Here is a 112,660-nt window from a genome sequence, read left to right as displayed (position 1 = left end):
AAGCGGTGCATGCGCGGGCCCAAAGGGGCGCCGGTGATCTGGTGGTCGATCTGATCGCGGATCAGCTCGCGCCAGTCGCTGCGCAGCTGTTCCCGCTCCAGGGCCGCCAGCGCGACGGCATTGCGTTCGCTGCTCTGGCGGGCCTGCTGGTCGATGTGGGCGTCGACGCGAGCCAGCACCTGCTGGAAGAGCAGGGCGTTGGGCGTGGGCGCGTCGACGAGAAGCTGGGCCTCGGCTTCCATGAAGCGCAGGAAATCCACAAGGCGGGCGTCATCGGCGCGCTCGAAGGCCATGCCGTGGGCGGCGACGCGGTTCAGCAATGCCCAGGTGGGATGGTCCTGGCGGCGCAGCAGCATGCTGTCGCTGCGTGCCAGGCGCACGACGGCGATCTGCAGTCGCGCCAGCAGCGCCTTCAGCGGCGGCAGCAGGCGCGGGTCGGCCAGGATCTGGTCATAGAGCCGGCTCAGCATGTCCGGCCCCGTCGAGCGCACGAAGGGCGCCGGGGCCAGCGGACCGCGCTGGGTGACGGGGCTGTGGGGCGCCAGGCCCTGCGGCCGGGAGTTGACCGCGTCGACGCGGCGCGACAGGCCGTCCAGCGTGCCATGAGCGGCTGGCCGCGTACTGACGCCGCGGGCCGCGGCCAGGCGCTGGTGGGCCAGCGGGTCGGTCTGGGCATGGCCGTGGGAGGCCACCATGTCGCTGATGTCGGCGGCGCGCAGCGTGGCGCAGGCCTGGGTGTAGAGGCGGTTCAGGGCGCGGGCCAGCGGTGTCGCGGCCACACGCATCAGCTCGTACTGGGTCTGGGCGCCGAGCGGGCTGGACGCCAGCGCATGGTGAAGTGCGTGAGCGTAGAGGGCCGGGCGCAGCGGGTTGTCGCGCTCGCGGGCCCGTGCGATGCCGCGCAGCGCCGCGAAGAAGTTGCCGATCTGGTGCAGCTCGGCCCGGCTCATGTCCTCGGCCGCATGGGCGACATGGGCGATGGCCACGTCCTGCAGCGCCTGGTGTTCGTCGACGAGGCTGAGGCTTTCCAGGCCGCCGAGCTGGGCGGGCGAGCGGTGCAGGGGATCGTCGCCGCGACGGCCGGCCTGCAGCAGCTCGATGAGCTTGCCCTCGAAGTCGGCCGCGAAATGCGCGCGCACCTTGCGCCAGGCCTCGCGCAGTGGATAGTGCTGGGGCTGCGCTTCGAGCTCATCCTGCACGCTGTTGAGCAGGTCGCGGGCCATCGGGCCGGCTTCGGTCAGCGCGTGGTCAAGCAGGTCGTGAGGATTCGGGCTGAAGGGCATGGACGCTATCGAGGGGCGTGATGAGATTATCCGGCGCCAGGCTGGTGCACCCCGATGTGTTGCCCCCTCTTACCGACCCCTCAACCACATGGCAAACGCCGCACTTCAGAACCTTTTCACGCTTTTCCAGGCTGGGCGCCATGCCGAGATGGCCGCGCAGGCCCGCGCATTGCTCGCCGAGCATCCCCAGGACGGCACGTTGTGGAAGGCCCTGTCCGTGGCCCTGCAGATGCTGGGCGAGGACGCGCTGCCGGCCTTGGAGCGCGCCCTGGCCCTGTTGCCGGACGATGCCGAACTGACGGCCAATCTCGGCGCCCTGCTGGCCTCGCGGCAGCGTTGGCCCGAGGCGCGGGCCGCCTATGAGCGAGCGCTGGCGCTGCAGCCGCGCCTGCCTGGCGCCCACAACAACCTCGGCAACGCGCTGCTGGCCCTGGGTGAGCCGGCCCAGGCCCTCGCCGCCTTTGAGGCCGCCCTCGCGCTGCAACCCGGCCTGGTCGCCGCCCTGGGCAACCGCGGGCGGGCGCTGCTGGCACTGGGGCGCCACGCGGATGCGGCGCAGGCCTTCGAGCAGGCGATCGCAGCACGCCCGGCGGACGCGGGTCTGCGCGGGCATGCCGCAACGGCCTGGGCCGCAGCCGGGCGCCCTCGTGAAGCGGTGGCCAGGCTGCGCGAGGCCGTGGCCCTGGCGCCGGCGGATGTCGCCCACCGCTTCGCGCTGGGCAACCTGCTGCAGGAGGTCGGCGACGCGGTGGGTGCCGTTGACGCTTGGGAGGCCGTGCTGGCGCTGGATGCCGGCCATGCCGAAACCGCCTGCAATCTGAGCCTGCTGCGGCCGCAGCGCGGCGAGGCGGTGTTGACGGCGGCCCTGGCCACGGGCCTGGCCGGCGAGCGCCGGGCCGCGGCGCTGGCCAACCTGGGCGGGCTGCGGCTGCGCGAGGGACGGCATGCACAGGCTGTGGCCGCCTACCGTCAAGCGCTGGACGACGCGCCGACGTCGCCCCAGGCGTTGAGTAACCTCGCCCAGGCTTTGAAGCAGCAGGGCCGCCTGGACGAGGCCGATGTGGTGCTGAGCCGCCTCATTGCCCTCGATCCGACGCTGCTGACCGCACGCAGCGACCGTCTGCTGCTGCGTGCATATCGCCAGCAGGGTGCCGAGCTGCGGAGCGAGGCGCAGGCCTTCGGTCAGGCTGTGGCGGCGCCTGCCGTTTCGCGGCCCGCGCGCGCGGCTGGGCCTTTGCGCGTCGGCTTGGTGTCGGCCGACCTGCGCGGCCATCCGGTCGGGCGGCTGGCCGAGGCCTGGCTGCCGGCGCTGGCGCGGCGTTGCGAGCTTTTCGTCTACGCCAACCATGGTGCCGACGATGAACTGACCCTGCGGTTGCGGGCCGCCGCGCCGCGTTGGCTGCACGTGGCCGGCTGGGATGACGCGACGCTGGCGCAACGCATCGCGGCCGATGGCATCGATGTGCTGATCGACCTGAACGGCCACACGGGCGGTCATCGCCTGGGCGTGTTCGCGCGCCGGCCGGCGCCGCGACAGTTGAGCTGGCTGGGCTATGCGGGCAGCACCGGGCTGGCCGAGATGGATGGCTTCATCGGCGACCGTTGGCTGTTGCCTGAGGGCGCCGAAGCTGGTTTTGTGGAGCCTTTGCTGCGGCTGCCCGACAGCTTCACGGTCTATGCGCCGCCCGCCGAGGCGCCTGCCGTGGCCATGCGGGAAGGACCGATGTGCTTCGGCTGCTTCAATGCCCTGCACAAGCTCGGCGACGAAGTGCTGGCGCTGTGGGCGCGCGTGCTGGAGGCGGTGCCCGACAGCCGGCTACTGCTGAAGGCGCCCGGTCTGCAGCACGAGGCGGAGCGCACGGCCCTGCTTGGCCGCTGGCCGGGTGACGCGGCACGGCTGGACCTGCAGGGGCCGGGGCCGCTGGCCGACTATCTCTGCGACTTCGGGCGCATCGATATTGCCCTCGACCCCTTCCCGCACAGCGGCGGCATGACGACGCTGGACGGGCTCTGGATGGGCGTGCCGGTGCTGACGCTGCCGGGGCCGGCGCCGATCTCGCGTCAGGGCCTGAGCTTCATGCAGACGCTGGGGCTGGCGCAAGACTGGGTGGCGTCGGACGCGGAGGACTATGTGCGCCTGGCGGTACGCTGGGCCGCAGATCGCGCGGGCCTGGCGGCGCTGCGCGCCGGGCTGCGTGAACGCATGGCAGTCAGCCCCCTGGGTGACGCCGAGCGCTTCGCAGCGGGCTGGGTGGCGCAGGTGCAGGCATGATGCGCGCCGTCGCCATCCACCTCTCGCCCATGAAATGCCTCCTCGGTTTCAGCCTGGCCTGTGCGGCCACTCTCGTGCATGCCGATGACGCCGCGACCAAGCCCTCCGAGCTGCCGCTGTGGGAGCTGGGTGTGGCCGCCGGCGCGCTGTCGCAGCAGGCCTATCCGGGGGCGGACCAGCAGGTCACGCGCACGCCGGTGCTGCCCTACGTCATCTACCGCGGCAAGGTGCTGCGGGCCGATGACGCGGGCGCGGGGTTGCGAGCGGTGCGCACCGAGAGCTTCGAGCTGGATGTGTCCTTCGCGGGCTCGCTGAGTGCTGGCGGTAAGGAGCTGCGGGCGCGCGAGGGCATGCCGCGGCTGCGTTCGCTGGTGGAGTTCGGGCCCGTCGGTCGCTGGTATCTGAACGGCCGCAAAGCCGCTGACAGCCTGACTTTCGAGCTGCCGCTGCGCGGCGTGTTCGAGGCGAGCGACCTGCGCCGGCATCGCGGCATGAGCCTGGAGCCGGAGCTGGCTCTGGAGCACCGCGCCAGGGCGGGCTGGAGTTATGGCGTCAGTGCGGGAGTGCTGTTCGGCGACCGTCGCCTCGGGGCGACCTATTACACCGTCGCGCCGAACGAGGCGCTGGCGGATCGGCCGGCCTATGCGGCTCGCGCCGGCTTGATTGCCTGGCGGCTCAAGGGCGGGGTGTCGCACCAGCTGACGCCGGATGTGCGTCTGTTTGCCATCGGACGTGTCGACAGCGTGGCTGGGGCCGCCAATCGCGACAGTCGGCTTGTGCGCCAGACCACGGGCGCGAGCATCGGCATCGGGCTGACCTATACGTTCGCGCGCTCAGCCGCCCGCGCCAGCGACTGAGAACCTCAGGCACAAAAGAAAAGGGGCTGCTCGCGCAGCCCCTTCCTGAATGCTTGATCAGTTGGGGACAGAGCTGTCGGGCGAGTACGCCCGCCAGGTCTGTCCCGCAATGTCTTACATATCCATACCGCCCATGCCACCCATGCCGCCCATGCCACCAGGCATGCCGCCACCGGCTGCTTCGTCCTTGGGGGACTCGGCGACCATSGCYTCGGTCGTCAGCATCAGCGACGCGACSGAYGCGGCGTTCTGCAGGGCAGTGCGGGTCACCTTGGTCGGGTCCAGGATGCCCATTTCGATCATGTCGCCATAGGTGTCGTTGGCGGCGTTGAAGCCGTAGTTGCCCGAACCGGCCAGCACGGCGTTGACGACGACGGAGGCTTCGCCACCGGCGTTGTAGACGATCTCGCGCAGCGGTGCTTCGATGGCGCGCAGGACCAGCTTGATGCCGGCGTCTTGATCAGCGTTGTCGCCCTTGATGGCGCCAGCGGCKTGCTTGGCGCGCAGCAGCGCGACGCCGCCACCAGCCACGATGCCTTCTTCAACGGCTGCGCGCGTGGCGTGCAGCGCGTCTTCGACGCGGGCCTTCTTTTCCTTCATCTCGACTTCGGTGGCAGCACCGACCTTGATGACGGCAACRCCGCCGGCCAGCTTGGCCACGCGYTCYTGCAGCTTTTCGCGGTCGTAGTCGCTGGTGGCTTCCTCGATCTGGATGCGCACTTGCTTGACGCGGGCTTCGATGTCGCCCGCAGCGCCGGCGCCGTCGATGATGGTGGTGTTTTCCTTGCCCACTTCGACGCGCTTGGCCTGGCCCAGGTCGGCCAGCGTGACCTTCTCGAGCGTCAGGCCGACTTCTTCGGCGATGACCTTGCCGCCCGTCAGGATGGCGATGTCTTCCAGCATGGCCTTGCGACGGTCACCGAAGCCAGGCGCCTTGACGGCGACGACCTTCAGGATGCCGCGGATGGTGTTGACCACCAGCGTGGCCAGGGCTTCGCCGTCCACGTCTTCCGAGATGATCAGCAGCGGGCGGCCCGACTTGGCAACCTGCTCCAGCGTCGGCAGCAGATCGCGGATGTTGCTGATCTTCTTGTCGTACAGCAGCACGAACGGGTTGTCCAACAGCGCGGCTTGCTTTTCCGGGTTGTTGATGAAGTAGGGCGACAGGTAGCCGCGGTCGAACTGCATGCCTTCGACGACGTCGAGTTCGCTGTCCAGGCTCTTGCCGTCTTCGACGGTGATGACGCCTTCCTTGCCAACCTTGTCCATCGCCTCGGCAATGATGCGGCCCACTTCATGGTCGCTGTTGGCGGAGATCGTGCCGACTTGCGCGATTTCCTTGGAGGTGGTGGTGGCCTTGGAGGCCTTCTTCAGCTCGGCGACCAGGGCGGTGACCGCCTTGTCGATGCCGCGCTTCAGGTCCATCGGGTTCATGCCGGCGGCCACGTACTTCATGCCTTCGCGAACGATGGCTTGAGCCAGGACAGTCGCGGTGGTGGTGCCGTCACCGGCGTTGTCAGACGTCTTGGAAGCGACTTCCTTGACCATCTGCGCGCCCATGTTCTGCAGCTTGTCCTTCAGCTCGATTTCCTTGGCCACGGACACGCCGTCCTTGGTCACGGTCGGGGCGCCGAACGAGCGCTCGAGCACGACATTGCGGCCCTTGGGGCCCAGGGTCACCTTGACCGCGTTGGCCAGGATGTTCACGCCTTCAACCATGCGGGCACGAGCCTCGCCGCCAAAGATCACGTCTTTTGCTGCCATTTGATTCTCCGAATACTTAAATTGGGGTCAGAGTCGAATTCTCTGAATCAGTTGGGGACAGAACTCGCGCTGCGCGCTTCGGTCTGTCCCGCAAGCTATTACTTTTGCACCACGGCGAAGAGGTCTTCCTCGCGCATGACCAGCAACTCGTCACCGTCGACCTTGACGGTCTGGCCGGAATACTTGCCAAACAGCACGCGGTCGCCGACGACGACGTTCAGGGCCACGAACTCACCCTTGTCATTGCGCTTGCCCGGGCCGACGGCCAGGACTTCACCTTGATCAGGCTTCTCGGCGGCGTTGTCGGGGATGACGATGCCCGAGGCGGTCTTGGTTTCTTGCTCCAGACGGCGAACGATCACGCGATCGTGCAGGGGGCGCAGCTTCATGGAATCTCCTTGAGAGTTGGAACCGGAGCGGCCGCGGCAATCGCGGCTCGCCGAAAAAAACGGGGCCGCCAGCGGAAAACCGGTCGGCCCGACTCGTTAGCACTCGAATGAGTTGAGTGCTAGCAGAAAGCCATTATAGGGACGGCGGATGACGATTCAAGCCTTGCGGAACTGGGGCTTGCCATATACCGGCGAAGCGCGCCTTTGCGCCACCCGGGCAGCCGTTTGCCGCAGTCATCGACCGCACATGGGTGGGCCCCAATGAAAAACGACCGCCGTAGCGGTCGTTCTTGAGGCGTGAGGCGCTGCTTTAGCGAGCGACGCGACGGCGTGTCCAACCCAGGCCCGCAAGGGCGCCCAGGGTCAGAGCGATGCTGGCGGGCTCGGGCAGGCGGCCAGGAGGCTGCGTGTCGACGGTCTTGAAGCTGAGGTCATCGAGCAGAACAGCCTGGTCGTTCGCCGAGAACACCACTGTGCGGCCCACGCCCTGGAACGTCAGTGTGATTTGGTTGGACCAGTTGCAGAACACGTAGCTGTTGCATTCAGCGCCGGTGAGACCGTTCAGGCCGCCGCCGAGTTCCTTGCCGCTGGCGTCGTAGACGTGAACCGAGAGATTGATGCCCAGGGTGCTGCCCGAGTAGACGAAAGACAGGGCGTCGACGAAGCCGTCCGCGAGGTCCAGCGTCAGGCTCTGGATACCTGCCACCGCAGGCTTGGTCCAGTCCTGAGCGAGAAAGAGCGCGCCGCAGCTGCCGGTGCGGGAAAAGCTGATGGCGCCGGCATCACCATTCGGGCCATAACTGCAGGCTTCAGACGTGGACGCCCAGGCGGCGCCACTTCCCACGACACCCTTGGATGCGTAGCGGGAGGTCAGTTGCTCCATGGTCTGCACGTCCTCGAAGTCCAAGAAGACCGCACCGGCCATCGCCGATTGCATGGTGGCCGTCAAGGCGAGTGCCAGAAGTTTGCTCGTCGCGCGCATGGCGTTCTCCGTCCGGGTTTGTTCGAGTTGGGTTGTTGGGCGGACTGTAAACAAGCACCTGCGCGCCGGGCCGCGTTGTGCCCCTTCAGTTGAGGGGGAGTCAAGCACCTAGGGGCCGCGCTTAGGGGGGTGAAGAGGTACTGCGCGCGCATATATGAGTTGCCGAGATGACTCGTTAGATCGCGCGGCTGGCAGAAGGCCTTGGCTACACTGCCTCGGGTGGAAACCAAATGGCTTGAAGACTTCGTCAGCCTGGCCGAGACGCGCAGCTTTTCCCGCTCCGCCCAGCTGCGCCACGTGACCCAGCCGGCATTCTCGCGCCGCATTCAGGCCTTGGAGGCCTGGGCCGGCGTCGACCTGGTGGATCGATCCTCCTATCCCACCCGGCTGACGGCCGCTGGCGCAACCTTGCTGGCCCAGGCCGTCGAGCTGCTGGGCAATCTGCAGGCGACGCGCAATATGCTGCGCAGCCATCAGGCGGCCGACCAGGACATGATCGAGTTCGCCGTGCCGCACTCGCTGGCCTTCTCCTTCTTCCCGCATTGGCTGATGGGTTTGAGACGCGGCTTCGGCGCCATCAAGTGCCGGCTCAACGCGGCCAATGTGCATGACGCGATGCTGCAGCTCAGCGAAGGCAATTGCGATCTGCTGCTGGTCTATCACCACGCCAGCCAGCCGCTGCAGCTGGACCCGGAGCGCTACCAGATGGTGTCGCTGGGCCACGAGACCTTGTCGCCGTATGCCAGGGCCGACAGTCAGGGCGAGCCGATGTTCCGGCTGCCCGGACGGCCGGGCCAGAAGATTCCCTTCCTGAGCTACGCGGCCGGCGCCTATCTCGGCCGCCTGGTCGAGCTTATCGTCAAGGAGGCGGACTGCGCGCTGAACCTGGACGCCATCTACGAGACCGACATGGCCGAAGGCCTGAAAGCGATGGCGCTGGAAGGTCACGGATTCGCCTTCCTGCCCGCCAGCTCGGTGCAAAAGGAGATCGCCAGTGGCCGCCTCGTGCCCGCCGCTGCGCCGGGCACCTTCAGCGTCAGCATGGAGCTGCGCATCTATCGCGAAAAGCCCGAGCTTTCGCGCCGGCTCAAACCAGCCTCCTTGGCTTTGTGGGACTATTTATCGTCCGCGGCATGACCTCATCCAGCTTGCGCATGCATCGTGTAAACCCGTATTCGGGCTGAGCGTGCGGCGTGGTCTGCTCGCGGCTGTTATCGATATCCACTTCCTGTTGTTGGAGTCTCCATGAAGAAAGTTCTGCTCGTCGCAGCCCTGTTCGCCGGCGTTTCGGCCGCGCATGCCGAAGACACGCTGAAGAAGATCAAGGACAGCGGCGCGATCACGATGGGTGTGCGCGAGTCGTCGGGCCTGTCCTACACCATCGGTGATGGCAAATACGTCGGCTACCACATCGATGTCTGCGAGCACGTCGTTGCCGACCTGCGCAAGCAGCTGGGCAGCAAGATCGAAGTCAAGTACCAACCGGTCACATCGGCCAACCGCATCCCGCTGACCGTCAACGGCACCGTCGACCTGGAGTGCGGCTCCACGACAAACAACGCCACCCGTCAGAAGGACGTCGCCTTCGCCGTGACAACCTATGTCGAGGAAGTGCGCATCGCCGTGAAGGCCAACTCCGGCATCACCGGCATCGGCCAGCTCAACGGCAAGACCGTCGCGACGACGACCGGCACCACGTCCGTGCAGACGCTGCGCAAGCACGAGCGCGCCAACGGCGTGGACTTCAAGGAAGTATTCGGCAAGGACCACGCCGACAGCTTCCTGCTGCTGGACTCCGGCCGCGCCGACGCCTTCGTCATGGACGGCTCCATCCTGGCCAAGAACATCGCCACGTCCAAGAACCCGGCCGACTTCAAGATCGTCGGTGAGGTGCTGTCGGTCGAGCCGATCGCCATCATGATGCGCAAGGACGACCCGGGCTTCAAGACCGCGGTCGACAACAGCATCAAGGCCATGATGAAGTCGGGCGAGATGGCCAAGATCTACGACAAGTGGTTCCTGCAGCCCATCCCGCCGACCAACACCAAGATCGGCCTGCCGGTGTCCACTGCGACCAAGGACGCCTGGGCCAATCCCAACGACAAGCCGATGGAAGACTACGCGAAGAAGTGATTCGCGCATCGACCTGAACCACCGCAAAGCGGGTGCCTGGCACCCGCTTTGCTTTAGCTAAGAGGCTTGAGGAGAGGGCCATGAGTTGGGACTGGCAGTTCTACTGCAATGACACCGCCACCGGGGAGGCCGTTGCTGGCTGCTTCGGCCCGGGCGGCAAGGAGCAGACTTATCTGCAATGGATGCTGAACGCCTGGGGCTGGACGCTGAGCGTCTCGCTGCTGGCCCTCGTGCTGGCGCTGGTGGTCGGTTCGCTGATCGGCATTGCTCGCACCGCGCCGAACAAATGGCTGGCGCGCTTCGGCGAGGCGTGGACCGAGCTCTTCCGCAACATTCCGCTGCTGGTGCAGGTCTTTCTCTGGTACCACGTGCTGCCATCGCTGTTCCCGGTGCTGCGTGAGGCCGTGCCGTCCTCCGTGCTGGTCGTCTTCGCCCTGGGTTTCTTCACCAGCGCGCGCATCGGCGAGCAGGTCAAGGCCGGCATCAAGACCCTGCCCACCGGCCAGCGCTACGCGGGCCTGGCCATGGGCCTGACGCTGCCCCAGACCTACCGCCACGTGCTGCTGCCGATGGCGTTCCGCATCGTCATTCCGCCGCTGACGAGCGAGAGCATGAACATCGTCAAGAACTCGGCGGTCGCCTTCGCGGTCAGCATCCCCGAGCTGGCGCAGTTCGCGCAGCAGGCCTCCGAAGAGACGTCTCATTTCGAGGAGATCTACATCCCTGTCACCGCGCTGTATTTCGTCTCGGCCTTCGCCATCAACCGCATCGCCAAGTTCATTGAGGCGCGCGTGCGCATCCCCGGCCAGTCGGGAGGCAAGTGATGCTGAATCTCGACTATTCCTTCGTGAACTGGGCGGTCGTCCAGAGCTTCGTCGCCAAGGGCTTCTGGTTCTCCATCCAGCTGACGCTGGTGGCCATGATCGGCGGCATCATCCTGGGCACGCTGCTGGCGATGATGCGGCTGTCCAGCAAGCCCTGGCTGTCGGTGCCGGCGGCGTTTTACGTCGACACGCTGCGCTCCATCCCGCTGGTGATGGTGATCCTGTGGTTCTTCCTGCTGATCCCCAAGCTCGTCGGGCCGCTGGGCGGGCAGATGTCGGCCTTCATCACCTTCACGCTGTTCGAGGCCACTTACTACTCGGAGATCATGCGTGCCGGCATCCAGTCGGTGTCGCGCGGCCAGGTCAACGCCGGGTATGCCGTGGGCATGACCTACGGCCAAAGCATGCGTTACGTGGTGCTGCCCCAGGCCTTCCGCAACATGCTGCCGGTGCTGCTGACCCAGACCATCATCCTGTTCCAGGACACCTCGCTGGTCTATGCCGTTGGCGAGTACGACCTGCTCAAGGGCTTCGAAGTGGCCGGCAAGAACTTCAACCGCCCCGTCGAGACCTATCTGGCGGCTGCGGTCGTCTACTTCGTCATCTGCTTCGGCCTGTCCCGCCTCGTGCGGGAGCTGCAGAAGAAGATCGCCATCATCCGTTGAGTCGAATCGAGTCCGCCATGATCGATATCAAGAACATCTCCAAGTGGTACGGCAGCTTCCAGGTGCTGACCGAATGCACCACGACCATCCAGAAGGGCGAGGTTGTCGTCGTCTGCGGGCCGTCCGGCTCGGGCAAGTCGACGCTGATCAAGACCGTCAACGCGCTGGAGCCCTTCCAGAAGGGCGACATCGTCGTCGACGGCATCTCCATCGCCGACCCCAAGACCAACCTGCCCAAGCTGCGCTCGCGCGTCGGCATGGTGTTCCAGCATTTCGAGCTGTTTCCCCATTTGTCGGTGACCGAGAACCTGACCATCGCGCAGATCAAGGTGCTGGGCCGCTCGGCGGCCGACGCGAAGACCCGCGGCCTGAAGATGCTGGACCGCGTCGGCCTTAGCGCCCACAAGGACAAGTTCCCCGGCCAGCTTTCCGGCGGCCAGCAGCAGCGCGTGGCCATCGCGCGGGCGCTGTCGATGGACCCCATCGTCATGCTGTTCGACGAACCCACCTCGGCGCTGGACCCTGAAATGGTCGGCGAAGTGCTGGACGTGATGGTGCAACTGGCCCACGAGGGCATGACCATGATGTGTGTGACCCACGAGATGGGCTTTGCCAAGCGGGTCAGCAATCGCGTCATCTTCATGGACGCCGGCAAGATCGTCGAGGACTGCAGCAGCAGCGACTTCTTCACCAAGCCCGAGGAGCGCTCGCCGCGCGCCAAAGACTTCCTCGCGAAGATTCTCCAGCACTAGGAACGGAGCCCGTGATGAGCAGCGTCGGCACGGGATGGAGAGAAGTCATCGCGGCCGACGAAGCTGCTCGCCACGCTGCCGCCGCCAAGGCCATGGCCGAGATGCAGAAGCGCAAGGACGAGCGCTTCGGCGCCGGCCGTGCACTGCACCGCAAGGGCGTTGCCGCGGTGCGCGGGCGGCTGCGTGTGCCGCAGGGCCTGCCAGGGCATGCCCGCCACGGCCTCTTTGCCGAGCCGGGTGAGCATGAGGTCTGGGTGCGGCTGTCCAACGGCGCGATGGACAAGCAGAGCAACCGCCGGCCCGACATCCGCGGCTTTGCGATGCGGGTCTTCGGCGTCGATGGTGAGGCGGCCCTCGGCGGCCGCACCGATCACCAGGACCTGTCGCTGATCAACCAGACGGCCTTTGCGTTTCCCGACAGCCGCCATTTCTTCGGTCTCGTCGAGGCAGCCGGCCGCAGCCCGGGCGCCGTGATCGGCTGGATGTTCAAGACCTTCGGCTTCATAGGCGGCTTCAAGCAGCTCAAGAAGCTGGCCGCGACGGCCGGCAAGCCTTTCACGGGGTTCGCGACCGAGGCCTTTGCCAGCACGCTGCCCATCAGCTGCGGCCCCGCCGCCGTCAAATTGCGCCTGCTGCCGCCCGCCGGGCTGAAGCCGCGTACCGAGGTCAACGGTGACTGGGCCGGCGATCTCGCTGCCCAGGCGGCGGCCGGCCCGTTGAAGTACCGGCTGCAGCTGCAGTTCTTCGTCGACGAGGCGCGCACGCCGCTGGAGGACGCGTCCGTCGAATGGCCCGAGTCCGTCGCGCCCTTCGTCGACGTGGCCGAGCTGACGCTGGAAGCGCCGTCGACCGACGTCGACTTCATCGCTCGCGTCGAAGCCGGTGTCTTCGACCCCTGGCAGGCGTTGATGGCGCACCGGCCTCTGGGCGAGGTCATGCGCGCGCGCAAGGTGGCCTACTTCACCAGCCAGCAGGGCCGCGGCGCCGCCTAGCCGCGCCGCGCCATCTCGACGCGCTGATTCAAAGGAACATGCCGCCCGAGGCTTCGATGCGCTGGCCGGTGATCCATCCCGCACCGGGGCGCATCAGCGCGGCCGCAGCGCCACCGATGTCCTCGGCCTCGCCGACCCGGCCCAGCGCCGTGACCGAAGCGACAAAGCGGTTCAGCTCCGCGTTGTCGCGCACCGCGCCGCCGCCGAAGTCGGTCGCGATCGCACCCGGCGCCAGCGTGTTGACGCGGATGCCGCGGGCCGCCAGCTCCTTGGCCTGGTAACGGGTCAGCACTTCCACCGCCCCCTTCATGGCCGCGTAGGCGGCATAGCCCGGGATGGTGAAGCGGGCCAGGCCGCTGGAGACGTTGAGGACGCTCGCGCCGTCGGCCAGCAAGGGCAGCAGGGCCTGGGTCAGGAAGAAGGGGCCTTTCAGGTGGATGGCGAGCATCGCGTCGAACTGGGCCGGCGTTGTCTCGGCAAAGCTGGCATGCGCGCCGGCGCCGGCGTTGTTGATGAGGCCGCCGAGCTGGCTGGCGCCCCAGGCTTTCAGGCCCGCGTCCAAGCGCTCGGCGAAGGCCGGGAAGCTCGTCGGGTCGGCCACATCCAGCGGCAGTGCCAGCGCGCGGCGGCCCAGGGCCTGGATTTGTGCAACGACGGCATCCGCCGCTGCGGCGGCTTCACGGTAGGTCAGCACGATGTCGTGGCCGTCGCGGGCCAGGGCCAGCGCCATCTGGGCGCCAAGGCCGCGGCTGCCGCCAGTGATCAGGGTGATGGGGGAAGAACTCATATCAGCTCCGTCAGAGGATGGGGTTTGTGGACGGAGTGAAATTTATTGTTCGTTCTGATGTGGATAAAGTCGCCGCAGCTGAAATGACTGTGCTTTGAATGACATCCAATCTCGACCTCGCTTCGCTGCGCGTCTTTTTGCAGGTGGCCGAACTGGCCCATTTCAGCCGGGCTGCCGATGAGCTGGGCCTGCCCAAGGGCCGCGTCAGCCAGGTGGTGCGCGACCTGGAGGCGCAACTCGGCACGCGGCTCTTCCAGCGCACCACCCGGCGGGTCAGCCTGACGTCGGATGGCGAATTGCTCGCGGAGCGGGCCCGCGCGCTGATGGCGGACGCCGGCGAGATCGAGGCGCTGTTCCAGCAGGACCAGCAGCTCAGCGGCCGGCTGCGCGTGGATATGCCGGTGCGGCTGGCGCTGGACGCCGTGCTGCCGGCCCTGCCGGAATTCCTGGCCGCCCACCCCGGCGTGACCGTGGAGCTGAGCTGCACCGACCGCCGCGTCGACCTGGTGGAAGAGGGCTTCGACTGCGTGCTGCGCGTGGGTGCCGTGCACGACCCGCTGCTGGTGGCGCGGCCGCTGGGGCAGATGCGCATGGTCAACGTGGCCAGTCCCGGCTACCTCGCCGCGCATGGCACGCCGGCCACGCCGGACGACCTGGTCGCGCAGGGCCACCACCTCGTGCACTACAGCCAGAGCTGGGCCGACCRCCGCCCGCGCTTCGACTGGGTGGACGCCGCCGGGCAGGAGCGCACGCTGACCCTGCCGTCACGCGTCACCGTCAACAACACCGACGCCTACCAGGCCGCGGCGGTGGCAGGCGCCGGCGTCGCGCAGTTCCCCCTGCAGGGCGTGCGGCATCTGCTGGCCGACGGCCTTCTGGTCCAGCTGCTCGACGGTTTCGATGCCGCGCCGCTGCCCGTGCGACTCGTGCTCAGCCAGCGCCGCCACACGCCGCGCCGGGTGCGCGTGTTCATGGACTGGCTGGCGGGCCGGCTGGCCGACCGGCTGGATGCCCAGGGGAGCGCTGAATAGGTCCCGCGATGCGGCGCGCCCTGGTTTGGGATGGGCTGCAAGGCGCAAACCACAGCCATAGCTTGGCTATGGCGAGGATTTGCAACGCAGCAGACCGCCCAAAGCAGGGATGCGCCGCGCGTGAGGACTTGTTCAGCGCTTCCCTATAGCTTGACCGGCCCGTCGATGGCCGCCGCGCCCGACACTGCCGCCTTGGCCTGCTGCTGGCGCACGCGGTCCAGATAGCCCTCGGAGCGCTGCAACTGCTCCTGGATGAGCTTGTTGTTGGTGCCCATGGTCTCGATGGCCTTGCTGCGGAAGTTGTCCATCGCGTCCATGGCCTGGAAGGTCTGGTCGAACATGGACTGGATCTGCTGGATGCCCAGCATGGGGTTGGCCGAGAACTCGGCCGTCGCGTCCACATGCTGGTTCAGCGCCGTGCCGGTCTGGTTGATGAGGTCGCCGATGGTCTTGTTGACGCCCTGCAGCATCTGCATGACCTCGATCTGGTTGCCGGTGGCGCGCGCCACGGTCTGGGCCACGGCCAGGGCACTCATGCCCGTCGTCGCGACGCGATCGCAGCCAATCATCATCTCGCGGCCGGTCTTCTTCAGCACGTCCAGCGCCAGATAGCCGTTCACGCAGACGGCCTGCTGGGTCTGGATGTCGGCCAGGTTCTGACGGGCATAGAACAGCACCTCCTGTTCGAGTGCCTTGGCCTTCATCGGGTCGGTCGGCTGCAGCTCCTGCACGCGCGTGGCCAGGCGTTCGTCCAGCACACGAGCAAAGCGCGCGGCGGCGGCGAGCTTCTGCATCGCCTCCCAGAGCTTGCTGCGCGTGGCCTCGACGTCGATGACGTCCTTCTGGATGTCGTCCTTGGCCGCGTAGAGCTGGGTCATGGCCGTCTGCAGCTGCGAGCTGGCGGACTGGAAGCGGCGGAAATAGGCCTCCAGCTTGTTGCCGAAGGGGATGATTCCGAGCAGCTTGCGCGGCTGCAGCAGGTCGCCGTCCTTGCCGGGGTTGAGCTCGTCGAGCTGGCCGCGGATGGCCGCGATGGCCTTGTAGGCCGGCGTGTCGGTCGCGCCGACGAAATTGCGCTGCATCAGGCTGCCCTGCATCAGCCCGGCGGCCAGGCTGATCTCCTGGCGGCCGAGCTGGAAGGCGCTGTCCAGCTTGGCCTTGAAGGGTTCGCTGTGCAGGTCTTCCTTCTCCAGCGCCTCGATGAAGCGCTGCACCTGCGCATCCACCTGGCTGCTGACCTCGGCCTTCAGCGGCACGGCCTCGACGGCGGCGGCCGGTTGCACCGGCGTGATGACCTCGGGCGGGGTCAGCGTGAACGTGGGAGCGGCGGTTGTCGTGGTCGTGGTGTTCATGCGATGTCCTTGCTGCCGAACTTCTGGTTCAGGAATTCACTGTGGCGCAGGAAGGCCTGGGCGTCCTGCGAGGCGAGATCGTCGCCGAGCTGCTCGACCTTGGTCTCCAGCTCGGCCAGCACGCCCTCGAAGGTGGTCTGCGCCGTCTTGCCATTGGCCAGCAGCTTGGTGGTGGCGAACTGGGCCGGGATGCTGAGGTAGGTGTTGAGCGCCTGCGGCAGATAGCTGATGGCGATGTGGCGCGCGTGGAAGGTCTCCTGCAGGCTGAGCTGGCCCTTGCTGCGCTCCCACTGGTCGAGCAGGCCTTCGAGGCGCTGGCAGAGCTGCTTGATGCGCTGGGCCAGCGGCGCCGGAATGCGCCCGCCCGGGTTGTGTTCCGTCAGGCCGCGCACACCGGCCAGCGCCCGGCCCATGGCCTCGCGGGCGTCGCCCTCGTCCTCGAAGTTCAGCGCCTCCCACTCGTCCTCGCGCGTGCTGGGCCAGCCCCACCAGAGCGCACCACCCACCAGGCCGACGACATAGCCGAGCGCCGCGACACCCAAACCCCAGCCGCCGAGAAAGCCCAGGCCCTTCAGCACCAGCACGGCGGTCGCCGCCAGCAGGCCGCACCAGTTCGCTGGCGCGTTCAGCCATCTGAGAAGCCCGCTCATTGATACGCCCGGATGTCCTTGAACACCGCATACAGCGGCATCTTGCGCGCGTCGAAGACGCGGCCGCCGGTGATCTCTACCAGCGCCTTCAGGTCGCCCGCATCAGCCTCGCCGAACAGCACCATGAAGACGGGGATGCCGCGCACGTCCTCGGGCAGCTGCTCGTAGGCGCGTTTGAAGTCTTCCAGGCGCCGGCCCATATTGCTCTTGCCGTCGGTGAAGGCGACGACCGAGTACTGGTAGTCGGGGTTGCGCTTGCGTTCCTCCAGCATCTGCTGCAGGCCGGCCAGTACCGCGTCGTACAGGGCCGTGCCGCCGGCCATCTTCAGTTCGTCGGCGGCGTCGCGCACGCGCTTGAGCTCATTGCGCTTGGCCTCGGTGTCGGCCTGCGGCAGCACGCCCTTGGCCACCTTGCTGCCGGCCGGGATCTCGAAGGCCACCGGCTCGCGCGGCCGGTCGCTGAAGGGCAGGAACCACAGCCGCTCGCGGTTGGTCAGCTTGGCGACGCGGCCGGTCAGCGATGCGTCGGCGCCCGCCAGGTAGTGGATGGCCTCGACGAGCTGCTCGCGGCGCTTGCCCTGCATGCTGCCGCTGGTGTCCAGCACGAAGGTGCTGGCAATAGGCTTGCGGAACTCGTTCAGGTAGGCGTCGATGAGGCCGTCGGCCAGCTGGCGGTCGGGCGAGAAGGGCAGCTCGACCTGGAAGCCGCGCGCCGGCAGGATGTCGGCGACCTGGGTGGCCACCTCGGCGCGCATCGGGCGGCGCAGCGTCTGGCGTGCCAGCCACAGTTGGGCGGTGTCGCCCTTCAGGTATTCGACGACCTTCAGATAGTCGGCCCGGCGCGCCTCGTTGAGCAGCATGAACGGGTAGTCGGCTGTGGCCACACCTTCGTACGGATAGATCAGGTGCAGGGGCTCGCGCAGCTTGCCGCTGGCGTTCAGGCTCAGCAGCCAGCTCTCGTAGTTGATGAAGGCGTTGGCGCGGGTGCCTTGCTGCTTGATGAACTGGTCGGCGAGATACGTGGAGTTGTCACCAACGATCTTGTAGCCCTTCAGGAAGTCGGCAATCGCGCCGCGGTCCACGTCGGCGGCGGAGAGCGCCTCGCCTTTGCCGCCGGCAGCCGCGACGACGCCCAGCAGGGCCATGAAGCCCTGGTTGCTGGTGGCCGGGTTGGACAGGGCGTACTGCAGCTTGCCTTGCTTGGCGGCACGGGTGATGTCGGCCCAGGTCAGCTTGGCGTCGGGCTTGTCCCAGCCGTTCTTCGCCGCATCGCTCTTGCTGACGCCTACCGCCATGGGCGACAGCATGATCTTTTCCTGCAGCTTGACCTTGCCCTGGCCGGCCGCGTCGCTGAGCAGGTATTTGGCGTTGGCGAACCAGGCCACGTCGGGCTTGGGCTTGCCGGCGCTGTCACCGCTGAGCACCTCCTGCGTGCTCTCCATCGTGCCGCCGAAGCGGAACTGCACGTCGATGCCGGTGGCGGCCTTGATCTGTGCGGCCAGCGGCTCGATGTCTTTCAGGTCGCTGGTGGCCAGCACCTGCAGCGTGGCGCCGGCGCTCTGGGGCGCTTCGGGCGCCGTCGGCGCGGCGGGCTCGGGCTTCTTGCCGCAGGCGGCCAGCAGCGCGAAGCTCAACAACAGTAGGGCACGGCGCATCACTGGTTCATCTCCCGGCTGACGATGTCGATCATTTCAAACATCAGGTCGAACCCCGGCGGGTCGATGACCTGGTTCAGCTTCACGTCCACGGCCAGGCCGGCGGTCTTGGCAGCCTCGGCAAAGGCAGCCGTGTCGCCGGTGCGGAAGCCCTGCTCCAGCGCCACGGCCTGCAGCGTCTTGTTCGTGGCCAGCAGTTCGGCCAGCCGCTTGCCGCGCTCGTTCAGCGCCACCAGCACCCATTTGTTGACGATGGTGGGCTGCGGGTACATCAGCACCATCTCGGGCCGCACGCCACCCTTCTGGGCCTGGGCCACCATCTGTGCCTCGTAGATGAAGGTCATCGGCGTCTTGCCCATGCCGATGGACAGGTAGTCGTCGAAGGCGCCGTTGACGTAGTTCTCCTGAAAACCCTGGCGCTTGAACAGCTCGGCCAGCTGGGTCGCGTACTTCTGCGCTGCCGTGCGGTCGGCGACGACGTCACCGTTCAGCGCCGCCGAAGTCAGCGCCAGATACATGGCGGCCGAGTTGCTGCGGCGGATGTCGGTCGTGCTCACCAGCACGCTGCGCGATACGGCGTAGTCGCCGCTGCCTTTGAGATCGCGCCAGCGCTGCTTGGCCAGCATGGCCTGCGTCAACTTCTCCATGTCCAGGCTGTAGACCTTGGGCGCCATCGCCTTGGCCATGCCGTTGGCGGCCAGGATCTTGGCGACCGGCTCCCAGGACGCCACGACCAGCGGCGTGTGGAAGGGCGAGGTCTGCGTGGCCGTCTTGCCGGCCTTGCGCGCGGCGTCGGCAATCATGTTGGCGGCGACGACGCCGCTGGCGATGAAGAAGTCGGGCTGGTCGGCCGCGCCGATCTTCGCCGCCATGTCGCGGCTGCCCACGCGGGCCACCTGCACCGGCAGCTTTGCGCCAGCCAGCAGCTTGCTCACCCTCTCGTCCTTGAAGAACGCCTCCACGTCGACGGCGATCAGACCCTTGAGCGGCTCGGCGCTCGCGACGGCCGACTGCTCCTGCGCGATCTGCTTGGTTTCGTCATTGGCGCGCAATGCAAAAAACAGGGCGCCGCCAAACAGCGCCAACAGGACCAGGGTACCGGCCAGTCGTTTTGGGGTGTTCATGAGGGGGTGCAAGCTCCTTTCAATGAGATGCGCAGTGTGCCTGCACCGGGCGGGGTGCGGCGGCGACAATCCGGTTTTATGACCCAAGCTCCCATACAGCTCACCCTCACCCGGCCTGACGACTGGCACTTGCATCTGCGCGACGAGGCGGCGCTCGCCAGCGTGCTGCCCTACACGGCGCGCCAGTTCGCCCGCGCCATCGTCATGCCGAATCTGCGCCCGCCGGTCACGACGGCCGCCCAGGCGGTGGCCTACCGCGAGCGCATCCTGGCCGCGTTGCCTGAGGGCCTGGACTTCCAGCCGCTGATGACGATGTACCTGACGGACAACACGCCGCCGGACGAGATCAAGCGTGCCAAGGATGCGGGCGTCGTCGCCCTCAAGCTCTATCCGGCCGGCGCCACCACCAACAGCGATGCCGGCGTGACCGACATCAGCAAGACCCACAAGACGCTGGAAGCCATGCAGCGCGAGGGCCTGCTGTTCCTGGTGCACGGCGAGGTGACGGACGGCGACATCGACGTCTTCGACCGCGAGGCGGTGTTCGTCGAGCGCGTCATGAAGCCGTTGCGCGCGGCCATGCCCGAGCTGAAGGTCGTCTTCGAGCACATCACGACCAAGGAAGCCGCCGAGTACGTGACCGAGAGCGACCGCTTCACGGCCGCCACCATCACGCCCCAGCATCTGCTCTACAACCGCAACGCCATCTTCACCGGCGGCCTGCGCCCGCACTACTACTGCCTGCCCGTGCTGAAGCGCGAGGAGCACCGCCAGGCCCTGCTGAAGGCTGTAGCCTCGGGCCTGCCGAAGTTCTTCCTCGGCACCGACAGCGCGCCGCACGCCGCCCAGCTGAAGGAGAACTCGGTCTGCGGCGCCGGCTGCTTCACGGCCATCTCGGCGCTGGAGCTGTATGCCGAGGCCTTCGAAGGCATTGGTGCGCTCGACAAGCTCGACGCCTTTGCCGGCCACCATGGCCCCGACTTCTATGGACTGCCTCGCAACACCGGCACCGTCACTCTCAAGCGCGAGCCCTGGACCCTGCCCAGCGCCGTGCCCTTCGGTGAAGCGCAGTTGAAGCCCCTGCGCGGCGGCGAAACCCTGAATTGGAAGCTCATCGCATGAAGAAAGTTGCTTTTCTCGTCGACTTCGACAACGTCGCCACCGACGTCATCGAGCAGGCCCTGCAGATGGCCTTCAAGGACTATGAAGCCGTCCACATCCGCCGCGCCTACTGCAACGCCGAGCAGGCGCAGACCCACCAGTCCTTCCTGAAGCGCCTGGGCCTGCGCGCCATCGTCAATCTCGCCATTGGCAAGAACTCGACCGACATCGCCATGGCCGTCGACGCGATGGACCTGGCCATCACCGAGAAGCCCGACGTCATCGTGCTGGTGTCGTCGGACAGCGACTTTGCGCCGCTGGTGCTGCGCCTGCGCGAGAAGGGCGCCTGGCTGCGCGGCTTTGGCCAGCATGGCAAGACGGGTGACGGCGTCATCGCCATCTACGACCAGTTCAACGAGCTGGCCCATGACAGCGGCAAGCCTTCGGCCAAGCGCCAGCCGGCGAGGAAGACTGCGTCTCCCCGGCCAGCCGCGAAGAGAGCCGCGCCGGCCAAGGCCGCGGCCCCGGCCCCTGCGCCGGCTGCGAAGCCAACGCCGGCACCTGCACCTGCGCCGAAGGCTGCGCCGGTGCCTGCACCCAAGCCGGCCGCGGCACCCGCCCCGGTTGACGCCAACGTTGCCGCCGCCCGGGAGATCAATGCCATCCTGGCCCTGCTGCCCAGGCTGGCCGACGGCCAATGGCATGACCTCGGCGTGGCGGCCAAGGCGCTGAAAGAGGCCGGCCTGCTGCCCAAGACGGCAGCGTCGACCAAGCTGTTCCGCAAGCACCCGCAGGCCTTCCAGCTGCAGCCGGCCAAGCAGCCCAACCAGGTCCGCTTCGGCCACGGATGATTCGGAATGCTTCACGGGCCTTGCGCGGTGACGAGCGGCTGTCGTGCGCAAAGCGGCTAGCATCGGCGGCCTCCACCGGAGGTCCTGCTTGCTGAAGTCCTGTCTGAAGTCCCTGCTGGGTGCGGCGTTCGCCGGCCTGGCCCTTGCCGCTGCTGCGCAATCGCCGCCGCCCGCGCCCGCCACCGCGCCCAATCCGCAGCAGCCACAGGCGCAGCCCCCCACCGTGTCCGCCAGCGCCCGGCGCCTGTATGAGCGCAGCAAGGGCCAGCTGCTGCAGATCCGCACGCTGCTCAAGACCCAGGACAGCCAGGCCTCGGTCGGCTCGGGCTTCCTCGTCAGCGACGACGGCCATGTCGTCACGAACTACCACGTCATCAGCCAGTTCGCGCTGGAGCCCGACAGCTACCGGCTGCGTTACGCGACGACTGACGGCCAGGGCGGGGCGCTGGAGCTGCTGGACTTCGACGCCCGCCGAGACCTCGCGCTGCTGCGTGCCGTCGACGACGGCAAGGGCGGTGGGCTCAAGGGCCGCGGCGCGCTGACCTTCCGCCCGCAGAACCAGCCGCTGGCCAAGGGCGAGCGCATCTATTCCATGGGCAACCCGCACGACGTGGCCTTCGCCGTCGTCGAGGGCAATTACAACGGCCTGGTGGAGCGCAGCTTCGACCCGCTGATCTATTACGCCGGCGGCATCAACCCCGGCATGAGCGGCGGCCCGGTGCTGGACGAGGACGGCCTGGTCGTCGGCGTCAATGTGTCGACGCTGCTGTTCGCCCAACAGGTCAGCTTCCTCGTGCCCGGCGAGTTCGCCGAGAGCCTGGTCAAGCGCAGCCTCGCCGCCAAACCCATCCGCACGGCGGCCTGGGGCCGGCTGCGCGACCAGTTGACGCGCTACCAGGACGAGCTCGTCACGCGCTTCCTGGCCGCACCGTGGGAGAGCGCCAATCACGACCGCTACCGCCTGCCCGTGCCCAAGCAGGACTTCATGCGCTGCTGGGGGCGGGGCACCTCGGCCGATACCAAGGGCCTGGACTTCGAACGCTCGCAGTGCCGCATGGACCACGCCCTCTTCGTCAGCGGCAATCTGCAGACGGGCTGGCTGGACATGTCCCATGAGGCCTATGACGGCAGCAAGCTCGGGGCGCTGCGCTTTGCGCGCCAGTACACGGGGAGCTTTCGCAACGAGCGCCTGGGGAGCGCCGACAAGTCGCGCACCGCGCCGTACTGCAAGGAGCAGTTCGTCGATCGTGATGGACTACCGCTGCGAGCCGTCGTTTGCCTGCGCGCCTACCGCAAGCTGGACGGCCTGCACGACCTCAGCGTGCTCGTGACGACGGTGGACTCACCCACCGAAGGCGCGCTGGGCCGCTTCGACGCCCGCGGCATCAGCTTCGACAACGCGCTCAAGCTGGCGGCGCATTACCTGGAGGGCTTCGCGTGGACGAACAGCAAAGCCAAGTGATGCCTGCCATCCCTGACGCCGCAGTCGTCGAACTGCTGGGCCGCGACGGCCGCGCGACCCTGGTGCAGCGCGTGACGCACTGGCCGGTGCGCATCGGCCGCTCGCCGGCCTGCGACATCGTGCTGGACGACGGCCACCTCGCCGCGGAACATGCCGAGCTGCAACTCGCCCCCGGCGGTGGTGTCAGTCTCAGGCTGCTGGACAGCCGCAATGGCGGCAGCGTCGCCGGCAAGCGCCTGGCCGCGGGCGAGGAGGCCACGCTGCCCGAAGGCGGCGCCTTCCAACTCGCGAGCTGCTCGCTGCGCCTGCGCACCAGCGCCGACGCGCTGGCGCCCGAGCATTTGATGGTGATCCATCCGGTGCGCCACTGGGCTCTGCTGCCGCTGCTGCTGCTTTCTCTGGTGTTCTTCCAGTGGTTGGACCGCTGGAGCGCCGTCGACCCGGACGCGCGCTGGATCGACTACGCCTCGCCGTTGCTCGGGCCGCTGGCCTTCGTACTCGGCTGGGCCGGGCTGTGGTCGCTGGCCAGCCAGCTCTTTCATCATCGCTTCCCGTTCACGACGCATCTGCGCCGTGCCCTGGTCGTCATCGTCACGCTGCAGGTGCTGGAGTGGCTGCTGCCGGCAGTGGCCTATGCCTTCTCGTGGCCGCGCCTGATGGTGGTGGAGTCGCTGGCCACGCCGGTGGCCGCTGCGGCGTTGGTTGCCTGGCATGCCGGCCTGGTCTGGCCGGGCGCGCGGCGCATCCTGCACGGCGGCATTGCGGCCCTGCTGCTGCTCTTCCTGGGCCTGCAGGTGGGCAGCCGCCAGGAACAGCAATACGTCTTCGGCCCGCCCTATCTGGCCAGCCTGCCGCCGCCGGCGCTGCGCCTCGTGTCGCCGCAGCCGCCTGAGACGCTGATCGATTCGCTGAAGCCGCTGAAGGCCGAACTGGCCAGGCAGGCGCGCAAGGACAACGAGGGCGCCGTCGACGACGACGTCGGCGCCGGCGAGTGAGGCGCTGCGCTCAGGTCTGTGGCAGGAAGCCGTCGACCGAGAGGTAGCGCTCGCCGGTGTCGTAGTTGAAGCCGAGCACACGTGCATTCGCGGGCAGCTCGGGCAGCTTCTGCGCAATGGCCGCGAGCGTCGCGCCGCTGGAGATACCCACGAGCAGGCCTTCCTCGCGGGCGCAGCGGCGGGCGTATTCGCGTGCGGCCTCGGCCTCGACCTGGATGACGCCGTCCAGCAGCGCCGTGTCCAGCACCGCCGGGATGAAGCCCGCGCCGATGCCCTGGATGGGGTGCGGGCTGGGCTGGCCGCCGCTGATGACCGGTGAAGCGCTGGGTTCCACCGCGTAGACCTTGAGTTGGGGCCAGGCGGCCTTGAGCACCTGAGCGCAGCCGGTGATGTGGCCGCCGGTGCCGACGCCGGTGATCAGCGCGTCCAGGCCTTCAGGGAAGTCGCGCAGGATTTCCTGGGCCGTTGCCTTGACGTGGATGGCCGGGTTGGCGGCGTTCTCGAACTGCTGCGGCATCCAGGAGCCGGGGTGCTGCTCCAGCAGCTCACGGGCGCGGGCGATGGCGCCCTTCATGCCCTTCTCGCGCGGCGTCAGGTCAAAGCTCGCGCCATACGCCAGCATCAGGCGGCGGCGCTCGATGCTCATGCTGTCCGGCATGACGAGGATGAGCTTGTAGCCCTTCACCGCCGCCACCATCGCCAGGCCCACGCCGGTGTTGCCCGAGGTCGGCTCGATGATGGTGCCGCCGGGCTTGAGCAGGCCCTGCGCTTCGGCGTCCTCGATCATCGACAGCGCGATGCGGTCCTTGATGGAGCCGCCCGGGTTGCTGCGCTCGGACTTGACCCACACCTCGGCGCCGCTGAACAGGCGCTGCAGGCGGATGTGCGGCGTGTTGCCGATGGTGTCGAGGATGCTGGCGGCTTTCATCGAGGGCTCCGTTTCTGCGAATCGGAGCAGTGTGCCAGCTCACTTGGTGCGTGGCTTGGGCAGGCCTTCGTCGCCATGCTTTATGTGCCCGTCGCGCATCAGGCCAACGCTGAGCGCCACCGCGCGCGCGGCACGCTTGACCTCTTCCTGCACGTCGGTGTCCTTGTCCAGAGCGTCATGGCTGGTTGCATAGGGCTCGTAGTAGCCGATGTAGCGGTCCAAGCGCGCGCCGAATCCGGCGTCGACCAGGCCCATCCAGTCCAGCCAGTCCGACAGTGCACGACGCGTGCCGTCGATGCCGGCGACGTCGCCGTGCACGACGAGGCCGTAGATGCGACCAGCGAGGTGCTTGGGGTAGCCCCAGCCCTTGAGCTCCATCTCGCGCGCCAGTTCGGGCTTCTTGCCCTGGGTGGAGGTCGGGTCGGGGTTGCCGCCGTCGGCGCAAACGAGGCGGTCCATCATCAGCTTCAAGGGGCTGGTGGCCTGGTACCAGTGCACCGGCGTCAACAGCAGCACGCCGTGGGCGCGCACCCAATGCTCGTAGATCTCGGCCATCCAGTCGTTGGTCTGCCCGGTGGCGTGGTTGGGGTAGCAGCTGCAGGGCCAGTGGCACAGCGGCATCGCGGTGGACACGCAGCCCTTGCAGGGGTGGATGTGGCGGTCGTAATCCGACGTCAACCGGCTCAGGTCCAGCACTTCCACGGCCATGCCTTCGGCCTCGCAGGCGGCGCGGGCGATCTGTGTCATGCGCCAGGTCTTGGACATCTCGCCCGGGCAGCTGCCGTCGTTGCGCGGCGAGGCGTTGATGACGAGGACGCGCGACGGCGAGCTGGCCCAACCGTCCTGAGCCTCCTTCAGCCGCAGGTGCAGGTCCCGCCATTCGCGCGACAGGTCGTAGCCGGGATCAGCAAAGCCCGGGCCGGCTTTGACCGTGATCGGCGCCTTGCGGCCTTCCTCGAAGGCCTCCCAGGCAATCTGCTCCAGCCGACCCAATGCGTCGCGCTCGGCGCCGTAGGCCGGGTCGACGAAGCGCTGCCGGAAGCGCTCGCCGAACTCCTGGCGGCCCATGATCTGCGCCTGGCCGGTTCTCACGGGTGAAGTCATGACGGAATCTCGGTAGTGGACGTGGCCTCAGGCAAACCACATGCCCGCGCCTGCGATACTCGCTCCCGTGAAGCAAGCCAGACCGCCGCTGGGGCAAGCATGGAAACATGGCCCTGGAGGAAGGTCCGGACTGCATAGAGCGGCGTAGCAGCTAACGGCTGCCCGGCGAAAGCCGAGGATCAGAGCAACAGAGACGAGTTCTGTTGGGACACCCCGATGGGTGGTCTATGAGGCGCCAGCGAAAGCTGGTGTGGGGTGGGGCGAAAGCCCCGCACCATGGCGCGAAAGCGCCAACCGAATAGCACCTCTGTCGGGCTCTGCCCGACAGAGGTGAAACGGGCAATCTCTACGCGCAGCAACACCAAGTAGGCCAGCGTTGATGCGGCTCGCAGAGCTGGCGGGTAGGTGGCACCGAGCCGGGCAGTGATGCTCGGCCCAGAGGAATGGCGGTCACGCCGTCCGAACCGCAAGGGGAGGGCGGTGCACAGAATCCGGCCTATCGGCTTGCTTCACTCTTTTCTTGCCTCTTTCTTTCGGCTGAACGGCCCCGGCTCGATAGACTGCCTTGCATGAATCCCGAAGCCAGCCGCCTCTGGCGTGCGCCTCGCTGGGCCCTGTCCGTGCTGTTGGCCTGTTTGGCCATGGTGGGCCCCTTCTCCATCGACACCTATCTGCCGGCCTTTGCCGGCATTGCCGCCGCGCTGGATGCGACCCCGGTGCAGATGCAGCAGACGCTGTCCGCCTATCTGCTGGGCTTCGCCTTCATGAATCTCTTCCACGGTGCGCTGTCGGACTGCTTCGGCCGTCGACCGGTGGTGCTGATCGGGCTGGCGGTGTTCACGGGCGCCAGCCTGGGCTGCGCGGTGGCGGGCTCCATCGGCCAGCTGGTGTTCTGGCGCACCGTGCAGGGCATGTCGGCCGGTGCGGGCATCGTCGTGTCGCGTGCCATCATCCGCGACATGTTCCCGCCGGCGGATGCGCAGCGGGTGATGTCGCAGGTGACACTTTTCTTCGGCGTGGCACCCGCCATCGCGCCGATGGTGGGCGGCTTCCTGTTCGTGCACGCCGACTGGCACTCCATCTTCTGGTTCCTGACCGCCGTGGGCGCTGCCCTGCTGGTATCCAACTGGCGGCTGCTGCCCGAGACGCTGCATCCGAACCTGGTGCAGCCCTTCCACGTCGGCGCACTGATGCGCGAGTACTGGCGGCTGTGCAGCAGCCCGAAGTTCATGATGCTGGTGCTGGCCAGCGGCATCCCGTTCAACGGCATGTTTCTCTACGTGCTGGCCACGCCGGTGTTCCTGGGTGAACACCTGCACTTCGCGCCGCAGCAGTTTTTCTGGTTCTTCCTGTGCTCCATCGGCGGCATCATGGCTGGCGCCGCGGTCAGCGGCCGGCTGGCGGGCAAGATGGGCCCGAAGCGCCAGATCATGCGGGGCTTTCGCATCATGGTGGCCGTGTCGATCACCAACGTGCTGCTCAACCTGTTCGCGCCGCTGAGCCCCTTCTGGGCCTTGCCCATGGTCGGCCTGTTCGCCTTCGGCTGGGCGCTGATGGTGCCCGTCGTCACGCTGCTGGTGCTGGACCAGGTGCCCGAGCGCCGCGGCATGGCTTCGTCGCTGCAGGCCTGCATCGGCTCGGCGGCCAATGGCCTGGTGGCTGGTGTGCTGGTGCCGCTGGTCATGCACTCGACCGTGGCGCTGGCCCTCACGTCGGCGGGGCTGATGATGGTCGGCCTGGTGGCCTGGTACGGCGTCAGGCGCTCCGTTGCGGCCTGATCGTGACTCAAGCCTGGCGGCCGCTTGCCGAAATCACCGACATGATGAAAAAGCGCTGGCTGATCACCGCGCTGCTGGCCGCCTGTGCGGCTGCGCAGGCAGAGGAACCCAAGGAACCCGTGGAGGTGCTGCGCCAGCGCCTGGCGGACCGCCTGTCCACCAAGCCCGAGGGCACGGCCACCGCCAAGCCGGCGGCCAAACCCGTCAAGCCGGGCAAGGCCGAGGCCGCCAAGCCGACGCATTGGGGCTACACCGGCGACATTGGCCCCGAGCGCTGGGCCGAGCTGGCGCCGGAGAACAAGCTGTGCGCCGTCGGCACGCGCCAGAGTCCCATCGACATCCGCGAGGGCATCGCCGTCGAGTTGGAGAAGATCAGCTTCGACTACCGCACCAGCAGCTTCTCGGTGCAGGACAACGGCCACACCATCCAGGTCAATGTCGGCGCCGGCAACGGCCTGACCGTCATGGGCCGGCGCTATGAACTCGTGCAGTTCCACTTCCACCGCCCCAGCGAAGAGCGCGTCAACGGCAAGCAATCCGACATGGTGGCCCACTTGGTACACAAGGATGCGCAAGGCAAGCTCGCCGTCGTCGCCGTGCTGCTGGAGCGCGGGCCCGACAACAAGCCCCAGCCGGTGATCCAGACGGTCTGGGCCAACCTGCCGCTGGAAAAGGGCGAGGCCTTGCAAGCCCAGGTGCAGATCGACCTGAACCAGTTGCTGCCCGCCGAGCGCGGCTACTACACCTACATGGGTTCGCTGACGACGCCGCCCTGCAGCGAAGGCGTGCTGTGGATGGTGCTGCGCCAGCCCGTCACCTTGACGGCCCAGCAGCTCGGCATCTTCGCCAAGCTCTACCCGATGAATGCGCGGCCGCTGCAGGCCGGCTCGGGGCGGCTCATCAAAGAATCCCAGTAACGGTCTTCGGGCCGAGCGCTGGGCCTGCCATGAGCCAGAGGCTCATGGCCTTCCGTAGGCACAAGCAGTCCGCAGGGACTGCTTGTGTCCGACTCCAGTTCGCCGAGCCGGCCCGCTTGGGCGATGTGCTTGCGGCTCAATGCCGCAAGCATCGCCGTCCCCTCGGGGACCGACCAGGTGCACCCGCGTTCAGCGGGGTGCGGCTGGGCGAGGGGTTACACGTCTCACCCCAGACAGCCAGTCGTGCAGCGTCGCGAACAGCTGCTCGGCGACGACCGGCTTGGCGACGTGGTCGTCCATGCCGGCGTCCAGGCAGCGCTGGCGCTCGTCATCGAAGGCATTGGCCGTCATGGCGAGGATGGGTAGCTCGGCGCCTTGGGGCAGGCGGCGGATGGCGCGCGTTGCGTCCAGGCCATCCATGACGGGCATCTGCACGTCCATCAGCACCAGGGCGTAGTCACCGGTCTTGACCATGTCGACGGCCTGCTGCCCATCGGCAGCCACATCCACCGCCAGGCCGGCACTGCCGATGAGGGCGACGGCCACTTCCTGGTTGACGGGGTTGTCCTCGGCCAGCAGCAGACGGCGCGGCTGAGCTCGCGCCAGCTCGGCAAGCCGTTCGCGCGCTGAATGCGGCCGTGGGGCCGCTACCGGCGGGGCCGGCGCCTGGCTGCCGGCCTCGACAGGCAGGGTGAACCAGAACGTGCTGCCGCGGTTCAAGGTGCTGTCGACGCCGACATGGCCGCCCATCAAGTGGGCCAGGCGCCGGCAGATTGCCAGGCCCAGGCCGGTGCCGCCATAGCGCCGCGTCGTGGAACTGTCGGCCTGCTCGAAGTCGCGGAACAGCCGCGCCTGCGCATCGTTCGCAATGCCGATGCCGCTGTCCTGCACCTCGAAGCGCAGTGCCAGCGCCGGGCCGGGCTGGGTCTCGTCGAGCCGCGCGGCCAGGCGCACGAAACCGCTGTCGGTGAACTTGACCGCATTGCCGGCGAAGTTCAGCAGCACTTCGGAGATGCGCTGTGGGTCGCCGATCAGCACGCGGCCGCCCAGCTCCGGCGCAACGTCGGTCTCGACACGCAGCCGCTTGGCCGCGGCGGCCTGGGTCGTCATGTTGGCGATGTTGTCCAGCACCTCGCCGACCGTGAATTCGCGCTGCTCCAGCCTCACCTTGCCAGCCTCGATCTTGGAGAAATCCAGTACGTTGTTGATGACGCTGAGCAGGTGCTCGGCCGCATTGGCGACCTTCTGCAGACGCTGCTGCTGCTCGGGCTCGATGGTGTCGCTCTGGGCCAGATAAGTCAGGCCGATGATGGCATTCATCGGCGTGCGGATCTCGTGGCTCATGTTGGCCAGGAAGGCGCTCTTGGCCAGGCTCGCGGCCTGGGCGGCCTGCGTAGCTTCCGCCAGCTCGGCAGTGCGCGCCTCGACGAGTTCCTCGAGATGATGGCGGTAGCGCTCCAGCTCCAGCGCGTCGCGGCGCTGGCGTGAGATGTCGGTCAGGAAGCCGTGCCACAACACGCTGCCGTCGGCCTCGCGCTGGGCGATGGCATTGCCGTAGATCCAGCGCTCGCTCCCGTCCGCCTGCGGCGTGCGGAACTCCTGCTGCCAGGGGCTGAGGTTGCGCGCCGAGCCCAGTAGGCTCTCGCGCACGGCGGCGCGGTCGTCGGGGTGGATGCGCTCGAACCAGGGCGTCGCGCTGCGGCTCAGCTCGGCGCTGCCGAGCAGGAAGTATTCGCGCACCGCCTCGCTGACATAGGCGAACGAGAACTCGCCGTTGACGGCCAAGCGCAGCTGATAGACGACGCCGGGCACCGTCTCGGCCATGCCGCGCAGGCGCTCGATGAGATTGCGCTGGGCGTCGAACTGCTGCTGCAGTGCGTCGCGCATGTGCTCGAGGTGGCCGCCGAGCAGGCCGATCTCGTCCTGGCGGGTGTGCTCCAGCTTGGCATTGAAGCGGCCCTCGGCGAGGTCGTTGGCGAAGTCGCCGAGCTCGCGCAGCGGGCGGAACAGGCGCGAGTTCAACAGCCACAGCACCAGGGCCAGCGAGGCCAGCAGCTGGCCGCCGACGGTCGCGCCATAGAGCCAGCGCTGGCGCAGCACGGCCGTCGTGCTTAGGTGGTCGTCGATCTCGATCTGGATGTGGCCGATGCGCGTGGCGCCGCGCAGGATGTCGCGCTCGCCGGTCAGCGTCTGGCCCAGGCGGCGCTCGGGCAGGTGGTTCTCGATGAAGGGCAGGCCCTGGGACGCGTCGCTGACGCTGACGCGCACGACCTCGGGCGACTTGACGATGGCCGAGACGACCTCGCGTGCGGCCACCGCGTCCAGGTTCCACAGCAGCTCGGGCAGGCTGCTGGCGAGCACATCGAGCTTGGCGTCCAGGTCGCGCTGCAGCGCCTGCTCGGCGACCTTGGACTCGCGCAGGCCGATGAAGAGGCCGCCGACGATGAGGGCGGGCAGCAGCAGGCCGATGCTGGCGCCCAGGGCCAGGGCGGCAAAGAGCGAGGACGAAGGCTTGCGGCTCAAGATGAACTCATTGGTGCACCCTTGGCGCGGTGCGCTGTCCCGCCAAGCGGGAGCTGAGCGCCTTCGGGCGGCCGGGCGGCGCTCATGCTGCCATGAGATTGGCGAGTCCAAAGCGAAACGCGCCACGACGCGTGGCGACGTGGCGCGTTTCGTGGTGCACGAGCGTCAGCCCTTGCCCAGCAGAGCGGGCTTGAGCGAAGAGTCGACGGGCTTGTCGCCCAGCCAGATCTTCAGGATGGCATTGTAGAAATTGACGTCCTTCATCGGCTCGCCGATCGGCTTGCCGTTCAGGGCCATGACGGTGCCGGTGTCCGGGATCCAGTCCACGGTGATGACGTCACCCTTCTTGCCCTGCGGGATGTTGACAAAGGCCTCGCCGAATTGGGCCAGCTGGTTGACGAACTTGGAGCGCTCGGCCTTGTCGGTGTTGGCCGTGATGCCAGCCATGAAGGCCTGGCCCAGGTCGTCACCGGTCACCTCGCGCAGCAGGCCGAGGCTGAAGCGGCGCGGGCCTTGGGTGTCCAGCACGCCGGCCGTCGTGTCCTTCTTCTCGGGCAGGTAAAGCACCAGGGCATAGACCTTGACCACGATGCGCACGCGCACACCGGCTCCGTTGACCTTCAAGTCCTTGCCGGCGACCTTGACGGTGTCGTCGAACTTGAGGCCGGCCACTTCGATGGCTTGCGCCGCGCCGCCCAGGCCGAGGGCGAGGCCCAAGCCGGCAATCCATCGGCTGGCGTTGTTCGTCTTCATGCAGTCTCCTGATCTTTTGAGGATGGGGATGATCGCGTCTTCAGCGTGCCGCCTCGAGCTTGAAGAGGCTGACGACCTCCTCGAGGCCATGGGCCTGATCGCGCAGCGAGTCGGCGGCAGCGGCGGCTTCTTCCACCAGTGCGGCGTTCTGCTGCGTGCTCTTGTCCATGTCATGGATGGTATGCGTGACGCGCTCGATGCCGGAACTCTGCTCGGCGCTGGCATGGGTGATCTCGCCCATGATGTCGGTCATGCGTTGCACGCTTGCCACCACGCCCTGCATGGTGTTGCCCGCCTGGGCGACGAGCTGGCTGCCCTGGGCCACCTTCTCGACCGAATCGCTGATGAGGCGCTTGATCTCCTTGGCCGCGTCGGCGCTGCGGCCGGCGAGAGACCGCACCTCGCCAGCCACGACGGCAAAACCGCGGCCCTGCTCGCCGGCCCGCGCGGCCTCCACGGCGGCGTTCAGGGCCAGGATGTTGGTCTGAAAGGCGATGCCGTCGATGACGCTGATGATGTCGACGATCTTCTTGCTTGATGCGTCGATGCTGCCCATGGTCGTCACGACCTTGGCCACCACGGCGCCGCCTTCGCCGGCGACCTGCGAGGCGGCCTTGGCCAACTGATTGGCCTGTTGGGCGTTCTGCGCGTTCTGCTGCACCGCGTCGGTCAGCGTCTTCATGGCCGACAGTGTCTGCTCCAGCGATGCGGCCTGGGCCTCGGTGCGCACCGACAGGTCCATATTGCCGCTGGCGATCTCGCTGGACGCCGAGGCGATGGACTCGGTGCCCTCGCGCACGCGGCCGACGATGCCCTTGAGGCTCTCGTTCATGTCATGCAGGGCCTGCAGCAGCTCGCCGGTCTCGTCGCGGCTGCGCACCTCGATCTCGCTGGTCAGGTTGCCCGACGCCACCTTGCGTGCCACAGCGACCGCGCCGCGCAGCGGGTTGACGATGCCACGCGTGATCAACACACCGGTCAGCACGCTGGCGGCGATGGCGGCCACGGCCAGGCCGAGCAGCAGCAGGGCTGTCTTATTGGCCACGCGGTTGGACTTCTCACCGGCCGCATCCATGCCGGCATTGCGGGTCTCGACCAGCTTCTCCAGCGCGGTCATGTACTTGACCTGGGCCGCGCGCACCGAGAACTGGAACTTCAGCGGCGCGCCTTCGGTATCGCCGGACGCCACTGTCTTCACGAACGACGCCTGGGCCGGCAGGAACTTGGCGCGGGCTTCCTTGACCGCCTTGAGCTGCTCCTGGCTGGCTTCATCGGTCAGCAGCGGCTCCAGCTCGGCCATGGTCTTTTCATGCGCGGCCATCTGGGCGGCAACCGTGTCCAGCTCCTTCTTGATCTGTTCTTCGCCGCTCATGATGAGCGTCGTCATCATGCCGCGCACGGCGTCGCCCAATTCGCCCTTGGCCTTGTTGGCCAGGGCCACGGCCTTGTAGTCGGTGCTCAGTAACTGGCTGATCTCGCCGTTCAGGGTCTGAATGCCGAAGTAGCCCAGGCCGGCCATGGTCATCAGGCAGGCGATCACGACGGCAAAGCCCGCCGCGAGGCGCTGTCCGATGCGCATATGGGACAAGAAATTCATCGGGGGGCTGCCTCGGTTTTGATATTTGGTAGGAGCCCCCGGTTTGAGTTCTTGGCTGAAGGGGCTGAAACAGCATGAAATTTCAGCAGAAATCACCCGGGGCGAGTGCATTCTGAGCGGCCAGCCGGCGAGGCTTGCCGTGATTTGTGCGGCAAAACCCTGTCAGACATGGCTTGCGACGGTGGCCCTGGGGCGGGCGATTCAACCTTGGGGCAAACGCCACATCGCAAACGCCCATCACTTCAAGCAGCACTTCTCAATATCCAGGCAAGTCCTTATTTATTAACAAGATTTTTTACTGGCGCTGTATAAATTAACAGCGCTTGCTAAGTGCTTGATTTCATTGAAAAAACTTGTGCCGAACCTTGACCGGGTGAGGTCTGGCCCTTAAAGTGGGAGGAAGTGTCGTTTCGTGGTGAAAAGTGTCGGAAATCGTCTTTCAGGGTGCCTCCAACTTGGCCTTAGATGCCAAGGGCCGCCTGAGTGTGCCCAGCCGACACCGGGAGGTGCTGCAGCTGATCTGCCAGGGGCGCCTGACCGTCACCAAGCACCCCGATGGCTGCCTGATGCTGTTTCCGCGCCCGACCTGGGAGCTGTTCCGCGACAAGGTCGCCGCCCTGCCGATGTCGGCTTCGGGCTGGAAGCGTGTTTTCCTCGGTAACGCGATGGACGTCGACATCGATTCGGCGTCGCGCGTGCTGGTCTCGCCCGAGCTGCGCAAGAGCGCCGGACTGAAGAACGACGTGATGCTGCTGGGCATGGGCAGCCACTTCGAGCTCTGGGATGCCGAAGCCCATGCCGCCCACGAGGCCGAAGTGATGGCCGGCCCGCTGCCCGACGCGCTCAAGGACTTCAGCTTCTGATGGGCGCCGAGATGAACGAGAGCGCCCAGTTCAGCCACACCACCGTGCTGCTGAACGAGGCGGTCGACGGCGTGCTCGCGCGGCCCGACGGCGTCTACGTGGACGGCACCTTTGGCCGCGGCGGCCATTCGCGCGCGCTGCTGGCCCGGCTGGCGCCCGAAGGTCGCCTCATCGCCATCGACCGCGACCCCGAGGCGATTGCCGCCGCGGCGGCCATCACCGACCCGCGCTTCTCCATCGTCCACAGCGCCTTTGCCGACATGGCCGAGCAACTGGCAGCGCTGGGTGTTCATCAGGTGGATGGTGTGCTGCTGGACCTGGGTGTGTCCAGTCCTCAGATCGACAACCCGGAGCGCGGCTTCAGCTTTCGCTTCAACGGCCCGCTGGACATGCGCATGGACACGACGCGCGGCCAGAGCGCGGCGGACTTCCTGGCCCGTGGCGACGAGCGCGACATTGCACGAGTGATTCGAGACTATGGCGAAGAACGGTTTGCTTCACAGATTGCAAAGGCGGTTGTTGCTTGCCGGGAAGCCGGCACGCCGCTCACGCGCACCGACGAGCTGCGCGAACTCGTGGCTCGCACGGTCAAGACCCGCGAGCCCGGCCAAGACCCGGCGACCCGCACCTTTCAAGCCCTTCGGATTCATGTCAATGGCGAGCTTGAGGAGCTTGAGCAGGGCCTGAACGCCGCTTTGCGCCTGCTTCGCGCCGGCGGCCGACTCTCCGTCATCAGTTTCCATTCGCTGGAAGACCGGCGCGTCAAGACCTTCATCGCCGAGCGCAGCAAGGCCGTGTTCGACCGCCGCGCGCCGTTCGCCGAAGCCGCGCCGCTGATCCTGAATGCGCTGGGCCGCGTCAAACCGAGTGACGCCGAGGTGGCTGCCAATCCGCGCTCACGCTCGGCCGTGTTGCGGGTGGCGGAGCGCACCGACGCGCCGCTGCCACCGGTCACCTCCAGGCGCTGACGTGGCGAAGGTGAACTTCATCCTCATCCTCGCCGTGCTGGCCAGTGGCGTTGTGCTGGTGCACAGCGCCTACGAGTCGCGCCGCCTGTTCGCCGAGCGMGACAAGGCCAAGGCCGAAGGCCAGCGCCTGGCTGCCGATGCCGAACGCCTGGCCGCCGAGCGCCATGCGCAGGCGACCAACTTGCGCGTCGAACAGGTTGCGCGTGAGCGCCTGGGCATGCGCGTGATCTCGCCGGCCTTGGTTGCCTCGGGAGTCGGCCAATGAGCAAAGCGCCCAAGTCCGGCGCACGCGCCCTCGGCTCGGGTCGTGGCGTCAGCTATTCCACCAGTCCGCTGCTGGCGTCCAAGACGCCGCCCTGGCGCTCGCGCTTCCTGGTCGCTCTCGTCGGCCTGGCCTTCCTGGGCCTGCTCACGCGAGCCATCTGGGTGCAGGTGCTGAACACCGACTTTTTCCAGAAGCAGGGCGAGGCCCGTTACGCCCACACGCTGGAGCTGCCGGCTAGCCGCGGCCGCATCAACGACCGCACCGGCCAGGTGCTGGCCGCGAGCGTGGCCGTGCCGTCGATCTGGGCCATCCCCAAGGAAGTCGATGCCGACGCCGACAAGCGCCGCGCGCTGGCCAAGGCCCTGGGCCTGTCGAACAAGGAGCTGGAGGCCAAGCTCAACCCCGAGACCCGCTTCGTCTGGCTCAAGCGCCTGGCCGACGACGAGACCGCCGCACGCGTGAAGGCCATCGGTCTGAAGGGTGTGTTCCAGGACCGCGAATACCGCCGCAAATACCCCGAGGGCGAGGCCGCGGCGCACGTCGTCGGCTTCACCGGCGCCGAGGACCGCGGCCAGGAAGGCATCGAGCTGGCCTTCCAGAAGGAGCTGCAGGGTCGCGACGGTTCGCGCTCCGTCGTGCGCGACCGCTTGGGCCGTGTCGTCGAGGACATCGGCGACGTCGTGCCGGCCGCCAACGGCCACGACATCGACCTGTCCGTCGACTCCAAGGTGCAGTTCTTCGCCTACCAGCGCATCCGCGACGCGGTGGCCGAGAACAAGGCCAAGGCCGGCTCCGTCGTCGTGCTGGACGCCCAGACCGGCGAGGTGTTGGCCCTGGCCAACTTCCCGAGCTACGACCCGGGCAACCGCCAGAACCTGTCCGGCGAGCAGCTGCGCAACCGCGCACTGACCGACGTCTTCGAGCCCGGCTCGACGATGAAGCCTTTCATCGCCGGCCTGTCGATGGAGACCGGCCGCACGACGCCCGACAGTCTCGTCGACACCGGCAACGGCAAATACGCCTTCCAGGGCGCCGTCATCAGCGACACCAAGCCGCATGGCGTGATCCCGGTGCGCGAGGTCATCAAGTTCTCCAGCAACATCGGCGCCACCAAGCTCGCGATGCAGATGCAGCCGCGGGAGATGCACGAGATGTTCACGGCCATCGGCCTGGGCCAGCGGCCGCAGATCAGCTTCCCCGGCGCGGTGACCGGCAAGCTGCGTCCCTACAAGACCTGGCGGCCCATCGAGCAGGCGACGATGAGCTATGGCTACGGCCTGTCGGCGTCGCTGTTCCAGCTGGCGCGGGCCTACACGGTGTTCGCGCGCGACGGCGAGATCGTCCCGGTCAGCATGCTGCGCCAGCCGCACGACCATCCGATCGCCGGCATCCGCGTGTTCTCACCCAAGGTCACGCAGGACCTGCGCCTGATGCTGCAGGCCGCCGCTGGCCCGGGCGGCACGGCGCCCGAGGCGCAGGTGCCGGGCTACAGCATCGGCGGCAAGAGCGGCACGGCCCACAAGCAGGAAGGCAGCGGCTACGCCAGCCACAAATACCGCTCCTGGTTCGTTGGCATCGCCCCCATCAGCAAGCCACGCATCGTCGTCGCCGTCATGGTCGACGAGCCGACCGCGGGCGTTTACTACGGCGGCAAGGTCGCCGGCCCGGTGTTCAGCCAAGTCACCGCCCAGACGCTTCGTTTGCTCGGCGTACCGCCCGACCTGGACGTGAAGAGCCAGATCGTGGCCAACCAGAAGGCCGTCGCGGTCGAAGAGAGCTTTTGATGCTGACACGCCTCAAGTCCCCCGATGCCGCTGCTCGCTGGCTGTCCGAATGGTGCACCGGCACGCTGCGCACCGACAGCCGCCAGGTCCGCCCCGGCGATGCCTTCATCGCCTGGCCCGGCTATGCACGCGACGGCCGCGAGTTCGTCGCGGCGGCGCTGGAAGCCGGCGCCTCCACCTGCCTGGTTGAAGAGGCCGATGTCGAGCGCTTCGGTTTCGTCGATGCGCGTGTGGCCTCGCTGCCTGGACTGAAGGCCCGCACCGGCGAGATCGCCGCCACCTTCTTCGGCAAGCCGACCGACACGCTGGACGTCATCGCCGTCACCGGCACCAACGGCAAGACCTCGTCGGCCTGGTGGATCGCCCAGGCCTCGGCGCAGTTGGGCAAGCGCTGCGGGGTCGTCGGCACGCTGGGCATCGGCGAGCCGCCCAAGCTGGACTACAACGGCCTGACCACGCCAGACCCCGTGCTGCTGCAGGCGGCCTTCGCCCGTATGCGCGACGAGGCCTTCTCGGCCTGCGCCATCGAGGCCAGCAGCATCGGGCTCAATGAAGGACGCCTGGCCGGCAGCGCCGTGCGCGTGGCGGTGTTCACCAACTTCACACAGGACCACCTCGATTACCACCGCACGATGGATGCCTACTGGGCGGCCAAGCGTGCGTTGTTCGCCTTCCCCGGCCTGCGCGCCGCGGTCATCAATCTTGACGATCCGCAAGGCGAGGCCCTCGCCGCCGAGTTGGTCGCCCTCGATGTCTGGACCACCGGCGTCGCACGCAGCGACGCGCGCCTATCGGCCCGCGGCCTGCACTACACCGGCGAGGGCCTGGCCTTCACGCTGCATGAGGGCGAGGAAGCCCTGCCGGTGCAGACCAGCCTGATCGGCGACTACAACGCGGCCAACCTGCTCGGCGTGGCCGGCGCTCTGCGCGCCCAGGGCTCTGCCCTGGCCGACGTGGCGCGCGTGCTGGGCCGCGTGACGCCGGTGCCGGGCCGCATGCAACGTGTCGGCAATGGCCGGGAGCTGCCCCAGGTCGTGGTCGATTACGCGCACACACCGGATGCCCTGGACAAGGCGCTGTCCGCCCTGCAGGGCCTGGCCCAGGCGCGTGGCGGCGAGCTGGTCTGCGTGTTTGGCTGCGGTGGTGACCGCGACCGCGGCAAGCGGCCGCAGATGGGTGCCATCGCCGCCCGGTTGTCGGGTCGCGTCGTCATCACCACCGACAACCCACGCACCGAAGCGCCGGCACAGATCATGGCCGACATCGCGGTCGCCGCGCCCGAAGCCATCGTCGTCGAGGCCCGTGAGGAAGCGATCCGGGCCGCGGTGATGAATGCCGGCTCGCGCGACATCGTGCTCATTGCAGGCAAGGGCCACGAGGACTATCAGGAAGTGAACGGCGTGCGCCGGCCCTTCTCGGATGTTGGCGAAGCGCGCGCGGCGCTGCTGGAAAGGGCGGGTCTGTGAACCTGTTTTTGACGCTGGCTGAAGCGCAGGCGCTGCTGCCGGGATCGACGCTGGTCGGCGACGGCGCGACGGGCCTCGCCCGCGTGCACAGCGACACGCGCACGCTGCGGGCGGGCGACCTCTTCGTCGCCCTGCGCGGCGAACGCTTCGATGCCAACGACTTCCTTGGCGAAGCCAAGGCTTCGGGCGCCGTTGCCGCGCTGGCTGAGCGCGGGCTGGCAGAAGCGGGCCTGCCGGGCCTGCTCGTCGCCGATGCGAAGCTGGCACTGGGCCAGCTCGCCGCTGCGTGGCGCCGTCAGCAACAGCTGCCCGTCATTGCCGTCACCGGATCCAACGGCAAGACGACGACGACGCAGATGATCGCAAGCATCCTGCGTGCGTGGGTGGGCGATGCGGCGCTTGCGACCGAAGGCAACTACAACAACGATATCGGCGTGCCGCTGACGCTCTTGCGCCTGCGCCACGACGACGAGACCAGCCACCGCGCCGCCGTCGTCGAGCTGGGCATGAACCACCCCGGCGAAATCGCGCCGCTGGCGGCGATGACCCAGCCGACGGTGGCCCTGGTCAACAACGCCCAGCGCGAGCACCAGGAATTCATGGCCACGGTCGAGGCCGTGGCGCGCGAGAACGGCGCTGTCATCGAGGCGCTGGCGAGCAGCGGCTGCGCCGTTTTCCCGGCCGAGGACGCCTGCGCGCCGATCTGGCTGGAGCTGGCCGGTTCGCGTCCGCACCTGAGTTTTGCATTGCGCGGTGAGGCTGACGTGACGGGCGATGCCGTTTGGATCGGCACGCACTGGGCGCTGGAGCTGCACACGCCCGCGGGCACAGCGCCGGTCGCGCTGCACATGGCCGGCGAGCACAACGTGCGCAATGCACTGGCCGCCGCGGCCTGTGCGCTGGCCGCCGGTGCACCGCTGGCCGCCATTGCTCAAGGCCTGGAAGCCTTCCGTGCCGTCAAGGGCCGCTCGGAGCTCAAGCTCGACGCACGCGGTCGCACGCTGATCGACGACAGCTACAACGCCAACCCCGACAGCGTGCGCGCTGCCATCGACGTGCTGGCCGGCATGCCGGGCGAGGGCTGGCTCATCCTCGGCGACATGGGCGAGGTGGGCAATGACGGTCCGGCCTTCCACCGCGAGGTGGGCGCCTATGCGGCCGAGCGCGGCATCGCCCATTTCTGGACGGCCGGCGGCGCCGCCCGTGACGCCGCAGCGGCTTATGGCCCGGGCGCCCGCGCCTTCGACAACACGGCCGCGCTCATTGCAGCCCTCACAGAACAACCCAGCGTGGCCCAGACCCTGGTCAAGGGCTCGCGCTTCATGAAGATGGAACAAGTGGTCGCTGCCCTACAAACCGGAGACGCCCATGCTGCTTAGCCTCGCCCAATGGCTGCAGGGCCTCTACCCCGACCTGGGCTTTCTGCGCCTCTTCCAGTACATCACCTTCCGCGCGGTGATGGCCGCGATGACGGCGCTGCTGATCGGCCTGGCCTTCGGGCCCTGGGTCATCCGCCGCCTGACCGAGATGAAGATCGGCCAGCCCGTTCGCGCCTATGGCGTGCAGGCGCACCTGGCCAAGACCGGCACGCCGACCATGGGCGGCGTGCTGGTCCTCATCGGCATTGGCGTGTCGACGCTGTTGTGGTTCGACTGGAGCAATCGTTTCGTCTGGGTCGTCATGCTGGTCACCATGGGCTTCGGCGCCGTGGGCTGGGTGGACGACTGGCGCAAGGTCGTTGACAAGAATCCGGAAGGGATGCGTAGCCGCGAGAAGTTCTTCTGGCAGTCGCTGATCGGCTTGTTCGCCGCCCTCTATCTCGCGTTCAGCGTGTCGGAGACGTCATTCCTCGGCGTCGTGCAGCTGTTCTTTCGCTGGGTGTCCAGCGGCTTCTCGACCGAGCTGCCGCCCAAGGCCGACCTGCTGATCCCCTTCTTCAAGACCATCAGCATGCCGCTGGGCGTCTGGGGCTTCGTCGCGCTGGCCTATTTCGTCATCGTCGGCACCAGCAACGCGGTCAACTTCACCGACGGCCTGGACGGCCTGGCCATCATGCCGGTCGTCATGGTCGGCTCCGCCCTGGGCCTGTTCGCCTACCTGACCGGCTCGTCGGTGTTCTCCAAATACCTGCTGCTGCCCTACATCCCAGGCGCCGGCGAGCTGCTGATCTTCTGCGCCGCGATGGCTGGCGCAGGCCTGGCCTTCCTGTGGTTCAACGCCCATCCCGCGCAGGTGTTCATGGGTGACGTCGGCGCGCTGGCGCTGGGCGGCGGTCTCGGGACGCTGGCCGTCATCACGCGCCAGGAAATCCTGCTGGGCATCATGGGCGGCATCTTCGTGGCCGAAGTGTTGAGCGTGATGCTGCAGGTCAGCTGGTTCAAGTTCACGAAGAAGAAATTTGGCGAGGGCCGGCGCATCTTCAAGATGGCGCCGCTGCACCACCACTTCGAGAAGAGCGGCTGGAACGAGACCCAGGTCGTCATCCGCTTCTGGATCATCACGATGCTGCTGTGCCTCGTCGGCCTGGCCAGCCTCAAGCTGCGGTGACCGCATGAAGCTGGACCTGCCGCAACTCGTCGATCAGCGCGTGCTCGTGCTGGGCCTGGGTGACTCCGGCCTGGCGATGGCGCGCTGGTGCGCGGGCTTCGGCGCGAAGGTGACCGTGTGGGACTCTCGAGAGCAGCCGCCGCAGCGCGCAGCACTGGGCGAGTCGGCGCAGTTCATCACCGGCGAGCTGACGGCGGAGATGGTGGCGGGCTTCAACTCGGTGTTGAAGAGCCCAGGCCTGTCGCCGCTGGATGCGCGCCTGGCGGCTGTTTACGCCCACGGCCCCGCAGTGCGGGGCGAGCTGGATCTGTTCGCTGATTCACTGGCCGCGCTGAAGGCCCAGCACGGCTACGCACCCGCCGTGCTCGCCATCACCGGGACCAATGGCAAGACGACCACGACCTGCATGACCGGCCTGCTCGTCGAGCGTGCCGGCAAGCGCGTGGCCGTCGCCGGCAATATCGGCCCGACCTTGCTGGACACGCTGACCGAGGCGCTGGCCAAGGAGCCCGATCCGGCACCGGTCGAAACGCCGGCCGAAGTCGTGGCCGAGGAGATCGAAGACGCTCCCGTTGAGGAGGCTGCTGAGGAAGAAGCGGCGGTGCTGCCCGACGAGGAAACGCCCCTGCCCATTGACCCACCGCCACCGCGTGGCCCGGTCTTCGAGACCCTGCCCGAGGTCTGGGTGCTGGAGCTGTCCAGCTTCCAGCTTGACGGCGTCAACGGCTTCGAACCCACGGCCGGTGCGGTGCTGAACCTGACCCAGGACCACCTCGACTGGCATGGCGACATGGCTGCCTATGGTCGTGCCAAGGCGCGCATCTTTGGCCGCGAGTCCGTCATCGTCGTCAACCGCGACGACACCGAGGTCGAAGGCCTGGTGCCGGCACCGGTGTTCGTCAAGGGCAGCCGCGGCAAGCCCGGCCGCACCGTGTCGCGCCATGTCGTGCGTTTCGGTCTGAACCCGCCCAAGGTCGCAGGCGACTTCGGCCTTGTCGATGAAGGCGGCCTGACCTGGCTGGTGCGCGCCCTGGAGCTGGACCCGACGATCAAGCGCAAGAAGAACGACGAGGAAGAGCCGCTGATCATCCAGCGCCTGATGCCCGCCGATGCGCTGCGCGTGCGCGGCCGCCACAACGCCGCGAACGCGCTGGCGGCACTCGCGCTGGCGACAGCGGCCGGCTGCGAGCTGGCGCCCATGCTGCACGGCCTGCGCGAATATCGCGGCGAGCCGCATCGCGTCGAACCCGTGGGTAGCATCGAAGGCGTCGAGTTCTTTGACGATTCCAAGGGCACGAATGTCGGCGCTACCGTCGCCGCGATCTCCGGCCTGGGTGCCGACCGCGCGCCGGCCAAGCTGGTCCTCATCCTCGGCGGCGATGGCAAGGGCCAGGACTTCGCGCCACTGGCCGATGGTGTTGCCCGCCATGCCCGCGCCGTGGCGCTGATTGGTCGCGATGCGCCTCAGATTGAAGCAGCGCTGGCCAACACCGGCATTGCCATGCAGCACCACGCGACGCTGGAGGCCGCCACGACCTGGTGCCTGCAGCAGGCCCAGAGCGGCGACAGCGTGCTGCTGTCCCCCGCCTGCGCCAGCCTGGACATGTTCCGCAACTACGCCCACCGCGCCGAGGTCTTCGTCGCCACGGTGCAGGGTCTCGCCGACGAACGCGGGGTGGCGCTATGAGCGCCGCGCCGGGCCGTCCCAAGCAAGCTCGCTCCCGCTCGGCGGGACAGCGCGCAGCGCGAAGGGTGCATCAATGACTGCGGTCTTGAACGGCTTCACCGCCAGGCTGCAGTCGCTCTGGAAAAAGGGCGACACCGAGGATGCCAGCGTGCCGGTGCGCGACTGGGTGTCGACCTCGGCCGGCCGACCGACGCAGTTGCAGGGCTTCGACATCACCATGGTGTGGGTGGTGCTCGCGCTGATGGCCTTTGGCCTCTTGATGGTCTATTCGGCCTCCATCGCGCTGCCCGACAACCCGCGCTTCGCCAAATACCTGCCGACGCACTTCCTGACGCGCCACATGATCGCCATCGGCTTCGCGCTGGTCGCAGGGCTCGTCACCGTGCAGATCCCCGTAGCCATCTGGGAGCGCTGGGCGCCCTGGGTTTTCGTCGCCGCCCTGGTGCTGCTGGTCGCGGTGCTGATCCCTGGCATAGGCAAGGTCGTCTACGGCGCGCGGCGCTGGATTCCGCTGGGCGTCATGAACTTCCAGCCCAGCGAGCTGGCCAAGTTCGGCATCGCGCTGTACGCGGCCAATTACATGATGCGCAAGATGGACGCCCGGGAGAATTTCTTCCAGGCCGTCACGCCGATCGCGATCTCGCTGGCCTTCATCGGCCTGCTGCTGCTGGCTGAACCCGACATGGGTGCCTTCATGGTCATCGCGGCCATCGCGATGGGCATCCTGTTCCTGGGCGGCGTCAACGGCCGCATGTTCCTGCTCATCACGCTGGTGCTGGTGGGAGCGTTCGTGTTGATGATCAGCTTCAGCGAGTTCCGCCGCGAGCGCATCTTTGCCTACCTGAACCCCTGGGACGAGAAGTACGCCCAAGGCAAGGCCTACCAGCTGACGCACAGCCTGATCGCCTTCGGCCGCGGCGAGTGGCTGGGCCAGGGCCTGGGCGGCAGCGTCGAGAAGCTGCACTACCTGCCCGAGGCGCATACCGACTTCCTGCTCGCCGTCATCGGCGAGGAACTTGGTTTTGCTGGAGTGGCCGTGGTGATCCTTGCGTTCTTCTGGCTGACCCGCCGCTGCTTCCTCATCGGCCGCCAGGCCATCGCACTGGACCGCGTGTTCGCGGGTCTCTACGCCCAGGGCATTGGCATCTGGATGGGCGGCCAGGCTTTCATCAACATGGGCGTGAATCTGGGCGCACTGCCGACCAAGGGGCTGACGCTGCCGCTGATGAGCTTTGGCGGGTCGGCGATCTTGATGAACTGTGTGGCGCTGGCCGTTGTTCTGCGGATCGACTTGGAAAACCGGCAGATGATGCGCGGAGGCAGGTCATGACGCGGCACCTGGTCGTCATGGCCGCCGGCACCGGTGGCCACATCATTCCCGGCCTGGCGGTCGCCGAGGAAATGCAGCGCCGCGGCTGGACCGTGTCGTGGATCGGCACGCCGACCGGCATGGAGAACCGCCTGGTGCCGGCACGTGGCATCGAGCTGGATGCGCTGCCGTTTGCCGGCCTGCGCGGCAAGGGGCTGAAGCATGCGCTGCGCGGCATCGTCGGGTTCTTCAAGTCGCTGGGCCAGGCGCGTCGCGTCTATGCGCAGCGCCATGCGACGGCCGTGCTCGGCATGGGCGGCTATGTCTGCCTGCCGGGCGGCCTCACCGCCGCCTTCACTGGCCGGCCGCTGATGCTGGTCAATGCCGATGCGGCGATGCTGAAAAGCAACCTCGCGTTGAAACCCTTTGCGCGCCGGATTGCATTCGGCTTCGACGGTGCGGCGGCGGCTTCGACGTCGGGCGCTGTCGTCAGCGGCAATCCGGTGCGCGCCGAGATCGAAGCACTGGCTGCGCCCGCCGAGCGCATGGCCGAGCGGTCCGGTCCGCTGCATGTGCTGGTGCTGGGCGGCTCGCTCGGCGCGCGCGCGCTGAACCAGGTAGTGCCGCAGGCGCTGGCGCTGTGGCCCGAGGAACAGCGGCCGCTGGTGCTGCACCAGTCGGGGCAGGACCATCTCGGCGCCGTCTGGCAGGCCTATGCCGATGCCGGCCTGTCGGCGGAAGTGCGCCCCTTCATCGACGACATGGCAGCGGCGCTGGCCTGGGCCGACGTTGTCGTCTGCCGCGCAGGCGCCATCACCGTCAGCGAACTCTGCGCGGCTGGATGCGCCGCAGTGCTGGTGCCGCTGGTTGTCAGCACGACCTCGCACCAGCGCGACAACGCCGTCTTCATGGCCCAGCACGGCGCGGCCATCCATTTGCCCCAGGGCGAGCTGACGCCGGCCAAGCTGCATGAACTGCTGAGCAGCCTGGACCGCAGTGCCTTGCTCGCGATGGGCGAGAAGGCCCGTGGTTTGGCTCGTCCTCGGGCCGCCGCGCGTGTGGCCGATGAAATCGAAGGAATGCTGAAGTGAAGCACGCGGTTCAACGACTGCATTTCGTGGGCATTGGCGGCGCCGGCATGAGCGGCATCGCCGAGATCCTGCACAACCTCGGCTTCACGGTCAGCGGCTCGGATGCCGTCGAGAGCGCGACGACCGAGCGCCTGCGTACCCTGGGCCTGCGTGTCGAGATTGGCCATGCGGCGCCCAACATCGGCGACGCGCAGGCCCTGGTTACCAGCACCGCCGTCGCCGCCGATAACCCCGAAGTGCAGGCCGCTCGCGGCCGTCAGGTGCCGGTGGTGCCGCGCGCTGTCATGCTGGCCGAGCTGATGCGGCTGCGCCGCGGCATCGCCATCGCCGGCACGCATGGCAAGACGACGACGACCTCCCTGGTCACCGCCATCCTCGTCGAAGCGGGCCTGGACCCGACCTTTGTCATCGGCGGCAAGCTCAACGCCGCCGGCGCCAACTCGCGCCTCGGCAAGGGCGAGTTCATCGTCGTCGAGGCCGACGAGAGCGATGCCTCCTTCCTGAAGCTCAGCCCCGTGCTGTCCGTCGTCACCAACATCGACGAGGACCACATGGACACCTATGGTCATTCGGTCGAGCGGCTTCACGACGCCTTCATCGAATTCCTGCACCGCATGCCCTTCTACGGCGCGGCGGTGGTGTGCGCCGACGACCCGGGCGTGCGGGCCATCCTCGGCCGCATCGAGCGGCCGGTCGTCAGCTACGGCTTGTCCGCGGGTGTCGGCGTGCGCGCGGTCGATGTGCAGGCGCTGGCCGGCGCGCAGATGCGCTTCAGCTGCCAGCGCGAGGGCGCGGCCGACCTGGACGTGCTGCTCAATCTGGCCGGCGAGCACAACGTGCGCAATGCGCTCGCGGCCATCGCCATCGCGATGGAGCTGGACTGCCCGGACGAGGCCATCCAGCGGGCACTGAAGAATTTCTCCGGCGTCGGCCGCCGCTTCGAGAAGCATGGCGAATGGCCGGCGGCCGATGGCGGCCGCTTCGAACTGGTCGACGACTACGGCCACCACCCGGTCGAGATGGCCGCCGTGCTGGCCGCCGCACGCGGCGCCTACCCGGGCCGCCGCCTGGTGCTGGCCTTCCAGCCGCACCGCTACACGCGCACGCGGGACTGTTTTGCCGACTTCGTGCGAGTGATGGGCGGCGCAGACGTCGTGCTGCTGACCGAGGTGTACTCGGCCGGCGAGGCGCGCATCGAAGGTGCGACCGGTGAGGCGCTCGCTCAGGCCGTGGGCACGTCGAATTTCGTGGCCGGCGTGGCCGACATGCCGGCGGCGCTGGCCACGTTGACCCGCGATGGCGATGTCGTCATCGGCATGGGAGCAGGCTCGATGAGCAGCCTGCCGGGCCGCGTCGCGGCGCATTTCCAAGGAGGCGCAGCATGAAGTCGCCTGTCGATCTGAACATCGATGCCAAGGCGCTCGGCAAGGTTGCCGTGCTCTTCGGTGGCCACAGCGCCGAGCGGCCGGTGTCGCTGATGAGCGGCAACGGCGTGCTGGCCGCGCTGCAATCCATCGGCGTCGATGCGCACGCCTTCGATCCCGCCAAACGTCCGTTGCAAGCCCTGAAGGACGAGGGCTTTGATCGTGCCTTCATCGCGTTGCACGGTCGCGGCGGCGAGGACGGCACCATCCAAGGCGCTCTCGAATGGCTGGGCGTTCCCTACACCGGCTCCGGCGTGACGGCCTCCGGCGTCGCGATGGACAAAACCATGACCAAGCGGCTGTGGGCCAATGAGGGCCTGCCGACGCCGCAATACCTGGCGCTGTCCCGCGCCGACCTGACTCGCGAGCGCATCCGCACGATTCCCGACACGCTCGGCCTGCCCGTCGTCGTGAAGCCGCCGCACGAGGGTTCGAGCATCGGCATCACCAAGGCCGCCGGCTACTCCGACATGCAGGGCGCTGTCGAGTTGGCCCTGGGCTTTGACGATGAGCTGCTGTTCGAGCAGTGCATCGAAGGGCCCGAGCTGACCTGCGCCGTGCTGGGTGAAGGCGAGGGCGCCGTCGCGCTACCCGTCATCGAGATCCGCGCCGAGGCCGGCAATTACGACTTCGCGAACAAGTACGAGACCGACACGACGCAGTATCTGTTCGGCTCGCTGCCCGCCGCGCTGGAGGCCGAGATCGGTCGCCTCGTGCTGCATGCCTATCGCCTGCTCGGCTGCCGCGGCTGGGGTCGCGCCGACCTGATGCTGCGCAAGTCCGACATGAAGCCCTTCCTGCTGGAGATGAACACCAGCCCCGGAATGACGTCGCACTCCCTGGTGCCCAAGGCCGCGCAGGCCGTGGGCGTCGACTACCCGCATCTGTGCCTGTGGCTGCTTGCCCAGGCCAGGCTGGATCGCCTGATCACGTGAACTCCGCCGCCGCCGCCACCGCCGCGCTGCCGTCCGATATCCGCCTGATGAATGCGGTGTCGGCGCTGCTCGTGGCTGCGCTGGTGGCAACCGCCGCTTGGGGTGTGCTGCGCTGGGTCGTGCGCCTGCCGGCGTTCAACCTGCGTGCCATCCAGGTGGAGGGCGATGTCAGCCGCAACAGCGTGGCCTCGCTGCGCGCCAATGCCCTGCCGCGCCTGCACGGCTCCTTTCTCAGCATGAGCCTGAAGGACGGCCGCGCCGCTTTCGAGGCTGTGCCCTGGGTGCGGCGCGCGCAGCTGACGCGCGTCTGGCCGATGCGGCTGCGGGTCAATCTCGAGGAACACCGGGCCGCCGCCTATTGGGAGGCGCGCACCGATGGTGCTGACTCTGCGACCGAGGCCGCGGCCGAACGGGCCCTGGTCAACAGCTTCGGCGAAGTCTTCCAGGCCAATCTCGGCGACGTCGAGGACGAAACCCTGCCGGTACTCGCCGGCCCGGCGCAGACCGCCGGCGCGATGCTGCAGATGTGGCGGGCGCTGTCGCCAGCCGCTGAAAAACTCGGCGAGGGCATCGACCGCCTGGACCTGTCGGGCCGCGGCTCCTGGCGCGCGACGCTGGGCAGCGGCGYCGTTGTCGAACTGGGCCGCGGCAGCGAGACCGACGTGGTCGAGCGCTTCGGCCGCTTCGCCCAATCCATCACGCAGGTCACGGCGACCTACCGCAGCCCACTGCTGTCCGCCGACCTGCGCCACGCCGACGGCTACGCGGTCAAGCTGCGCGGCGTGACGACGAACACCCCGGGTAAACCCGTAAATAGAAAACGTTGAGGACGGACATGGCCAAGGAATACAAGGATTTGGTCGTCGGGCTGGATATTGGGACTGCCAAGATCATGGCCGTCGTGGCCGAGGTTTTGCCGGGGGGGGATTTGCGCATTGCCGGCCTGGGGGTGGCGCCGTCGCATGGCTTGAAGCGCGGCGTCGTCGTCAATATCGACGCCACCGTCCAGTCCATCCAGCAGGCCTTGAAAGAGGCCGAAATGATGGCCGACTGCAAAATATCTAGGGTTTACACGGGGATTACGGGCAGCCATATCCGCGGCCAGAACTCCACCGGCATGGTCATCGTGCGCGACAAGGAGGTCACGCCGGTCGATGTGACCCGCGTCGTCGAAACCGCCAAGGCCATCAATATTCCCAACGACCAGCGCCTGCTGCTGGTCGAGCCGCAGGAATTTGTCATCGACGGCCATGAGGTGAAGGAGCCCGTCGGCATGAGCGGTGGCCGGCTGGAGGTCAAGGTCCATATCGTGACCGGCGCACAGAGTGCGGCCGAAAACATTGTCAAATGCGTGCGCCGCTGCGGTTTGGAAGTGGATCAGCTGGTTTTGAACCCGAGCGCCTCCAGCCATGCCGCCCTGACCGCCGACGAACGCGACCTGGGGGTTGCGCTGGTCGATATTGGCGCCGGCACGACCGATGTGGCGATATTCACCGGCGGCTCGATCCGCCATACCGCCGTCATCCCCATCGCGGGCGACTTGATCACCAGCGATATCGCGATGGCGCTGCGCACGCCGACCAAGGACGCCGAGGAAATCAAGGTCGAATATGGCGTCGCCAAGCAGCTGCTGGCCGACCCCTCCGACCAGGTGGAAGTGCCCGGCCTGGGCGACCGCAGCCCCAGGATGTTGTCCAAGCAGGCGCTGGCCGGCGTCATCGAGCCGCGCGTCGAGGAAATCTTTTCCCTGGTGCATCAGGTCATTCGTGAGAGCGGGTATGAGGAATTGCTGTCCTCCGGCATCGTGTTGACCGGTGGATCGGCCGTCATGCCGGGCATGGTGGAACTCGCCGAGGATATTTTCCTGAAACCCGTCCGCCGCGGCCTGCCCACCTATTCGGGGGCCCTTTACGACATGGTTGCCAACCCCCGATCGGCCACCGTCATGGGCCTGCTGGAGGAGGCCCGGCTGTCACGCAGCCGGGGTTTCAAGGCAGCGCAGCAGGCTGGCTCGGTGCAAACCCTGCTCGGCCGGGTCAAGGATTGGTTCATGGGGAATTTTTGACCCCCACGAATTACGAAAAATTTGTTTCAGCAACTAGTCAATCTATCTGTGCCACGGCACAATTGCAGTAGGAGGTTTGATATGCCCATCGAGATGATCGAAGAGTTTGACCAAGGCACCCAAATCAAGGTGATCGGGGTCGGTGGCGGCGGCGGCAACGCCGTAGACCACATGATCGCCCAGGGCGTTCAAGGCGTGGAATTCATCTGCGCGAATACCGACGCGCAGGCGCTGAATCGGTCCAAGGCCGACCAGTTGCTGCAACTCGGCACCTCCGGCCTCGGCGCCGGCGCCAAACCCGAAATGGGCAAGGCGGCGGCTGAAGAGGCCGAAAACCGCATTCGCGAATCCATCGCCGGCGCCAATATGCTGTTCATCACCGCCGGTATGGGCGGTGGTACCGGCACSGGTGCTGCGCCGGTGATTGCCCGGGTTGCCAAGGAAATGGGCATCCTGACGGTCGGCGTCGTCACCAAACCCTTCGATTTCGAAGGCGGCCGGCGCGCCAAGGCGGCCGATGCCGGCCTGGCTGAACTCGAGGCCAATGTCGACTCGCTGATCGTCGTGCTGAATGACAAGCTGCTCGATGTGCTGGGCGACGATGTCACGCAGGATCAGGCCTTCGCGCATGCCAATGACGTGCTGAAGAACGCCGTTGGCGGCATTTCCGACATCATCCACATTCCCGGCCTGGTCAACGTTGACTTCGAAGACGTCAAGACGGTGATGAGCGAGCCGGGCAAGGCCATGATGGGCACGGCGCAAGCCACCGGCCCGGACCGCGCCGCCAAGGCCGCCGAAGCGGCCGTGGCCTGCCCGCTGCTGGAAGGCATCGACCTCTCCGGTGCGCGTGGCGTGCTGGTGCTGATCGCCGCGGGCCGCAGCAACTTCAAGCTCAGCGAGTCGCGCAACGCGATGAACGCGATCAAGCGCTACGCCTCGGATGAAGCGCACGTCATCTTCGGCACCGCCTACGACGAGAGCCTGGGCGACGCGCTGCGCGTGACCGTCATCGCCACCGGCCTGACGGCCGGCCGCGCCCGCCAGCAGGCGCCGCTGCAGGTCGTGCAGACCCAGCAGGTGGTGCGCAACGGTACCGACGGCATGCCCGTGCTGACGCAGGCCGTGGCCATGGCCACGCCGGCCACGGGCCAGCAGGCCAATGTCGGCCTCGGCCTGGGCGACTTTGCGAACGCCAATGTGCCCAGCGTCTGGCGTCATGGCCGCTCGGGCAGTGCCGCGGCCAAGGTCGAGGCGCTGTCGTCCAACGGCATGGACGAGATCGAGATCCCGGCCTTCCTGCGCAAGCAGGCAGACTGATCAGTCGCTGATCCTAAGAAGGGCGAGCCGTGAGGCTCGCCCTTTTGCTTTGTCAGGACGCGCGTACTACCGCCGCGGCCGGCTTTGCGGCGCCAGAAAGCAGGGCCAGCAAACCGCCTCCCGCCAGCACCAGGGCCAAGGCATCCATGCGCGCACCGGGCAACGTCGCGGCAGCCGTTGTCAGCAGTGCCGCTGCCGCCATCTGCAGAAAGCCCAGCAGCGCGGAGGCCTGGCCGGCCTGCGATGCAAATGGCGTCAACGCCAGTGCGGTGCCAGTGGGTGAGACCAGCCCCATGCCGAACAGGAAGATGCCCACCGCGACGGCAAAGCCCGCGAGACCGGCGCCACTCGCGACAAGCATCGTCAGGCCGCCGAGTGTTGCCAGCGCTGCGCCAATGCGCAGCACGGTGGGGCCACCCCAGCGCGCGGCCCAGCGCGGCGCGGTCTGCCCTGCTGCGAAGACGACGAACACGGACGTGGCAAAGAACAGCCCGACCTGCAGTGCGCTGAAACCGAAGTCGCGCGCCAGCACCAGCGGCGCGGTGCCGAAGAACGCAAACAGCGCGCCGAGGATGGCGGCGGTGGCGAGTGCCGGGCGCATGAAGCGCGCATCACCCAGCAGCACGACGTAGCCGCGTGCCAGCGCGCTGGCCGGCTGGTGTCGCCGTCTCTCGGCCGGCAGCGTCTCGCCGACGATGCCTACATAGGCCGCCGCCAGCGTCATCCCCGCCAGCACCAGCGCGACAAACAGCGCCCGCCAGCCCCAGGCGGCCTGTACAAGACCACCCAGCAGCGGCGAGAAGCCCGGCGCGGCGGCCATGACGACCATGATGCGGCCGAGCAGCGCAGCGAGTTGCGGGCCTTCGAAACGGTCGCGCGCGGCGGCGCGTGCCAGCACCGACGCGGCGGCGACGCCGACGGCCTGAAGCGCGCGGCCGAGCAGCAGCAACGGCAGATCGCTCGCCAAAGCACAAACCACGCTGCCCACGATGAAGACGGCCAAGCCGCCCAGCACCACGGGCCGGCGGCCGATGCGGTCCGACAGCGGGCCGACGATGAGTTGGGCCAGCGCGAACACGGCGAGGAAGAGGCTGAGCACCGCCGTCATGGCCGCCTCGCTCGACCCCAGGGCCTGCGCCATCACGGGCAGAGACGGCAGCAGGATGTTGGTGGACAGCGTCGCCAGCGCTGACAGCGCGGCCAGCGTCAGCAGCCAGGGGCGGGGCACGGCGCTCATTGCCTGGCTCCTTCGGCAATGAAGGCAATGCTGCGCGCAATGACGTCGGCATCCGCCAGCAGACGGCGATGGCCAAGCCCGCTCACGCGCTGCAGATGCGAGCCAGCCCAAGCCGCATGCAGCGCCTCGGATGCAGCAATGGGCACGGTGCGGTCCTCGGGGTCGTGCACGATCAGGCTGGGGTGAAGCAGGCCATGCTGCAGCCTTTCCAGGTCCACATAGGTGATGCGCGTGCCGATGAAGCGTTCCACCCAGCCCGCAAATGCGGCCGCATCCGCCGGGCCCAGGCCTTGAGCGGCGGCCAGGCCCTTGACCATGGGCGACAGCGAGGAGGGGCCGGCCAGGTGCACGCTGCGCCCGACTCGCCAGCCGTGGGCAAACGCGAGCAGCGCGGCGGCCGAGCCCATCGAATGGCCGATGACGCCGTGCACCTCCTTGCCGATGTCGGCCACCACGGCGCGCAGTGCGCGGCCGGCATGCACGACGCTGGCCGCATGACCGGTCGAGTCGCCATGGGCGGGTAGATCGAAAAGGGTGACCGAGAAGCCGGCCTCGACCAGGGGCCGGGCGAAGCCGAGCAGATGGGCACCGCGGCTGTTCCAGCCGTGGACGAGGACAACGCGTGGGCCGACGCCCAGCGTCCAGCGCGCGAGCTTGAGGCCTTCGTGGCGCAGCGGCGGTTCGGCGTGGCAAGCCAACGCAGCGCGCTCCTCGGCCGTCAGCGGCACGCGCTCGGGCGCCGAGAAGGCATGGCGGGCCGCTGCGAGGTGGCCGTCGTCATGGGCCGTGAAAGGCGCTGCAAGGGCAGGGGAGGCGAGCATGGCGTTCTCCTGAGTTTCGGGGCTCAGCCCGCGTAAGCTGGCGCGGCCGTGGACAGGCTCTGCTTGACCTGGCGGCTGATGTCGTCAGCCAGCACCTCGAAGGCGCCGGCCTCCAGCCCGGCCAGGGCCATGCGGGCGACATCGGCCGGCGCAGACTTGGGCGCGTCCAGGCCGCGCGTCATGTCGGTGTCCATATAGCCCACATGCAGACTGGTCAGCTGCGTGTCCTGGGCCTTCAGCTCGCTGCGCAGCCCATTGCTCAGCGCCCAGGCGGCGGCCTTGCTGGCGCTGTAGGGCGTCAGGCCCGGTACCGTCACCCAGCTCAGCACGGACAGCACATTCAGCACCGCGCCGCCGCCGTTGGCCTGCAGCACCGGCGCGAAGGCCTGGGTCAGCGCCCAGACGCCGAAGAAGTTGGTGTCCAGATGGCGGCGCGCCGTCGCGATGGCATCCGCGCCGAGAACGCCGGCCTGCTGCGAGATGCCCGCGTTGTTGATCAGCAGCGTCACATCCGTACATTGCGCAGCCGCGGCGGCCACCTGGGTGGGGTCGGTTACGTCCAGTGCGACGGGCACGACGCCGGGCAGATCGATGGAGGCCGGGTCACGCGCGGCGGCATAGACCTTGGCGGCGCCCGTGGCCAGCGCGGCCTGGGCAAAGGCGCGGCCCAGGCCGCGGTTGGCACCGGTGATGAAGACGACGGCGTTCTTGAGCCTCATGGTGGCAATTCCTTCTCGATCTGCTTATTCATGTCGAACGACATGATTGATATAAATGTCGGTCAACATATAAAATGCGTCAAGCCCGCCCACCAAAGACCCCAGGAGACCGCGATGAAGGTCAGCCGCGCCCAGGCCGAAGAGAACCGCGAACGCATCCTCGACAACGCCGCCCAGCTGTTTCGCGAGCGCGGCTTCGATGGCATCGGCCTGAACGACCTGATGCAGGCCGCTGGCCTGACGCGTGGCGGCTTCTATGGCCACTTCGAGTCCAAGGACGACTTGGCCGCCCAGGCGACGCGGCGCGCGCTGCAGGCCAACCGCGAGCAGTGGAAGACGCAGGCCGACCGCAGCCTGCAGGCCTGGGTCAAGGCCTATCTGTCCGACGCTCACCGTGACCATATCGGTGCCGGCTGCGGCCTGGTCGCGCTGGCAGGCGACGCGGCGCGCGGCGGGCCGGCCGTGCGGGAGGTGTTTGCAGAGGGCGTCGCCAACCTCGTGGCGACGCTGCAGGAACAGATGCCAGCCGACTCGGCGCCCGAGCAACGCGAGCAGGCGCTGGCCATGCTGTCCACGCTGGTGGGGGCGCTGTTGCTGTCGCGCGCTGTCGGCGGCGACACCGCGCTGTCCAGCGAACTCCGCGAGGCCGCCCGCAAGAGTCTGCCTGCCGGCGGCTGAACGGTCGCCACCCGCCGCCCAGCGGTGCTGCGGTGGTTGGGGCGCGGCCAGCCCCTGTGGCATGCTCGCGCCCCATGTCAACGCCTAGAAGAAATCATAGGGATGCTTGAGTTGGGCCTGCTATGGCGCCGCGGCCTGCTGCTGCTGGCCTTGCTGGCCTGTCTGCCGTTACAGGCACAGCGATTGCCCCAACCCAGCGCACGGGCCGGGAGCGATGACGCGGCCCCCGCTGAGCTTGCCACCACCGCCTGGACGCGCGACCAGCTCGACGTCTGGTGGACCGCACTGCGCCACCACACGGTGGCCGGCGGCGACCATCTCGAGCTGCCGCCTGAACTGCTGCCTCCCGAGGACGAAGCGGCCTGGAAGCCCGTGGCGATGCCTGACGTGCGCTCACGCCCCGGCGCGGCCATGGTCAGCGATGCGCGGGGCTACGAGATGCGCTGGTACCGACTTCACGTACCGGGCGGGCGGGACGAAGCCATGGCCTTGTATCTGCCGCGTCTGGTCACGTTGTCGGCCGCGGTGCTGGCCCGCACCGACAAAGGCTGGCAGGCCCTGCTGGACAACCAGCATGCCGAGCGCGAGCAATGGGTGCAGCCCCTGTGGCTGCCCTTGCCCGGCATCGGTGCCCAGGGGCTGGACGTGGTCGTCGCTCTGCCGGTGCCGGCGGGCAGCTATCACGCGGTGTCACGCATCTGGATCGCCCCGCGCGATCAGCTGGAAAGACGCTGGCTGTGGCGGGTGCGCGCCCAAAACGGCCTGCCCCAGGCCGTCAGCCTGACGCTGGCGGTGCTAGGGCTGTTCGCGCTGACGCTGTGGTTGCGCCGCCCCGAGGCCATCTATGGGCTGTTTGCCCTCGGTGCCGCCGCATGGATGGTGCGCAACCTGCACTATTACGTCAGCCTGCCGGCTTCGCCGGCGGGGCAGGACTGGTTCTGGTGGGCCACACACGCATCCATGGGCTGGGTCATGCTGACGGCGCTGTTGTTCGCGCTGCGCTTTGCGAGCCGGCGCATCCTGTGGCTGGAGTGGGCGTTGACCGCCAGCGTGACGTTGGTGAGCCTGCTCAGCATGCCGCTGTGGCTGCGCCAGCTCGACATGGTCGTCATGCAGTACGCCGTCACGGCCGGCGTCGCCACCATCGGCACGGCCTGGGTGGCTTTCCTGGCCTGGCGGGAGCGCCGCACCGAGCTGCGCATCATGGCCGTGGCGCTGGTCATCGGCGTCGTCATCGGCGGCCACGACCTCGCCGTGCTGGCCGGCTGGGCCTGGCCCGAACACTTCTTCCTGATGCCGTTCGCGACGCTGGCCGTCATGCTCAGCTTCCTGCATGCGGTGCAGCGCCGCTATGTCGGTGCCGTCGAGCAGGTCCAGGCCGAGAACAGCCAGCTGCAGGAGGACCTGGACGAGCAGGTCTCGGTGCTGCATGCGCAGAACGCGCAGCTGCGCGAGGCCGAGCGCCAGCAGGCCCTGCTGCTGGAGCGTCAGCGCATCATGGCCGACATGCATGATGGCCTCGGCTCCTCGCTGCTGTCGGCGCTGGTGGCGATGGAGCAGGGCAGCATGTCGCACGAGCAGTGCGTGGAGGTGCTGCGCGAATGCGTGGACGACCTGCGCCTGGTCATCGACTCGCTGGAGCCGGTCGGCCACGACCTCGTCTCGCTGCTGGCGACGATGCGCTACCGCCTGGGAAAAAGGCTGCAGATCGGCGGCCTCAAGCTTGACTGGGACGTGCAGGACCTGCCGCCCCTGGCCTGGCTGGAGCCGCCCGACGCGCTGCATGTGCTGCGCCTGATGCAGGAGGCACTGAACAACGTGCTCAAGCATGCCCAGGCCAGCCGCGTGCGCATGGTGACGCGCCACCACGGCAGCTATGTTGAGATCCGCGTCGAGGACGATGGCGCCGGCTTCGACCTGCAGAGCATTCAGCACGGCCGCGGCCTGAAGAGCCAGATCAAGCGCGCCCAGCGCCTGGGCGGCAAGCTGCGCATCGACTCCCAGCCCGGCATGGGCACGCGCCTGTCGCTCAGATTGCCCGTGGAGCGCAAAGGCGAGGTCTGATCTTGGACAATTGACCCCATGGTCAAGCAACGCACCCTGAAGTCGATCACACGCGCCGTCGGCGTCGGCATCCACAGCGGCCAGAAGGTCGAGCTGACATTGCGCCCAGCGCCGGCTGACACCGGTATCGTCTTCCGCCGCGTCGACCTCTGCCCACCGGTCGACATCCCGGTCGGTGTGACGTCGGTCAGCGACACGCGCATGGCCACCACCATCAGCCCTGGCGGCGACCCGGGCGCGCCCAAGGTGCAGACCATCGAGCATCTGCTGTCCGCCTGCGCGGGCCTGGGCCTGGACAACCTCATCATCGACATCAACGCCGACGAGGTGCCGGTGTTGGATGGCTCCGCGGCGAGCTTCGTCTTCCTGCTGCAGTCGGCCGGCATCGTCATGCAGGACGCGCCCAAGCGCTTCCTGCGCGTGAAGAAGCCCATCGAAGTGCGCCACGGCGAGGGCAAGAAGCTGATGTGGGCGCGGCTGGAGCCGCATCACGGCTACACACTGAGCTTCGAGATCGAGTTCGACAACCCGGCCGTGGCCGCCACCGGCAGCAGCTTTGTCTTCGACATGGGTTCGGGTACCTACAAGAAGGAGATCGCCCGCGCACGCACCTTCGGCATGACGGCCGACATCGACCTGATGCGCTCGCGCGGCCTGACGCTGGGCGGCTCCATGGACAACGCCATCGTCGTCGACGACTACAAGGTGCTGAACGCCGACGGCCTTCGCTATGACGACGAGTTCGTCAAGCACAAGATCCTGGATGCCATCGGTGACATGCAGGTCGCCGGCATGCCGCTGCTGGCGGCGTACACCTCCTTCAAGGGTGGCCATGCGCTGAACAACAAGCTGCTGCGCGCGCTGCTGGCCGACGAGGCCGCCTACGAGATCGTCAGTTTCGACGACGAGCGCGCAGCGCCCAAGGGCTTCGCCGAGCTTGCACCAGCATGGTGATGAGAGCGTTTACATGCTGATTGCCCGCCTCGTCGTCGGCCTGCTGCTGTTCTCGGCCGTCCTGTGCTTCGCCTTTTCCATCGCCACCGGCCAGGCGCGCTGGCGGCGGCTTGGGCTGATGATCATGAAATGGACGCTGGTGGCCGGTTTGGCCTTCTTCGGCGTGCTCATCCTGGAGCGATTGGCGCTGTTGCTGTGACGCTCGTCACGCCGCATCGCGCGCCCCCTTGGCTTGCGGGGATGCGAGGCCGGCGGCATGTGCTCAGAATGCAATCACGGTCGCTGTTCGCGTTGCAGCGGCCCAGTCCGGGACTCCACAAACCGGGCGCCACGCGCGGAGAAGGCCGGGGGGCCGGGGAAGCGCAGTGGATTGAAGAGAGAGAGATCGTTGTTGAAACTGATTGGGCCGCTCCCGCAGGAGCGGCCCTTTTTTTGTTCCCGCACCCCAGCTCAAGCTGTCGACAAGCTGTCCGTCTTTGCTTGAATTCAGCTGCCGAGATAGCGGCTGCGCAGATGGGCCTCGAAATGCGCCGGGTTCAAGGCCTCGCCGCTGGCGCGCCGCACCAGTTCGGGCGTCTCATAGCGGCTGGCCGTCTGCCAGACATGGGTGGACAACCAGTCGAACACCGTGCCCAGTTCACCGCGGGCGATCTGCGCATCCAGGTCGGGGCGTTGGGACCGCATCGCCGCAAACCACTGCGCCGCGTACATGGCGCCGAGCGTGTAGCAGGGAAAGTAGCCAAACAGGCCGGCGGGCCAGTGCACGTCCTGCATGGGGCCGTCCTTGAAATTGCCGCGCGTGTCCAGGCCGAGCAGCTCGGTCATCTTGGCGTCCCACAGCGCCGGGATGTCGTCCACCTCGGCCTGGCCTTCGATGAGGGCGCGCTCGATGTCGAAGCGCAGCAGGATGTGCGCGGGGTAGGTCACCTCGTCGGCATCGACACGGATGAACCCGGGCTTCACGCGCGTCAGCAGCTTGTTCAGATTGCTGGGCTCGAAGGCGGGTTGGTCGCCGAAATGCTTCACCAGCAGCGGTGACAGCAGGCCGGCGAAGGCCGGGTGGCTGCCGAGCTGCATCTCGAAGGACAGGCTCTGGCTCTCGTGGATGCCCATGGAGCGCGCCCGGCCCACTGGCTGGCCGAGCAGGTCGCGCGGCAGGTTCTGCTCGTAGCGGCCATGGCCCGTCTCGTGGATGGTGCCCATCAGGCTGGGCAGGAAGTCATCCTCGCGATAGCGCGTCGTCATGCGCACGTCCTCGGGCACGCCGCCGCAGAAGGGGTGGGTGCTCTCGTCCAGGCGGCCGGCCGCGAAGTCGAAGCCCATCAGCTTCATCGCGTCCACGCCGAGGGCCTTCTGGGCCGCCGTGGGGAAGGGGCCGACGGGCTGGATGACGGTCTCACCGGCCTGCTTGGCCGTCACGTCGCGGATCAAGCCCGGTAGCCAGCCGCGCAGCGGCGCAAAGGCGGCCTCGACGTCTGCGCCACGCATACCGGGCTCATAGTTGTCCAGCAGCGCGTCGTACTTGGACAGGCCCGAGCTCTGCGACAGCAACTCAGCCTCCTGGCGCGCAATCCTCAGCACCTCGCGCAGGTTCGGCGCGAAGCCGTCCCAGTCGTTGGCCGGGCGCTGGCTGCGCCAGGCGTGTTCGCAGCGGTTGTTGGCCAGGCTCTTGGCTTCCACCAGCGCCTGCGGCAGCGCGTTCGCGGCGCGCCAGACGCGGCGGATCTCGCGCAGGTTGGCGCGCTGGCCCTCGTCCAGCGGCTCGGCGTCGGCAGCCTCCAGCAGGCCGGGCAGGGCCGGGTCGGTGGCCAGTTGGTGCAGCAAGCCGTCCATCTCGGCCAGGGCCAGGCTGCGCGCTTCGTTGCCCTTGGCCGGCATGTTGGCGGCTTGGTCCCATTGCGCAATGGCCTGCAGGTGGCCGAGGTGGTGCAGGCGCTGCTGGCGCGTGGCCAAATCTTGGTAGGCAGAGGTCATGTCAATCCACGTGGTGGGGTATTGAAACTTGCGGGCCGAGCGCTGGGCCGCTCCCKAGCCGGCCCGCGCTGGCGATGTGCTGGCGGCTCGATGCCGCCAGCATCGCCGTCCCCGCGGGGGCTGAGGCCGGACACGGCAAGTCCTGTGGACTTGTGGTGCCTACCGAAGGGCAGCCGCTCCGTCGGCTGCGCGGTCTGCAAGACCGACCGGTCTCGTCCGCGTTCAGCCGGGCGAGATTGGGCGAGGGGCAGCGTCATGACAACCAGGTCTCCGGAATCAGCCAAATCAAAGCCACGGTGTAGAGCAAAAAACGCAGGAACTTGCCCAGCGCCATCCAGCCCACGCAGGGCCAGAACGGCAGCTTGAGCCAGCCGGCCACGGCGCAGAGCGGGTCGCCGACGATGGGCAGCCAGCTCATCAGGCAGGCCTTGGGGCCGAAGCGCTGCAGCCAGCGCATCGCACGTGAGTGCGAGGGCTCGTGATGCTTCACCGCCTCGACCGCCTTCTCGGCGCCGTAGCCTATCCACCAGCTCGTCATGCCGCCCAGCGTGTTGCCGACCGTCGCCACCGCGATCACGGCCCAGAACATGCTCGGGTCCGCCTTGACGACGAGGTAGACGGCCGGCTCCGAGCCTAGCGGCAGCAGGGTGGCCGAGACGAAAGTGATGACGAAGACGGCCACCAGCCCGACCTGGGGCAGAGCCAGGGCGGCGAGCAGCTCGCTGATGAATTGACCGAGCCAAGCTTCCATGGCGGTCATTGTCGGTGCGGCCGGATGGCTACAATCTCGCCTCTTTTTTAAGCAGACCCTCTCGTGCAAATCGGCCCCCACCTTCTCCCCAACCGGCTCTTCGTGGCGCCGATGGCAGGGGTGACGGACCGGCCCTTCCGCCAGCTCTGCCGCCGCCTGGGAGCGGGCTATGCGGTCAGCGAGATGGTCACGTCGCGCAAGGAGCTGTGGGRCAGCCTCAAGACCTCACGCCGGGCCGACCACAGCGGTGAGCCTGGGCCCATTGCCGTGCAGATTGCCGGCACCGACGCGGTCATGATGGCCGAGGCGGCGGCCTACAACATCGACCGCGGCGCCCAGATCATCGACATCAACATGGGCTGCCCGGCCAAGAAGGTCTGCAACAAATGGGCGGGCTCGGCACTGATGCGCAACGAGGCGCTCGCGCTGGAGATCGTCGAAGCCGTCGTCGCGGTGTGCGCCAAAAGTGGCGTCACCGGCGGCGTACCCGTCACGCTGAAGATGCGCACCGGCTGGAGCGCCGACGAACGCAACGCGCTGCGGCTGGCCCGCTTGTTCGAGTCGGCCGGCATCGCGATGCTGACCATCCACGGCCGCACGCGCGAGCAGGGCTACAAGGGCCTGGCCGAGTACGACACCATTGCCGCCGTGAAGACAGCGCTGACAATTCCCGTCGTCGCCAACGGCGACATCGACTCGCCCGAGAAAGCGCGTGACGTGCTGGCCTACACGGGCGCCAACGCCTTGATGATCGGCCGTGCCGCCCAGGGGCGGCCCTGGATCTTTCGCGAGGTGGCCCACTTTCTGGCGACAGGCGAACACCTAGCCGCGCCCACCGTGCTTGAAGCACGCGACTGGCTGACCGAGCATCTGCACGACCACTACGGCCTGTACGGTGCGCTCAGCGGCATGCGCAGCGCCCGCAAGCACATCGGTTGGGCCGTGCGCGGCCTGCCCGGCGGCGAAGCCTTCCGCCAGCACATGAATACGCTCGAGAGCTGCGACCTGCAGTTGCAGGCTCTGCGTGACTGGTTCGATGAACTCGGCCAGACCCACGACCGGCTGCCGCCCACCGTCGCGGCCGCCAACGACGAAGACGCACAGGCCGACGAAGCCTGTGCCGCCTGAAACCCATTCGCGCCCTGTCATGAGTGCCCAGAAGAACACCACGTCCAACCCCATCGACGCCTGTGTGCGCGACAACCTCGAAGCCTTTTTTCGTGACCTCGACGGCCAGGAGCCGCATTCGATGCACGAGATGCTGGTCAAGCTGGTCGAGAAACCACTGTTCGAGATCGTCATGCGTGAAGCCGGCGGCAACCAGAGCAAGGCCGCGCAATGGCTGGGCATCAACCGCAACACGCTGCGCCGCAAGCTGACCGATCACAATCTATAAGACTTTGCGGGTTGGACCTTTGAGCAAAGCGAAAAGCTCCGACCTCAACTGAACATGCTTTGCGGGTTGGACCTTCGAGCGCAGCGACAAGCTCCGACCCCAACTGATCAAGAATATGACTCAACTCACTGCATTGCTCTCGGTCTCCGACAAGACCGGCATCCTTGAATTCGCCAAAGAGCTGCACGCTCTGGGCACCAAGCTGCTGTCCACCGGCGGCACCGCCAAGCTGCTGGCCGACGCCGGCCTGCCGGTGACCGAAGTGGCCGAGCACACCGGCTTCCCCGAGATGATGGACGGCCGCGTCAAAACGCTGCACCCCAAGATCCACGGCGGCCTGCTGGCGCGCTCTGATCTTGCAGAGCACGTGGCGGCGATGGAAAAGCACGGCATCACGCGCATCGACATCCTGGCCGTCAACCTCTACCCCTTCGAGGCGACCGTGGCCAAGCCCGGCTGCACGCTGGAAGACGCCATCGAGAACATCGACATCGGCGGCCCGGCCATGGTGCGCAGCGCGGCCAAGAACTGGAAGGACGTGACGGTGCTGACCGACGCGGCCCAGTACGCCGGCGTGCTCGACGAGCTGAAGGCCTACGGCAAGACCAGCGACAAGACACGCTTCGCCTGCTCGGTGGCCGCCTTCAACCGCATCGCCCAGTACGACGCGGCCATCAGCAACTACTTGTCCGCGTTGCAGGAAGACGGCAGCAAGACCGAGTACCCAGCGCAGATGAACGCCACCTTCGTCAAGGTGCAGGACCTGCGCTACGGCGAGAACTCGCACCAGAGTGCGGCCCTCTATCGCGACCTGTTCCCGGCACCTGGGTCGCTGGTCACCGGCAAGCAGCTGCAGGGCAAGGAACTCTCGTACAACAACATCGCCGATGCCGATGCGGCCTGGGAATGCGTAAAGAGCTTCGACACGCCCGCCTGCGTCATCGTCAAGCACGCCAACCCCTGCGGCGTGGCCGTCGCAGCCTCTGCGGCCGAGGCCTACAGCAAGGCCTTCAAGACCGACCCCACCAGCGCTTTTGGCGGCATCATCGCCTTCAACCGCGAAGTGGACGGCGCGGCGGCCCAGCTCGTCGCCAAGCAGTTCGTCGAAGTGCTGATGGCTCCCAGCTTCAGCGCCGAGGCGCTGGAGATCTTCAAGGCCAAGGCCAATGTGCGCCTCATGCAGATCGCGCTGCCGCCAGGCGGCCCACGCCCCTGGGACCAGGGCCGCAACGCGGGCGACAGCAAGCGTGTCGGCTCGGGCCTGCTGCTGCAGACCTCTGACAACCATTTCCTGAAGCGCGAAGACCTCAAGGTCGTCACGACGCTGCAGCCCACGGCCCAGCAGCTCGACGACCTGATGTTCGCCTGGACCGTGGCCCAGTACGTGAAGAGCAATGCCATCGTCTTCTGCGGCGGCGGCATGACGCTGGGTGTCGGCGCCGGCCAGATGAGCCGCCTCGACTCGGCCCGCATCGCCTCCATCAAGGCCCAGCATGCGTCCTTGAGCCTGCAGGGCTCGGCCGTGGCCAGCGATGCTTTCTTCCCCTTCCGCGACGGCCTGGACGTGCTGGCCGACGCGGGCGCGAGCTGCGTCATCCAGCCGGGTGGCTCCATGCGCGACGACGAAGTCATCGCTGCCGCCAACGAGCGCGGCATCGCGATGGTGGTCACAGGCGTACGCCATTTCCGCCATTAAAGAGCCCCTCGTCCAAGGAGTACCTTGGCCGGTCTTGCAGACCGCGCAGCGGGCAAGCCCGCTGCTCTTCGGCAGGCACAGCGAGTCCACGGGACTCACTGTGTCCGGCCTCAGCCCCCGAGGGGACGGCGATGCTTGCCGGATTGACCGGCAAGCACATCGCCAAGGCGGGCCGGCTCGGGAGCGGCCCAGCGCTCGGCCCGCAAATCCCATGAAATGCCCGTGTCACCTCGGGGACTAGACGCGCGCCTCTAGTCCAGGGCCTCCCCCGATGGTGGGGGCCCGTCTTGCGGTTAGCCTCGACGCACTAGATCGAGAACCGGAGACATGCCCATGGACACCGCCCTGCAGGAGCGCCTGCATCTGGCGCTGACGGCGCAACGCCGCGCCTACGAGGCCGACCGCATGCCCTCGTACGAGGTGCGCCGTGACCGCCTGCAACGGCTGCTCAAGATGACGCGCCAGCACGGCGAGGCGATCGCTAGCGCCATGGCCCAGGACTTCGGCCATCGCGCCCGCCAGGAATCGCTGCTGGCCGACATCTTCACCGTCGAGTCCGGCGCCAGCCACGCGCTGAAGCATCTGCGCCGCTGGATGAAGACCCGGCGCGTCGCCACGCCGCTGCACTTCATGCCGGGCCGCAATGTGCTGATGCGCCAGCCGTTGGGCGTCGTGGGCATCGTGTCGCCCTGGAACTACCCCTACTACCTGGCGATGGAGCCGGCCGTCGCGGCGCTGGCGGCAGGCAACCGCGTGCTGATCAAGCCCTCGGAGCTGACGCCGGCCACCAGTGAGCTGATGGCGCGCATCGTCGCCGAGCACTTCAAGCCGGAGGAGATGCAGGTCATCACCGGCGACGCCGAAGTGGGCAAGGCCTTCACGACGCTGCCCTTCGACCACCTGTTCTTCACCGGCTCCACCGCCGTGGGCCGCCACGTGGCCCAGGCCGCGGCGAAGAACCTGACGCCGGTCACGCTGGAGCTGGGTGGCAAGTCCCCCGCCATCGTCGACCGCAGCTGCGACGTCGGCCTGACCGCATCGCGCCTGGCCTTCGGCAAGCTCTTCAACGCCGGCCAGACCTGCGTCGCACCCGACTACCTGCTGGTGCCCAAGGAGCTGGTCGAGCCGCTGAGCCAGAAGATCCTGGCCGAGATGCGCCGCATGTACCCGCGCATCGCCGGCAATGCCGACTACACCAGCATCGCCACGCCGCGCCACCATGCGCGGCTGCAAGGCCTGATCGCCGACGCGGCCGAGCGCGGCGCCCGCGTGCTGCGCAGCCATGACGAGCAGCCCGATCCGCAACAGGACCGCCGCCTGGTGCCTGCACTGCTGCTGGACGTGCCGCCCGAGGCCACCGTCATGCAGGAAGAGATCTTCGGCCCGCTGCTGCCCATCGTCGGCTACGACAAGGTCGACGAAGCTCTGGCCCACATCAACCGCGGCGACCGCCCGTTGGCGCTGTACTGGTTCGGCACCGACAGCGCTGCGCGCGACCACGTGATGCGCGAGACCCATGCCGGCGGCGTGACCATCAACGACTGCCTGTGGCACCTGGGCCAGGAGGAGCAACCCTTCGGCGGCGTCGGCGCCAGCGGCATGGGGTCCTACCACGGTGAGTGGGGCTTCCGTACCTTCAGCAAGGAGAAGCCGCTGTTCATCCAGTCGCGCTTCGCCGGCACCAAGCTGTTCCAGCCGCCTTACGGTGCCACCTTCGAGAAACTCCTTTCGCTGCTGCGACGCATCGCCTGACCCATGAACGACCCTCAAGCTTTCGACGAGACCCACGACGTCATCGTCATCGGCGGTGGCTCATCCGGCTCGGCGCTCGCCTGCCGGCTGAGCGAAGACCCCGGCACCCAGGTGTTGGTGCTGGAAGCCGGTGCCGACGTCAGCAACTGGCTGGGGACGGTGCCCACGGGTGCCGTGCTGATGGTGCCCAGCAAGCTGCACAACTACGCCTTCGAGACGGTGCCGCAGCCGGGCCTGAATGGCCGCCGCGGCTATGTGCCGCGCGGCAAGRYGCTSGGYGGCTCGTCGGSCATCAACGCGATGRTCTACAYCCGCGGCCASCGCRRSGACTACGACCACTGGGCCGCGCTCGGCAACCCCGGCTGGGGCTGGAGCGATGTACTGCCCCACTTCATCAGGAGCGAGGGCAACGACACCTTCGGCGCCCCGCTGCATGGCCGCGATGGGCCGTTGAAGGTCAGCCAGCTGCGCACCGACAACCCGCTGCAGGCGGCCTGGGTGGCCGCGGGGCGTGAGGCGGGCCACGTCATCAACGCCGACTTCAATGGCGAAACGCAGGAAGGCGTTGGCATCTACCAGGTCACGCAGGACCGCGGCGAGCGTTGCAGTGCGGCCCGCGCCTACCTGCGCCCGCACCTCGGCCGGCCCAACCTGCGCGTGACCGTGCAGGCGCAAGTTCAGCGCATCCTGTTCGACGGCCGCCGCGCGGTGGGCGTGGAGGTGAAGGTGGGCGGCGTGCTGCGTCGGCTGCAGGCCAGGCGTGAGGTCGTGCTGGCGGCGGGCGCCATCCAGTCGCCGCAACTGCTGATGCTGTCCGGCGTGGGCGATGCGGCGCAACTGCAGGCGCAGGGCATCGCCGTGCTGCACCACCTGCCCGGTGTGGGTGCCAACCTGCAGGACCACCCGGACTTTGTGTTCGGCCTGCGCAGCAGCAGCCTCGACACCTTCGGCCTGTCGCTGCGCGGCGGGTTCGCTTTCTGGCGCGCCGTCCAGCGCTACCGCGCCGAGCGCCGCGGCATGCTGACCAGCAATTTCGCCGAAGGCGGTGGCTTCCTGCGCACCAGCGCCGCGCAGGCGCGGCCGAACATCCAGCTGCACTTCGTCGTCGCCGCCGTGGAAGACCACGCGCGCAAGATGCGCATGGGGCACGGCATGTCCTGCCACGTGTGCCTGCTGCGCCCGCAAAGCCGCGGCACCGTCAGGCTGGCCGGTCGCGACGCCGGCACCGCGCCGCTGATCGACCCAGGCTTCTTCCAGCATGCCGACGACATGGCGCAGATGGTGGCCGGCTTCAAGCTCACGCGCGAGCTTCTGCACCAGCCGGCGCTGCGCGCGCACTGGCGCACCGAGATGTGGAGCACCGAGACGCACTCCGATGCCGACATCGAAGCCTTGCTGCGCCAGCGCGCCGACACCATCTACCACCCGGTGGGCAGCTGCAAGATGGGCACGGACGCGATGGCCGTGGTGGACGCCGAGCTGCGTGTGCACGGCCTGCAAAGCCTGCGCGTGGTGGATGCGTCCATCATGCCCACGCTGATCAGCGGCAACACCAACGCGCCGGCCATGATGATCGGCGAGAAGGCAGCGCAGATGATGCAGGTTGCAGCCCGCCAGCCCGAGATCGTTGCGCAGGCGGCCTGAGCATGATCCTGGAGATCGCGCAGCTTCAGGTGCGGCCTGGTCAGGGCGCTGAGTTCGAGAGGGCCTTTGCCGTCGCGCAGGGAATCATCTCGTCCATGCCCGGCTACCTGGGCCATGAGCTGCAGCGCTGCCTGGAGCGCGCCGATCACTACATGCTGCTGGTGCGCTGGGAGAGCGTCGAGCACCACGAGGTAGGCTTTCGCAAGTCCGAGGGCTACCAGGAATGGCGCCGGTTGCTGCACCACTTCTATGACCCCTTCCCGACGGTACTGCACTACGAGCGGATTTGAAGCCTCGGGATGCGAACATGCGGTCCACGCATGCACAGCCCGCCACAAATCCGCCACGCCACGCCTGAGGACGCTGCCGCGCTCGCGGCCTTCGGCGCCCAGGCCTTCGCCGACACCTACCGTGACCTCAGCGACGCGCAGGAGATTGCCGACTATGTCGCCGAGCACTTCCAGCCCGAGGTCATGGCTGGCGTCATCCTGGACACCACCTGCACGGTGCTGCAGGCCTGGGTGGACGAGCAGCTCGCCGGCTACGCCATCGTCAAGGTCGAGCCCGCGCCCGATTGCGTGACGGGGCCAGCGCCCATCCATCTCTGGCGCATCTATCTCGGCGAGGGCTTCATCGGCCGCGGCCTGGGCGCGGCGCTGATGCATGAGGTGCATGCCGTGGCGCGCCGGCGCGGGGCGCAGACCCTGTGGCTGGGTGTCTACGATCGCAATGTTCGAGCAGTGGCCTTCTACGAACGCTTCGGTTTCGCCCAGGTTGGCGGCCAGGAATTCCTGTTCGGCGGCCAGATCTACATCGACCCGGTCTATGCGGCCGCTGTGTGGCCAGAAAAGGTGCGGACATGATCGAAGGTTCCTGCCTGTGCGGCAGCGTGCGCTGGCGTTTCGACGGCCAGCCTGACGGCGCGACGGCCTGCAACTGCACGGCATGCCGCCGTTACGGCACCTTGTGGGCCTATGACTATGTGGACGAAGGCATCCATGTCAGCGGCGCGACGCAGGCCTATGTGCGCGGCAAGGCACTGGAGTTCCATTTCTGCCCGAGCTGCGGCTGCGTGACGCATTGGCGCGGGCTGAGGTTGGAAGGCGACGGTCGGCGGCGCATTGCCGTCAACCTGCGCTTGGCCGAGCCAGGGGCGGTGGCGGACATCCCCATCGACCACTTCGACGGCCTCGACAGCTTCGACGATCTGCCGCGCGATGGGCGCTGCGTCGCCGACTATTGGTTTTAGTCCTACAGGTAAAGCCTTGAAACCGGACAAGGCGCCGCCAGATCAGGGGCGCAAACTGCCGCTTGGCTTGAGGAGTATTGCAATGAAGTTCCCCCGATTCCTGCTCTTGTGCATGACCCTGGTCTCCGGGCTGTGGCTGGGCACCGCCCAGGCGCTGCCTAACGTCGACGAGGTGCAGGCCGCTGCTCAGCGTGGCGACTACGCCGGCGCGGAGAAGATGATGCGCGAGGTTGTTGCGGCCAAGCCCGACAGCCCGCGCGCCCATTACGTGCTGGCCGAGATCCTGGCCCACCAGCGCCAGTTCCCTGAAGCCGCCGAGCACACGCGCCGCGCTCGCGCGCTGGACCCTGCCATCAAGTTCGCCGACGCCGCCAAGTTCAATGCCTTCGAACAGTTGCTGCAGCGTGAGCAGGCCGGGGTGGCGAAGTCCGTCGCGCCGACTGCCGTCAATGCGGCACCGCCGATGCGCGCCGCGCCGGTCGAGCGCAGCGAGAGCGGTGGTGGCGTGTCCCTCTGGCTGCTGATCGGTGGTGCCGTCATCTTCATCTGGCTGGCCATGCGCTGGATGCGCAACCGCACCGCCGCGCAGAGCCAGCAGCCGGCCATGGCGGGTGGTTATGGCGCGGGCGGCTATGGCGCTGGTTATGGGCCTGGCGGTATGCAGGCGCCTGGCTCGGGCGGCCCCGGCATGCTCGGCGTTGGTCTTGGCGTAGCGGGTGGCGTTGCCGCCGGCATGCTGGCCGAGAAGCTGCTCCATGGTGGCCATGACGAACGTAGCGTCCCGCGCGACACCGATACCAGCGGCGGCCTGATCCCCGGCAGCTTTGATTCCGGTGGCTCCAGCAGCGCCGCCGACGAACTGAGCCGCCGTGACGTCGACTTCGGCAGCGGCGACGGCTGGGGCGGTGGCGACGCCGGCGGCGGCGATTTGGGTGGCGGTGGCGGCGGCAGCGACGACTGGTAAGTCCTCACGGGCTGGCGCGGGGGCGGGCCCCGATAATCCCGCCCCATGACGCCAGCCGCTTTCACCGGCCAGTTGCTCTCCTTCATTGCCCGCCTCATCACGGGGGCTCAGGGCCACTGGAAGGGCTGCCCGCCGACGGCGGAGCAGCGCATCTACATCGCCAACCACCAGAGTCACTTCGATCTCGTCCTGATCTGGGCTGCCTTCCCACACGACCTGCGCGCCACCACGCGCGCCATCGCCGCCCGCGACTACTGGACGACCAGTGCCCTCAAGCGCTGGCTGACCACCTCGGTCTTCAACGCCATCTACGTCAGCCGCGCACGCAGCAAGCCCGACGAGGACCCGCTGGAGCCCCTCGTCGAGGCACTGGCCAACGGCGACTCGCTGGTCATCTTTCCCGAGGGCACGCGATCCAACAAGGGCAACCCGCAGCCCTTCAAGTCCGGCATCTACCACCTCGCCGAGCAATTCCCGCATGTGCAACTGATCCCGACCTGGATCGACAACGTGCAGCGCGTCATGCCCAAGGGCGAGGTCGTGCCCGTGCCCATCCTGTGCACGGTGACCTTCGGTGCCCCCATCCAGCTGCAGGCCGGTGAGAGCAAGGCCGACTTCCTGTGCCGTGCCCGCGAGGCCGTCATGGAGCAGCGGCCCGACCCCTACTGGGTCGGCCGCGAAGAGGAGGGCCACTGATGCGCTGGCTCAAGGCCTTGACGCCCAGCGAGCAGGTGGCGCTGCTCTTCGTCGTGCTGTTCGGCTTCCTGATGCTGCTGACGATCGGGCTGTTCCTGAACTCGCTGCGCGAACGCGAGAACGAGGACGAACGCCTGAAGTCCCAGCTCGCCTGGGAGCGCGTGCGCCGCGACCTGCGCGCCGCCTGGATCGGCGGCTGCATGTTCTGGGTGGCGTGGATTTCCGGGCCGCTGGGCGCGACGCTGCTGTTCGCGCTGTTCTCCTTCCTGGCGCTGCGCGAGTTCATCACCCTCGTGCACACCGAGCGCAGCGATCACCGCACCCTCATCGTCGCCTTCTTCGTGCTGCTGCCCATCCAGTACATGATCTGCGGCACGCGCTTCTTCGACCTGTTCACCGTCTTCCTGCCCGTCTACGGCTTCCTCGTGCTGCCCATCGTCAGCGCGTTGGCGGGCGACCCGCGGCGCTTCCTGGAGCGCAACGCCAAGATCCAGTGGGGCGTCATGGTCTGCGTCTACGGCCTGTCGCACGCGCCGGCGCTGCTGCTGCTGGATATTCCGGGCAACACCGGCCGCGGCGCCTTCCTGCTGTTCTTCCTGGTCATGGTCGTGGCGGCCTCGCAGATCGCGCAGGAGATCGCCACCCGCGCGATGCGCCGCCGCCCAGTGGCCCGGCAGATCAGCCGCAGCTTCTCGATGCGGGCGTGGTGGATCGGCACCTGCATCGGCGCCCTGGCCGGCCTGCTGCTGTACTGGATCACGCCGTTCAAGGCCGGCCAGGCGCTGGCCATGGCCTTCCTGACCGCCGGTGCTGCGGGCTTCGGCGGCCTGGTCATGAAGGCCCTGAAGAAGGACGCCGGCGTGCTGTACTGGGGCAACCGCAGCTCCATCACCGGCGCCGTCGGCCTGCTCGACCGCATCGCGGTGCTGTGCTTTGCCGCGCCAGTGCTGTTCCATTCGGCGAACTGGTACTACCGATGAGGATCCTCGGCATCGACCCCGGCTTGCAAACAACAGGCTTCGGAGTGATTGAAGCCGACGGCCCGCGCCTCGCCTACGTCGCCAGCGGCACCATCAAGACCAATGCCGTCGCCACTGGCGACCTGCCAGCGCGGCTGAAGATCCTGTTCGATGGCATCCGCGAGGTCATCACCCGCTACCAGCCGCAGTGCGCGGCCGTCGAGATCGTCTTTGTCAACGTGAACCCGCAGTCCACGCTGCTGCTCGGCCAGGCGCGGGGCGCAGCAATCACCGCCCTGGTGTCTGCCGACCTGCTCGTCAGCGAGTACACGGCCCTGCAGATGAAAAAGGCCATCGTCGGCCACGGGCATGCGAAGAAGGAACAGATCCAGGCCATGGTGCAGCGCCTGCTGAACCTGCCCGGCCTGCCCGGCAAGGACGCCGCCGATGCGCTGGGCATTGCCATCATGCATGCGCATGCGCGCGTCAGTTTCGAAGCGATGAGCCGCAGCACGACGCTGGAGCGGCGCCAGCACGCGCAGTTCAAGGGCGGGCGGACGTACTGAAGGCAAAACGGCCCGCCGAGGCGAGCCGTTCGTGCTGAGCGCGATCGTTCAGGACTTGCGGCGCCGAGCCATGAAGCCAACGAGGCCCAGGCCGCCCAGCATCAGCGCATAGCTCTCCGGTTCTGGCACGACGGCGGAGATGCTGTAGCCGCCACTGCCCTCGGCGCCAATGGCATGGGTGTAGTGCAGAAATGCATCGCTGGCATCCACGCTGCCCGAGTTCAAGGTGATGAGCCAGCCAGGACCGCCAGAGGCGTAAGACAGGCCGAGGAACACGCCGTCCTGGTAGTCAGCGCTGGAGCCGGTCTCCAGCGTGTAGTTCACAGACATGAAGGTCATCGAGAAAGCCGACAGCGGAACGGCCTCGAAGCCACTCCCGGTCAGTGCGGTGGTGTCGACCGTATAGCTGCCGGAGAAGGTCAGGCCGAGCACCGAGGGCGAGCCGGCATCGATGGCGCCGTTGAAGTTGTAGCTGACGGCTTGTGCCGACGTGGCGAGCAGCGCGGCGGCAGCGATGAGCAGGGGGCGGAATTGCATGATGGTTGTCCTTGCGGGAATCAGAATTTGAACGAAGCGGCGTTGACTGCGCTGCAGAGCACGGCCTTGAGCTTGACCATCGGGCGCGACGTGGCGGCGCCGGCCGAGCCATCAGGGTCGTAGCCGATCAAGGCGCCGTCAGCCTGGTTGGTGCAGGTGACATGGCCGGTGGCCAGTGGATCGGCGCTGGTGATGTGCACGCTCTTCAAGAGTTCGGTGAACACGAGGGTGTCCTGGCCGGGCTTGAAATCGGTGACGGTGTCCAGGCCGTCACTGCCAGTGCGGTACACGAACTGGTTCTTGCCGCCCTTGCCGGTCATCGTGTCACGGCCCAGGCCGCCTTCGAAGACGTCGTCACCGTCGGTACCCACGAGGGTGTCGTTGCCATTCGTGCCGTAGACGGTCTTGACCAGGTTCAGCCCAATCAACATCGGGTCATGGTCCGAGGCACGGAACTGGTTGGGCTGGTACCAGTCATTGCCGGCGGCCTTGTCCTCGGTGTTGTAGTCGATCCACTCAGGCTCATCGGCATTGATGTGCCAGCTGGTCGCGCCCGTCACCTTGGCGGCGATGGCGGCGGTGCCCAGGCCATGGTCGAGGCGCCCGGCGCTGGCGTCGAAGACATAGCTGTAGTCGGCCGGGTCGAACATGCCGACCAGATCGACGATGCMGGCGCTCGTCAGCAGGTCGATCGGGTCTTCCTTGGCGTAAGAGTTGAAGTCGCCGAGCATGATGACGCGGTCGGTGCCGGCCGTGGCCGTGACGGTGGGCAGCCAGTCCAGCAGGCGCTGGGCCTGCTGCTTGCGCTGCAGGTTCCAGCAGCCCTGCAGGTCGCCGGTGTCACCGTTGGCGCCGGTGCCGCAGCTGCCCTTGGACTTCAGGTGATTGACGACGACGGCGAACTTCTCGCCGTTGGGGGCCACGAAGCCCTGGGCAAAGGTGGGCCGGTTGTTGATGGCGTTGTCGTCGGACATCGACGCACCCATCAGGCCGAGCTTGGCGGGCTTGTAGATCATGGCCACGCGGATGGCGTCGGTGCCCGTGGACGGCGGCAGCGGCACGGCGGCATAGGTGTTGACGCCCATCATGGCGTTGAGGCCGTCGACGAGGTTCTGCACGGCGAAGTTGCCGCTGTTCTGGATCTCCATCAGGCCGACGACGTCGGCGTTCAGGCCCGACAGGGCGGCCAGGATCTTGGTGCGCTGGCGATCGAACTCCGCCTGATTGTCCGCACCGCGGCAGCCGGCGCTCGGGCAGGCGCCGCCGCCCGGCACGGCACCGCCGTTGGTGAACGTCGTGAAGAAGTTCAGCACGTTGGAGCTGGCCACGCGGACATTGCCGCCCACGGCCGGCGGCGCCAGCGGGCGAGCGATCGGGCGGGCGAACACCGGCGCGGCGGTCGGGTGGATCTTGTAGGCCAGCGGGCCGGTAGCCGAATCGGTCGAGGGGCCGAAGTCGACGACACCGGTCACGCCATCGACCGTGTCACCAGCGCGCACCGTGCCGTCCTGCCACAGGTAGGGCGTGGGGTTGGGGAACTTGGAGGCGCTGCTGTCATCCAGCACGACGCTGCGGGCCAGGTTGGCGGCCTGCATCGCCAGTGCCGCCGGGCCGGGGCGCAGCACGTTGGTGGGGTTGAGCGTGCGGCCGCCGGCCGACACGGTCAGCTGGCCCCAGCTGCCGACGAAGTTGGTCTGGTTGACGGTCAGCGGGTCGGTGATGTGGACCAGCATGCCCTCATAGCGCTCCATGTCGGACTGGCTGGCCAGGGTCGCCAGGCTGACCTCGACCGGCAGGGGCAGCGGATTGCCGGTGCTGACGACGGAGACGTTGGTGACGCTGCTCAGCTCGGTCAGCGGGTTGGCCAGGCTGGCCGCGCTGCTCGAGACCGAGTACTCCTGCACCTTGGCCGACACATTGACCTTGTCGCCGACGGCCACGGTGGGTGCCGTGCTCGTGAAGACGAAGATGCCGTCGGACGTCGCCGGGTCACCATCGCCGTCCGGGTCCTGCAGGTAGAAGCCGTTGTTGATCAGCTTGGTGACGACGCCACCGGTCGTGACGGTCGTGCCGTCCATGCCGCTCTTGGCACCCGAACCCTGGATGGCGGGGATCTTGACGACACCGCTGACCGACAGCTTGAATGTGCAGCTCGCCGTCTGAGCCTCGTCGTTGTCCCACTTCAGGCCGAGGTTGTAGTTGCCGGCCGCGAGTGTGTTGTCGACGCTGATTTGCTGGGTCGCGGCCACGCCATCGGCGCTGGCGCCGACGAAGCTGCCCAGAGTCACACCGGCGGGCAGGGCGCCGACCACGCTGGCCGCATTGACGCGGCTGTCGCTGTCGGTGGCGCTGACGACGAAGCTGGAGGCTGCGCCGGACACGGCGGCCTGGTCTGGGCAGCTCGGGATGATGGGCTGGTTGACGTTGCCGCCGCCGCAGAGGTTGGCGGGCGTGGCGCCATTGCGCGGGCTGACGGGCCCAACCGTGAAATCGGCGCTGTTGGCGTTGGTGTCGGTGCAGCCGGCAGCGTTGCGCAGCGCAGCCGTGGTGGCGGCCAGCGCGGGCGTGGGGCTGCCTTCAACGGGCGTCGAGCTGCCGTAGGACAGGATGTCTTCCACGCCGGTCGGCGCAGCCACGGCAGGCAGCGTCGTGCCATTGGTGACGAGGGCGACCTTGCCCGAGGCGCCACTCATGTTGATTGCGCCCGACGTGACGTCGATGTCGGGTGTGGGGAGTGCCACGCCCGCGGCGCCGCCGGAAGCTTCGGCGATCAGGTAGTAGCGGCCCGGCTGCAGCACGACGCCGGCCGGGATGACGGTCTTGTTGGTCCAGCTGGTGCCGGCGGCCGAGGCGTACTGCACCGACCAGCCGCCAATCGTCACCGGCGTCGTGCCGGCGTTGAAGAGCTCGATGAAGTCGCGGCTGTAGGTGGCGTTGGCGTTGCCGCCCCCGCCATAAACCTGGCTGATCACAACCCCGCTGGTCGAGGCCAGCACGGCGGGCGCGGCGAAGGCCGCGGCGAGGAGGGAGACCAGTGGTTTGATTCGCATGACTATTTAGTAAAAATTGCCGCAATGGGCGCGGATGCTAACGACCACCTGTGACGGTTTGACCCGCCGCATTCAGGGGGGTGCCATCGGGCATGATCCCGGCCCATGTCGCCAGCACTGCTTTTGCTCGGGGTTCTCACCTATTTCGCGCTGCTATTGGTACTGGCGCGGTGCGTCTCGCACGGTTCGGGGGCTGAGGGTTTCTATGTGGGGGGCAGGGAAAGTCCCTGGCCGGTCGTTGCCTTCGGAATGATCGGGACGTCGCTGTCCGGCGTCACTTTCATCAGCGTGCCCGGCTCGGTGGCGGTCAGCGGCTTCACCTATCTGCAGATCGCGCTTGGCCAGGTCGTCGGCTATGCCGTCATCGCCCTCGTGCTGCTGCCGGCCTATCACCGCCTCAAGCTCGCCTCCATCTACGGCCTGCTCGGTGACCGGCTCGGCCCCGCAGCGCAGCGCCTGGGTTCGGCCTTCTTCGTGCTGAGCCGCACGCTGGGCGCGACGGCGCGGCTCTATCTCGTCGTGGCGGTGCTGCACACGCTGATCCTGCAGCCGCTGGGCGTGCCGTTTGGGGTGGGCGCGGCGGTCGTGCTCGTGATGATCCTGCTCTACACCGTGGAGGGCGGCGTGAAGGCGCTGGTGTGGACGGACACGCTGCAGACCGCGGGCATGCTGACCGGCCTGGTCGTCTGCTTGGCGCTGCTGTGGCAGACCGGTGCGTTGGCGCAGATCGATGCCGCTGGCCTGAGCCGCGTCTGGGTCGGCGATCCGATGAGCCGCGACTTCTCCGCCAAGGCGCTGCTGGCCGGCATGTTCATTGCCATCGCGATGACGGGGCTGGACCAGGAAATGATGCAGAAGAGCCTGTCGGTTGCGAAGCTCCGTGACGCGCAGAAGAACGTGCTCGTGCTGGCCGTGCTGATGCTCGTCGTGGTGTCGGCCTTCCTGCTGCTGGGCGGGCTGCTGACGCTGTTCGCTCAAGCGCACGGCATCGGGGTCAAGGGCGACGCACTGTTCCCCACTGTCGTCATGCAATACCTGCCGGCCTGGGTGCAGGTCGTCTTCGTGCTGGCTCTGGTGTCGGCGCTATTGCCCAGCGCCGACGGCGCGCTGACTGCGCTGACGGCCAGCACCTGCCTGGACCTGCTGCGCCTGCCACGCGAGGACGTGCGCACGCGGCGGCGCGTGCACCTCGGCTTTGCGGTGCTGTTCCTGGCACTCGTGCTCGGCTTCAAGGCCCTGGACAGCACCAGCATGATCTTTCTGATCCTGAAGCTCGCGGGCTACACGTATGGGCCGCTGCTGGGACTGTTCGCGTTTGCGATGTTCACGCCGCGGGCGGTGTCGGGGCGGGCGCTGACGGTCGTCTGCGTGGCCGCGCCGCTGCTGTGCGCGGTGCTTGATTTCGGACAGCCTTGGGGCGGTTATCAGATCGGGTTGGAATTGCTGCTGCTCAATGGSGTGCTGACGTGGGTCGGGTTGTGGGTCGCCGGGCGCGGGCGCCAATAATGATCTGGGTGTTCAACTTCGGACTGGGTGTCTGTGCGTTGCTCATCGTTGCGAACTGGGGCTCCCTGATCGATGCCGCGTTCAGGAAACGCAGTCTTTCGTTTGCGCCGCCCTTTCTTTCCGGCTTGCTGGCTACGCTGCTGATCGCGATGCATCCCGACGTCGAGGTTCGCGTTTTTTGGTGGCTTCCGCTCTTGCTCGATCCGAGCATTGCATTTGCGCTGTCGGCCACTGCGGTCATGGCGCTGGTTCGCCGGCTCCGCGCCTGATTTTTCTCACCACCGGGCGACACTCGCCCCTTGCATGTTGTCGACAGCCCCTGTTTCCACCAGCCTCTCCCGCATGCTTGCCGCCTTTGTGCGCGAGCACTGGCACGCCTACGCCGCCGCGGGTGCCATGCTCACCTGCATCGCCGCATTGACCGTCTGGATCCCCCGCCAGGTGGGCCAGGTCGTCGACGACCTGGTCGCTGGCGGCCTGAAGGGTGATTCGCTGCTGAAACAACTCGGCCGGCTCGTGCTGGCCGGGCTCGTCATCTACCTGCTGCGCGCCGGCTGGCGGCTGACCCTCTTCAAAGCGTCCTTCCAGCTTGGTGCACGACTGCGCACGCGGCTCTACGCGCGCCTTGCGCTGCAAGGCCCGGCCTACTTCCAGTCTCAACGCACCGGCGACCTGATGGCGCTGGCGACCAATGACATCGACACCGTCGAGCAGGCCGCCGGCGAGGCGATGCTGGCGGGCTTTGATGGCACGCAGACGCTGGTGCTGGTGCTCGCGATGATGACGATCGGCATCGACTGGCGCCTGGGCCTCGCGGCCCTCGTGCCCTTTCCGTTGATGGCGCTGGCTTTCTGGTGGATCTCCAACCATCTGCACCAGGCCGCGCAGGACTCGCTCGGCGCCTTCAGTGGCCTGAACCACCAGGTGCAGGAAAGCCTGTCCGGCGTGCGCACCGTGCGGGCCCTGGGCCTCGTCGCGCGCAGCGAGGCGCAGTTCACCGAGCTGGCCGAGAAGGCGGCCGAGGCGAGCTTTCGCTCGCAGCGCTGGGAGGCTGCCTACGAGCCCGCCGTCGGCATGACGCTGTCCGCCGCGTTCGCCATCGCGCTGGCCGTGGGCGGCTGGCTGGTGGCGCGCGGCGAGATCAGCATCGGTCAGCTGACGGCCTTCACGATGTACCTCGGCCAGTTGATCTGGCCAATGTTCGCGGCGGGTTGGGTACTGGCATTGCTGGAGCGCGGCCGCGCGGCCTGGACGCGGCTGGCGCCGGTGCTGGACGCGCCGCTGACACTGACCGATGAGGGCAGGGCGGCGATGCCGGCCCACGCCGAACTGCGCGCCGACGGGCTGACCTTCAGCTTCCCCGGCGCCAAACGGCCGGCGCTGGAAGGCGTGGACCTGGCACTCGCACCGGGCAAGACGCTGGGCGTCGTCGGCGCGACCGGTGCGGGCAAATCCACTTTCGTGCGCTTGCTGCTGCGCCAGTCCGAGCCGGACGCGGGCCGGCTGACGCTGGGTGGTGTCGCATTGCCAGAACTGCCGCTCGCTACGCTGCGCGCCCACATCGCCTGGGTGCCGCAGGAGCCGTTTTTGTTCTCGGCCTCGGTGGCTGACAACATCGCGCTGGCCAAGCCCGGCGCAACGCGCGAAGAGATCGAGGCTGCAGCACGCCTGGCTGCCGTGCACGACGACATCGCCCGCCTGCCTGAGGGCTACGCCACGGAGGTCGGCGAACGCGGCGTGACGCTGTCGGGCGGTCAGCGCCAGCGCGTCGCCATTGCACGGGCGCTATTGAGCGATGCACCGTTGCTGGTGCTGGACGACGCGCTGTCCGCCGTCGACACCGGCACCGAGACCGACATCCTCGACCACCTGCGCGAGCTGCGTGCCGCGCGGCCTGATCGCAGCGTCATCGTCATTGCGCATCGACTCTCGGCCGTGATGGATGCCGACGAAGTCATCGTGCTCAAGCAGGGCCATGTCATCGAGCGCGGCACGCATCAACAGTTGCTGGAGTTGGGCGGCTGGTATGCCGCTCAGTGGCGCTATCAACAGATCGAGGCCAGCCTTGAAGCCGCCTGAAACCAAGCCGACGGAAAAACCGTGGAAGAGCGTCGGCCTGCTGCTTGATGCAGCGACGCCTGAGAAACCCCACCTCATCCAGGGCGGTATCCGGCTCGTCCTTGCCGCCGGCCTCGAAGTGCTCGGCCCCATCCTCGGCAAGCGCTACATCGACCACCACCTGCTGCCGCGCCAGTTCGACATCACCGAGATGGCCACGCTGCTGGCGCTGATGCTGCTGACCGGCTGGGCCGCGAGCTGGATTCGCTATGCCCAGCTGTCGCGCATGGCGGGCGTGGCGCGGCGCTCGGTGCTGCGCTTACGCGAGCGCGTCTATGCGCACGTGCTGGCGCTACCCATGGCCTTCTTCGACAAGGCCATCACCGGCCAGCTCGTCAGCCGCGTCACCAACGACACCGAGGCGGTGAACCAGCTCTACCGCCAGGTGCTGTACGTGATGCTGGACTCGACCATCGTCGTCTTCGGCTCGCTGGTGGCGATGGCCTTTCTCGACTGGCGGTTGATGCTCATCGTCGCGACGCTGGTGCCGGCCATGGTGGTCATCATCCTGGGCTACCAGAAGCTGTCGGCGCCGGCCGTGGCGCGTACGCGCCAGCTGCGCAGCGACATCAACGCGCAGATGGCCGAGAGCATGGCCGGCATGGCGGTGCTGCAGGCCAGCGGTGCGGCCGGGCGCTTTGGCGCGCGCTTCGAGACGACGAATGCCGAGCACCGCCTGTCGCGCATCGCCGAGCTGCGCGCCAACGCCTGGCTGCTGCGCCCGGCGCTGGACCTGATGAACGTGCTGCTGCTCGTCACCGTCATCTACAGCTTCGGGCGGCGAGAGATGTCGGGGCTGGAGGTGGGCCTGCTGTACGCCTTCCTCAGCTACATCGCCCGGGTGGTGGAGCCGCTGATCCAGATCACCATGCAGTTCGGCCAGCTGCAGCAGGCCATGGTGGCGGCGTCGCGCGTGCGCACGCTGCTGGAGGAGGATGAGCACCGCGGCCCGGCCCAGGACGGCCGCGGGATTGCCCAGGGCAGCATCCACATCCAGGGCCTGAACTTCGGCTATGACCCGGCGCGACCGGTGCTGCACGGCATCGATGTCGACATCGCGGCGGGCAGCTTTGTCGGCATCGTCGGCCACACCGGCAGCGGCAAGAGCACGCTGCTATCGCTGCTGCTGCGCTTCTACACAGCGCAGGCCGGGCGCATCACGGTGGACGGCCAGCCGCTGGCCAGCGTGCCGGACGCGGCCTTCCGCGACGCGGTGGGCTTGGTGCCGCAGGAGCCTTATCTGATGTCGGCGAGCGTGCGCGACAACATCGCGATGGGCAGGCCGGGCATCAGCGAGGACGACATCCAGGACGCGGCCACGGCGGCCCGCGCGCACGACTTCATCACGGCGCTGCCGCAGGGCTATGACACCCGGCTGGGCGAGGGCGGGGCGCGCGTATCGACCGGGCAGAAGCAGTTGCTGGCGATGGCGCGGGCATTGGCAGGCTCACCGCGCATCCTGTTCCTGGATGAGGCGACCAGTAATATCGACAGCGCCACCGAGCAGCGCGTGGGTGAGGCGCTGACGGCGCTGCGCGGGCGCGTGACGGTGGTGGCCATCGCGCACCGGCTGTCGACCATCCGCGCCGCCGACCAGATCCTCGTGCTCAACCACGGACACCTGCAGGAGCGTGGTTCGCACGAGGCGCTGATGGCGATCGAAGGCGGCTTGTACCGCCGCCTGGTCGAACTGCAGACGCTGGAAGAACCCGACGCCGAAGCCGAGACCGTCTGACCTGCGTCAAGGCGCCGTTGCGCTCCGCGGCCTAGGCTGCGCGACCATGAATGAACTCGTCCGCACTTCGCCGCAAGTCCTGATCTGCGGCGCCGGCCCGGCCGGCCTGGCGCTGGCCTGCGCGCTGCACGACCGCGGCCTGGCCGTGCGCGTGCTGGAGCAGGCCGATGCCACCACGCAGGCCGCCCCCGCGGACGATGGCCGTGAGATCGCACTCACCCACCGCTCGCGCCGCGCGCTGGAAAACCTGGGTTTGTGGGAGCACCTGAGCGACATCGCGCCGCTGCGCCGCGCCAGTGTGCGCTCCAGCGGCTCACGCACGGCGCTGCCTTTCGAGTCGAGTGGGCAGGATCTCGGCTGGCTGGTGGCCAACCACCGCATCCGCGCCGCGGCCTGGGCCGGCGCGCAGCAGCGCGGCATCGAGGTGCTCTGCGGCCGCACGGTCGTCGGCTTTTGCCGCGAGGGCGAGATGGCCACCGTGGACACGCGTTGCGGTGAGCGCCATCTGGCGCCGCTGGTCGTCGCGGCCGACAGCCGTTTTTCGCCGCTGCGCCGCCTGGCCGGCATCGGCGCCCGCCATCACGACTTCGGCCGCAGCGCGCTGCTCGTACCGCTCGCGCACGAGCGCGACCATGAAGGCGTGGCGCAGGAATGTTTTCTGCAAGGCCACACGCTGGCCTTGCTGCCCAAGACAGGGCGGCGCTGCTCGGCGGTGTGGACGGTGGCGAACACCGAGCTGCCGCGCCTGGCGGCGATGGACGAGGTGGCGCTGGCCGCCGCCATCGAAGCCGCCGCCGAGGGGCGGCTGGGGCCGATGCGCGTCGACGGTGCCCGCCATGTCTATCCGTTGGTGGCTGTGTGGGCCGAGCGTTTCGTCGCGCCGCGCCTGGCGCTCATCGGCGACGCGGCGGTGGGCATGCACCCGGTCACCGCGCATGGCTACAACCTGGGGCTCTACGGCATCGAAGCGTTGGCGCAGCGGCTGGATGCGGCCCGCGATCCGGGCGAGATGAGCGCGCTGCTGGCCTATGAGGCGGAGCACCGCCGTGCGGCGGGGCCGCTGTATGCCGGCACGAATGCGCTGGTGCGCTTCTTCACGGACGACCGCGCGCCGGTGTTGGCGCTGCGCCGCGCCGTCATCGACATCGCCCGCCATCTGCCGCCGCTGCGCGCGGCAATCACGCGCCGGCTGGTGGACGCCTAGCGGCCCTGCGCTTCCAGCACGCTCAAGGACCCGCGCAGCGAACGCAGCGCCTGTTCCATCGGCGTCTCGCCCGGTGCGGGCAGCAGGCGCGCCTCGCGGCTGGCCAGCACATCCTCGCGCAGCGCCAGGCCGGCGCGCGCGAACTGTGGCTTCAGCACCGCCGCGCGTTCGCGCAGCAGCTCGCGTGTAGCCTGGTAGGCATGCTCGGCGAGATGGCGGCGCTGGCTGTAGCTGAAGGTGTTGGCCATGAAGAGCTCGGCATCGCGCGGGTCGRGCTCGAACAGCAGGATGTCGGTCTGCGGGTGCGTCAGCTCATAGCCCTTGAGGCCGAGGGCCAGGCGCGAGTGGATCAGCGAGCGGAAGGTCTGCGACAGCACCAGCGGCAGGCCGCCGTCCACCAGGCGGTGGATGCGCGGCTGCAGCGCGCGCAGGGCCGGGCGGCCGAGCTTGCTGGCCAGCTTCCTGGCGCGGCGCGAGCGCGCATCGCGCGGCGACATGCGGTTGCTCTCGTAGGGCACGAGCGGGTTCAAGCAGATCAGCAGGTCCAGGCCGCGGTCCAGCAGCACGGAGGCGTGCAGCGTCTTCTTCAGCGCGCCGTCCACGTAATGCCGGCCGTCGATCTCGACCGGCGGGAACAGGCCCGGCAGCGCTGCGCTGGCCTGCACGGCCTGCGAGATGGGCACATGGTCCCAGCCCTCGGCGCCGAAGGGGATGGCTTCGCCGGTGTCCAGGTCGGTGGCCACCAGCACTAGGCGGTGGCGCAGGTCGCGGAAGTCGTTGCTGCGGCCGGGCTCGGCGAAAACCTGGGTCAGCGCCTCGCCAAACCGTTCGCTGCTCAGCAGGCCGGTGGGCAGCACGCGGCCCAGGCGCTCGATGGCGCCGAGCAGGGAGCGGCCTTCCAGCAGCACCTCGCGCGCGGCGTCGGCCAGCAGGCCGGGCAGCAGGCGCAGGCGTTCGCCGAACTCGGTCCAGGCGGGCTGCAGCAGCTCGGCGGGGTCGAAGCGGTCGGGGGCCTCGGCGGTGTTCTCGATGAAGGCGGCGCAGAGCTGGCGCGGCGTCATGCCGTTGGCCAGGCCGGCGGCGATGAAGCCGCCCGCACTGACGCCGATGTAGCCGTCGCAAGCGGTGAAGTCGAGGCCGCCAACGGCCTCCTCCAAAGCACAAAGGGCGCCAACTTCATAGATGGCGCCCAGTGGGCCTCCGCCTGCCAGGGCCAAACCGATCTTCGGTTGGCTCATGGTCAGAGAGAGTTACTTGCTCAGGCTTGAGCGGCTTGCTCGGCGGCCGGTGCGGCGGCAGCCTTCTTGGCAGCCGGGGCGCGCTTGGCCGGAGCGGCCTTCTTCGCCGGGGCGGCAGCCTTCTTGGCGGGAGCGGCAACCTTCTTGGCCACAGCCTTGACGGCGGCCTTCACCGGAGCGGCCTTCTTGGCAACAGCCTTCTTGGCGGGCGCAGCCTTGGCGACGACGGCCTTCTTCACGGCAGCAGCCTTCTTGACGACGGCCTTCTTGGCCTTGGCAGCGGGCGAAGCCTTCTTCAGGCCGGCCGACACGGCCAGGTCGTCGATGCGCTTGATCAGGCTCTGCACGTCGCTGGCGGACGGCACGTTCAGGGTCTTCAGCGCCTTGGCGACGCGTTGCTCGAAGATGCTTTCCAGCTTGTCCCAGTGCTGGCCGGCCTTGGCGCCGACATCACCGGCCATGCCGCTGACTTTGGTGGCCACGGCGCTGAGCTTCTCCTCAGCGGCGGATTGGGTCTTCTTCTGCAATTTGAGTCCTTCCGAAACGAGGGCCTCGAAAACCTTGCCGCCTTCGCCCTGGGCCTTGGCGAAAGAGGCCAGACCGGCGGCCCAGATCTGCTGGGCGCTGTCCTTGACATTCTTGGCCATGTCGCCATCGAGCAGGCCAGCCGGGAAGCCGGTGGCGGCCGAGGCCTTCTTCTTGTCTGCCATCTTTTGAAGCTTCTTGACCATTTGGGTGTCCTTGCGAGTTAGCGCGGTTTGTTGGGATCAGCCGCCGGGACTGTAGCGGCGCGATCCCCCTTCAGCACGGCCATTCCTAGTGAGTGCGCTCTACGATGGCGAAGGCCGTTTCCTGGGGAAAGTGCCCAGCGGGCGGCCGCAAACCCTGGTCAAGAATCGGCGCGACAACGTCCAAATCCACAAGCAGGAGACCCGCATGCAGTATTTCGTCACCGGCGCCACAGGCTTCATCGGCAAGCGGCTCGTCAAGAAGCTGCTGGCTCGCCGCGGCAGCACGGTCCATTTCCTGATGCGCGAGGAGAGTGCGGCCAAGCTGCCCGACCTGCTCGCCTACTGGGGCGTCAGCAAGACCCGCGCGATCCCCGTCTACGGCGACCTGACGAGCAAGAAGCTCGGCGTGGCCAGTGACGTCATCAAGAGCCTGAAGGGCAAGATCGACCACCTTTACCACCTGGCCGCGGTCTACGACCTCGGCGCCGACGAGGAGTCGCAGGTCGCGGTGAACATCGAGGGCACCCGCAGCATGGTCGAGTTCGCGCAGGCCATCGACGCCGGCCATGTGCATCACGTCAGCTCGATTGCGGCGGCAGGCCTGTACGAGGGCGTGTTCCGCGAGGACATGTTCGAGGAGGCCGARAACCTCGATCACCCCTACTTCATGACCAAGCACGAGAGCGAGAAGATCGTGCGCAAGGAGTGCAAGCGCCCCTGGACGGTCTACCGCCCCGCGCTGGTGGTGGGCGACTCCACCTCCGGTGAGATGGACAAGATCGACGGGCCTTACTACTTCTTCAAGCTGATCCAGCGCATGCGCCAGATCCTGCCGCCGTGGCTGCCCAGCGTCGGCCTGGAGGGCGGCCGCATCAACATCGTGCCGGTGGACTTCGTCGTCGATGCGCTCGACCACATCTCGCACAAGGTCACCAAGGCCCACGGCTGCTACCACCTCGTCGACCCCAAGGGCTACCGCGTCGGCGATGTGCTGGACATCTTCAGCAAGGCCGCGCATGCACCCAAGATGAACCTGTTCATCAATGCGGCGTTGATGGGCTTCATTCCCAAGAGCGTCAAGAAGGGCCTGATGGCGCTGGCGCCGGTGCGCCGCATCAAGAACGCGGTCATGAAGGACCTCGGCATTCCCGAGGACATGCTGACCTTCGTCAACTATCCGACCCGCTTCGACTGCCGCGACACCGAGGCCGCGCTCAAGGGCTCGGGCATCGCCTGCCCCGACCTGAACGACTACGCCTGGCGGCTGTGGGACTACTGGGAGCGTCATCTCGATCCGGCCCTGTTCATCGACCGTTCGCTGCGCGGCGCGACCGGCGGCAAGGTGGTGCTGGTGACCGGTGGCTCCTCGGGCATCGGCCTGGCTGCGGCCATCAAGTTCGCCGAGGCCGGCGCCATCACGCTGATCTGCGCGCGCGACGAGGTCAAGCTGGCCGAGGCGGTCAAGGAGATCAAGGCCGCGGCGGGCAAGGACGCGCAGATCCACAGCTACGCCTGCGACATCGCCGACGAGGCTGGCTGCGCCGGGCTGATCCAGTGGTGCACCGAAGAGTTCGGTGGCGTCGACTTCCTGATCAACAACGCGGGCCGCTCCATCCGCCGCGCCATCGAGAGCAGCTACGACCGCTTCCACGACTTCCAGCGCACGATGGACCTGAACTACTTCGGCTGCCTGCGCGTGACCATGGGCCTGCTGCCCGGCATGGTGGCCAAGAAGAAGGGCCATGTCGTCAACATCAGCTCCATCGGCGTGCTGACCAATGCGCCGCGCTTCAGCGCCTATGTGGCCAGCAAGGCCGCGCTGGACGCCTGGACGCGCTGTGCTTCCAGCGAGTTCGCCGACACGGGCGTGACCTTCACGACGATCAACATGCCGCTGGTGCGCACGCCGATGATCGCCCCCACGGCGATCTACAAGAACGTGCCGACGCTGGCGCCCGAGGAGGCTGGCGACATGATTGCGCAGGCCTGCATCAACAAGCCGGTGCGCATCGCCACGCGCCTGGGCATCTCGGGCGAGATGCTGCACGCCGCCGCACCGCGCATCGCGCAGATCGTCATGAACACGACCTTCCGCATGTTCCCCGACAGCTCGGCCGCCAAGGGCGACAAGTCGGGCAAGTCGGGGCTGTCGCCCGAGGCCATCGCGATGCAGCAAATGATGCGAGGGATTCACTTCTAAGCCATCGATGAGCGCCCAGGGACCACAGAGCCCCGGCGCGTGAAGGGAGGATCTCTTGCAACACTCACACCCTGTCGGGCCGCTGCCGTCCGTCAAGCCGGCGCCCACGCCGCGCAGCTACCAACTGCGGGCCTGGGGCGCCGTGGCCTCGCTGGTCGCCTTCCTCGGCATCTATTTCGGCCTGGCCGGCTGGTTCGCCTGGACGGCGTGGCGGCTGGGCCAGAGCGCCTTCGCCGGCCGCAGCGACGGCTTCTGGGCCTTTCTGGTGGCGCTGTGCGCGGCGCTTCTGGCCGTCTTCATGCTGAAGGCGCTGTTCTTCCGCCAGCGCCGCGCCGAAGACCATAGCCTGGAGATCCAAAGCACCGACCAGCCCGCGCTGTTCGTCGAGCTGAACGCCATTGCCGATGCTGTCGGCGCACCGCGCCCGCACCGTGTGCTGGTGTCGGCGCGCGTCAACGCGGCGGTGTTCTACGACCTGTCGCCGCTGAACCTGCTCTTCCCGACCAAGAAGAACCTCGAGATCGGTCTCGGGCTGGTCAATGTGCTGAACCGCAGCGAACTGCGCGCGGTGCTGGCGCACGAGTTCGGCCATTTCGCCCAGCGCGCCATGGCGGTAGGCCGCTGGGTCTACGTGGCCCAGCAGATCGCTGCGCGGCTGGTGGCGCAGCGCGACATGCTGGACAACTTCCTGCAGGCCCTGAGCCGCTTCGACTTCCGCATCGCCTGGGTCGGCTGGGTGCTGAGTGTCATCGTCTGGGCCATCCGCAGCCTGGTGGACAGCGTCTTCACCGGTGTGCAGCTGCTGCAGCGCAGCCTGGGCCGCGAGATGGAGTACGGCGCCGACGCGGTGGCCGTCGCGCTGACCGGCAGCGATGCGCTGGTGCATGCCCTCTACAAGCTGCAGACGGCCGACATCGACTGGGACCGTGCCGCCGGCGTGGCGGGCGAGCTGCGGGCCAAGGAGCAATGGGTGGGCGACCTGTTCGCGCTGCAGGGAGCTATCGCCGAGCGCACCGGTCGCATGCTGGATGACGCCGACTATGGCCGGGTGCCGGTCGCACAGGGCGGCCCCAGCCGCCTGTTCGACACCGCCGACAGCGCCGTGCCGCAGATGTGGCGCACCCACCCGCTCAACCATGAGCGCGAGGCGCGCGCCAAGGCCGAGTACCGGGCCAGCGAAGTCGATGAGCGCAGTGCCTGGACGCTGTTCGAGAACGCCGCCTCGCTGCGCGAGCAGGTCACGCGCCGGCTGATCGAGGCGCCCGAGTCCGCCAAGCCCATGGACGCGGCGGCCTTGCAGGAAGCGCTGGATGAGCGCTTCGGCGGCGAACTGCTGCAGCCGCGCTACCGCGGTGCCTACCTGGGCCGCGCCCTGACCCGCCATGCGGCCGAGCCCGGCCAGTTGGTTGGCGACCTTCCCGAGGAGGCGGAGGGCATCCAACGCCTCGCCGCCCTCTATCCGGCCAGCCTGGGCGAGGCCGTGCGCCGCTGGCGCCGCATCGACGCCGACAAGGAGCCGGCCGAGCATGCCGAGCTGCTGGCCGAACTGCGCCGCCACGACCAGGCCGCCCGTGCGGCCCATCTCGCGCTGGCGCGGGCGTTGGGCGACGGCAGCGAGGCGCGGCTGCGCGGCCTGCTCGCCCAGCTGCACTACGCCGAGCACACCGCCGCCAACCTGCGTGACCTGCGCGGCATGCTGGCGCACACGGTTCGCGTCGAGACCACGGGCCGGATCAGCGATGCCGGTCGCATGCGCGTGCGAGATGCCGGCGGCCGGCTGCATCACGCGCTGCAGCAGTTCTATGCCGAAGCCCCTGACGTGGTGCTGGATGAAGCCACCTGCAAGCGGCTGCAGGTCGACAGCTGGGTCGCCGCGCTGGGTGAGTTGAAGCTCGGCCCGCCCGACATCAGCCATCTGGGCGATTGGCTCGGCGTCATCGACAGCTGGATGGACCTGGCCGAACGCGCCCTCAACGGGCTGCGTGGTGCCGCGCTGGCGGAACTGCTGGCCGCGGAAAGCCGCACGGCTGCCAAGGAGCCCGCCGGCGAGGCGACGGTGCCGTCCACGCCGCGCGGCTACGCCACCCTGCTCGAAGGCGCCGAGCGCCCGCGCGACCTGCGCCCCAGCCCGTGGGCGCGCTTCCTGGCCGCACAAGGCCGCGGCGCGGCTGCGGCGCGTATCGCCGTGGCGGGCGGCATCGTCGTCGGCGTGCTCGGCTTTGGCGGTGGCTATGGCGACATCAGTGTGCAGGTGCTCAACGGCTTCGACCGCCCGGTGCGCGTGCGCGTTGGCGGAGCGGGCGCGATCACATTACCCGCCTTTGGTTCGGCGACCGTCGGCCAGGCGCCGGACGCTCATCTCCCCATCAGCGCCGAGACGGAGCAGGGTGAGCTCATCGAGCGCTTCGAGGTCGCCCTGGAGCACGGCCCGGGCCAGCCGATCTACAACGTCGCCGGCGCCGCGCCGCTGGTGGAATTGACCTACACCTATGGCCGCGACGCGGGGCAAGTGCCGCCCAGGGTGCTTGGCGCACCGCGCTGGTCGAGCAGCCAGGCCGATGTCTTCTTTGGCGATCCGCCGCAGAGCGTCTCGGTCAAGCAGGGGCAGACCGAAATCCGCCACGTGCTCTACAGCGCAGCGGATGTGGCCCCGGCCATGCAGCTCAGCCTGCTGCGCGACGACGCAGCGGTGGTCGAGCGCTTGAGCGAGCAGCATCTGCTTTGGGACCGCCGTGATTCGCCCGTGCGCTACGCGTGGTTGCGACTGCTGCGCGGCCAGCCGGCCCACGACAAGGTGCTGGCCGCGGCTCTGTCACGCGAGCCGGCAGGCATCGAGCTGCTGCGCGAACGCATGGACACCTTGCCCGCCGACGAGAAGACGCGTTTGTGTGACGAACTCGGCGGCCGCGCGGCCGCGCCGGTAGCCGACGGCCATTCGGTCTATCTGGCCGCACGGTGCTTGCCCGAAGGTCCACTGCGTGACGCCGCGCTGCTGGCAGGCCTGGCGCGCTTCCCCCAGCACGCCTGGCTGGCCTATGGCGCGGCCAAGGCCGAAGCCGGCAATGCCAACTGGCGCGTGGCGCTGCGTGACTATGAGCTGGCGCGTGTGGAGCCCGCACTGGCGCCGTTTGCCAGCATCGAGGCCAACCGGCTGCGTCGCTTGCTTGGCGAAAAGGAGCTGGGTGTCGAGGCCGAGCGTATCGGCCCGCCGAGTCGGTTGCTGGGCGCACTCGGCTACCAGGTGCGGGCACGCGCGCTGGTCTCCGAGCCCGAGGCCTTCGCCAGGCTCGCGGCCGGAGAACCGGATAAGGCGGCCAGCGTCGACGCCGCGCCTTCTTCGCATCTACTGCGTCTGGCTGCGGCGTCCGACGGCGCCTCGGCCGACCTGCGCCGGCGTGTCGCGACCCTGCCCCCAGACGACGGCCTGGACGAGCTGACTTACTGGACGGCGCTGGCCCTGGCCGACCGCGAGGGACGGCCCGCGCCTGCGCTGCCCGCCGCGGCCATGGCCAGTGCCGGCATCGAGCCCGACCAGATCCGCAAGCTCGAAGCCTTTCGCAACGCGCTGGGCAGCACTGCCGTATTGGCCAGCGCTGAAAAGCATCTGCAAGGTTTGTTGCCCGAGCTGCGCGGCCAGGCCTACAGCATGGCCACCGTGCGCCTGGGTGGCCGCGCGCCGCCAGCTTGGCGGGAAGCCGCCAAGCGCCTGCTCCAGAGCCACGAGCGCCCCTACTTCAACTGAATCACAATGCCCCGGAGCCCGGCCTCGGCCGGGCTTTCTCATTCAAGGAACCGAGCTCATGTTGAGAGGCCAACACGTCGGCTTGCGTTATGTGACGGAAGACGATCTGCCCTGGCTCAAGCGCGCCGTGGGCGATCCGCAGGTGCGCGGGCCCTACCTCGGCTCGCGCATGATGACGCCGCATGCTGTGGACCAGCGCTGGAAGGACAACGGCTTCGCCAACGAGGACGCCGAGCGCCTGCTGATCTGTCACCTGCACGACAGCAGCGTCATCGGTGACGTGGTGCACTTCGCCGCGGCCCGCTACACGACGGCGCGCGAGATCGGCTGGACGCTGGCCGACGTCGCGATGCGCGGCCGCGGATTGGCTTCGGAGGCTGCCGCGCTGTTGGTGGACTATCTGTTCGAGAACTGGCCGGTGAACCGGCTGTCCTGCGGCATGTCGGTGCACAACCATGCGTCCCGGCGTGTGGCGGAGAAGTGCGGCTTCACGCACGAGGGCATCCAGCGCGGCGTCGTGTTTGTCGGCGGTGAGTATGTGGACTGCCATTCGCTGTCGCTGCTGCGCAGCGAGTGGATGGCGATGAAAGGCAAGGACAAGTGAGCTCCGCTGGCCACAACAACCGTGAATTCGATCTGATCGTCTTCGGTGCGACCGGCTTCACGGGCCGTCTTGTCGCGGAATACCTGCACTTGAGCGGGGCCGGTGGCGCGCGCTGGGCAATTGCCGGGCGCAGCCTGGACAAGCTGGGCAAGGTGCGCGACGAGTTGCACCTGCCGCCGTCCGTCGCGCTGCTCAAGGCCGATGCGAACGACGCTGCAGCGCTGAAGGCACTGGTGGCGCGCACGCGCTGCGTCATCACGACGGTCGGGCCTTACCAATTGCATGGCGAACCGCTGGCGACGGCCTGCGCCGAGGGCGGCACGGATTACGTCGATCTCTGCGGCGAGCCGCTGTGGATGGCGAAGATGATCGACAAGCTCACGCCACTGGCGCAGAAGAGCGGCGCGCGCATCGTCTTCTCCTGCGGCTTCGACTCCATCCCCTTCGATCTCGGCGTCGTCTACCTGCAGGCGGAGGCGCAGAAGCGCTTCGGCGCGCCGCTGCCGGAAGTGCGCGGCCGCGTCGCCCGCGTCAAGGGCACGGCCTCGGGCGGCACCTTGGCCAGCATGATGGAAACCATCGAGGCCGTGAAGCGCGAGCCGGGGCTCATCAAGGTGATGGCCAACCCGTTTGCGCTGACACCGGGTTTCAAGGGCCCGCGCCAGCCCGGCGGTCAGGCCGCGGACTTCGACGACTGGGCCGACCGCTGGAGCGGCCCCTTCTTCATGGCCACCATCAACACGAAAAACGTGCACCGCAGCAACGCGCTGCGCGGCCACCCCTGGGGCGCCGATTTCATCTACAGCGAGAAGCTGTTGACCGGCAAGCCCGGCCAGGCCGACAAGGGGCGCAAGAAGGCCATCGCGCTGGCCCGCTTCACCAAGCTGCAGAACCTGGCCCTGGGCTTCACGCCGACACGGGCCCTGCTGCGCCGCTTCGTGCTGACCCAGCCCGGCGACGGGCCGGACAAGGCGGCGCGCGAGGCCGGGCACTATGAGCTCTGGTTCACCGGCAGGTCGGCCGGCGGCGAGCTGCTGCGCGCCGTCGTCAAGGGCGACCGCGACCCCGGCTATGGCTCGACCTGCAAGCTCATCAGCGAGGCCGCCCTGTGCCTCGTGCAGGACGTGGGCCGCGACGCGACGCCCGGCGGCGTCTGGACGCCTGGCAGTGCCATGGGCCTGGCCCTGGTGCGCCGCCTGCATGAGCGCGCCCGGCTGACCTTCGAGATCGCGGCTTGACGGGCGTCCCGCGCTGGGCGGTCAGCCAGCCGCGCATGCACTGGACGCTGCAGGCCAGCCTGGCCGAGACGCTGGCCACATTGGAGGCGGCCGCAGCGGCCGGTGCCCAGGGCTGCGTCGGCACCGAGCTGGCGTTGACGGGCTTTCACCGCCGCGTGCCTGAACTGCTCGATGAACGGGCCCTGACCGATGCCGAGGCGCAACTGCGTGCGGCCTGCGCGCGGATCGGGATCGCGGCGGCCGTGGGCGTGCCGACACTGGGCGTGGACGGCGCGGTGTTCAACAGCCATCTCTACATCGACGCCGCGGGCCGCGAGCTGGGCCGCGTGCACAAGCGCGGGCTGACCGACAGCGAGGCGACTTTCTTCGCGCGGGGTGATGAACGCGGCTGGACGGCGATCGGTGGCGTGCTGGCGACGTCGGTGCTGTGCCGCGAGACGCTGGACGGCGCAGCGCTGCTACCGGAGCTGCGCGCCGCGGCCATTGGCTCGGGGCCGCGCGTGATCTTCTGGCCCAGCTACATCAGCGAATCCGACGCCGAGCAGGCGGCGCTGTGCAAGGCCTATCGCGGTGGTGCCGAGGCACTGGCGCGCGAGCTGGGCGCCTGGGTGCTGCAGAGCAACTGGCCCGAATCGCTGAACGCACCCGAGCAGCGCGGTTTCGGGGCCAGCGTCGTCATTGCGCCGGATGGCCACTGCGTGCTGACGCTGCCGCGGGATGAAGCCGCCTTGATCGTCGTGGATCTGGCTTAGCGCCGGCGCTTGGCCAGCCAGCCGAATACGCCCAGGCCGGCCAGCAGCAGCGCGCCACTGGTGGGTTCGGGCACCGGGGCAGTCGCGCCAGTCACCGTTGCGGCGTTCAAGCCCCAGCCCTCGTCGCCCAGGCCCTGGAAGCCGGCTCGGTCCGTGCCCTCGAAGGTCGTCGGGCTGTCGATGCTGAAGACCAGCTGGTTGCTGCCCGCGGCCAGCGTGACGGGGAGGCTGATCGTCAGCTGCTGGTTGACCACCGCACCGACCGTGGCGCCGTTCGGGTTGAACAGCACGCGGTCGGCGCCACCGCCGCCGAGATTCCAGGTGCCGCTGAACACTTCGCTGCCGTTCAGCGTCACGCGCAGGATGTCGATATAGCCGTTGTCGCCGTCCAGCGTGGCGTAGCCGGCCAGCGTGAAGTCGATCAGGCCGGCGCCGGCGCCAGCGGCGAAATTGGCGGTCACCGAGACCGTGGTGTCCAACGTGGCCGTCGGCGCGGGCAAGGTGTACAGCGTGGCGGCCCAGGCGGGCGCGACCGTCAGCAAGGCGGCGGCAGCGAGCAGCGGCAGGCGGGGCTTCGAAGTCATCGCGCGTCTCCGGTGGGGTTCGGCGCAATCTATCCGCCGCCGGTCCGCGCCGTGGGCTTTGAACTTGGGGGTGTCCCCCGACTCGGGGGGGGGCAGGTTCAGCCGCGCCGGATCAGCGCCGCATAGCAGCCGCGTCGTGCGTAATGGGCGTGGATGTAGTCCACCTCGGGCTGGGACAGCAGGCGCTCGATGAGGCCTTCGATGGCTGCGCCGTCGACGATGTCCGCATCGATCATCAGGCCCGCTGCATCGAAGGCGCGCAGTGACAGCAGGCGGCTGCGCAATGCGTCGGGCACGGTGTCGATGGCGTCGAAAGCTTCTCCGGCCTTTTCGCGCACGTAGATGGCGTGGCGTGAGCGGTAGGGCGTGTCGGCAGGCTGGTGCTCGTGGTTGATGAGCAGCACGGACTCATCCTCAGTGGTGTCGCGCAGTTCGACGCGGTCGGGCAGGCCCGCGCCGCGATGGCGCAGCGCACCGTGGTCGGCCAGCGCTGCGTCGCTCAGGCCGAAGAGGTGCTGGAAGGGTTGGGCGGACAGCCCGGTGATGCGAAAGGACATGACGTGCTCCGTGGAAGGGGATGCACGTCATTCTTCAGACACGGCCGGGCCGCGTCTGGCCGCAATCGGACCTTCAATCTCGGCCTGCGGGACGCTCATAGCCGTTGTCCACCCAGGCTTCGGCGGACGCCTGGCTGAGCTTGAAGCCGGCTGCGACCTTGACCTGCGCAAGGCGCTCGCCGGCGGCATCAAAGGCTGCCAGCCAGGCATAGGGGTCGTCCTCGGCGGGCACGATCTCCAGCGTGATCTTCAGCCAGTTGCCGTCGCGCGCCACATAGAGCGCCTTGTTCAGCTGGGCGTGCAGTTGCTGCTCATGGCGGCGGAGGACCTCGGAGGCCGTCTTCACCAGCGTGTTGAAGGCGTTGACGTCCAGTGGCTTGGGGTTCTTCTTGTCGCGCCCCATGGTCCAGGGGCCGACCAGGGCCGGCTCGCTTTCGCCGGCCTTGAACATCGCGACAGCCCAGCCTTCGTCGTCTTCGTTCTTGATGACCTGGGCCGTCCAGCCGTTGTCGCGCCACAGGCGCGCCTCGAAGACGGGTTCGTCCAGATCAGTCATGCCTTCAATCCCTTGGCCAGCAGCTCGGCGACGAGCGCATTGATGCCGCCTTCACGGCCGGTGGCGCGCTCGCGCAACTGCTCGGTCAGCTCAGCAGGCAACTTGCAGGCAAAGGGAACGAGGCCGGCGGCGGCGTCCAGCTTGCGCTGGGCCTTGCGGTCAGGCAGGGCGGCAGCGGCCTGGCCGAAGCGGCCGGGGGCCGCCTTGCCGCGCATCGCGCTGTCCAGCTTCAGGCCGGCGAGCCGTTCAAGATCGGTTTTCTTCATGCTCATGGGCCGGATTGTCCCCCCTTGGAGACAAGCCGGCCTGTGAGCGTCAGCCGTTGGTGGCCGGAGCGGCCGGCACGACGGCCGGGGCGCGCTGCACGCGGGTCTTGCCGCCGGTCGTCACGAGGACGACGGGGTCACCGCTGTTGAAGGCTTCGGCGCCCTTGGCCTGGACGATCGCGCGGCGCTCGCCGTTGCGCAGCTGGACGATGATTTCGAGAGCATCTTCCTTGGTCGCCGAGCGCTCAATGGCGTTGCCGATGACGGCGCCGGCGACGGCACCGATGACGCCAACGACCGCGCCTTCACGGCGGCCGCCGACCGAGCTGCCGGCAATCGCGCCGGTCACGCCACCGGCCACGCCGCCGACGCCGCTCTGCGAGCCGTCGACGGTGACGGGGCGGGAGGACAGCACGGTGGCGTCCTGGATCTGGGACATGCGTTGCGCGTCACCACGCTGGACGACGTCGGGGCTGGTCGTCGAGCAGGCCGAAAGCGCAACAGCTGCGGCCAGGGTGAGGGAGGTCATGAGCTTGGACATTCGAATACTCCTTGGGCAAACCGGCAGCCCAACGTCGCCAATTGTCCCGCCGTTGACGGCTCGACGCCCTCGACTACAACTCTTTACCGTTGGTGGTCAACGGGAATGACCCGCAATCGCCGTGACCTACCCATGCAGGCGCGAGCTGCGCGGCACGCTGGCGAGCAGGAACTCCATCTGGTCGGCCAGGATGCGGCGGCCGCGCAGGATCATGTCCTCGTGCAGGCTGGGCACATAGGGCAGGTAGAGCAGGCTCATGTGCGCCTCCTCCGGCATGCGGTTGCCCTTGCGGCCATTGCAGGGCCGGCAAGCGGTGATGCAATTCATCCAGGTGTCGTAGCCGCCGCGCGACGTCGGGTGAATGTGCTCGCGTGTCAGGTCTTCGGGCAGACAGTGGTGGCCGCAGTAGGCACAGACGAAGCGGTCGCGCACGAACAGCTTGCTGTTGGTCAGCGCCGGCGCCTGGCGCCAGGCCCGGCTGGGAACGGCGCCACGCACGGCAATGATGGGGTGGACTTCGATGCGCGACTGGCGCCCGGAGATGCGCTGCCAGCCCCCGCGCAGCACCTGGCAGGGGTCGCCCAGCGTCCAGGCCACGCCGTCGCAGGCGTAGATCACGGCCGCTTCACGGGTCGTGATCCAGGCCTGGGGTCGGCCGGAGACATCGAGTTGGAGCACATCCACAGAAGTCAACCTCCTCCCGGAGACTACTTCAGAAGCGACCCGGCACTCAAGCGTGTGTGCATGACAGCGTGGCGGTTCTGCGCATCCGGTATTTGGGCCGAGCGCTGGGCCGCCCCTAGCCGGCCCGTCGGGCGATGTGCATGCGGCTCGATGCCGCATGCATCGCCATCCCCCCGGGGGATCGGCCGGGCACGCCCGCGTTCAGCGGCGCGAGACCGGACGAGGGGTCAGGGTTTGCACTAGGTTGTTGGCAGTATTAGGCACATCACCCTAGGAAATCGGTAGGACAAGCTGGCGCTGTCACGGGAGCGACCTGCAAAATAGAACGATCGTTCGTTTTATTCCAGGCTGGCTTCCGCCCCTTCTGCCCGTGTCCACGCTGCCCACTCCTGCCAAGAAAACCGCCCCGCTGCGCGTTGCGAAGCCGGCGCGCGTTGCGCGTTCGCTGCAAAAAGGCCAGCAGACCCGTGCCGCCATCCTCGAGGCTGCTCTCGGCCTGGCCTCGCACATGGGCCTGGAGGGCTTGTCCATCGGCGCACTGGCCGATGTGACAGCCATGAGCAAGTCGGGCGTCTTCGCCCACTTCGGCTCGCGTGAGGAACTGCAGATCGCGGTCGTCACTGAGTATCACGCCAAGTTCGAGGAAGAAGTCTTCTTCACCGCCATCCGCGAGCCGCGCGGCCTGCCGCGCCTGCGCGCGATGTTCGAGCGCTGGGTGCGCCGCGTATCCGTCGAGGTCGACTCCGGCTGCATCTACATCAGTGGCGCCGTCGAGTTCGACGACCGGCCCGGCCCGGTGCGCGATGCTCTCGTGGCCATGGTCAAGGCCTGGCATGCGGCGCTGCAAAAGGCCATCCAGCTCGCCATCAGCGAGGGCCATCTGAAAGCCGATGCCGATGTCGAGCAGATCTGCTTCGAGCTGCACGGCCTGATCCTGTCCCTGCACCACGACGCGCGCTTCATGCGCATCCCCGGTGCGCTGGCACGCGCCGGCATCGGCTTCGACCGAGCCATCCAGTTCTACGCCACGCCGCTTGGCCTTGACATCGACGGCAGCCGCAAGCTTCCAAAGACCGGCACCGCCAAGCGCTGAACCCCTTTCTTGACCCACTGACCGTTCCAGGAGTACCCCGATGCCCCAGTACACCCCGCCCATGCGTGACATGCAGTTCGTCATGCACGAGCTGTTGAACGTCGTCGACGAACTGAAGATGCTGCCCGCGCATGCAGACATCGACGCCGACACGATCAACGCGGTGCTCGAGGAAGGTGGCAAGTTCGCCGCCGCAGTCATCGCCCCCATCAATCTCAGCGGCGACGCCGAGGGCTGTGTGCTCGACAAGACCACGCACGAGGTCAAGCCGCCCAAGGGCTTCAAGGAAGCCTACAAGCAGTACGTCGAAGGTGGCTGGCCCTCGCTGAGCTGCGACCCCGAGTTCGGCGGCCAGGGCCTGCCGCACCTGGTGAACCAGTTCTTCTACGAGATGCTGAACTCGGCCAACCAGGCCTGGACGATGTACCCGGGCCTGAGCCACGGCGCGTATGAAGCCCTGCATGCCCACGGTACGCCCGAGCAGCAGGCCACCTACCTGCCCAAGCTGACGAGCGGCGAATGGACCGGCACCATGTGCCTGACCGAGCCGCATTGCGGCACCGACCTCGGCATGCTGCGCAGCAAGGCCGAACCGCAGGCCGATGGCACTTACAAGATCACCGGCCAGAAGATCTTCATCTCGGCCGGCGAACACGACATGGCCGAGAACATCGTCCACCTGGTGCTGGCCCGCCTGCCGGACGCGCCCGTGGGCTCCAAGGGCATTTCGCTCTTCGTCGTGCCCAAGTTCAACGTCAACGCGGACGGCTCACTGGGCAGCCGAAACGGCGTCTTCTGCGCCGGCCTGGAGCACAAGATGGGCATCCACGGCAACGCCACCGCGCAGATCGTGCTGGAAGGCGCCAACGGCACGCTGGTGGGCCAGCCCAACAAGGGCCTGGCCGCCATGTTCGTCATGATGAACGCTGCTCGCCTGGGTGTCGGCAACCAGTCCCTGGGCCTGACCGAAGTGGCCTATCAGAACGCCGTGGCCTATGCCAAGGACCGCATCCAGATGCGGGCGCTTTCCGGCCCCAAGGCCCCGGACAAGCCCGCCGATCCCATCATCGTCCACCCCGACGTGCGCAAGATGCTGCTGACGGCCCGCGCCTTCGCCGAAGGCGGCCGCATGCTGCAGGGCTACACGGTGCTGCAGCTGGACAAGGCGCTCAAGAGCGACGACGAGGACGAGCGCAAGGACGCCGAGGCCGAGGTCGCGCTGCTGACGCCCATCATCAAGGCCTTCATCACCGACAACGGCTGGCTGGCCACATCGCACTGCATGCAGGTGTTCGGCGGCCATGGCTTCATCCACGAGTGGGGCATGGAGCAGTACGTGCGCGACGCGCGCATCAACATGATCTACGAGGGTACCAACACCATCCAGTCGCTGGACCTGCTGGGCCGCAAGGTGCTGGGCAACAACGGCGCCACGCTGAAGAAGTTCGGCAAGAAGATCGCCGCCTTTGTCGAAGAGGAAGGCACGAACGAGGCCATGCAGGAGTTCGTGAACCCGCTCGCCGACCTCGGCGACAAGGTCAACAAGCTGACGCAAGAGCTGGGCATGAAGGCCTTCGGCAATCCCGATGAAGTGGGCGCCGCGGCGGTGGACTACCTGCGCGTGGTCGGCCACATGACCTTCGCCTTCTTCTTCGCGCAGGCCGCCAAGATCGCTCTGGCCAAGAAGGACAGTGGTGACCCGTTCTACACGGCCAAGCTGGCCACGGCGCGCTTCTATTTCGCGAAGCTGCTGCCCGAGACGGCGACGCTGATCCGCACCTGCCGTGCGGGCCTGGCGCCGCTGATGGAAATGGAAGAAGCTCTGTTCTGAACCGCTTGATGAACGACAAGGATGCCCCGATGAAATTCCTGTTCGCTGCTGCCCTGCTGTTGCCCGCGTTTGCGTTCGCGCAGACTTCACCCGTGGGCCTGTGGAAGACCATTGATGACGACGGCAAAACCGCGAAGTCGCTGGTCCGCATCAGCGAACAGGGGGGCACCCTCGTCGGCAGCATCGACAAGCTGCTGGACCCGAGCGCGGAGCCCAACGCGAAATGCGACAAGTGCAAGGATGACCGCAGGGACCAGCCCGTCGTCGGCCTGCAGATCATCCGCGGCGTGAAGACCGAAGGCGACGGCATCTGGGGCGGCGGCGAGATCCTCGACCCCAATAACGGCAAGACCTACCGCACCCGCTTGAAGCCGGTGGACGGTGGCAAGAAACTGGAGATGCGCGGCTACATCGGCCCCTTCTACCGCACGCAGACGTGGATTCGCGTGGAATGAAGTGGCCCCTCGCCCAGGCTGCCGCGCTGCACGCGGGCCAGCCTGGTCGGTCCCCCGAGGGGACGGCGATGCTTGCGGCGTTGAGCCGCAAGCACATCGCCAGCCGGGCCGGCTTGGGGCGGCCCGGCGCTCGGCCCGAAGGGCAATGAACAACTGGCAAACATGGAGAAAGAAATGAGTCGATTCCAAGTCCGCAAGGTCGCCGTGCTCGGCGCCGGCGTGATGGGCGCGCAGATCGCGGCCCACCTGGTCAACTGCAAGGTGCCAGTCGTGCTGTTCGACCTCCCGGCCAAAGAAGGCCCGAAGAACGGCATCGTCACCAAGGCCATCGACGGCCTGAAGAAGCTCAAGCCCGCGCCGCTGGGCGACAGCGCCGAGGCCGCGCTGATCCAGCAGGCCAACTACGAAGAGCATCTCGACCTGCTCAAGGGCTGCGACCTCATCATCGAGGCCATCGCCGAGCGCATGGACTGGAAGCTCGACCTGTACACCAAGATCGCGCCGTTCATCGCCCCGCATGCGATCGTGGCTTCGAACACGTCTGGATTGAGCATCACCAAGCTCTCCGAAGTGCTGCCCGAAGAAATCAAGCCGCGCTTCTGCGGCATCCACTTCTTCAACCCGCCGCGCTACATGGCCCTGGTCGAGCTGATCAACACGCCGACCACGCAGCCGGAGATCCTCGACCAGCTCGAAGCCTTCGTGACCACGTCGCTGGGCAAGAGCGTCGTGCGCGCCCACGACACGCCCAACTTCGTCGCCAACCGCGTCGGCATCGCCGGCATGATGGCCACGATGATCGAGGCCGAGAAGTTCGGCCTGTCGGTGGACGTCGTCGACGACCTGACCGGCAAGAAGCTGGGCCGCGCCTCGTCGGGCACCTTCCGCACCGCGGACGTCGTCGGCTTAGACACCATGGCCCACGTCGTCAAGACGATGCAGGACAACCTGAAGGACGACCCCTTCTACTCGACCTACGCCACGCCCAAGGTGCTGGCCGGCCTGATCGAGAAGGGCGCCCTGGGCCAGAAGACCGGCGCCGGTTTCTACAAGAAGGTCGGCAAGGACATCCAGCGCCTGGACTTCGCGACCGGTGAATACGTCGCCGGCGGCAAGAAGGCCGACGAGATCGTCGCCCGCATGCTCAAGAAGCAACCGGCCGACCGCCTCAAGCTGCTGCGCGAGAGCACCAACCCGCAAGCCCAGTTCCTGTGGGCCATCCTGCGCGACAGCTTCCATTACGCGGCCGTGCACCTGAACACCGTAGCCGACACCGCCCGCGAGATCGACTTTGCGATGCGCTGGGGCTTCGGCACCACGCAAGGCCCCTTCGAGCTGTGGCAAGCTGCCGGCTGGAAGCAGGTCGCTGAATGGATCTCGGCCGACATCGCCGACGGCAAGACGCTGTCCAGCGCTCCGCTGCCGGCCTGGGTCACCGAGGGCCCCGTGGCCGAAGCCGGTGGCGTGCACACGCCGGCGGGCTCGTGGAGCGCCGCTGAAGGCAAGTTCAAGCCGCGCAGCGAGCTGCCGGTCTACAAGCGCCAGGCCTTCCCGGAAAGCCTGCTGGGCTCCGGCGCCGCCGACCCGCTGAAGTCGGGCACCGAGCTGTTCAAGAACGAGGAAGTGCGCGTCTGGACGCTGGACGGCAATGTCGTCATCGCCTCCATCACCGCCAAGCTGCACCTGATCAGCCCGGCCGTCACCGAAGGCCTGCTGAAGGCCGTCGAGATCGCCGAAGCCGACTACAAGGGCCTGGTGATCTGGTCGCCGGACGATGTGTTCTCCGCCGGCGCCAACCTCGAGAGCCTGATGCCCGTCTTCATGAAGATGGGCAGCAAGGGCATCGCGCCGGAAGAGAAGAAGCTGCAGGACATGATGCTGCGCCTGCGCTACGCTAGCGTGCCGGTCGTCGCCGCGATGCGCGGCCTGGCCCTGGGCGGTGGCGCCGAACTGGCCGTGCACTGCGCACGCCGTGTCGCCCACGTCGAGAGCTATGTGGGCCTGGTCGAAGTCGGCGTGGGCCTGGTGCCCGGCGGCGGCGGACTGACCTATATCGCCCGTCGCGCCGCCGAGATGGCCGCCGCTGGCAATGCCGGCGCCGACATCCTGGCCTTCCTGAAGGACGGCTTCCTGACCGCGGCCACGGCCAAGGTCGCGACCTCGGCGCACGAAGCCAGGAAGAACGGCTTCCTGCTCGACAGCGACATCATCGTGCCGCACAAGGACGAGCTGCTGCACGTGGCGACGGCCACCGCCATCGGCATGTCCGAAGCGGGCTACCGCCCGCCGCACAAGGCGCTGTTCCCGGTCGCTGGCCGCAGCGGCATCGCGACCATCAAGGGCCAGGTCGCCAATATGCGCGACGGCGGCTTCGTCAGCGCCCACGACTACCACCTGGCTGCGGCAATTGCCGATGTGGTCTGCGGTGGCGAGGTCGAGGCGGGCTCCCTGGTGACGGAGGAGTACCTGATGGCGCTGGAGCGCAAGCACTTCTGCGCGCTGCTCGACAACCCCAAGACGCAGGAACGCATCATGGGGATGCTGCAGACCGGCAAGCCGGTTCGAAACTAATGACATCGCGGGACAGACCGAAGCGCGTAGCGCGTAGCTCTGTCCTCGACTGACTAGGAACAAAAGTGAACCGGCTTCAACGCACTCTCGCCAAGCTGGACGGCCTGCCCGGCCCGCTGCGCGGCCCTGCGCGCAACTTCGCGCTTCGCCGTGCGGTTCCCTTCACGGGCACGGCATCGCTCGATTTCATCGCCCTCACCCCCGAGCACAGCGAGATCCGCGTCGCCAACAAGCGCCCGGTGCAGAACCACATCAAGGGCGTGCATGCGGCCGCGATGTCGCTGCTCGCCGAGACCGCCACCGGCATGGTGGTGGGCATGAATGTGCGTGACGACTGCCTGCCGCTGTGCAAGTCGCTGCAGGTGAACTTCAGGAAGCGCGCCACCGGCGGCCTGGTCGCCAAGGCGCACCTGACCGCCGCTCAGCGCTTCGCCATGGCGAACGAGACCAAGGGTGAAGTGCGGGTCGCCGTGACCGTGACCGACGAAGCCGGCATCGAGCCGATCGAGTGTGAATTTGTCTGGGCCTGGGTGCCCAAAGAAAAGCCCCAGGCTTAAGTAAAGGAAAGACCATGAGCAAGCAAGTCCAAGACGCCTACATCGTCTCCGCCACCCGTCTGCCCATCGGCAAGAGCGGCCGCGGCTACTTCAAGAACACGCGCCCCGACGAGATGCTCGTCAAGGTGATGCAGGCCGTGCTGGCGCAGGCCCCGGGCCTGGACCCGGCGGCCATTGAAGACGCCATCGTCGGCTGCTCCTTCCCCGAAGGCGAGCAGGGCATGAACATCGCCCGCGTCGCCTCGGTGCTGGCGGGCCTGGGCCCCACCATCGGCGGCGTGACGATCAACCGCTACTGCGCCTCCGGCATCACCGCCGTGCAGATGGCCGCGGACCGCATCCGCGTCGGCGAGGCCGATGTGATGTTTGCCGGCGGCGTCGAGTCCATGTCCATGATCCCGATGGGCGGCAACAAGCCCAGCCTGTCGCCGCTGATCTTCGAGCGCGACGAGAACATCGGCATCGCCTATGGCATGGGCCTGACGGCCGAGAAGGTCGCCGCGCAGTGGAAGATCAGCCGCGAAGCCCAGGACGAGTTCTCGGTGGAATCGCACCGCCGCGCCGTGGCCGCCATGGCCGCCGGCCACTTCGACGCCGAGATGACGCCCTTCGACGTCATCGAGCGCACGCCCAACCTGGCTGACGGCACGGTCAACACCAAGACCCGCACCGTCAAGCTCGACGAAGGCGCCCGCCCCGACACCTCGCTGGAAGGCCTGGCCAAGCTCAAGCCCGTGTTCGCCGCCAAGGGCAGCGTCACCGCCGGCAACAGCTCGCAGACCTCCGACGGCTCGGGCGGCCTGCTGATCGTCAGCGAGGCCGCGCTCAAGCGCTACAACCTGACGCCGCTGGCCCGCTTCGTGTCCTTCGCCGTGCGCGGCGTGCCGCCCGAAATCATGGGCATCGGCCCCATCGCCGCCATCCCCGTGGCACTGAAGGCCGCCGGCATCACCGCTGCCGATCTGGACTGGATCGAGCTGAACGAAGCCTTCGCCGCGCAGTCGCTGGCAGTGCTGAACGACCTCGACAGCAAGGGCATCGTGCTGGACCGCAGCAAGGTCAACCCGAACGGCGGAGCGATTGCGCTGGGCCACCCGTTGGGCGCCACCGGCGCCATCCGTGCGGCCTCGGTCATCCACAACCTGCGCCGCACCGGTGGCAAGTACGGCATGGTGACAATGTGCGTCGGCGCCGGCCAAGGCGCAGCAGGCATCTTCGAAAGGCTGTAAACCATGGATCGTCGCCGCGCGCTCAAGACCACCACGGTGTTGCTCGCGGCGACCCCGCTGGCGGCCTGTACGGGCAAGTTGAAGACCTTTGCGACGTGGAAGGACGGTCAGCAGGCCGTGCTCGATCTGCTGTTCGCGCCCAAGGTCGTGCAGGACAWCCCCTGGAACCTCAGCCAGGTCATGCAGCATCTGGCCCAGAGCATCGAGTTCTCGATGCAGGGCTTCCCGGCGCTCAAGGGCGCCTGGTTCCGCTCGTCCATCGGCTCAGCGGCCTTCGCGGTGTTCAATGCGCGCGGTGCGATGAGCCACAGCCTGGACGAGCCCATTCCCGGCGCGCCGGCGCTGGATGCGTCCCAGGCGCTGAAGACCTCGGTGCAGCGCCTGCTGGATGCCATGGACGCCTTCACGCAATTCAACGGCACACTGCGGCCTCATTTCGCCTACGGTGAGCTGACCAAGCCGCAGTACGAGCGAGCCCATTTGATGCACCTGGCCAATCACTGGACGCAGTTCCACGCCAGGACAGCAACCGCTTGAGGACCCGGACATGACCATCAAAAGCTATACCGTCAACGGCGTCGCGACCCTCGAGATCGCCCGCCCCGAGAAGAAGAACGCGATCACCCAGGCGATGTACCAAGCCATGGCTGATGCGCTGCGCGCGGCCGATGCCGATCCGGCCGTGCGCGCCGTGCTGATCACCGGYCAGCCRGGCATCTTCACGTCGGGCAATGACCTGGAAGACTTCATGGCCGGCCCGACGCGGGGTGAAGATGCACCGACCTTCCAGTTCATGCATGCACTGGTGGACAGCACCAAGCCCGTGATCGCTGCCGTGACCGGTGCGGCCATCGGCATCGGTACCACCATGCTGCTGCACTGCGACTTCGTCTTCGTCGCCGACGACGCCCGCCTGGCCATGCCCTTCGTGGCCTTGGGCCTGGTGCCCGAATTCGCCTCCAGCGTCGTGCTGCCCCAGCTGATCGGCAACCGTCGCGCGGCCGAGAAGCTGCTGCTGGGCGACCCCTTCACCGGTGAGCAGGCCGTCGAATGCGGCATCGCCAACCGCGTGCTGCCGGGTTCCGAAGTGCTGAACCACGCACGCCGCATCGCCGAACGGTTCAACAACCTCGCGCCAGGAGCGGTGCGCGACAGCAAGAAGCTGATCCGCGATGCGCAACGCGACGCCGTCAAGGCCGCCATCACGCGTGAAGCCGAGATCTTCGGTGCCCGCCTGCGCAGCCCCGAGGCGATGGAGGCTTTCCAGGCCTTCTTCCAGAAACGTGTGCCGGACTTTTCCAAATTCTCCTGAAGCTTTCAAAGATCGCACTCGGCCCACTGCTGATTTGGCAGGGGCGCCGAGTCCGTGCGACGGCGCTGCGTTTGCCCGAGGCGGCCGGCCCGCGTTGGGCCGAAGGCTCGACGTTGCGGCTGCTGATCGTCGGCGACTCATCCGCCGCTGGAGTCGGTGCCGCGCATCAGGACGAAGCACTGGCCGGCCGGCTCGCTCAGGCTCTGGCAACGCGCCTCGGGCAGCCGGTGGGCTGGCAGCTCATCGCCACCAGCGGCCATCGCAGCGAGCAGGCGCTCGCGGCGTTCGAGGCGGCGGACGTGGTGCAGGCCGATGTGCTGATCACCTCCCTGGGCGTCAACGACGTTGTTGACCAGATCGCGCCTGCGCAGGCGTTGGTGGCGTTGGACCGCATCCACGCCCTTGCGACCGAGCGCGCCGGTGTGCGCCTGAGCGTGCACTGCGCGGCGCCGCCCATGCAGCGATTCCCGCTGCTGCCCCAGCCTCTGCGCTGGTTCTTCGGCCGCCAGGCAGCGCGCTTCAACGTGGCCCTGAGTTCGGCGGTCGAAGGCCAGGCATCACGCCATGTGCTGCATCTGCCCGAGGCCATGCAACGCAATGCCGTCGAGCTGATGGCCGAGGACGGCTTCCACCCCGGCCCGCGCGGCTATGCGCTCTGGGCCGAGGCGCTGGCCGATCGGGTGGTGGCGTCGTTACCTCAGCTATCGATCCACTCACCAAGTTGAGCGTTGCGGCCGCCCGGCCGTTCCTAGACTGCCCCGGCCGCAGCAACGCGGCAGCACCGGCCGCGCGAACCTGCAGACGGCGGGCTCAATAGGAGACAAAACATGCGGATCGATTTCCTCCGCCGGTGCTTGCGCCGGCTGGGCGCGGCAGCGTGCCTGCTTTTGGCGACGGCCACGGCCACGCCAGCATTGGCGGCCTTGAGCCTCACCACGCTCTACGACAGCGGCAGTTCTGCCAAGCTGCAATACCAGGTGGACACCGGCGGCGGCCTGGTGTTCAAGGTGATGGCCTATGACAACGGCGTCAGCACCCAGTCCAAGGGCGACCTTTCCAGCCTGCTCTACAACGGCGTGCAGTACGCGGACGCCAGCCGTGGCTCGCAGCTGAACTCCGGCTTTGATTACCTCTACAGCAACGTCTCGGCTGTCGACGTGCAGGCCCAGATGATCAGCAGCAGCGGTGCGGCCACGTCGGCCTCCACCGCCAACGGCGGCGTGGTCAGCGGCGGCACCTACGTCAAGATCACGGTGACCGTCTTCAGCGCCAACGGCGGCGTGCTCAAGCACTACTACATGGCCAAGAGCGGCGAGCCGCGCATCTACATGGGCACCTATTTCACCGAGGAGCCCGACACGCTGAACCTGGTGCGCTTCATCCTGCGCGTGCCCATCGCGGCGCTCTCCAAGGGAGGGCCGGCCGGCCTGCCCGGCGGCCTGGCTAGCAACGGCAGTTGGCCGCAGGACCTGCGCGGCACGGACACGACGGTCGAAGCGAGCGACGTGTTCGGTTTCTCCAGCAGCACCTCCAGCGCGGGGCAAACGCGCTCCAAGCACTACTCCAACATGCGGCTGAAGGACTGGCAGTACTTCGGCGGCCTCAACAGCGCCGGCAGCGTGGGGCTGTGGTTCTATCGGGACAACAACGAAGGCAATTCCGGCGGGCCCTTCTACCGCAGCCTGCTCAACCAGATCACCGCCACCAACAACGAGCTGACCTATATCGTCAACTATGGCGAGGGCCAGACCGAGGCCTTCCGCATGGGGGTGTTGAACAGCTACACGCTGATGTTCACCGCCGGCGGTGCGCCGTCGGCGCCGGATACGAGCTGGTTCTCGGTGATGGCGCTGGACGGTTATGTGGCTGCGTCCGGCCGCGGCACGGTGGCCGGCGTCGGTCTGTCGGGCACCGATTCGAGCTACAGCTACACGGTGGGCTTCTCCAGCAGCACGGCGCAGTACTGGGCCAGCGCCAACCTCGCCAACAACGGCTTCTTCAAAAGCACCGGCATGCGGCCGGGCACCTACACGCTCACGGTCTACAAGAACGAGCTGGCGGTCTACACCGGCAGCGTGACCGTCACGGCCGGCGGCACGACGACCTTGAACACGCTGGCGATCAACGCCGACCCTTCAGCCAAGGCGGCGCTGTGGCGCATCGGCAACTGGGACGGCACGCCAGCCGAGTTCCTGAACGGCGCCAGGCTCACGACCATGCATCCGTCGGACGCGCGCATGAGCGGTTGGGTGCCGGCCACCTTTGTGGTGGGCACGTCGAGCGCGGCCAGCGGTTTTCCGGCCTACCAATGGAAGGACGTCAACAACGCGCGCGTCATCCAGTTCACGCTGACCAGCGCCCAGGTGCAGAACCTGACGCTGCGCATTGGAACGACGGAAGACTTCAACGGCGCCCGGCCGCAGATCAGCGTCAACAACGGCAGCTGGACCTCCGCCATCCCGACCGCGCCGCCCAAGGGCTCGCGCAACCTGACGGTGGGCACCTACCGCGGCGTGAACCGGCTCTACAGCTTCGACATTCCGTCGACCGCGCTGGTGGCCGGCACCAACACGGTGACCGTCAATGTCGTCAGCGGTACGTCGGGGGCGGCCTACCTGAGCCCGGCTCTGTCTTACGACGCGGTCGACCTGATCGTGACGCCGTGACCCCTGGATCGGCGCGGGCCGATCAGGGTGCCACCAGCCTCGACTTGCCTTCGCGGTCGATGGCCACGTAGGTCAGGTTGGCCTCGGTCACCTTGACCACGTGCAGGTTCTCCGGGTCGCGCTCGGCCATCACCTCCACGTGCACGGTGACGGAGGTGCGGCCCACCCGGGTGACTGTGGCGTAAAAACTCAGCAGGTCGCCGATGGACACCGGCTGCTTGAAAACGAACTCGTTGACGGCGACGGTGGCGACGCGGCCACGCGAGATGCGGGCCGGCAGCACCGAGCCGGCGATGTCGACCTGGGCCATGATCCAGCCGCCGAAGATGTCGCCGTTGGCGTTGGCGTCGGCCGGCATGGGCATGACGCGCAGGACGAGCTGGCGGTCACCGCCGTGCGGTGTCGATGGGGCGTTTTCAGTCATGGCGGGATTGTCCCGTACAAGCTGCCGTTCAGAAGCGCTACCGGTTGTCGGCGCCCGGCGTGGCGCGAGGCGCCGTGTCACCCCGCTGCGCCTTGCGCAAGTTGGCCGCGTCGGCCTCGGCCAGGCTCCTGTCCTGGTCGCTCAGGCGGAAGACACGGATGGAGTCCCGCACCCGGCTGACCTGGCCGTTCAGCGCTGTGGCCGAAGCGGCCAGCTCCTCCACCATCGCGGCGTTCTGCTGCGTGATGGCATCCATCTGCTGCACGGCCTCGCCGACCTGGGCGACGCCGGTGGCCTGCTCGCTCGCGGCGGTGTCGATCTGCACCAGCACGTCGCTGACGCGCGACACGGCGGAGGCCACCTCGTCCATGCGCAGCTGTGCGTCACCGGCCCGGTGGCTGCCGGTCTCGACGCGCCCGCGCGATTCCTCGATAAGGGCGCGGATCTCCTTGGCTGCCGTGCCGGTGCGCTGAGCGAGGGCGCGCACCTCGGCGGCCACCACCGCGAAACCGCGGCCCTGCTCGCCGGCGCGAGCCGCCTCGACGGCGGCATTCAGGGCCAGGATGTTGGTCTGGAAGGCCACGCCTTCGATGACTTGGATGATGTCGCCGATGCGCTGCGACGAGTCGGTGATCTCCTGCATGGTGTCCGTCACGCCGTGGACGGCTTGCTGGCTGCGCTGGGCCACACCGGCGGTCTCGCGCGCAAAGCGGGCACCGTCGCCGGCCAGCTCCGAGGTCTGCCGCACGGTGCCGCTGATCTCGTCCATCGCGGCGGCGGTCTGCTCCAGGCTGCTGGCTTGGGACTCGGTGCGGGAAGACAGGTCCTGGTTGCCGGCGGCGATCTCGCGGGCGCCGTCCTCCAGGTGGATGACCTCCTCGCGCACGTCGCGAACGACGGTGCGCACGGACACGGTCAGTTGGGCCAGCGCCAGTTGCAGCTCGCCGATCTCGCCCCGGCCGCTGACCTCGACGTGCCGCGTCAGATCGCCGCCTGCCAGCAGGTTGGCGGTGGCAATCACCTGGCGCAGCGGGGCGATCCCGCTCGCGAGCAGGCCGTAGCTGGCGGCGGCGGTGCTGGCCAGGGCAGCCAGTACCAGGCCCCAGCCTGGCGCGCCGGCCCAGGCTGCGAGCAGCGGCCCGGCCGCGGCCAGCACGGCCAGCAAAACCATCTGGCCGCGCAACTCGGGCCGCAGCCAGTCTGTCAGGCGGCCCACTGTGTCGTTGCGCTTGACCACGCCGCGCCGCAGCACATGAGTCCGGCGGCCTGCGGACGCCTCAGCGCGCATGGTGGCGTAGAGCTGCTCGAAGCGGCGTACCTCGACGTCGCTGGGCTTGGTGCGCACCGACAGATACCCCACCGTGCGGTCGCCGTTTCGCACCGGCGTCGCGTTGGCTCGCACCCAGTAGTAGTCGCCGTTCTTGCGCCGGTTCTTGACGAGTGCGGTCCAGGGTTGTCCGCCCTCGATGGTGGCCCAGAGGTCGCGGAAGGCCTCCTCCGGCATGTCCGGGTGGCGCACGATGTTGTGCGGCTGGCCCAGCAACTCCGCCTGCGCGTAGCCGCTGACGGCCACGAAGCTGGGGTTGCAGTAGGTGATGCGCCCCTTCAGGTCCGTGATGGAAATGAGGGTCTGGTCGGAGGCCAGGGCGTACCCGTTCGGGGTCACCGGTTGGTTGTTGCGCATATTGGCCTCTCAGGTGGGACGGATAACCAGCCCTGGTTTTCGGCGCCAGGGGCCCAGCGTAGGCGTAGAAAGGTGCACCGCGATTGCGCTGCGTCAAAGGCGCAAGGGGTCCACCGGCAGTTCCCATGCGGAACACGCCTTCCGGCGCGCGACCGGACAATGCCGGCATGCGTTCTCTTGCCGCCCGCCTCCCTGAACCCGCCTCAGCCAGCGCTCCCCGTGGCGACTGGGGCACCGTCGGCCGCCTGCTGCCCTATCTGTGGCGCTACCGCTGGCGCGTTGCACTGGCGCTGACCTTCATGGTGGGCGCCAAGCTCTGCAATGTCGGCGTGCCCCTGCTGCTCAAGCAGCTGATCGACAGCCTGAACCTCAAGCCTGGCCAGCCCGAGGCCCTGATGGTGGTGCCGCTGGGTCTGCTGCTGGCCTATGGCGCGTTGCGGCTGTCGACGTCGCTGTTCGCCGAGGCGCGTGAGCTGATCTTCGCCAAGGCCACCGAGGGCACGTCGCGCAGCATCTCGCTGCAGGTGTTCCGGCATCTGCACGACCTGTCGCTGCGCTTTCACCTCGAACGCCAGACCGGCGGCATGACGCGCGACATCGAGCGCGGCACGCGCGCTGTGCACTCGCTGATCAGCTATTCGCTCTACAGCATCGTGCCGACGCTGATCGAGGTCGTGCTGGTGCTGACGSTGCTGGGCGTSAAGTTCGACGTCTGGTTCGCCGGCATCACGGTGGCGGCGTTGGTGATCTATATCGGCTTTACCGTCGTCGTCACCGAGTGGCGCACCAAATTCCGCAAGACGCTCAACGAGCTGGACTCGGTGGCCCACAGCAAGGCCATCGACTCGCTGCTGAACTACGAGACGGTCAAGTACTTCAACAACGAGGCCTTCGAGGCCACGCGCTATGACGAGAGCCTGGAGAAGCTGCGCCGCGCGCAGCTGAAAAGCCAGCGCACGTTGTCCATGCTGAACACCGGCCAGCAGCTCATCATCGCGTCGGCGCTGGTGCTGATGCTGTGGCGAGCCACCCAGGGCGTCGTGGCGGGCCGCATGAGCCTGGGCGACCTGGTCATGGTCAACGCCTTCATGATCCAGCTCTATATCCCGCTGAACTTCCTCGGCGTCATCTACCGCGAGATCAAGCAGGCGCTGACGGATATCGAGAAGCTCTTCGTGCTGCTGGACCGCGAGCGCGAGATCGCCGATGCGCCGGATGCCGCCGAGCTGGCCGTGGGCGGTGGCAGTGTCGTCTTCGACAACGTCCGTTTCGCCTACGACCCCGTGCGGCCCATCCTGCACGGCGTCAGCTTCGAGATCCCGGCGGGCAGGAAGGTCGCCGTCGTCGGCCCCAGCGGCTCAGGCAAGAGCACGCTGGCGCGGCTGCTCTACCGCTTCTACGACATCGATTCGGGTGCCATCCGCATCGACGGCCAGGACATCCGTACGGTGACGCAGTCCAGCCTGCGCCGCGCCATCGGCATCGTGCCGCAGGACACCGTGCTCTTCAACGACACCGTGGCGTACAACATCGCCTACGGCCGGCCGGGCGCGAGTCAGCAGGAGGTGGAAGGCGCGGCGCGTGCGGCGCATATCCATGCCTTCATCGCGGCGACACCGCTCGGCTACGACACCATGGTGGGCGAACGTGGCCTGAAGCTGTCGGGTGGCGAGAAGCAGCGCGTGGCCATTGCGCGCACGCTGCTGAAGAACCCGCCCATCCTCATCTTTGATGAAGCCACGTCGGCACTGGATTCGACCAACGAGCGAGCCATCCAGGCCGAACTGGAGTCCGTGGGCCAGAACAAGACCGTGCTGGTCATCGCCCACCGCCTGTCCACCGTCGTCGACGCGCACGAGATCCTCGTGCTGGAGCAGGGCCGCATCATCGAGCGCGGCCGGCACGACACCTTGCTGGCCAGGAACGGCCGCTACGCCGAAATGTGGCGCCTGCAGCAGTCAGCTGACTAGTGCGGCTTCTTGGGCTTCTCGAAGCTCTTGGGCCGATAGACGTTGCCGTCCCACTCGCCGTCCGTGCGACTGTCGCGCGCATCGTGCAGGGCCGACTCGCGGGCGCGGCGGATGACGCGCTCGGCCTCCAGCGCGGCGGCTCGGGTCTGGCGCTGGCGGCGGCGCCAACCGGTCAGGCGGGCGATCTGCAACTCCACCCACGATGCCAGGGCGGCCACGCCGRCATCCACCCGCGCCTGCAGCCGGTAGGGCAGGGCCATGTGGACCGCCATCGCGATGCAGACGGCAAGGCCGGTGGCTGCGAGCAGGGTCTGGAGCATGGCCTGAAGTTAACCTAAACCGACGCTTGCGGCCACCTGCAACCACCCGCGTTGGGGGGATGGTTACGCTTTCTGGTCGGCGTCTTGGCGCAGAGCCCACAACGCCAGCATGGCGTCAGGAATCTTGCGGCTGGCTTCGTCGCGCTCGGCAGCCGAGCCTTCGGCCAGCGCGCCATCCTCACCGCCCAGGGCGGCGATGGGCGCGAGCAGCTCGGCCGTTCCGGCACCGTCGAACAACGGCCCCCAGGCCTCGGGCGCCAGGTCCACGGCCATCAGGAAGCCGGCAGCCCAGTCTTCGGCGTCGGCGTACTCGGTGTCTTCATCTTCGCTGTCCCCCTCCAGTGAGGCAAAGCTGAAGATGGGCTCCCAGGCCTTGGGCGCATGCGTCCAGGCCATGGCGATGGATTGCACATGCCGCAGCATCGCCATGACGACCTTTTTGCGCTGCTTGCCGCTGGCGAAGGGCTTGGGGTCGGGCTCCTGGTCGCCGCCCCAGACCACCGGCAGCCAGGCGTCTCCAGGCAGGTCGGCCAGCTTTTGCGGCGACAGCAGCAGGCCAGTCAGATAGCCGTCCAGCGCCTCGATGTTCATCGCGCTATCGGTGGGCAGCACCGAGAGCAGCTCGTCCAGGTCGTCGAGCTCCTCGTCGGACAGCGGCCGGTTGTCGGAGGCGGGGTTGTATTGGGGGTACTGCATGGGAGTCGTCCTTTGCCTCGCGAGTTCAGCCGTGGCGGCCGTGGCGGCTCTTGGGCTTCTTGTTGTCGATTTCGGCGATCTGTGCCTTCAGCAAGGCCATCAGCACGCGGGCGTTCTGCTCCGTCATGACGATGACGCTGCTGGGCTCGATGCCGTCGATGGGCGTCTTGGGCGTGACCATGGCGTCCACCTTGAACATGATCTGGCCGTGCTGGTTGGCGGACGCGGCCTTGAACTTCTGGATTTCGATTTGATGGGTCTTCATGGGGCGTGCCGGACGAATGAGGAGACCGGCAGGCCGCCATCTTGCCATTCCGGGCGGCGAGACTTAAGGTGGCGCATGGCAAGGCCTGCTCGACTCGAGATCGCTGGCGCCGTCTATCTGATCGGCGCCCACTGCCCGTTCGAGAGCGGGCAGCAGGCTTTTGTCGACGAAGCCGATCGTGCCGAAATGCGTGCCTTGCTGGCCCAGGCCCTGCACCGTTTCGACGCCCAGGCCCTGGCCTACGCCCTGCTGCCCGACCATTACCACCTGCTGCTGTTCACGCGCCGCGCCAATCTGTCGCAGCTGATGCGGCATGTGAACGGCGTCTACACCCAGCATCACCAGCGCCGCCACGGCTTCAGCGGCTCGCTGTTCCAGG

Annotated in this window: 103 protein-coding genes and 1 other RNA gene (2 of these 104 running past the window's edge); 70 read left to right on the top strand and 34 right to left on the bottom strand. The window is 67.8% G+C overall.

The window, feature by feature from the left end:
• On the bottom strand, positions 1-1,283 hold the 5' portion of the coding sequence (locus ACXJKJ_RS04245) for a DUF1631 family protein (RefSeq protein WP_056202822.1). The gene continues 769 nt to the left of window position 1, outside the view; only the first 1,283 of its 2,052 coding nucleotides appear in the window; it begins with the start codon at positions 1,281-1,283; the stop codon falls past the left edge of the window.
• A gap of 88 nt (positions 1,284-1,371) precedes the next feature.
• Here ACXJKJ_RS04245 and ACXJKJ_RS04240 point away from each other — a divergent pair, with 88 nt between their 5' ends.
• On the top strand, positions 1,372-3,555 hold the full coding sequence (locus ACXJKJ_RS04240; protein WP_457389209.1) for a tetratricopeptide repeat protein: 2,184 nt from the start codon (positions 1,372-1,374) through the stop codon (positions 3,553-3,555).
• A gap of 29 nt (positions 3,556-3,584) precedes the next feature.
• Entirely contained in the window at positions 3,585-4,412 is an 828-nt protein-coding gene (locus tag ACXJKJ_RS04235; protein ID WP_457389208.1) for a MipA/OmpV family protein, read from the top strand.
• Between the two features lie 114 nt (positions 4,413-4,526).
• Here the strand turns inward: ACXJKJ_RS04235 and groL are convergent, their stop codons facing one another.
• The 3 genes from groL to ACXJKJ_RS04220 all read right to left on the bottom strand — a co-directional run bounded on the left by groL (position 4,527) and on the right by ACXJKJ_RS04220 (position 7,547).
• Positions 4,527-6,176 carry a chaperonin GroEL gene (groL, locus tag ACXJKJ_RS04230; RefSeq protein ID WP_457389207.1) on the bottom strand — a complete coding sequence of 550 codons (1,650 nt, stop codon included), beginning with the start codon at positions 6,174-6,176 and terminating at the stop codon, positions 4,527-4,529.
• Positions 6,177-6,274: 98 nt separating this feature from the next.
• Complete coding sequence (locus tag ACXJKJ_RS04225; RefSeq protein WP_056202831.1) at positions 6,275-6,565, bottom strand: co-chaperone GroES; 291 nt, start codon at positions 6,563-6,565, stop codon at positions 6,275-6,277.
• A 310-nt stretch (positions 6,566-6,875) separates the two neighbouring features.
• The gene (locus tag ACXJKJ_RS04220; RefSeq protein ID WP_056202834.1) at positions 6,876-7,547 is read right to left on the bottom strand and encodes a PEP-CTERM sorting domain-containing protein; all 672 of its coding nucleotides are present in this window, start codon (positions 7,545-7,547) and stop codon (positions 6,876-6,878) included.
• 219 nt (positions 7,548-7,766) lie between these two features.
• Here ACXJKJ_RS04220 and ACXJKJ_RS04215 point away from each other — a divergent pair, with 219 nt between their 5' ends.
• From ACXJKJ_RS04215 to ACXJKJ_RS04190, 6 genes are all read left to right on the top strand, one after another.
• Positions 7,767-8,684, top strand: coding sequence for a LysR substrate-binding domain-containing protein (locus tag ACXJKJ_RS04215; protein ID WP_056202837.1), 918 nt, complete (start codon positions 7,767-7,769; stop codon positions 8,682-8,684).
• A gap of 108 nt (positions 8,685-8,792) precedes the next feature.
• Positions 8,793-9,680 carry an amino acid ABC transporter substrate-binding protein gene (locus tag ACXJKJ_RS04210; protein ID WP_457389206.1) on the top strand — a complete coding sequence of 296 codons (888 nt, stop codon included), beginning with the start codon at positions 8,793-8,795 and terminating at the stop codon, positions 9,678-9,680.
• Between the two features lie 80 nt (positions 9,681-9,760).
• Positions 9,761-10,504: an amino acid ABC transporter permease gene (locus tag ACXJKJ_RS04205; protein WP_056202842.1), complete on the top strand. Its 744-nt coding sequence runs from the start codon at positions 9,761-9,763 to the stop codon at positions 10,502-10,504.
• Positions 10,504-11,169, top strand: coding sequence for an amino acid ABC transporter permease (locus tag ACXJKJ_RS04200; RefSeq protein ID WP_056202845.1), 666 nt, complete (start codon positions 10,504-10,506; stop codon positions 11,167-11,169). The genes ACXJKJ_RS04205 and ACXJKJ_RS04200 overlap by 1 nt, the downstream gene beginning before the upstream one ends.
• A 17-nt stretch (positions 11,170-11,186) precedes the next feature.
• Entirely contained in the window at positions 11,187-11,921 is a 735-nt protein-coding gene (locus ACXJKJ_RS04195; protein ID WP_056202848.1) for an amino acid ABC transporter ATP-binding protein, read from the top strand.
• Positions 11,922-11,935: 14 nt separating this feature from the next.
• Positions 11,936-12,913, top strand: coding sequence for a catalase (locus ACXJKJ_RS04190; protein WP_457389205.1), 978 nt, complete (start codon positions 11,936-11,938; stop codon positions 12,911-12,913).
• 28 nt (positions 12,914-12,941) lie between these two features.
• On the opposite strand, the gene ACXJKJ_RS04185 is transcribed toward ACXJKJ_RS04190, so the two are convergent.
• Entirely contained in the window at positions 12,942-13,700 is a 759-nt protein-coding gene (locus tag ACXJKJ_RS04185) for an SDR family NAD(P)-dependent oxidoreductase (RefSeq protein WP_457350256.1), read from the bottom strand.
• A gap of 98 nt (positions 13,701-13,798) precedes the next feature.
• Between ACXJKJ_RS04185 and ACXJKJ_RS04180 the strand changes: the two genes are divergently transcribed.
• The gene (locus ACXJKJ_RS04180; protein WP_457389204.1) at positions 13,799-14,731 is read left to right on the top strand and encodes a LysR substrate-binding domain-containing protein; all 933 of its coding nucleotides are present in this window, start codon (positions 13,799-13,801) and stop codon (positions 14,729-14,731) included.
• A gap of 143 nt (positions 14,732-14,874) precedes the next feature.
• Here the strand turns inward: ACXJKJ_RS04180 and ACXJKJ_RS04175 are convergent, their stop codons facing one another.
• From ACXJKJ_RS04175 to ACXJKJ_RS04160, 4 genes are read right to left on the bottom strand one after another with little or no spacing between them, the layout of a single operon-like run.
• Positions 14,875-16,083 carry a toxic anion resistance protein gene (locus tag ACXJKJ_RS04175; RefSeq protein ID WP_235532073.1) on the bottom strand — a complete coding sequence of 403 codons (1,209 nt, stop codon included), beginning with the start codon at positions 16,081-16,083 and terminating at the stop codon, positions 14,875-14,877.
• The gene (locus ACXJKJ_RS04170) at positions 16,080-16,733 is read right to left on the bottom strand and encodes a hypothetical protein (protein ID WP_457389203.1); all 654 of its coding nucleotides are present in this window, start codon (positions 16,731-16,733) and stop codon (positions 16,080-16,082) included. Before ACXJKJ_RS04170 ends, ACXJKJ_RS04175 begins: the two co-directional genes overlap by 4 nt.
• On the bottom strand, positions 16,730-18,388 hold the full coding sequence (locus tag ACXJKJ_RS04165; protein ID WP_457389202.1) for a substrate-binding domain-containing protein: 1,659 nt from the start codon (positions 18,386-18,388) through the stop codon (positions 16,730-16,732). The genes ACXJKJ_RS04170 and ACXJKJ_RS04165 overlap by 4 nt, the downstream gene beginning before the upstream one ends.
• Positions 18,388-19,512 carry a hypothetical protein gene (locus tag ACXJKJ_RS04160; RefSeq protein ID WP_457389201.1) on the bottom strand — a complete coding sequence of 375 codons (1,125 nt, stop codon included), beginning with the start codon at positions 19,510-19,512 and terminating at the stop codon, positions 18,388-18,390. The genes ACXJKJ_RS04165 and ACXJKJ_RS04160 overlap by 1 nt, the downstream gene beginning before the upstream one ends.
• Before the next feature lie 78 nt (positions 19,513-19,590).
• Between ACXJKJ_RS04160 and pyrC the strand changes: the two genes are divergently transcribed.
• The 4 genes from pyrC (at position 19,591) to ACXJKJ_RS04140 (ending at position 23,921) form a co-directional block, all read left to right on the top strand.
• Complete coding sequence (pyrC, locus tag ACXJKJ_RS04155; protein WP_457389200.1) at positions 19,591-20,634, top strand: dihydroorotase; 1,044 nt, start codon at positions 19,591-19,593, stop codon at positions 20,632-20,634.
• Positions 20,631-21,464 (top strand): NYN domain-containing protein, encoded by an 834-nt coding sequence (locus ACXJKJ_RS04150; RefSeq protein WP_457389199.1) that lies wholly within the window; start codon positions 20,631-20,633, stop codon positions 21,462-21,464. The genes pyrC and ACXJKJ_RS04150 overlap by 4 nt, the downstream gene beginning before the upstream one ends.
• Before the next feature lie 88 nt (positions 21,465-21,552).
• Positions 21,553-22,926, top strand: coding sequence for a S1 family peptidase (locus ACXJKJ_RS04145; RefSeq protein ID WP_457324571.1), 1,374 nt, complete (start codon positions 21,553-21,555; stop codon positions 22,924-22,926).
• On the top strand, positions 22,926-23,921 hold the full coding sequence (locus ACXJKJ_RS04140) for an FHA domain-containing protein (protein ID WP_457389198.1): 996 nt from the start codon (positions 22,926-22,928) through the stop codon (positions 23,919-23,921). Before ACXJKJ_RS04145 ends, ACXJKJ_RS04140 begins: the two co-directional genes overlap by 1 nt.
• 10 nt (positions 23,922-23,931) lie before the next feature.
• Here the strand turns inward: ACXJKJ_RS04140 and cysK are convergent, their stop codons facing one another.
• Together cysK and ACXJKJ_RS04130 are read right to left on the bottom strand one after the other, a co-directional pair.
• A complete protein-coding gene (gene cysK, locus ACXJKJ_RS04135; protein WP_457350240.1) occupies positions 23,932-24,849 on the bottom strand; it encodes a cysteine synthase A in 918 nt (305 codons plus the stop codon).
• 39 nt (positions 24,850-24,888) lie between these two features.
• Positions 24,889-25,953 carry a flavodoxin family protein gene (locus tag ACXJKJ_RS04130; protein WP_457389197.1) on the bottom strand — a complete coding sequence of 355 codons (1,065 nt, stop codon included), beginning with the start codon at positions 25,951-25,953 and terminating at the stop codon, positions 24,889-24,891.
• 69 nt (positions 25,954-26,022) lie between these two features.
• On the opposite strand from ACXJKJ_RS04130, the gene rnpB reads away from it, so the two are divergent.
• The 3 genes from rnpB (at position 26,023) to ACXJKJ_RS04115 (ending at position 28,648) form a co-directional block, all read left to right on the top strand.
• Positions 26,023-26,468: RNase P RNA component class A (rnpB, locus tag ACXJKJ_RS04125), an RNA gene on the top strand.
• Positions 26,469-26,522: 54 nt separating this feature from the next.
• Entirely contained in the window at positions 26,523-27,731 is a 1,209-nt protein-coding gene (locus ACXJKJ_RS04120; RefSeq protein ID WP_457389196.1) for a multidrug effflux MFS transporter, read from the top strand.
• A gap of 2 nt (positions 27,732-27,733) precedes the next feature.
• A complete protein-coding gene (locus ACXJKJ_RS04115; RefSeq protein WP_457389195.1) occupies positions 27,734-28,648 on the top strand; it encodes a carbonic anhydrase in 915 nt (304 codons plus the stop codon).
• A 189-nt stretch (positions 28,649-28,837) separates the two neighbouring features.
• On the opposite strand, the gene ACXJKJ_RS04110 is transcribed toward ACXJKJ_RS04115, so the two are convergent.
• The 3 genes from ACXJKJ_RS04110 to ACXJKJ_RS04100 form a co-directional block, all read right to left on the bottom strand.
• Positions 28,838-31,171, bottom strand: a complete 2,334-nt coding sequence (locus ACXJKJ_RS04110; protein WP_457389194.1) for an ATP-binding protein — start codon at positions 31,169-31,171, stop codon at positions 28,838-28,840.
• A gap of 165 nt (positions 31,172-31,336) precedes the next feature.
• On the bottom strand, positions 31,337-31,924 hold the full coding sequence (locus ACXJKJ_RS04105; protein ID WP_082532957.1) for a chalcone isomerase family protein: 588 nt from the start codon (positions 31,922-31,924) through the stop codon (positions 31,337-31,339).
• A gap of 40 nt (positions 31,925-31,964) precedes the next feature.
• Positions 31,965-33,521, bottom strand: coding sequence for a methyl-accepting chemotaxis protein (locus ACXJKJ_RS04100; protein WP_457389193.1), 1,557 nt, complete (start codon positions 33,519-33,521; stop codon positions 31,965-31,967).
• 43 nt (positions 33,522-33,564) lie between these two features.
• Between ACXJKJ_RS04100 and ACXJKJ_RS04095 the strand changes: the two genes are divergently transcribed.
• The 16 genes from ACXJKJ_RS04095 to ftsZ all read left to right on the top strand — a co-directional run bounded on the left by ACXJKJ_RS04095 (position 33,565) and on the right by ftsZ (position 51,245).
• Positions 33,565-33,807 carry a hypothetical protein gene (locus ACXJKJ_RS04095; protein WP_157282013.1) on the top strand — a complete coding sequence of 81 codons (243 nt, stop codon included), beginning with the start codon at positions 33,565-33,567 and terminating at the stop codon, positions 33,805-33,807.
• A 145-nt stretch (positions 33,808-33,952) separates the two neighbouring features.
• On the top strand, positions 33,953-34,384 hold the full coding sequence (locus tag ACXJKJ_RS04090) for a division/cell wall cluster transcriptional repressor MraZ (RefSeq protein ID WP_056203596.1): 432 nt from the start codon (positions 33,953-33,955) through the stop codon (positions 34,382-34,384).
• 11 nt (positions 34,385-34,395) lie between these two features.
• Positions 34,396-35,352, top strand: a complete 957-nt coding sequence (rsmH, locus tag ACXJKJ_RS04085) for a 16S rRNA (cytosine(1402)-N(4))-methyltransferase RsmH (RefSeq protein ID WP_457389192.1) — start codon at positions 34,396-34,398, stop codon at positions 35,350-35,352.
• Positions 35,353-35,362: 10 nt separating this feature from the next.
• Positions 35,363-35,617 carry a cell division protein FtsL gene (gene ftsL / locus ACXJKJ_RS04080; protein ID WP_457389191.1) on the top strand — a complete coding sequence of 85 codons (255 nt, stop codon included), beginning with the start codon at positions 35,363-35,365 and terminating at the stop codon, positions 35,615-35,617.
• Entirely contained in the window at positions 35,614-37,401 is a 1,788-nt protein-coding gene (locus tag ACXJKJ_RS04075) for a peptidoglycan D,D-transpeptidase FtsI family protein (RefSeq protein ID WP_457389190.1), read from the top strand. Before ftsL ends, ACXJKJ_RS04075 begins: the two co-directional genes overlap by 4 nt.
• Positions 37,401-38,867, top strand: a complete 1,467-nt coding sequence (locus ACXJKJ_RS04070) for a UDP-N-acetylmuramoyl-L-alanyl-D-glutamate--2,6-diaminopimelate ligase (protein ID WP_457389189.1) — start codon at positions 37,401-37,403, stop codon at positions 38,865-38,867. Before ACXJKJ_RS04075 ends, ACXJKJ_RS04070 begins: the two co-directional genes overlap by 1 nt.
• Entirely contained in the window at positions 38,864-40,246 is a 1,383-nt protein-coding gene (locus tag ACXJKJ_RS04065; protein ID WP_457389188.1) for a UDP-N-acetylmuramoyl-tripeptide--D-alanyl-D-alanine ligase, read from the top strand. Before ACXJKJ_RS04070 ends, ACXJKJ_RS04065 begins: the two co-directional genes overlap by 4 nt.
• Positions 40,236-41,414 (top strand): phospho-N-acetylmuramoyl-pentapeptide-transferase, encoded by a 1,179-nt coding sequence (gene mraY, locus ACXJKJ_RS04060; protein WP_457389187.1) that lies wholly within the window; start codon positions 40,236-40,238, stop codon positions 41,412-41,414. The genes ACXJKJ_RS04065 and mraY overlap by 11 nt, the downstream gene beginning before the upstream one ends.
• 4 nt (positions 41,415-41,418) lie before the next feature.
• Entirely contained in the window at positions 41,419-43,101 is a 1,683-nt protein-coding gene (murD, locus tag ACXJKJ_RS04055; RefSeq protein WP_457389186.1) for a UDP-N-acetylmuramoyl-L-alanine--D-glutamate ligase, read from the top strand.
• Between the two features lie 73 nt (positions 43,102-43,174).
• A complete protein-coding gene (ftsW, locus tag ACXJKJ_RS04050) occupies positions 43,175-44,431 on the top strand; it encodes a putative lipid II flippase FtsW (RefSeq protein WP_056202902.1) in 1,257 nt (418 codons plus the stop codon).
• On the top strand, positions 44,428-45,501 hold the full coding sequence (gene murG, locus ACXJKJ_RS04045) for an undecaprenyldiphospho-muramoylpentapeptide beta-N-acetylglucosaminyltransferase (RefSeq protein ID WP_457389185.1): 1,074 nt from the start codon (positions 44,428-44,430) through the stop codon (positions 45,499-45,501). Before ftsW ends, murG begins: the two co-directional genes overlap by 4 nt.
• Positions 45,498-46,886, top strand: coding sequence for a UDP-N-acetylmuramate--L-alanine ligase (gene murC, locus ACXJKJ_RS04040; protein ID WP_457389184.1), 1,389 nt, complete (start codon positions 45,498-45,500; stop codon positions 46,884-46,886). Before murG ends, murC begins: the two co-directional genes overlap by 4 nt.
• Positions 46,883-47,860: a D-alanine--D-alanine ligase gene (locus ACXJKJ_RS04035; protein WP_457389183.1), complete on the top strand. Its 978-nt coding sequence runs from the start codon at positions 46,883-46,885 to the stop codon at positions 47,858-47,860. Before murC ends, ACXJKJ_RS04035 begins: the two co-directional genes overlap by 4 nt.
• Positions 47,857-48,687 carry a cell division protein FtsQ/DivIB gene (locus ACXJKJ_RS04030; protein ID WP_457389182.1) on the top strand — a complete coding sequence of 277 codons (831 nt, stop codon included), beginning with the start codon at positions 47,857-47,859 and terminating at the stop codon, positions 48,685-48,687. The genes ACXJKJ_RS04035 and ACXJKJ_RS04030 overlap by 4 nt, the downstream gene beginning before the upstream one ends.
• An 8-nt stretch (positions 48,688-48,695) precedes the next feature.
• A complete protein-coding gene (gene ftsA / locus ACXJKJ_RS04025; RefSeq protein WP_056202917.1) occupies positions 48,696-49,925 on the top strand; it encodes a cell division protein FtsA in 1,230 nt (409 codons plus the stop codon).
• 81 nt (positions 49,926-50,006) lie between these two features.
• The gene (ftsZ, locus tag ACXJKJ_RS04020; RefSeq protein WP_056202920.1) at positions 50,007-51,245 is read left to right on the top strand and encodes a cell division protein FtsZ; all 1,239 of its coding nucleotides are present in this window, start codon (positions 50,007-50,009) and stop codon (positions 51,243-51,245) included.
• Positions 51,246-51,297: 52 nt separating this feature from the next.
• On the opposite strand, the gene ACXJKJ_RS04015 is transcribed toward ftsZ, so the two are convergent.
• The 3 genes from ACXJKJ_RS04015 to ACXJKJ_RS04005 are packed head-to-tail and all read right to left on the bottom strand — an operon-like array spanning position 51,298 to position 54,022.
• On the bottom strand, positions 51,298-52,482 hold the full coding sequence (locus ACXJKJ_RS04015; protein ID WP_457389181.1) for a Bcr/CflA family efflux MFS transporter: 1,185 nt from the start codon (positions 52,480-52,482) through the stop codon (positions 51,298-51,300).
• Entirely contained in the window at positions 52,479-53,303 is an 825-nt protein-coding gene (locus tag ACXJKJ_RS04010; RefSeq protein ID WP_457389180.1) for an alpha/beta hydrolase, read from the bottom strand. Before ACXJKJ_RS04010 ends, ACXJKJ_RS04015 begins: the two co-directional genes overlap by 4 nt.
• 23 nt (positions 53,304-53,326) lie before the next feature.
• On the bottom strand, positions 53,327-54,022 hold the full coding sequence (locus ACXJKJ_RS04005; protein WP_457389179.1) for an SDR family oxidoreductase: 696 nt from the start codon (positions 54,020-54,022) through the stop codon (positions 53,327-53,329).
• Between the two features lie 114 nt (positions 54,023-54,136).
• Between ACXJKJ_RS04005 and ACXJKJ_RS04000 the strand changes: the two genes are divergently transcribed.
• From ACXJKJ_RS04000 to ACXJKJ_RS03985, 4 genes are all read left to right on the top strand, one after another.
• A complete protein-coding gene (locus ACXJKJ_RS04000; protein ID WP_457389178.1) occupies positions 54,137-54,700 on the top strand; it encodes a TetR/AcrR family transcriptional regulator in 564 nt (187 codons plus the stop codon).
• Positions 54,701-54,802: 102 nt separating this feature from the next.
• Positions 54,803-56,764, top strand: coding sequence for a sensor histidine kinase (locus ACXJKJ_RS03995; RefSeq protein ID WP_056202934.1), 1,962 nt, complete (start codon positions 54,803-54,805; stop codon positions 56,762-56,764).
• An 18-nt stretch (positions 56,765-56,782) separates the two neighbouring features.
• The gene (gene lpxC, locus ACXJKJ_RS03990; protein ID WP_056202938.1) at positions 56,783-57,718 is read left to right on the top strand and encodes a UDP-3-O-acyl-N-acetylglucosamine deacetylase; all 936 of its coding nucleotides are present in this window, start codon (positions 56,783-56,785) and stop codon (positions 57,716-57,718) included.
• A gap of 13 nt (positions 57,719-57,731) precedes the next feature.
• Positions 57,732-57,917, top strand: coding sequence for a hypothetical protein (locus ACXJKJ_RS03985; RefSeq protein ID WP_056202941.1), 186 nt, complete (start codon positions 57,732-57,734; stop codon positions 57,915-57,917).
• Positions 57,918-58,204: 287 nt separating this feature from the next.
• On the opposite strand, the gene ACXJKJ_RS03980 is transcribed toward ACXJKJ_RS03985, so the two are convergent.
• A complete protein-coding gene (locus ACXJKJ_RS03980; protein ID WP_457389177.1) occupies positions 58,205-59,692 on the bottom strand; it encodes a carboxypeptidase M32 in 1,488 nt (495 codons plus the stop codon).
• Positions 59,693-59,945: 253 nt separating this feature from the next.
• Positions 59,946-60,443 (bottom strand): YqaA family protein, encoded by a 498-nt coding sequence (locus ACXJKJ_RS03975; RefSeq protein ID WP_457389176.1) that lies wholly within the window; start codon positions 60,441-60,443, stop codon positions 59,946-59,948.
• A 63-nt stretch (positions 60,444-60,506) separates the two neighbouring features.
• Between ACXJKJ_RS03975 and dusB the strand changes: the two genes are divergently transcribed.
• The 12 genes from dusB (at position 60,507) to ruvC (ending at position 71,365) form a co-directional block, all read left to right on the top strand.
• Positions 60,507-61,571 (top strand): tRNA dihydrouridine synthase DusB, encoded by a 1,065-nt coding sequence (gene dusB, locus ACXJKJ_RS03970; protein ID WP_457389175.1) that lies wholly within the window; start codon positions 60,507-60,509, stop codon positions 61,569-61,571.
• A 19-nt stretch (positions 61,572-61,590) separates the two neighbouring features.
• Positions 61,591-61,839 carry a helix-turn-helix domain-containing protein gene (locus ACXJKJ_RS03965; protein WP_457389174.1) on the top strand — a complete coding sequence of 83 codons (249 nt, stop codon included), beginning with the start codon at positions 61,591-61,593 and terminating at the stop codon, positions 61,837-61,839.
• Positions 61,840-61,954: 115 nt separating this feature from the next.
• On the top strand, positions 61,955-63,535 hold the full coding sequence (gene purH / locus ACXJKJ_RS03960; protein ID WP_457389173.1) for a bifunctional phosphoribosylaminoimidazolecarboxamide formyltransferase/IMP cyclohydrolase: 1,581 nt from the start codon (positions 61,955-61,957) through the stop codon (positions 63,533-63,535).
• 333 nt (positions 63,536-63,868) lie between these two features.
• On the top strand, positions 63,869-65,287 hold the full coding sequence (locus ACXJKJ_RS03955) for a coniferyl aldehyde dehydrogenase (protein WP_457389172.1): 1,419 nt from the start codon (positions 63,869-63,871) through the stop codon (positions 65,285-65,287).
• Positions 65,288-65,290: 3 nt separating this feature from the next.
• On the top strand, positions 65,291-66,931 hold the full coding sequence (locus ACXJKJ_RS03950; RefSeq protein ID WP_457389171.1) for a GMC family oxidoreductase: 1,641 nt from the start codon (positions 65,291-65,293) through the stop codon (positions 66,929-66,931).
• Positions 66,932-66,933: 2 nt separating this feature from the next.
• Positions 66,934-67,221, top strand: a complete 288-nt coding sequence (locus tag ACXJKJ_RS03945; protein ID WP_457389170.1) for an antibiotic biosynthesis monooxygenase family protein — start codon at positions 66,934-66,936, stop codon at positions 67,219-67,221.
• A gap of 30 nt (positions 67,222-67,251) precedes the next feature.
• Entirely contained in the window at positions 67,252-67,794 is a 543-nt protein-coding gene (locus ACXJKJ_RS03940) for a GNAT family N-acetyltransferase (RefSeq protein WP_457389169.1), read from the top strand.
• A complete protein-coding gene (locus ACXJKJ_RS03935) occupies positions 67,791-68,180 on the top strand; it encodes a GFA family protein (RefSeq protein ID WP_457389168.1) in 390 nt (129 codons plus the stop codon). Before ACXJKJ_RS03940 ends, ACXJKJ_RS03935 begins: the two co-directional genes overlap by 4 nt.
• An 82-nt stretch (positions 68,181-68,262) precedes the next feature.
• A complete protein-coding gene (locus ACXJKJ_RS03930; protein WP_457389167.1) occupies positions 68,263-69,144 on the top strand; it encodes a tetratricopeptide repeat protein in 882 nt (293 codons plus the stop codon).
• A gap of 45 nt (positions 69,145-69,189) precedes the next feature.
• Positions 69,190-69,840 (top strand): lysophospholipid acyltransferase family protein, encoded by a 651-nt coding sequence (locus tag ACXJKJ_RS03925; protein ID WP_457389166.1) that lies wholly within the window; start codon positions 69,190-69,192, stop codon positions 69,838-69,840.
• A complete protein-coding gene (locus tag ACXJKJ_RS03920; RefSeq protein WP_457389165.1) occupies positions 69,840-70,820 on the top strand; it encodes a phosphatidate cytidylyltransferase in 981 nt (326 codons plus the stop codon). Before ACXJKJ_RS03925 ends, ACXJKJ_RS03920 begins: the two co-directional genes overlap by 1 nt.
• Entirely contained in the window at positions 70,817-71,365 is a 549-nt protein-coding gene (gene ruvC / locus ACXJKJ_RS03915) for a crossover junction endodeoxyribonuclease RuvC (RefSeq protein WP_457389164.1), read from the top strand. Before ACXJKJ_RS03920 ends, ruvC begins: the two co-directional genes overlap by 4 nt.
• 48 nt (positions 71,366-71,413) lie before the next feature.
• On the opposite strand, the gene ACXJKJ_RS03910 is transcribed toward ruvC, so the two are convergent.
• Together ACXJKJ_RS03910 and ACXJKJ_RS03905 are read right to left on the bottom strand one after the other, a co-directional pair.
• The gene (locus ACXJKJ_RS03910) at positions 71,414-71,902 is read right to left on the bottom strand and encodes a PEPxxWA-CTERM sorting domain-containing protein (RefSeq protein ID WP_056202983.1); all 489 of its coding nucleotides are present in this window, start codon (positions 71,900-71,902) and stop codon (positions 71,414-71,416) included.
• 20 nt (positions 71,903-71,922) lie between these two features.
• Positions 71,923-74,952 carry an ExeM/NucH family extracellular endonuclease gene (locus ACXJKJ_RS03905; protein WP_457389163.1) on the bottom strand — a complete coding sequence of 1,010 codons (3,030 nt, stop codon included), beginning with the start codon at positions 74,950-74,952 and terminating at the stop codon, positions 71,923-71,925.
• Positions 74,953-75,057: 105 nt separating this feature from the next.
• Here ACXJKJ_RS03905 and ACXJKJ_RS03900 point away from each other — a divergent pair, with 105 nt between their 5' ends.
• From ACXJKJ_RS03900 to ubiM, 5 genes are all read left to right on the top strand, one after another.
• The gene (locus ACXJKJ_RS03900) at positions 75,058-76,458 is read left to right on the top strand and encodes a sodium:solute symporter (protein WP_457389162.1); all 1,401 of its coding nucleotides are present in this window, start codon (positions 75,058-75,060) and stop codon (positions 76,456-76,458) included.
• Positions 76,458-76,727 (top strand): hypothetical protein, encoded by a 270-nt coding sequence (locus ACXJKJ_RS03895; protein WP_457389161.1) that lies wholly within the window; start codon positions 76,458-76,460, stop codon positions 76,725-76,727. The genes ACXJKJ_RS03900 and ACXJKJ_RS03895 overlap by 1 nt, the downstream gene beginning before the upstream one ends.
• A gap of 73 nt (positions 76,728-76,800) precedes the next feature.
• Positions 76,801-78,537, top strand: a complete 1,737-nt coding sequence (locus ACXJKJ_RS03890; RefSeq protein WP_457389160.1) for an ABC transporter ATP-binding protein — start codon at positions 76,801-76,803, stop codon at positions 78,535-78,537.
• Positions 78,485-80,311: an ABC transporter ATP-binding protein gene (locus tag ACXJKJ_RS03885; protein WP_457389159.1), complete on the top strand. Its 1,827-nt coding sequence runs from the start codon at positions 78,485-78,487 to the stop codon at positions 80,309-80,311. The genes ACXJKJ_RS03890 and ACXJKJ_RS03885 overlap by 53 nt, the downstream gene beginning before the upstream one ends.
• A 46-nt stretch (positions 80,312-80,357) precedes the next feature.
• Complete coding sequence (ubiM, locus tag ACXJKJ_RS03880) at positions 80,358-81,515, top strand: 5-demethoxyubiquinol-8 5-hydroxylase UbiM (RefSeq protein WP_457389158.1); 1,158 nt, start codon at positions 80,358-80,360, stop codon at positions 81,513-81,515.
• Here the strand turns inward: ubiM and ACXJKJ_RS03875 are convergent.
• Together ACXJKJ_RS03875 and ACXJKJ_RS03870 are read right to left on the bottom strand one after the other, a co-directional pair.
• On the bottom strand, positions 81,512-82,753 hold the full coding sequence (locus ACXJKJ_RS03875) for a patatin-like phospholipase family protein (RefSeq protein ID WP_457389157.1): 1,242 nt from the start codon (positions 82,751-82,753) through the stop codon (positions 81,512-81,514). The genes ubiM and ACXJKJ_RS03875 overlap by 4 nt on opposite strands.
• A 20-nt stretch (positions 82,754-82,773) precedes the next feature.
• Positions 82,774-83,484 (bottom strand): phasin family protein, encoded by a 711-nt coding sequence (locus tag ACXJKJ_RS03870; protein ID WP_056203002.1) that lies wholly within the window; start codon positions 83,482-83,484, stop codon positions 82,774-82,776.
• Between the two features lie 205 nt (positions 83,485-83,689).
• Here ACXJKJ_RS03870 and ACXJKJ_RS03865 point away from each other — a divergent pair, with 205 nt between their 5' ends.
• The 5 genes from ACXJKJ_RS03865 to ACXJKJ_RS03845 are packed head-to-tail and all read left to right on the top strand — an operon-like array spanning position 83,690 to position 92,020.
• The gene (locus ACXJKJ_RS03865) at positions 83,690-85,684 is read left to right on the top strand and encodes an SDR family oxidoreductase (RefSeq protein ID WP_457389156.1); all 1,995 of its coding nucleotides are present in this window, start codon (positions 83,690-83,692) and stop codon (positions 85,682-85,684) included.
• Positions 85,685-85,739: 55 nt separating this feature from the next.
• The gene (locus ACXJKJ_RS03860) at positions 85,740-89,426 is read left to right on the top strand and encodes a M48 family metalloprotease (RefSeq protein WP_457389155.1); all 3,687 of its coding nucleotides are present in this window, start codon (positions 85,740-85,742) and stop codon (positions 89,424-89,426) included.
• A gap of 58 nt (positions 89,427-89,484) precedes the next feature.
• Complete coding sequence (locus ACXJKJ_RS03855; protein WP_457389154.1) at positions 89,485-90,030, top strand: GNAT family N-acetyltransferase; 546 nt, start codon at positions 89,485-89,487, stop codon at positions 90,028-90,030.
• A complete protein-coding gene (locus tag ACXJKJ_RS03850; protein ID WP_457350155.1) occupies positions 90,027-91,268 on the top strand; it encodes a saccharopine dehydrogenase family protein in 1,242 nt (413 codons plus the stop codon). The genes ACXJKJ_RS03855 and ACXJKJ_RS03850 overlap by 4 nt, the downstream gene beginning before the upstream one ends.
• Entirely contained in the window at positions 91,265-92,020 is a 756-nt protein-coding gene (locus tag ACXJKJ_RS03845; RefSeq protein WP_457389153.1) for a carbon-nitrogen hydrolase family protein, read from the top strand. The genes ACXJKJ_RS03850 and ACXJKJ_RS03845 overlap by 4 nt, the downstream gene beginning before the upstream one ends.
• Here the strand turns inward: ACXJKJ_RS03845 and ACXJKJ_RS03840 are convergent.
• The 6 genes from ACXJKJ_RS03840 to ACXJKJ_RS03815 form a co-directional block, all read right to left on the bottom strand.
• Positions 92,017-92,604 (bottom strand): PEP-CTERM sorting domain-containing protein, encoded by a 588-nt coding sequence (locus ACXJKJ_RS03840; protein WP_457389152.1) that lies wholly within the window; start codon positions 92,602-92,604, stop codon positions 92,017-92,019. The genes ACXJKJ_RS03845 and ACXJKJ_RS03840 overlap by 4 nt on opposite strands.
• Before the next feature lie 98 nt (positions 92,605-92,702).
• Positions 92,703-93,161: a DUF1203 domain-containing protein gene (locus ACXJKJ_RS03835; protein WP_457389151.1), complete on the bottom strand. Its 459-nt coding sequence runs from the start codon at positions 93,159-93,161 to the stop codon at positions 92,703-92,705.
• A gap of 73 nt (positions 93,162-93,234) precedes the next feature.
• Positions 93,235-93,717, bottom strand: coding sequence for a hypothetical protein (locus tag ACXJKJ_RS03830; protein WP_457350147.1), 483 nt, complete (start codon positions 93,715-93,717; stop codon positions 93,235-93,237).
• Positions 93,714-93,989, bottom strand: coding sequence for a hypothetical protein (locus tag ACXJKJ_RS03825; protein ID WP_457323434.1), 276 nt, complete (start codon positions 93,987-93,989; stop codon positions 93,714-93,716). Before ACXJKJ_RS03825 ends, ACXJKJ_RS03830 begins: the two co-directional genes overlap by 4 nt.
• A gap of 43 nt (positions 93,990-94,032) precedes the next feature.
• Positions 94,033-94,512 carry a glycine zipper domain-containing protein gene (locus tag ACXJKJ_RS03820; protein WP_457389150.1) on the bottom strand — a complete coding sequence of 160 codons (480 nt, stop codon included), beginning with the start codon at positions 94,510-94,512 and terminating at the stop codon, positions 94,033-94,035.
• Between the two features lie 138 nt (positions 94,513-94,650).
• Positions 94,651-95,208, bottom strand: coding sequence for an HNH endonuclease (locus ACXJKJ_RS03815; protein WP_056203026.1), 558 nt, complete (start codon positions 95,206-95,208; stop codon positions 94,651-94,653).
• A 379-nt stretch (positions 95,209-95,587) separates the two neighbouring features.
• On the opposite strand from ACXJKJ_RS03815, the gene ACXJKJ_RS03810 reads away from it, so the two are divergent.
• The 10 genes from ACXJKJ_RS03810 (at position 95,588) to ACXJKJ_RS03765 (ending at position 106,922) form a co-directional block, all read left to right on the top strand.
• Positions 95,588-96,301 carry a TetR/AcrR family transcriptional regulator gene (locus tag ACXJKJ_RS03810; protein WP_457325991.1) on the top strand — a complete coding sequence of 238 codons (714 nt, stop codon included), beginning with the start codon at positions 95,588-95,590 and terminating at the stop codon, positions 96,299-96,301.
• 40 nt (positions 96,302-96,341) lie between these two features.
• Positions 96,342-98,132 carry an acyl-CoA dehydrogenase C-terminal domain-containing protein gene (locus ACXJKJ_RS03805; RefSeq protein ID WP_457389149.1) on the top strand — a complete coding sequence of 597 codons (1,791 nt, stop codon included), beginning with the start codon at positions 96,342-96,344 and terminating at the stop codon, positions 98,130-98,132.
• Positions 98,133-98,161: 29 nt separating this feature from the next.
• A complete protein-coding gene (locus ACXJKJ_RS03800) occupies positions 98,162-98,587 on the top strand; it encodes a DUF2147 domain-containing protein (RefSeq protein WP_056203610.1) in 426 nt (141 codons plus the stop codon).
• Positions 98,588-98,761: 174 nt separating this feature from the next.
• Entirely contained in the window at positions 98,762-101,158 is a 2,397-nt protein-coding gene (locus ACXJKJ_RS03795; protein ID WP_457389148.1) for a 3-hydroxyacyl-CoA dehydrogenase/enoyl-CoA hydratase family protein, read from the top strand.
• Positions 101,159-101,223: 65 nt separating this feature from the next.
• On the top strand, positions 101,224-101,715 hold the full coding sequence (locus ACXJKJ_RS03790; RefSeq protein ID WP_457389147.1) for a DUF4442 domain-containing protein: 492 nt from the start codon (positions 101,224-101,226) through the stop codon (positions 101,713-101,715).
• Positions 101,716-101,729: 14 nt separating this feature from the next.
• On the top strand, positions 101,730-102,944 hold the full coding sequence (locus tag ACXJKJ_RS03785) for an acetyl-CoA C-acyltransferase (RefSeq protein WP_457389146.1): 1,215 nt from the start codon (positions 101,730-101,732) through the stop codon (positions 102,942-102,944).
• Positions 102,945-102,947: 3 nt separating this feature from the next.
• Positions 102,948-103,481 (top strand): DUF1569 domain-containing protein, encoded by a 534-nt coding sequence (locus tag ACXJKJ_RS03780; protein WP_457389145.1) that lies wholly within the window; start codon positions 102,948-102,950, stop codon positions 103,479-103,481.
• Positions 103,482-103,491: 10 nt separating this feature from the next.
• Entirely contained in the window at positions 103,492-104,256 is a 765-nt protein-coding gene (locus tag ACXJKJ_RS03775) for an enoyl-CoA hydratase (protein ID WP_457325565.1), read from the top strand.
• Positions 104,257-104,327: 71 nt separating this feature from the next.
• Positions 104,328-104,981 (top strand): SGNH/GDSL hydrolase family protein, encoded by a 654-nt coding sequence (locus ACXJKJ_RS03770; protein ID WP_457389144.1) that lies wholly within the window; start codon positions 104,328-104,330, stop codon positions 104,979-104,981.
• 198 nt (positions 104,982-105,179) lie between these two features.
• Positions 105,180-106,922 (top strand): rhamnogalacturonan lyase B N-terminal domain-containing protein, encoded by a 1,743-nt coding sequence (locus ACXJKJ_RS03765; protein WP_457389143.1) that lies wholly within the window; start codon positions 105,180-105,182, stop codon positions 106,920-106,922.
• Positions 106,923-106,944: 22 nt separating this feature from the next.
• Here the strand turns inward: ACXJKJ_RS03765 and ACXJKJ_RS03760 are convergent, their stop codons facing one another.
• Both ACXJKJ_RS03760 and ACXJKJ_RS03755 read right to left on the bottom strand, forming a co-directional pair.
• A complete protein-coding gene (locus tag ACXJKJ_RS03760; RefSeq protein WP_056203053.1) occupies positions 106,945-107,346 on the bottom strand; it encodes an acyl-CoA thioesterase in 402 nt (133 codons plus the stop codon).
• A 37-nt stretch (positions 107,347-107,383) separates the two neighbouring features.
• On the bottom strand, positions 107,384-109,030 hold the full coding sequence (locus ACXJKJ_RS03755) for a methyl-accepting chemotaxis protein (RefSeq protein ID WP_457389142.1): 1,647 nt from the start codon (positions 109,028-109,030) through the stop codon (positions 107,384-107,386).
• A 167-nt stretch (positions 109,031-109,197) separates the two neighbouring features.
• Between ACXJKJ_RS03755 and ACXJKJ_RS03750 the strand changes: the two genes are divergently transcribed.
• Complete coding sequence (locus ACXJKJ_RS03750) at positions 109,198-111,000, top strand: ABCB family ABC transporter ATP-binding protein/permease (protein WP_457389141.1); 1,803 nt, start codon at positions 109,198-109,200, stop codon at positions 110,998-111,000.
• Here the strand turns inward: ACXJKJ_RS03750 and ACXJKJ_RS03745 are convergent.
• From ACXJKJ_RS03745 to ACXJKJ_RS03735, 3 genes are all read right to left on the bottom strand, one after another.
• Positions 110,997-111,320 carry a hypothetical protein gene (locus ACXJKJ_RS03745; protein ID WP_457389140.1) on the bottom strand — a complete coding sequence of 108 codons (324 nt, stop codon included), beginning with the start codon at positions 111,318-111,320 and terminating at the stop codon, positions 110,997-110,999. The genes ACXJKJ_RS03750 and ACXJKJ_RS03745 overlap by 4 nt on opposite strands.
• 63 nt (positions 111,321-111,383) lie before the next feature.
• Positions 111,384-112,016: a UPF0149 family protein gene (locus ACXJKJ_RS03740; RefSeq protein WP_056203064.1), complete on the bottom strand. Its 633-nt coding sequence runs from the start codon at positions 112,014-112,016 to the stop codon at positions 111,384-111,386.
• Positions 112,017-112,041: 25 nt separating this feature from the next.
• The gene (locus tag ACXJKJ_RS03735) at positions 112,042-112,281 is read right to left on the bottom strand and encodes a hypothetical protein (protein WP_056203067.1); all 240 of its coding nucleotides are present in this window, start codon (positions 112,279-112,281) and stop codon (positions 112,042-112,044) included.
• Positions 112,282-112,356: 75 nt separating this feature from the next.
• Here ACXJKJ_RS03735 and ACXJKJ_RS03730 point away from each other — a divergent pair, with 75 nt between their 5' ends.
• On the top strand, positions 112,357-112,660 hold the beginning of the coding sequence (locus tag ACXJKJ_RS03730; RefSeq protein ID WP_457324633.1) for a transposase. Its footprint extends 542 nt past the window's final position; only the first 304 of its 846 coding nucleotides appear in the window; the start codon lies at positions 112,357-112,359; its stop codon lies off the right edge, out of view.

Source organism: Roseateles sp. P5_E1, assembly GCF_054049335.1.
The sequence above is the reverse complement of the archived record's forward strand: the minus strand, read 5'-3'. Positions and strand labels throughout refer to the sequence as shown.

Excerpts from the sequence above, each read along its gene's own strand:
- ACXJKJ_RS04240 (WP_457389209.1), top strand. The coding sequence starts at position 1,372 with ATGGCAAACGCCGCACTTCAGAACCTTTTCACGCTTTTCCAGGCTGGG.
- ACXJKJ_RS04235 (WP_457389208.1), top strand. The coding sequence starts at position 3,585 with ATGAAATGCCTCCTCGGTTTCAGCCTGGCCTGTGCGGCCACTCTCGTG.
- ACXJKJ_RS04225 (WP_056202831.1), bottom strand. The coding sequence starts at position 6,565 with ATGAAGCTGCGCCCCCTGCACGATCGCGTGATCGTTCGCCGTCTGGAG.
- ACXJKJ_RS04220 (WP_056202834.1), bottom strand. The coding sequence starts at position 7,547 with ATGCGCGCGACGAGCAAACTTCTGGCACTCGCCTTGACGGCCACCATG.
- ACXJKJ_RS04210 (WP_457389206.1), top strand. The coding sequence starts at position 8,793 with ATGAAGAAAGTTCTGCTCGTCGCAGCCCTGTTCGCCGGCGTTTCGGCC.
- ACXJKJ_RS04205 (WP_056202842.1), top strand. The coding sequence starts at position 9,761 with ATGAGTTGGGACTGGCAGTTCTACTGCAATGACACCGCCACCGGGGAG.
- ACXJKJ_RS04200 (WP_056202845.1), top strand. The coding sequence starts at position 10,504 with ATGCTGAATCTCGACTATTCCTTCGTGAACTGGGCGGTCGTCCAGAGC.
- ACXJKJ_RS04195 (WP_056202848.1), top strand. The coding sequence starts at position 11,187 with ATGATCGATATCAAGAACATCTCCAAGTGGTACGGCAGCTTCCAGGTG.
- ACXJKJ_RS04190 (WP_457389205.1), top strand. The coding sequence starts at position 11,936 with ATGAGCAGCGTCGGCACGGGATGGAGAGAAGTCATCGCGGCCGACGAA.
- ACXJKJ_RS04185 (WP_457350256.1), bottom strand. The coding sequence starts at position 13,700 with ATGAGTTCTTCCCCCATCACCCTGATCACTGGCGGCAGCCGCGGCCTT.
- ACXJKJ_RS04175 (WP_235532073.1), bottom strand. The coding sequence starts at position 16,083 with ATGAACACCACGACCACGACAACCGCCGCTCCCACGTTCACGCTGACC.
- ACXJKJ_RS04170 (WP_457389203.1), bottom strand. The coding sequence starts at position 16,733 with ATGAGCGGGCTTCTCAGATGGCTGAACGCGCCAGCGAACTGGTGCGGC.
- ACXJKJ_RS04165 (WP_457389202.1), bottom strand. The coding sequence starts at position 18,388 with ATGCGCCGTGCCCTACTGTTGTTGAGCTTCGCGCTGCTGGCCGCCTGC.
- ACXJKJ_RS04160 (WP_457389201.1), bottom strand. The coding sequence starts at position 19,512 with ATGAACACCCCAAAACGACTGGCCGGTACCCTGGTCCTGTTGGCGCTG.
- pyrC (WP_457389200.1), top strand. The coding sequence starts at position 19,591 with ATGACCCAAGCTCCCATACAGCTCACCCTCACCCGGCCTGACGACTGG.
- ACXJKJ_RS04150 (WP_457389199.1), top strand. The coding sequence starts at position 20,631 with ATGAAGAAAGTTGCTTTTCTCGTCGACTTCGACAACGTCGCCACCGAC.
- ACXJKJ_RS04140 (WP_457389198.1), top strand. The coding sequence starts at position 22,926 with ATGCCTGCCATCCCTGACGCCGCAGTCGTCGAACTGCTGGGCCGCGAC.
- cysK (WP_457350240.1), bottom strand. The coding sequence starts at position 24,849 with ATGAAAGCCGCCAGCATCCTCGACACCATCGGCAACACGCCGCACATC.
- ACXJKJ_RS04130 (WP_457389197.1), bottom strand. The coding sequence starts at position 25,953 with ATGACTTCACCCGTGAGAACCGGCCAGGCGCAGATCATGGGCCGCCAG.
- ACXJKJ_RS04120 (WP_457389196.1), top strand. The coding sequence starts at position 26,523 with ATGAATCCCGAAGCCAGCCGCCTCTGGCGTGCGCCTCGCTGGGCCCTG.
- ACXJKJ_RS04105 (WP_082532957.1), bottom strand. The coding sequence starts at position 31,924 with ATGAAGACGAACAACGCCAGCCGATGGATTGCCGGCTTGGGCCTCGCC.
- ACXJKJ_RS04100 (WP_457389193.1), bottom strand. The coding sequence starts at position 33,521 with ATGAATTTCTTGTCCCATATGCGCATCGGACAGCGCCTCGCGGCGGGC.
- rsmH (WP_457389192.1), top strand. The coding sequence starts at position 34,396 with ATGAACGAGAGCGCCCAGTTCAGCCACACCACCGTGCTGCTGAACGAG.
- ACXJKJ_RS04075 (WP_457389190.1), top strand. The coding sequence starts at position 35,614 with ATGAGCAAAGCGCCCAAGTCCGGCGCACGCGCCCTCGGCTCGGGTCGT.
- ACXJKJ_RS04070 (WP_457389189.1), top strand. The coding sequence starts at position 37,401 with ATGCTGACACGCCTCAAGTCCCCCGATGCCGCTGCTCGCTGGCTGTCC.
- mraY (WP_457389187.1), top strand. The coding sequence starts at position 40,236 with ATGCTGCTTAGCCTCGCCCAATGGCTGCAGGGCCTCTACCCCGACCTG.
- murD (WP_457389186.1), top strand. The coding sequence starts at position 41,419 with ATGAAGCTGGACCTGCCGCAACTCGTCGATCAGCGCGTGCTCGTGCTG.
- ftsW (WP_056202902.1), top strand. The coding sequence starts at position 43,175 with ATGACTGCGGTCTTGAACGGCTTCACCGCCAGGCTGCAGTCGCTCTGG.
- murG (WP_457389185.1), top strand. The coding sequence starts at position 44,428 with ATGACGCGGCACCTGGTCGTCATGGCCGCCGGCACCGGTGGCCACATC.
- ACXJKJ_RS04035 (WP_457389183.1), top strand. The coding sequence starts at position 46,883 with ATGAAGTCGCCTGTCGATCTGAACATCGATGCCAAGGCGCTCGGCAAG.
- ftsA (WP_056202917.1), top strand. The coding sequence starts at position 48,696 with ATGGCCAAGGAATACAAGGATTTGGTCGTCGGGCTGGATATTGGGACT.
- ACXJKJ_RS04015 (WP_457389181.1), bottom strand. The coding sequence starts at position 52,482 with ATGAGCGCCGTGCCCCGCCCCTGGCTGCTGACGCTGGCCGCGCTGTCA.
- ACXJKJ_RS04010 (WP_457389180.1), bottom strand. The coding sequence starts at position 53,303 with ATGCTCGCCTCCCCTGCCCTTGCAGCGCCTTTCACGGCCCATGACGAC.
- ACXJKJ_RS04005 (WP_457389179.1), bottom strand. The coding sequence starts at position 54,022 with ATGAGGCTCAAGAACGCCGTCGTCTTCATCACCGGTGCCAACCGCGGC.
- ACXJKJ_RS04000 (WP_457389178.1), top strand. The coding sequence starts at position 54,137 with ATGAAGGTCAGCCGCGCCCAGGCCGAAGAGAACCGCGAACGCATCCTC.
- ACXJKJ_RS03995 (WP_056202934.1), top strand. The coding sequence starts at position 54,803 with ATGCTTGAGTTGGGCCTGCTATGGCGCCGCGGCCTGCTGCTGCTGGCC.
- lpxC (WP_056202938.1), top strand. The coding sequence starts at position 56,783 with ATGGTCAAGCAACGCACCCTGAAGTCGATCACACGCGCCGTCGGCGTC.
- ACXJKJ_RS03985 (WP_056202941.1), top strand. The coding sequence starts at position 57,732 with ATGCTGATTGCCCGCCTCGTCGTCGGCCTGCTGCTGTTCTCGGCCGTC.
- ACXJKJ_RS03980 (WP_457389177.1), bottom strand. The coding sequence starts at position 59,692 with ATGACCTCTGCCTACCAAGATTTGGCCACGCGCCAGCAGCGCCTGCAC.
- ACXJKJ_RS03975 (WP_457389176.1), bottom strand. The coding sequence starts at position 60,443 with ATGGAAGCTTGGCTCGGTCAATTCATCAGCGAGCTGCTCGCCGCCCTG.
- ACXJKJ_RS03965 (WP_457389174.1), top strand. The coding sequence starts at position 61,591 with ATGAGTGCCCAGAAGAACACCACGTCCAACCCCATCGACGCCTGTGTG.
- purH (WP_457389173.1), top strand. The coding sequence starts at position 61,955 with ATGACTCAACTCACTGCATTGCTCTCGGTCTCCGACAAGACCGGCATC.
- ACXJKJ_RS03955 (WP_457389172.1), top strand. The coding sequence starts at position 63,869 with ATGGACACCGCCCTGCAGGAGCGCCTGCATCTGGCGCTGACGGCGCAA.
- ACXJKJ_RS03945 (WP_457389170.1), top strand. The coding sequence starts at position 66,934 with ATGATCCTGGAGATCGCGCAGCTTCAGGTGCGGCCTGGTCAGGGCGCT.
- ACXJKJ_RS03940 (WP_457389169.1), top strand. The coding sequence starts at position 67,252 with ATGCACAGCCCGCCACAAATCCGCCACGCCACGCCTGAGGACGCTGCC.
- ACXJKJ_RS03935 (WP_457389168.1), top strand. The coding sequence starts at position 67,791 with ATGATCGAAGGTTCCTGCCTGTGCGGCAGCGTGCGCTGGCGTTTCGAC.
- ACXJKJ_RS03930 (WP_457389167.1), top strand. The coding sequence starts at position 68,263 with ATGAAGTTCCCCCGATTCCTGCTCTTGTGCATGACCCTGGTCTCCGGG.
- ACXJKJ_RS03925 (WP_457389166.1), top strand. The coding sequence starts at position 69,190 with ATGACGCCAGCCGCTTTCACCGGCCAGTTGCTCTCCTTCATTGCCCGC.
- ACXJKJ_RS03920 (WP_457389165.1), top strand. The coding sequence starts at position 69,840 with ATGCGCTGGCTCAAGGCCTTGACGCCCAGCGAGCAGGTGGCGCTGCTC.
- ruvC (WP_457389164.1), top strand. The coding sequence starts at position 70,817 with ATGAGGATCCTCGGCATCGACCCCGGCTTGCAAACAACAGGCTTCGGA.
- ACXJKJ_RS03910 (WP_056202983.1), bottom strand. The coding sequence starts at position 71,902 with ATGCAATTCCGCCCCCTGCTCATCGCTGCCGCCGCGCTGCTCGCCACG.
- ACXJKJ_RS03895 (WP_457389161.1), top strand. The coding sequence starts at position 76,458 with ATGATCTGGGTGTTCAACTTCGGACTGGGTGTCTGTGCGTTGCTCATC.
- ACXJKJ_RS03890 (WP_457389160.1), top strand. The coding sequence starts at position 76,801 with ATGCTTGCCGCCTTTGTGCGCGAGCACTGGCACGCCTACGCCGCCGCG.
- ACXJKJ_RS03885 (WP_457389159.1), top strand. The coding sequence starts at position 78,485 with ATGCCGCTCAGTGGCGCTATCAACAGATCGAGGCCAGCCTTGAAGCCG.
- ubiM (WP_457389158.1), top strand. The coding sequence starts at position 80,358 with ATGAATGAACTCGTCCGCACTTCGCCGCAAGTCCTGATCTGCGGCGCC.
- ACXJKJ_RS03870 (WP_056203002.1), bottom strand. The coding sequence starts at position 83,484 with ATGGTCAAGAAGCTTCAAAAGATGGCAGACAAGAAGAAGGCCTCGGCC.
- ACXJKJ_RS03855 (WP_457389154.1), top strand. The coding sequence starts at position 89,485 with ATGTTGAGAGGCCAACACGTCGGCTTGCGTTATGTGACGGAAGACGAT.
- ACXJKJ_RS03840 (WP_457389152.1), bottom strand. The coding sequence starts at position 92,604 with ATGACTTCGAAGCCCCGCCTGCCGCTGCTCGCTGCCGCCGCCTTGCTG.
- ACXJKJ_RS03835 (WP_457389151.1), bottom strand. The coding sequence starts at position 93,161 with ATGTCCTTTCGCATCACCGGGCTGTCCGCCCAACCCTTCCAGCACCTC.
- ACXJKJ_RS03830 (WP_457350147.1), bottom strand. The coding sequence starts at position 93,717 with ATGACTGATCTGGACGAACCCGTCTTCGAGGCGCGCCTGTGGCGCGAC.
- ACXJKJ_RS03825 (WP_457323434.1), bottom strand. The coding sequence starts at position 93,989 with ATGAGCATGAAGAAAACCGATCTTGAACGGCTCGCCGGCCTGAAGCTG.
- ACXJKJ_RS03820 (WP_457389150.1), bottom strand. The coding sequence starts at position 94,512 with ATGACCTCCCTCACCCTGGCCGCAGCTGTTGCGCTTTCGGCCTGCTCG.
- ACXJKJ_RS03805 (WP_457389149.1), top strand. The coding sequence starts at position 96,342 with ATGCCCCAGTACACCCCGCCCATGCGTGACATGCAGTTCGTCATGCAC.
- ACXJKJ_RS03800 (WP_056203610.1), top strand. The coding sequence starts at position 98,162 with ATGAAATTCCTGTTCGCTGCTGCCCTGCTGTTGCCCGCGTTTGCGTTC.
- ACXJKJ_RS03795 (WP_457389148.1), top strand. The coding sequence starts at position 98,762 with ATGAGTCGATTCCAAGTCCGCAAGGTCGCCGTGCTCGGCGCCGGCGTG.
- ACXJKJ_RS03785 (WP_457389146.1), top strand. The coding sequence starts at position 101,730 with ATGAGCAAGCAAGTCCAAGACGCCTACATCGTCTCCGCCACCCGTCTG.
- ACXJKJ_RS03760 (WP_056203053.1), bottom strand. The coding sequence starts at position 107,346 with ATGACTGAAAACGCCCCATCGACACCGCACGGCGGTGACCGCCAGCTC.
- ACXJKJ_RS03755 (WP_457389142.1), bottom strand. The coding sequence starts at position 109,030 with ATGCGCAACAACCAACCGGTGACCCCGAACGGGTACGCCCTGGCCTCC.
- ACXJKJ_RS03740 (WP_056203064.1), bottom strand. The coding sequence starts at position 112,016 with ATGCAGTACCCCCAATACAACCCCGCCTCCGACAACCGGCCGCTGTCC.
- ACXJKJ_RS03735 (WP_056203067.1), bottom strand. The coding sequence starts at position 112,281 with ATGAAGACCCATCAAATCGAAATCCAGAAGTTCAAGGCCGCGTCCGCC.